Here is a 115,343-nt window from a genome sequence, read left to right on the forward strand (position 1 = left end):
GGCGTGATGACCGGGCGCATCACCCCCGAGCGCTTTGTGGCGCTCACCAGCGCCAATCCGGCGAAGCTGTTTGGTCTGTGGCCGCAGAAGGGTCTGCTGGCGCCCGGCGCCGATGGCGACGTGGTTATCATCGATCCACAGCGTACGACCACCATCCGCCATGCCATGCTGCACGACAACGCAGACTATTCACCCTATGAAGGCTTTATCTGCCAGGGCGCGATTCGCCAGACGCTCTCCCACGGCAGAGTGATCTTTGATAACGGCACCTTTACCGGCATCGCCGGACAGGGCCGTTTTTTACGCCGACAACCTTTTTCCACCGCTCACCAGGCCGTCAGCGGAACAGAAACGTAATGAGAGGAAGCTATGAGTAAAAAAATTGTTCTCGCTCTCGGCGGGAATGCGCTGGGCGACGATCTCGCCGGACAGATGCGGGCCGTACAGCACACCGCCCGGACGATCGTCGATCTTATCTCCCTTGGCCACCAGGTGGTGGTCACTCACGGCAACGGCCCGCAGGTGGGCATGATTAATCAGGCCTTCGAGGCCGCGGCAAAAACCGAAGCCCACACACCGATGCTACCGATGTCGGTCTGCGTGGCTCTCAGCCAGGGCTACATCGGCTACGACCTGCAGAACGCGATTCGTGAAGAACTGCTCACGCGCCAGCTGGACATTCCGGTGGCCACCCTGATAACCCAGGTGGAAGTGGACGCTAACGATGAGGCTTTTCTTAATCCGACCAAGCCCATCGGCTCATTCTTCAGCAAAGAAGAGGCTGAGAAGCTGAGCCAAAACGGCTACATCATGAAAGAGGATGCCGGGCGCGGCTACCGTCGCGTCGTCGCGTCGCCAAAGCCGGTCGATATTATCGAGAAACAAACGGTAAAAGCGCTGATGGATGACTGCCACGTGGTGATCACCGTCGGCGGCGGCGGCATTCCGGTCATACGCGAAGGTAATCATTTGCGCGGCGCCAGCGCGGTCATCGACAAGGACTGGGCCAGCGCGAAGCTGGCGGAGATGATCGACGCCGATCTGCTGATCATCCTCACCGCCGTGGAGAAGGTGGCGATCAACTTCGGTAAACCTGACGAGCAGTGGCTGGATAACCTCTCCCTGCGCGATGCCGAACGTTTTATCGAAGAGGGACACTTTGCCAAAGGCTCTATGCTGCCAAAAGTGGAAGCCGCCGCCGCCTTCGCCCGCTCAGGCCCGGGGCGCAAAGCGCTGATCACGATGCTAAGCAAAGCCAAAGAGGGGATAGAAGGAAAAACGGGCACCATCATAAGCCAATAAACTGTACGCTACGGGTTGCCGGGAACCTCCCGGCAACTCTCCCCTGCTCTTCAGATTGCCACCGCCTCAGCCAGACAATCCGGCTGACAAGATTGCCGCACCTGATCCATAAGCCCCCCAGGCGCGCCGTTTTTCACCTGCAGGATTTCCGCCAGTACGCTGATAGCAATCTCGTTTGGCGTCTCGGCGCCGATGTCATAACCAATCGGCGCCCGCAGGCGGCTGATATCCGCCTCCGGCACGCCGTTCTCCCGCATCTGGCGTAAAAAAGCCTGCACTTTCCGTCGGCTGGCCAGCAGCCCAAGCCAGGCTACCGGCTGGGTTATCAGCCTGTCCAGCGCCTCGCGATCCTGGTTGTTGGTGGCGATCAGTACGAAATCCTGCGGCCGCACCGTCATCGCTTCGACCACTTCCGTAAAGCTGGAGCCATGGACCAGCCTCGCCGAAAGCGGAAAAGCCTCCGGGCAAAGGCTGGCGGGATAGATATCGCCCACGCAGATGTCAAAATCCACCAGCGCCGCGGCGTGGGCAACCGCACGATTGACGTGCCCGGCGCCGACCAACAGCAGGCGCGGGCGCAGGCCGTGAACGCTGATATAAACCGACATCGCGCCGCCGCAGTCGGAGCCCACGGCGTCGCTACCGGTGCGCGCCATGCGGCCGTGGAACATTCGCGACTCCCGCTCGCTCAGCGCCTCCAGCGCCTCATCGATGACTTTACGCTCCACCATCCCGCCGCCAATGGTGCCCACAATCGAGCCGTCCTCCCGGATGAGCATCTGAGCGGAGTGTCGGGGGGTAGAGCCCCGGCTTTCGACAATCTGCGCCAGGGCAAAGGGACGGTTCTGCTCCTCAAGTCGTGCAGCTTCTGCAAAAATATTCATACCAACCTCAAAGGCGATGTTTACGGCTCTATTTGATTATCTGCGATATTTCCCCGGGTTCTCAGTTTGAGAGTCTACCCGGCGTAGAAATAGCGTCGCAGCGACCCGTAGCAACTATGCAATATTTATACTTAGCCGCTATTTTACATCGTAAATTGTGAGCCAGGTCATTTCGTTAGCCCTATTGACGCTGCAACGAGGGTATCTCATCGATTATTTCCTCTGTTGCCGCAGCAAAAATAAGCCGCCTGCTGAAATCACCGCCGAATAGCCGACATAAATTATCATTCTGATATTCCGGATCTGATTTTGAGAAATCTCGCCGAATGATAAAGCGTATTGATTTGAGTTCTCATTTACCCGCTATGGAATTATTCGCCCGGCATCGTCGAGTTTCGACCTGGTTCACAAATTAATTATTTCGCCGCCGCGGTTTGAATAACTGGTGTGATTGTTGCTCCTCTTTCGTTATCCGTCGGGATTATTACCACCGGCAATGTCGATCTTACAATGATATCTAAGGAGAGGGTTATGGGAGATATAATGCGTCCCGTGCCGTTTGAGGAGCTTTTAACGCGCATTTTCGACGAGTATCAGAGTCAGCGGACTATTTTTGGCATTCCCGAGCAACAGTTTTACACGCCGCAGGCGCAGAGGTCGATCGGCGTATTCGGCGAAAGCTGTGCGACGCCGCTCGGCCCGGCAGCCGGGCCGCATACCCAGCTGGCGCAAAACATCATTACCGCATGGCTCACCGGCGGGCGGTTTATCGAGCTGAAAACCGTACAGATCCTTGACCGGCTGGAGCTGGAAAAGCCTTGTATCGATGCCGAAGATGAGTGCTTTAACACCGAATGGTCCACCGAATTTACCCTCAAGAAAGCCTGGGATGAATACCTGAAAGCCTGGTTCACGCTGCATCTGCTCGAGCAGGTCTTTCCGCTGGGCACCCATAAAGAGAGCAAGTCGTTTATTTTCAATATGAGCGTTGGCTACAACCTTGACGGTATTAAGCAGCCGCCAATGCAGGAATTTATCGACAATATGATGGACGCCTCCGCCCATCCTAAATTCGCCCAGTACCGCGACACCCTGAACCGCTGGCTGCAAAATAGAACCTTTATCGATCGCCTGCCAACATGCGCGCGCAAAGACGGGCTCGATAACCTTGCCCAGCGCGTGCCCGCCAGGCTGGTGGAAGGGGTGACCCTCTCGACGATGCACGGCTGTCCGCCGGATGAGATCGAAGCCATCTGCCGCTATATGCTGACGGAGAAAAACCTCAACACCTTTGTGAAGCTCAATCCGACCCTGCTCGGCTATCCACGCGTACGCCAGATCCTCGACGCCTGCGGCTTCGGCTATATCGGCCTTAGCGAAGAGTCATTTGACCACGACCTTAAGATCGACCGGGCACTGGAGATGCTGACGCGCCTGATGGCGCTGGCGAAAGAGCGCAGCCTTGGCTTTGGCGTCAAGCTGACCAACACCCTCGGCACCGTCAATAACAAGGGGGCGCTGCCGGGAGATGAAATGTATATGTCCGGCCGCGCCCTGTTCCCGCTATCTATCAACGTGGCCGCCCTGCTCTCGCGGGCGTTTGACGGCAAGCTGCCGATCTCCTATTCCGGCGGCGCCAGCCAGCTGAATATTCGCGAAATTTTCGAAACCGGCATTCGCCCTATCACCATGGCCACCGACCTGCTGAAGCCGGGAGGATATCTGCGCCTGAGCGAGTGCATGCGCGAGCTGGAAAAAGCCGACGGCTGGAACATGACGCAGATCGACGTCGAGCGCCTCAACGCGCTGGCGGAAAAAGCGGTGAGCATGGACTACACCCAGAAACAGTGGAAGCCGGAAGAGCGCATTGATACCGGCGAGCCCCTGCCGCTGCTTGACTGCTACGTCGCCCCCTGCGTAACGGCCTGCGCCATTAAGCAGGATATTCCGGAATATATTCGCCTGCTGGGCGAGCATCGCTACGCCGACGCGCTGGAGCTAATCTATCAGCGTAACGCGTTGCCGGCCATTACCGGCCATATCTGCGACCACCAGTGCCAGTACAACTGTACGCGCCTGGATTACGACAGCGCGCTCAACATTCGTGAGCTGAAAAAAGTGGCGCTGGAGAAAGGCTGGGACGAGTACCGCAGCCGCTGGCACAAACCCGCGGGCTCCGGCTCCCTGCACCCGGTAGCGGTGATCGGCGCAGGCCCTGCGGGTCTCGCCGCCGGATACTTTCTCGCCCGCGCCGGGCATCCGGTCACGGTTTTTGAACGCGAAGCCAACGCCGGGGGCGTGGTGCAGAATATCATTCCGCAGTTCCGCATTCCCGGCGAGCTTATCCAGCACGATATCGATTTTGTCGTCGCCCACGGCGTCAAAATTGAGTACGGCTGCGACCCGCATCTGAGCGTAGAAAAGCTGCAGGCGGAAGGTTTTCGTTATGTGCTGGTCGGCACCGGTACCGATAAAAACAGCGGCGTGAAGCTGCGCGGCGATAACCAGAACGTGCATAAGTCGCTGCAGTTCCTGCGCCAGTTCAACCGCGGCGACCGACTGGATCTGGGCAAACGCGTGGCCGTGGTCGGCGCCGGCAATACCGCGATGGACTGCGCCCGCGCGGCGCTACGCGTTCCGGGCGTGCAGAGCGCAACCATCGTCTATCGCCGTTCTCAGCAAGAGATGCCCGCCTGGCGCGAAGAGTACGATGAGGCGCTGCTCGACGGCGTCGACTTCGAGTGGCTATGCAACCCGGAACAGTTTAACGCCGACGGAACGCTCGTCGTACGCGTGATGAAGCTGGGCGAGCCGGATGAGAAAGGCCGCCGCCGTCCGGTAGAAACCGATGAACTTCGCACGCTGAAAGTCGACTCCCTGATTACCGCCATCGGCGAGCAGCAGGACGGCGAAGCGCTGTCGGCAATGGGGATCCCGCTCGACCCGCAGGGCTGGCCGGTGGTCAACGCCGATGGCGAGACCAGCAAGCCGAACGTCTTTCTGATTGGCGACGTTCAGCGCGGCCCCTCTTCTATCGTCTCCGCTATCGGCAACGCGCGGCGGGCCACGGACGTGATCCTGGCGCGGGAGAATATCGCCAGCAGCTACGGGAATAAAGTCTGGAACAATGTCGATCCGGCGAAGGTGTATCAGCGTAAAGGCGCTATCGCCGTCACGCTGGTGGATAAAAACCAGCGCGAGGCTTTTGTCGAGCAGGAAGCCAGCCGCTGCCTGGAGTGCAACTACGTGTGCAGCAAGTGCGTCGACGTCTGTCCAAACCGCGCCAATATTTCCGTGGCCGTCCCGGGGTTCCAGAATCGTTTCCAGACCCTGCACCTGGACGCTTATTGCAACGAATGCGGCAACTGCGCTCAGTTCTGCCCGTGGCAGGGGAAACCGTATAAAGACAAAATCACCGTATTCAGCCTCGAGCAGGATTTTGTCAACAGCACCAATCCGGGCTTCTTCGTCGAGGGTGCCAGCGTCAAAGTGCGTCAGAACGACCAGACGTGGCAGCTGGAAATTAACGACCGCGGCCAGTTTAACGAGGTACCGGCCCAGCTCGACGCCATGTGCCGCATCATAAGCCATATTCATCAGCATCAAAGCTATCTCCTGGGAGGCGTTGAAGTATGAGTATCCTGATCCTGAAAAATGCCACCGCCGCGCAGATCTATCCGGCGAAAGTGTGGGAGAACGTCGATATTGCCATTGAGGATGATAAAATTCTCGCCGTCGGCCCCGGCCTGTGCCAGCGCTATCCGCAGGCGCAGGTGAAAGAGATGCGCGGGCAACTGGTAATGCCCGGCATGGTCTGCTCGCACAATCACTTTTATTCCGGCCTGTCCCGGGGGATTCAGGCTAATATCGCCCCCAGCCCGGACTTTATCTCCACGCTGAAAAACCTGTGGTGGCGCCTTGACCGGGCGCTGGACGAAGAGTCGCTTTTCTACAGCGGTCTGATCTGCGCCATGGAGGCCGTGCGTAGCGGCTGCACGGCGGTTATCGATCATCATGCGTCGCCCCACTATATCGCTGGCTCCCTGAGCCAGCTGCGCAACGCTTTTCTCAAAATCGGGCTGCGCGGGATGACCTGCTTCGAAACGACCGACCGCAACTTTGGCAGCCGCGAGCTGCGCGACAGCGTTGAGGAGAACATTCGCTTTGCCAGAGAGATCGACGCCGCCCGCGAAAAAGGAGAGCAACCTTATCTGGTGGAGGCCCATATCGGCGCCCATGCGCCGTTCACCGTGCCTGATGAAGGCCTGGCGATGCTGCGCGAAGCGCTAAAAGCCACCGGCCGCGGCCTGCATATCCACGCGGCGGAAGACCGCTACGATGTTTCTCACAGCCATCACCTTTACGGCAAGGACCTGCTGGTGCGGCTGGCGGAGTTCGACCTTATCAACAGTAAGACGCTGATTGCTCACGGTCTGTATATCTCCGATGCCGACGTGGAGCTGCTCAATGCGCAGGACGGTTTCCTGGTGCATAACGCGCGCTCCAATATGAACAATCACGTCGGCTACAACTACCACCTGCCGCAGATCCGTAATCTGGCGCTCGGCACCGACGGCATTGGTTCCGATATGTTCGAGGAGCTGAAGTTTGCCTTCTTTAAACACCGCGACGCCGGCGGGCCGCTGTGGCCGGACAGCTTCGCGAAGGCGCTGAGTAACGGTAATGAACTGTTGAATCGCAACTTCAACGCCCACTTTGGCCGCCTTGAGGCGGGCTATAAAGCGGACCTCACCATTTGCGACTATATGGCGCCGACGCCGCTGATCGCGGAAAATATCGCCGGACATATCGCCTTCGGCCTGGGAGCAAACAGCGTGCGCAGCGTGATGGTGAACGGCGTGATGATCTACGAGGATCGCCAGTTCAGCTTCGACTGCGAGCCGATATTCCGCGAAGCGCAGAAAGTGGCGAAAAAAATGTGGGCGCGAATGGATGCGCTCCCCGCATAGCCCGTGCAAAAATGCTAAACCGGCCTGACAAGCCGGTTTTTTTTGCAGACAGCGCGCGTGAAATGACCCGGCAGCTTACGCGCCGCCGGGCGCAACGTTTATAGCGACAGCAGCGCGGCAGTAGCGATATTGCGCTGCTTTTGCAGCGCTCTGAGCTGCTCTTCGGTCATGATACTCAGCGCCGCCGTCGGGCAGACATCAACGCAGGCGGGGCCGCGCTCGCGGGTACCGCAAAGGTCGCACTTGACGATAACCGGCGTCAGACCGGCCTCCACCTCGATGGTAATCGCCCCAAACGGGCAGGCGACAACGCAGCTCTGACAACCAATGCAGCGTCCGCCGTCGGCTTCAACTTTCTCCGCCCCCATACTCAGCGCCCCGGTCGGGCAGGCGCCCACGCAGGGCGCATTCTCGCACTGATGACACATCACCGGCACGCTAAGATCGTCGAGGCGCATCACCTTCAGGCGGGGATGGAACTCCGCCCCCGGCGCCACATGTTCCAGCGCACAGGCAACCTCACAGGTCCTGCAGCCGATGCAGGCCTGCGAACTGGCAACGATAAAACTGGTCATATCTCCTCCCGGGCCCTGAATTGCGTCAACATCTCGCTGGCCGCCTGCCGCCCGGCGACCATGGCGGTAACCACCAGGTCCGCCCCGGTCACGGCGTCACCGCCGGCAAAGATTTTGTCATGGCTGGTTTGCGTCGTTCCGCGCCCTTTTCCACCGGTGACTATCTGCCCCCAGCGGTCCAGCTTAATGCCGTGGCCGCGTAGCCACGGCATCTCGTGAGCCTGAAAGCCAAACGCCATAATGAGCACATCGGCTTGAAGTTCAAACCCGGAATCCGGGATCGGCTGCGGCCGGCGGCGGCCGTCCGGCCCCGGCTCGCCCATCTTCGTGCGGATCATCTCCACCGCGCAGACCTGCCCCTTACGGTTGAGCTGAATGCGCTGCGGCTGCACGTTAAACTCAAATTTCACGCCCTCTTCCCGCGCGTTCACCACCTCTTTTTTCGATCCGGGCATACTCAGTTCATCGCGACGGTAAGCGCAGGTCACGCTCGCTGCGCCGCGGCGAACGGCGGTGCGCAGACAGTCCATCGCCGTATCTCCCCCGCCAAGCACCACCACGCGTTTCCCCTTGATGTCGGTCAGCGGATACTCGGCGCTCTCTTCAAGCCCCATCACCTCGCGGGTGCTGGCAATCAGGAACGGCAGGGCCTGAATCACGCCGGGGGCGTTCTCTCCCTCCAGACCGGCGGCCATCAGACCGTAGGTGCCCACGCCGAGGAAGACGGCGTCATAGTTTTTCAGCAGATCGGCAAAAGCCACGTCGCGACCCACCTCCTGATTGAGATGAAAATTGACGCCCATGGCGCTAAAAATGTCGCGGCGCATCTCAAGCACCTTTTTATCCAGCTTGAACGGCGGGATACCGAAGGTCAGCAGACCGCCGATCTCCGGATGACGGTCAAAAACGTCAACGTGCACGCCCGCGCGCACGAGAATATCGGCGCAGCCCAGACCGGCAGGCCCGGCGCCGATCACCGCCACCCGCTCCGGTCGCGGGGCCACTTTGCCGATTGTCGGCCGCCAGCCCATCGCCAGCGCGGTATCGGTGATATAGCGCTCAAGGTTGCCAATGGCGACCGAGCCGCCTTCGTTCTTGAGCGTGCAGGCCCCTTCGCACAGCCTGTCCTGTGGACAGACCCGGCCGCAAATCTCCGGCAGGGAGCTGCTCTGATGGCATAACTCCGCCGCCTCGATAATCTTGCCCTCGTTCACCAGGCGAATGAAATCGGGAATATGATTATGTAAAGGACAGGTCCAGTTGCACCATGCCTTCTGCGCGCAGTAAAGACAGCGTTCGCTCTCGTACTCCGCATCGCACTCGCTCAGCGGCTGATAGATTTCCCGGAAGTGCTGCATGCGGTCATCGGCGGGCACTTTTTTTGCGCCAACGCGCGGAGGTTTATTGAGTATCGCCCGACGTCTTACGCCGCGAACGGCTTCCAGCGGGGTTTCCAGCGCGGAGCGGATCTGCCGCGCGGTACGCAGCTGGTTAATCGCGGCTTCATCCATCAGACGCAGCGCCTGGGTTGGACAGCTGGCCACGCATGCCTGCTGACCGGAAGGATGCTGACGGCAAAGATCGCATTTCTGCGCCAGCTGCGGCGCGTCGTCATCGTTGGCCACCATCTCAATCGCCCCAAAGGGACAGGCGATGACGCAGTTTTTACAGCCGATGCACAGCGCCTCTGTAAACTGAACGCTGTCGTTGGCTACGATCAGCGCCTGGGTCGGGCAAGCGCCGACGCACGGAGCGTCGTTGCAGTGGCGGCAGGTTGTCGCACTGCTGGCGTTGCGGTGGAAGAACACCCGAATACGTGGCAGAAAGTCGCTGCGCTGCTGGGGCCAGCTGTCCTGGCGATGAGAGGTGACGCAGGCCACTTCACAGGCGTGGCAGCCAATACAGTTTGCAGAATCGGCAACAATAAATTTATTCATTTGCTTCCCTTTATTATTCCAGGACTCACCGGGAAGCGATGCAATAATCAGGCGATTTTTTTCAGGGTATTCATATGCTGCTCATTTTTGCGAGCCGCCTCAAAAAAAAGTGCCCCTCAGCGTAACGGCGAGATAATTATCCACGCGCGCTGAGGGAAAATTATTCGCTGCGTTCTGGATTTAATCATGTTGATAATTCAACGTATCGTGCGTAATACCAAAATGAGATTGTCCCTATCTCAATGTGATAGCGCACATTTTTTGCCAACGCGTCTTATTTAAAGATATGGCCCTCAGAGAGATATTCCGCCCTTTTTCCCGTGAGTTATTTCACACAATTCCTCTTCGATTCTCCGGATATTTATTTTTGGCACATCTTACGCATATCACTCAACGTGCGCGCAACACGCTGGTGAACGCATCAGCTCAGGGAGGCAGCGGCCTTCGAATCGTAACTTCGGCTCCGTTCACGTTTATACGGAGTGAAGTCGTACAGGAGATAACAACTTCATGAAAGATATCGCCAATTCCGCCTCACGCAACGGTCATTCAACCGCACCGGTTGATGAGGTTTTACCCGTTACGCAAATGATTCTTTATGGACTACAGCACGTGCTGGTGATGTATGCGGGCGCCGTGGCGGTTCCGCTCGTTGTGGGTAATGCGGTAGGGCTCCCGCCGGAGCACATTATTTTACTGATTAGCGCCGACCTGTTTATCTGCGGCGCGGCCACCATCGTACAGTCGCTGGGGGTCGGTAAGTGGCTCGGCTGTCGGCTGCCGCTAATCCAGGGTTGTACCTTCGCCGCGCTGATCCCGATGGTGTTGATCGGCAAGGAGTATGGGATCGGCGGTATTTCCGGGGCGGTGATCGTCTCCGGTATTTTCATCCTCTGCTGCGCCCCGTGGATTAGCAAGCTCATCCGCTTCTTTCCCAAGGTGGTCATGGGCAGCATCGTCACGCTTATCGGCATGTCTATTATGCCGGTCGCTGGCGGGTGGATCGGCGGCGGCAGCAGCGAGATGAGCGGCTTTGGCGCCCCCTTCTCGCTGCTGATGGCGGCGATTACTCTGGTGATTATTCTTAATATTTACACCTTTGCCTCCGGCGTGGTGAAAAATACGTCGGTACTGATCGGCCTGATTATCGGCACCGTACTCTGGAGCTGCTTTAAGCCTCTCGACTTTAGTCTGGTCCACGCCACACCCTGGCTCCATCTACCGACCCTGATGCCGTTTGCCAAACCTGAATTTCATATTATCCCCGTCGCCCTGCTATCAATGGTCATGGTGGTGGTCATGGTGGAAACCATGTCCTCAATGATGGCGACCGGGGATATCGTCGGGAAAAAAGTTGACGCGAAAATGCTGCGCAACGGCCTTAACACCTGCGGCATCGCGACCACTATCTGCGGCTTTTTTAATCTGTTTCCCTACGCCGCGTTCGCGCAGAACGTCGGCCTGATCGGTTTAACCGGGGTACGCAGCCGCTTTGTGGTGTCGGTCTCCGGTATCATTCTGATTCTGATGGGCGTGTTCTCAAGGATGGCGGCGCTGGTGGTGCTGATACCAAAGCCGATCCTCGGCGGCGCAGGCATCGTCATGTTCGGTATGGTGGCCGTCTCCGGTATTCGTACCCTGGGGCAGGTGAACTATCGCAACAATAATAACGGCATGGTCGTGGCGTTGACCCTCGGCCTCGGCATGATGCCGGTGCTGGTGCCCAATCTGTTTACCCAGTTTCCGCCGATGGTTCAGCTGTTTCTGCACAGCGGGATCACCATCGGTACCCTGACGGCTATCGTCGCCAACCTCACCCTCAACGGCAGCGTACCTTTCCGCGTTAACCACGAAACGCCGGTCCCCGATCCGGCCCCGCCGAGCTCAGCGGCGCGCAATATGGCCGTCAGAACCGTCAGAATGTGGCTCCTGCTGCGCAAAGTTCAGAAGGAGAGACAGCCTGAAGAAGCCCAGGAGGGACAGTAATGCCCACCCGAATCCTGTTTGCCTTGATCACCCTGCTGCTGCTGGCGATACCCGTCGTGCAGCAGGGAATAGCGCAGGGCCTTAGTTGCCGCTTTAGTTATGCCCTGCTGTTCTAAGTTTAAGGACCACTGCTATGAAGAGAGTAACGACCGTCTGCCCCTACTGCGCCTCCGGCTGCAAAATGCAGCTCACGGTAGAGGAGGGAAAAATTACCCGCGCCGACGCCGCGATGGGGAAAAACAATCAGGGCACTCTGTGCCTTAAGGGCTACTACGGCTGGGATTTTATTGACGACCCGCAGATCCTCACGCCGCGCCTGAAAACCCCTATGATCCGCCGCCAGCGCGGCGGCAAACTGGAATCCGTCTCCTGGGACGAAGCGCTCGATTATGTGGCAAATCGCCTCAGCGACATCAAGGCGAAATACGGACCGGACGCGATTCAGACCACCGGCTCTTCGCGCGCCACCGGCAACGAAACCAACTACATCATGCAAAAATTTGCGCGCGCCGTTATTGGTACCAATAACGTCGACTGCTGCGCACGCGTCTGACACGGCCCTTCGGTTGCAGGTCTGCACCAGTCGGTCGGCAACGGCGCAATGAGTAATGCCATCACCGAGATCGATAATACCGATCTGGTGTTTATTTTCGGCTATAACCCGGCGGATTCGCACCCGATCGTGGCGAATCACATCCTCAATGCTAAACGCAACGGGGCCAAAATCATCGTCTGCGATCCGCGCAAAATCGAAACCGCGCGCATTGCCGACCTGCATCTGGCCCTGAAAAACGGTTCCAATATTGCGCTGCTCAACGCCATCGGGCAGGTGATTATTGCAGAGGATCTCTACGATAAATCCTTTGTCGCCGGGCGTTCCGAAGGTTTCGAAGCGTATCGCAAAATCGTCGAAGGCTATACGCCGGAGTCGGTGGAAGCCATCACCGGCGTCAGCGCCAGGCAGATTCGCGAATGCGCGCGGCTGTATGCCACCGCCGGAAACGCCATGATTCTGTGGGGAATGGGCGTGACCCAGTTCTGGCAGGGCGTTGAAACGGTGCGTTCCCTGACCAGCCTGGCGATCCTCACTGGCAATCTGGGGAAACCGCACGTCGGCGTTAATCCGGTGCGCGGCCAGAATAACGTCCAGGGCGCCTGCGACATGGGGGCGCTGCCGGACACCTATCCCGGCTATCAGTACGTGAAATTTCCGGAGAATCGGCAAAAGTTCGCCAAAGCCTGGGGCGTCGGGAGCCTGCCGGAGAACCCTGGCTACCGCATCAGCGAGCTGCCGCACCGCGTAGCGCACGGCGAAGTGCGGGCGGCGTATATCATGGGAGAGGATCCGCTCCAGACCGATGCCGAGCTTTCCGCCGTGCGTCAGGCCTTCGAAGAGATGGAGCTGGTCATCGTCCAGGATATCTTTATGACCAAAACCGCCGCGGCGGCCGATGTGATTCTGCCCTCGACCTCATGGGGTGAGCATGAAGGCGTCTATACCGCAGCGGACCGCGGCTTCCAGCGGTTTTTCAAGGCGGTAGAGCCGAAGTGGGATCTGAAAACCGACTGGCAGATCATCTGTGAGATCGCCACCCGTATGGGTTATCCGATGAAGTACGACAACACCCAGCAGATCTGGGATGAACTCCGCCACCTGTGCCCCAACTTCTTCGGCGCGACCTACGAGAAAATGGGGGAACTGGGCTACGTGCAGTGGCCGTGTCGCGACGAGTCGGAGGCGGACCAGGGCACTTCGTATCTGTTTGCGGAACGTTTCTCCACCCCGAACGGGCTGGCGCAGTTCTTCACCTGCGAATGGCAAGCGCCGATCGATAAGCTGAGCGACGAGTATCCACTGGTGCTCTCCACGGTGCGCGAAGTGGGCCACTACTCTTGCCGTTCGATGACCGGCAACTGCGCGGCGCTGGCCAAACTGGCGGACGAACCGGGCTACATCCAGATCAACACCGCCGACGCAAAACGTCTCGGCATTGAGGACGAAGAGCTGGTGTGGGTTAACTCGCGCAAAGGCAAGGTGATTTCCCGGGCGAAGATCAGCGACAGGCCGAATAAAGGGGCCGTCTATATGACCTATCAATGGTGGATCGGCGCCTGCAACGAGCTGGTCACCGAGAATCTCAGCCCGATAACCAAAACCCCGGAGTACAAGTACTGCGCCGTTAACGTTGAGCGCATTGCCGATCGGCAAGCCGCCGAAAGGTACGTCATTGAGGAATACAGCAAGCTGAAAGCCCGCCTGCGCGAAAGCGCCGCGGGGTAAAAAATATCGCCCCGGCGGTCAATCCCCGGGGCGATATTGTCTCTGCTTATTTTTTCTGGTGACGTCCATCAACGCTATCCGACAGCCGTCAGATCCTTGCGGCAGCGGCGCGCGACCGCAAGATACTGCTGCGGAGTGTCTACATCCCAGTGAATTCCCTGATTCTCCACCGGGATAACGCGTACTGCCATCTGACCGATGACCTCCCTCAGGGTGGCCTCTTCCGCCGCGTGGTTAATCAAAGATATCGCCCGCTGCGGCAGAAGTACCGGGTGGCCTTTTCCGCGATCGTAAGCCGGAATGAGGCAGCTTTCCGCGTCGGCGTTGGCCCATAGCCTGCGGTATACGCCCGGCGTGACCTCCGGCATATCGCCCAGCGCCAGAAAGAAACGCGAAGCGCGGATATGGCTCACCCCGCACTGAATCGAAGAGAACATGCCCTCCTGATATCGCGGGTTAAAGACCACCTCAACGCCCGGATGGTCCTGATAGCACGCGGCCAACTCATCGCCGCGAAACCCCGTGACCAGCACCACCCGATCGCAGAACGCCAGGGCGCTGGCAAGGGCGCTATCCAGAATCGTTCCTTCACCCCACGGCATCATCATTTTCCACTTGCCCATGCGGCTTGAGAGCCCGGCAGCCAGCATAATGCACTGCTTATCGACTTTTTTTCTCATTGTCATCCTCCTCCTGCAGCCGAAAAAGCGCCGCCGTCAACTGGCGACGGCGGCGCTTACGATGGTCAGGATTTCAGCACGGCTTTAATCGAGGTGATGATCGGCTGATATCCCGTACAGCGGCAGATATTCCCTTCCAGCGCCTCTTTCAGCTCATCGTCGCTGGGGGCCGGGTTGGCATCCAGCAGCGCTTTAGCGCTCATCAATACGCCGGGGGTGCAGAAGCCGCACTGAACGCCGCCGTGACGAATAAAGGCATTCTGCAATTTTTTGCCGACCGGATCGTGATGCAGCGCTTCGACGGTGGTGACCTCCGCCCCGTTGCACTGGGCGGCCAGCAGCAGGCAGGAGCAGACCGATTTTCCGTCCAGAATGACGGTGCAGGCGCCGCACTCACCCACCGAACAGCCCTCTTTGGTGCCGGTTAACTTGAGATCTTCACGTAGAAAATCGATCAGGCGGACATTGTCTTTAACATCGCGGGCAATGCGGATGCCATTCACTTTTAGCTCAATATGGTTCATGTTCATGGCTCCTTATTTCTTCTGCTCTGTCATGACTTCCTGCAGCATCTGCCGGAACATATCGATAAATACGGGGACTTTATAGGGGGCTGACCAGCGTCCGCCGATGGCTTTTTCTACCTTGTCGTGAAGCACGCCTGCCGCATAGTCGATGGTGGCGGCGTCTAGCGTCTTACCGGTGAGCGCCTGCTCAACCTCAGTCAGCCGCTGCGGTTTAGCCATCAGCGCGCCATCCACCAGACGGCACAGGCGAACCACGCCCTTATCGACCATGAACTGCCCGGTTAAGCTCTGGCGCGTAATGTTCAACGCATTGCGCCGGCCAAGCTGCAGATAGCGATTGATCAGCGGTTGCTGCGTCGGCGCCGGCAGGATAAAGCGGACCACCAGCTCATCGGGTTCAAGAAGGGTGCGATAGCCGCCCACGACGAATTCGCTGACCGGCATCCGGCGCGTTCCGCGCGCGCTGCGCAGCTCGACTTCCGCATCATAGATGATGAGCGGCGGCATGGAGTCCGCGCACGGGGCGGCGTTGACGATATTGCCGCCGATCGTTGCCCGATTGCGCAGCTGCAGGGAACCGACGGTTTTACAGGCAGTAACCAGTAGCGGATAGCGTTGCTGAATCAACGGATGCTTAACCAGATCGGTAAAGCAGACGCCGGAACCAATTGAGACGCCACCCTCAACGTCAAAAATCTCCTTCAGCTCCGCCAGCCCGGCAATATTAACAAGCGGCACTTCGCCGGACAGCATCCGGGCCTGAACCAGCACATCGGTACCGCCGGCAATAGGCATTGCCCCCTTATCGGCCATCAGCGTCAGAGCCTCTTTCAGGGTTTGCGGGACGCGCAGCGACAGGGTATTGAGGCGGTGAACCTGTTTCTTATCGCCCGATTCCAGCATCTGCTCGCTCTGGCGTTCCGGCTTCTTAAGGTTATAGCCGAGGCGAACCTGTTCAAGCGTCAGCGGCAGGGTCCGGTTGGGTCGGTCGATGGCGAAGCTCACCGCGTTGTTGAGGGCCGCAGCGCCCAGTTCGAGCACCGGTTCGCCGATAACCTTCGCCCCCATCGGGCCCGCTTTATCATAGTTTTCCACCGCGATGATATCGATGTGCGGCATATCCTTGATGGTCGGCAGCAGATAGGTATCGAAGTTTTCCGATTTCACCACGCCGTGCTCGGTGTTGAAATCCTCCAGCATGCCGTAGCCGATCATCCCCTGCAGCACGCCGCCGTAAACCTGGCCGCTAAAGCCAACCGGGTTAATGACTTTTCCCACATCGTGAGTGGCGACGACGTTATTGACGGTAATTTTACCGGTGCGCATATCCACCGCCACGTCGGCCAGCTGGCAGCCGTACACCCAGGTGAAATAGGGGCTGCCGCAGCCTTTCTCTTCATCCCAGTGAATATTCGGCGCCACGTGCCAGCCGTAGGCAGAGAGGTTTGCCCCGGTAGCCCGGGTCATATCGCACACCTGCTGGAAACTGAGACTCAGCTCCGGGTTGTGGCGGTTGAACACGTTGCCATTTTGCCAGGCAATATCGTCAATGCTCTGCGCTTTTAGCGTTTCCCTGACGGCGTCCGCCATGCGTTGTTTAATTTTGTTCGCCGCGCTCAGAATCGCCTGCCCGCCCATCAGGGTACCGCGCGAAGCGACCGTTGAGCCGCCGTCGGCGATCATCGCGGTGGCCGGTTCGCTAAACATCACCCGGTCGAGCGCAATACCAAAGGCTTCCGCCGCCAGCAGCGACATGGTGGTCTGCAGCCCCTGCCCGTTCTCGGATACCGAAGTGGAAATGTTCACGCTGGCGTCGGCATTCACCTGAATCAGGGCCGAGGACGCATCCAGCCCCTCCGCCCCCAGAGAGCAGCCGCGATGGCTCAGCGCGAAGCCAATCCCGTAGCGGATCGGGCCGCCTTCCGCGTTAAGTTTTTTATAGTGCTCGCGTTTGGCCTCATATTCGGCCTTGAGCAGCGTCTTCTCCAGCACCTCCTGCGCGGAGACGGTGTGTTCGCTGAAGACCTGCCCGGCCATGCTGGTATCGCCCTGCTTGAGAATATTGCGCAAACGGAATTCGACGGGCGACAGGCCCAGTTCGCCCGCCACGTCATCCATCAGCGATTCGTTGGCGAAAATGACCTGCGGCGCGCCGTAGCCGCGGTAGGCCGAGGTGTAGTTGTTGTTGGTATACACCCCCACCAGATCGACGCGCACGTTAGGAATATTATAGGGACCCGCCGCCTGGACGGAACTGCGCCAGGTGACAAACACCGTCTGGCCGCAGTAGCTGCCGCCATCGGCGATGATGTCAATTTTAATCGCCTGAATACGCGCGTCGTCGTCCACGCCAATGCGGTATTTCATCTTATAAGGATGGCGCTTGTAGCTCTCGCGCATCGACTGTTCACGGTTATAGGAGATCTTAACCGGCCGTCCGGTCAGGTGCACCAGCAGCGCCGCGCGGCAGGAGACATTATCGATAATGTCATCCTTACCGCCGAAGGAGCCGCCGAGGACCGAACGCCTAATATTGACTTTCGCCTGGGGCAGGTCGAGATATTTGGCAATCACCGCCCGGGTGCGGTGAGCGTTCTGAATCGACCCTTCAATGGTCATGATCTGTTCATTATTGTCCAGATAGGCAGTAATGGACTCCGGCTCAATATAGCCATGCTCCTGAAAACCCACTTCATATTCACGTTCAAAGATATGGGTGGAGGCGGCAAAGCCGGCTTCTATATCGCCCTTCGCCGTGTGGTGGCGATTGATGATATTGCTATCGAGTTCGCTGTGGATAAGGCGCGCCCCGGGCTTCATGGCCTCTTCCGGCGAAGTAATCGGTTCCCACGGGGTATAGGTGATTTTGATTTTATCGACGGCAATGCAGGCCGCCTCATAGGATTCCGCCGCCACGACGGCTACCACGTCGCCGCGGTAGGCGATCTCCTTGTCAATAATCGGCGGATGATCGGGAACAATCGCCCCCAGTTTGCGCTGGCCGGGTATATCGTCCCAGGTGGCGATGCACACGACCCCCGGGACTTTTTCCGCCTCCGACAGGTCTAGAGAATCAATACACCCGGCAGGGATATCGACGTAGCGGCATACGCCATACAGCATATTATTCATGGTGATGTCATCGCCGTAGACAGCTTTACCCGTCACCTTGGCGAGCCCGTCTACGCGGGGCACCTCACTGCCAACAAGCACTGTATCCATATTATTCAGTCTCCACTCACAAAGAAAGATGACTGAATAAAGCAATGGCTATGCCACCTATAAATAAAGGGTTATTTGAGGGTAAGTTATGTGAAGCATCTCTAAAAAAACCTGCCGCTGAAATAATATGACATGGATAAGCCTGCCGGGTAATTATCAAAAAGAGAACAGGCGTATCACTATGATAATCGGTTGTTCTCAATTCTCTTTCCCGGAGCCGCCCCGCCGCTAATCATTGACGACATACATAGATCTCAGCCTTCGCTTGCGGTCAAAAAGCGGACTCAGGAGGTTAAGCCGTGAATGTTAACGCTCGCCACGGCAGCAGCTTTTTGCCATCAAATTTCGAATAAAAATTAAAATAATTTCAATAATGGAATTTAAATTCCATAAAATATGCGGTAAACAAATGTGATATATATCATAATTTTAACAATACATCGGCATACTGATAGCTACACCCCCCATTTGCAAGCTAAAAAATTACTCTATATATCAGATGATTATAAACAAAGCCCTTGTATAAACAAGGCTGCTACACTTGCCTCACAAAACACACTCGAAACAAAACTTTCAAAATGTGATCTGTTTGCATTTTTATTTCACTTATTGCGTCAATAATAACGTCTCACTAAACGCACTCTGCCCGCCTTAATGGCGCAGCAGAAATCCTAACCCCCCGGAGGATGCAATGAAGGAAGTGAGATCAGGATTTATCAGAACCGTTTATATTGGCCCACCCCTTTTCCACCCTCACGCTGCCGGGGACTTTCTGAACGTCGACCATCCCGGAGGACCCAGCCCCGCATCTACCGATGATTCATCATTAATCAAAAAGAAACCTCTTTGATCGGTTTTATTTAGCGCATAGCAATCGCGCTAAATAGTTGCACTAAGAACAAAAAATTATTTCATCCCGACCGTGCTTCGCCTGGCGCAAAGGCAGGCCATGACGGGGATGGGATGACACGTTTTTATCTCGTGCCGTTAATCAAAACAAAAGGTATAAAAATGTCTCTTATTATGAATCTGAACCTACAGCAGAGAAAACGACTACACCAGATAACCCTGGTTGCGACATTTGGCGGCCTGTTATTCGGTTATGACACCGGCGTTATTAATGGCGCATTTTCCTCTCTGAAACAATATATGGCGTTGACGCCGACCACTGAAGGTCTGGTCATGAGCGTATTGCTGATCGGCGCTGCGCTAGGCAGCGTGTTCGGGGGAAAATTCGCCGATTTCTTTGGCAGAAGAAAATACCTGCTTTTTTTATCCTTTATTTTTTTCATCGGCGCACTGATGTCCGCTCTGGCGCCAGATATCACCGTACTGCTTATTTCACGTTTCATCCTCGGCTATGCCGTCGGCGGCGCTTCGGTCACCGCCCCCACCTTTATATCTGAAGTCGCGCCAACGGAAATGCGCGGAAAACTCACTGGCTTAAATGAAGTCGCGATTGTCATCGGCCAGTTAGCCGCATTTGCCATCAACGCCATTATTGGCATCCTCTGGGGCCATCTGCCCGACGTCTGGCGCTATATGCTGATGGTACAGACCATTCCCGCTATCTGCCTGTTTATCGGCATGCTGCGTTCGCCGGAAAGCCCTCGCTGGCTCGTTAGCAAAAACCGCCATGAAGAAGCGCTGGAAATTTTAAAGCAAATCCGCCCGCTTGAACGCGCAACCAAAGAATTCAACGATATCACCACCTTAATTAAGGCCGAAGCCGATAAAAAGCTCCATTCGCAAAACGCCTTTATCACCATCCTTCAGACGCCATGGATTTTCAAACTCCTGCTGGTAGGGGTGATTTGGGCGGCGCTGCAGCAGACCACCGGGGTCAACGTCATTATGTACTATGGCACTGAGATCCTGAGCAGCGCCGGATTCTCCGAAAGAACCTCCCTCATCTGCAACGTACTCAATGGCGTGTTCTCCGTCGGCGGCATGTTATTTGGCGTTCTGTTCCTGGTCGATCGTTTTAAGCGTAAAACCATCATTATTTATGGTTTCGCGATCATGGCTACCCTGCACCTTATCATTGCCGGCGTAGACTACACCCTGGTCGGCGACATCAAAGCCACGGCCATCTGGCTGCTCGGCGCGATGTTCGTTGGCGTAATGCAGGGGACGATGGGCTTTATCACCTGGGTGGTGCTGGCGGAACTCTTTCCGCTCAAGTTCCGCGGACTGTCGATGGGCATATCGGTATTTTTCATGTGGGTGATGAACGCCATCGTCAGCTATCTGTTCCCATTATTGCAGGCCAAGCTCGGGTTAGGCCCGGTGTTCCTGATTTTTGCCGCGATTAACTACCTGGCGATTATTTTTGTCGTCACGGCGCTACCTGAAACATCAAATAAATCGCTGGAGCAGCTGGAAGAAGAGCTGTCGGCCAATAAATCTTCAGCACGACTCAATGCAGCAACAAAGGAAAGCGGATTATGATCGATAACATTACGCAAGATAATCTTCATCTGTCATGCCGGGCGAAAAATAAAGCGGAAGTGCTGGCGATGATTGGCGCTGACTTTAAGGCCAGGGGTTATGTCAGTGAAGATTGCGTGGCCTTTCTTGCTGAAAGAGAGCGCCAGGTCTCCACCTTTTTAGGTAACGGCATTACGCTGCCGCATCTGCCTAAATCAGCCACAAACATCATAGTTAAAACCGGCGTTGAGATTTATCAGTTCCCTGACGGCGTAATCTGGGACAGAAATAACGTCATGTTCATTGCCATTGGCGTGATTGCTAAAGAGAGTGAGCACATTGATGTGCTAAGAGAAGTCGCGTCAATCTTTAGCGATGAAGTTATCGCCAGAGCGCTGTCATTGATTGCCAATAAAGCGGACTTTTTAAGGATCCTCCAGCAAAACCAATAAGCACGGCGCGCTACCGAAAGTCGTCAGATAAAAGCCTGCTTGTAAGCAGGCTTTTGTTTTTTATGGCGTGAGGTAAAGCGTGTTTATTGCGAGCGATCAGCTGCCTTTATAGGTGGAATAGCCATACTGGCTGAGCAGCAAAGGAATATGTAGCTTTTCATTGGTGCGCGTCACGGTAAAGAGAACCGGGATCTCCGGGAAAAATGAGGCCAGTTTCTGCTTATTGAAGTCATCGCCGGTTTTGAAGGTCACTTTGTAAATCCCCGGCTGCATATCCCCTTCTGCCGGATACAGCGATTTAATTCGGCCATCGTTGTCGGTTACGCCGCTTGCAAGCTCGGTCCATTTATTCGCCTGCTGTTTTTCCAGGGTCACCGTCACGCCCGAGGAAGGCAGCCCGGTTTGCTGATTGAGAATATGTACGCTGAGCGTCCCGGTGGGAGCACTAAACGCTGCGGGGATGAAAGACATAGCAGATAACAGAACCAGACCGGATAATTTTTTCACAATGTTTTCCTGTTGCGGATAATAACAATTAAACGTTAGCAGCTGGGCTGTGAAAATATATTCAATTTTTCGTGATAAACGCGGTTATGGAAACAAGCGCAGAATGCTATTCGTCCCGGGGACGATAGATTTTTCTGAATATAACCTCAACGATCGGGAAAAGAATAAGCCTGCGCTATACTTCCTGTTCCTGCGTTCACAAAAGGACTTCACATGAAGATATGGCCTGTTCTGACTGGCGTTGCTATCGCATTAACCCTTGTCGCCTGTAAATCCCCCACGCCACCCAAAGGTGTCCAGCCCATAAGCGACTTTGACGCGAGTCGGTATCTGGGCAAATGGTATGAAGTTGCCCGCCTTGAAAATCGTTTCGAACGCGGCCTGGAGCAGGTCACCGCGACCTACGGTCAACGCAGCGATGGCGGCATTAGCGTAGTTAACCGTGGTTACGATCCGCAGAAACAAAAATGGAACGAGAGCGAGGGTAAAGCTTATTTCACCGGCGCTCCTGATACTGCGGCGCTGAAAGTCTCCTTTTTTGGCCCGTTTTACGGTGGCTATAACGTGATCGCGCTGGATAGCCAGTATCAATATGCACTGGTCAGCGGCCCCGATCGCGGCTATCTGTGGATCCTGTCGCGCACGCCGACCATCCCTGACTCCGTGAAGCAGGAGTATGTGAGCATTGCGCGGAAGTTGGGCTTCCCGGTCGATAAACTCGTCTGGGTGACCCACAAGTAAAAGGCAGAATCCACATTATCTTCAGCGAACCAACGCGCTGAAGATAATGTTGGCATAAGGCTGGAGGGCGAAAAATAATCAGTGTGATGTCTGCTGGTTAGCATTGGCCGCATCTTCTGCGGTTTTAGCGGGAGCGATACTCTCTTTAATTTCTTTTGTTTTATTCGCCGCATCGTTGGCCAGGTTATTGGCATCAACAATCGCGCTGTCTTTAATTTTGCCAGCTTCCTGCACGATTTGGTCGCTTTTCTGCCGGGCATCCTGCTTGACGGCATCAGCCTGGGCCTGGGCCTGCTGAGCAATTGCTTCCGCTTTTTTATCCGCCTCCGCCTTGATGCTGGAGGCCTGGCTGCTGAGATTGTTGGCCTCGTCCGCCGCCTGTTTTTTTATTGCATCAATGTGTTTATCAGCTTCATCCTTAATTGCGTCGGCTTTATCGGACGCCGCCTCTTTAATTTGTTGGGCGTTATCTTTTGCTTTATCCAGATTAGCATCAACCTTTGAGGAATCATCACAGCCGGCAAGAAATAAGCATACGGCAGAAGCGATTAGCGTTTTACTCCAGAGTTTCATAGTCATTCCTTTATTTATCGATATCAGCGTATCGAGGGATCATCGCAGCTGGGTTACCAGGATAATTCTCATAACAACAATGCCATGAGGTTATTTTGACCCAATCCTGAGCCCTGCATCCCTTTATTTATAATCGCTAAACAGGCAGAGTCAAGTTCCTGCGCCATTCACCCGGCGATGGCTAACGTAAAAAACCCGGGCGGCTGCCCGGGTTGGTCGCTGAAAAAATGCCTTAGGCCGTGACGGCTGATTTTGTCAGCGTCGGACCGGCTAACGCCAGGCGGGCGCCGGCTTCGGTATCGCTATATTGCCTGAAGTTATCCATAAACAACTGCGCCAGGCTTTCGGCCTTCTCCTGCCATTTGTCGGCGGAAGACCAGCCGCTACGCGGGTCAAGCAGCGCGCTATCCACGCCTGGCACGGTTTGCGGAATAGACAGACCGAACACCGGGACCGTCTCCTCGCGCAGCTCGCCGGTAGTGCCGTTTAAGATCGCGCTGATGATATTGCGCGTATCGCGTAGCGAAAGGCGCTTGCCCTCTCCGTTCCAGCCGGTATTCACCAGCCAGGCCTCGGCGCCCGATGCCGCCATTTTCGCAGCCAGAACGCTGGCATACTGCGTCGGGTGCAGCAGCAGGAAGGCCGCGCCATAGCAGGCGGAGAAGGTTGGCGTGGGCTGAGTAATGCCGCGCTCGGTTCCGGCCAGCTTCGAGGTAAAACCCGACAGGAAATGATACTGCATCTGCTCGGTTGTCAGACGGGATACCGGCGGCAGCACGCCAAAAGCATCGGCGGCAAGAAAAATGACCTTCGACGGATGGCCCGCGCGCGATACCGGTTTCACGATGTTGTCAATATGCGACAGCGGATAAGAAACGCGGGTATTTTCAGTCTTACTGCCGTCGGCGTAATCCACGCTGCCATCGGCTCTGACCACCACGTTTTCCAGCAGCGCGTTACGACGAATCGCGCCGTAAATTTCCGGTTCGGCATGCGGGTCAAGATTAATGGTCTTGGCATAGCAGCCGCCTTCGAAGTTAAACACGCCTTCATCGTCCCAGCCGTGCTCGTCATCGCCGATCAGCTGACGCAGCGGGTCGGTGGAAAGCGTGGTTTTGCCGGTGCCTGACAGACCAAAGAAGAGCGCCACGTCTCCCGCTTCGCCGCGGTTAGCTGAACAGTGCATCGAGGCGATCCCCTGCTGCGGGAGCAGATAGTTCATCACCGAGAAGAGACCCTTCTTCATTTCGCCGCCGTACCAGGTGCCGCCGATCAGCTGAATTTTTTCGCTCAGGTTAAAGGCGACAAAGTTCTCGGAATTCAGCCCTTGTTCCTGCCATTTGTCGTTGGTGCAGCCCGCGCCGTTGAGGACGACGAAGTCCGGCGTAAATTCAGCCAGCTCTTCCGCGCTCGGCGCAATAAACATGTTTTTGACGAAGTGCGCCTGCCAGGCCACTTCGGTGACGAAGCGGACGCCCAGGCGCGTTGCCGGACTGGCGCCGCACCAGGCATCGACAACATACAATTTTTTGCCGCTCAGCTGTCCGGCAACCAGCGTCTTCAGGTCAGCCCAAATCTCCGTGGATAACGGCTTATTATCGTTGCGGCCAAGGCCGGAATCGGACCACCAGACGGTGTCACGCGTCAGCTCGTCTCTGACGATATATTTGTCGCGCGGAGAGCGTCCGGTAAAGATCCCGGTATCCACGGCAACGGCCCCGGACTCGGTCATGACGCCGCGCGCCGCGCCGGTGAGCTCTGCACTGGTTTCATGCGCAATCAGCAAGTCGTAATCGGGGTTATAAAACAGCTCGCTGCTTTCCTGAATTCCGAGCGCAAGAAGAGCGTCTTTTACTGATTCAATACGTGACATGGAACTCCTGACAAACTATTGGCTGGATAAGATGCTATTCGGTTATTTCAACCCGTCAGTTAAGCAGATGGATTTATTTTAATAAAAAAACCATCGTGCAATTAAATAACCAGGATGAACAGACCAGAGCCGGCGATTTAAAATCGTGCTCGTGTAGGGTTTCGCCTGTACTTTAGAAATATCGTTGGCACGTATACCTCATAAGCTAACTCTGCTAAAAATGTTAACACCTGTAGGTAAGTATGTTAATTGCATAGTTTCTATGCGTTATGCTAAAATTGCATAGCATTTATTGCAGGAATGAGGAATGGATCGGTGCTGGCGAATCTTGAAGTAAAATGGCTTTACGATGTGATTGCCCTTGAGGAAGCCAGAAGCTTTACGCTCGCGGCCAAAAGCCGCAATATTTCGCAGTCCTCCTTCAGCCGCCGCATTCAGGCGCTCGAGTCTTCGCTGGGCTTCAGCATCTTCGACCGTTCGGCAAACCCGCTGCAGCTGACCAACCGCGGGAAGATTTTCGTTGGCTACGCACGAAATATGCTCGACGATATGGACTTCCAGATCAGCCGAATTAAAGGGCTGAACAACACCACGCAGAAAATAAGAATCGACGCCGCGCCGTCGCTTTCCGTTTTATTACTGCCAGAAATTATCGCCGGTTATACCGACCGGAAGAATAAAACTTTTCATGTTGAATCGATTAATGTCAACGATGCCGTATTTAATCTTAAAGAAGGCAAAAGTGATTTTATCCTGTCGTTTTATAATGAAGAGCTGATGAACTATCCGTTTATCAATCATAAAATTTTCGACTCAGCGCTGCACCTCGTTTCTCCCTGCGATAAGCACGGCAGACCGCTTTTTAATTTGCATCGCGGGGTGCTGCCGCTGATGAAATACGCCAACGACAGCTATATGGGACGACAGGTGAATCAGGTGATCGACCGCAAGCCGGAAATTACCTTCTCGCTGACCTTTGTCTCCTCAATGAGCGAGCTGTTAAAACGTATGATCCTCAACGGCGACGGCGTGGGCTGGCTGCCGCAATACTCTATCAAGCGCGAGCTCGAGGAAGGCCGCCTGACGATAATGGATGAGAGCCTGTCCTTGCCGATCGGCGCCTATATTTATCGCTCCGGTGCGCGGCTCAACCAGTCCGCCGAACGTTTCTGGCAGCATATTAAGGCCATGAGTACCGTCACCGCATAGCTCGCGTGAAGGCGAATAATACGCTATTATCCGCCTCCACTCTCTCTCCGTGCAGCCTGATGTCTACCGTTATCGATACCTTTATCGCCCCGCCGTGCCACGCTGAAATCGATATCCTCTACCAGGATGACCATCTGCTGCTGATCGATAAACCCTCAGGCCTGCTGAGCCTGTCGGGGAAAAATCCCCTGAATCTCGACTCGGTACATTATCGACTGGTACAACAGTTTCCCGGCTGCACGCTGGCGCATCGTCTTGATTTCGGCACCTCCGGGCTGATGGTGATTGCGCGCAACAAGGCCATCAACGCCGCGCTCTGCCAGCAGTTCAGCCAGCGTGCGGTGAGCAAAGTCTACAGCGCGCTGCTGTGCGGGCATCTGGCGGATGATGAAGGAACCGTTGACGCTCCGATAGCCAAAGATCCGGCGCTGTTTCCGCTGATGACGATTTGCCCGCGCCACGGCAAACCTGCCCGCTCCGGCTATCGGGTCGTGGAGCGCCTGCGCTATCAAGGTCAAGTGCCGGTAACGCGAGTCCAGCTGACGCCGGAAACCGGCCGCACCCATCAGTTGCGTATTCACTGCCAGCACCTTGGCCACCCTATTCTGGGCTGCGATCTGTACGGCGGCATGGCGCTTCCGGGGACAGAACAGGCACCGCGCCTGATGCTGCACGCCAGCGAACTGCATTTCGTGCATCCGGTTAGCGGAGAGAGGATCGACGCCGTCAGCCCCAGCGCGTTTTAACTCGCTTCGCTCGCCAGCCCGACGCTCCCCTACGCCAATTGACGTCAACGCCTGAATTCGACTCTCTGACCGCGCTGCGACTTGCTTCCCGGTGGCGCTGCTGTATGACCGGGCTACGGGTTCACAACCGCCTGCGATCGGGTAGCCCGGGCAAGGCGCTTGCGCCGCGGCCCGGGGAAATTGCCAACTATAGCCGCACAACGCCTCTGGCCGCGGCCTCTTCACGCCACGCCAGCAGCGGCTGATAGTCCGCGCGCCGCATATCGCTGTAGCCGCAGATAAACAGCGCTTCGCAAAGCGGCTGATAGCGTTCATCGCTCACCAGCTGCTGCAATGCCTCTCTGAGCAACTCCAGCGTCGCCGCGGGCGTCGTCGCCGACGTAATCAGCGGTAGCCCCGGGGCCAGCGGGCTATGGGCAATCACCGTCAGCCCCGCCAGCGCCTCCGGCTGATGACGCTGCAGCAGCGCCCAGGTCACGCAATCAATGGCGGCAATATCCGCCGTCCCCTGCTGAAGTTCACGCAGCGACTGGCGATGGCTGCCGCTAAACGCGACCGTTGAGAAGAAACGCCCATCGCGCGACAGCGGCGCGATCATTTTTAACAGCACGTTATAGCCGGACTGGGAATCCGGCGAATTGCACGCGACCCGACGCCCGTGAAAATCTGCCAGCGACTTCCCTCCGTCCGCTTCACGCGCCACCAGCAGGCTGCGGTAGTTCCGCCCTTCGCATCCGGGCGCCGAATAGTGAAAACAGCCGACCGTTTGCACGTTCGCCAACAGCGTCACCAGCGGATAACCGCAGGTCTGGCTCAACAGCAGCGCCGGATGGCGCCAGTGCGCCAGCAGATCCTCAGGTACCGTATATGACAGCCCATCCTCATCCACCACGCCGCGAGCCGCCAGCAGCTGCCGCACCGCCCGCGAGAGCGCCTGAGTATCCTCGTCATTCACCGCGTACATCGGAAACGCCAGCCTTTCACTCATGCTCTTCATCCGCCTTACCCTGCTGGTTGAACCCGGGATGCGCATTCACCGCCACCGGTCTGGCAAAAAAATGCCGCAGCCATTCACCGTAGCCGCGCACCACAAACCCGGCGTTGCGCCGCTGATACTCCGCCTGATTATGCAGATAGATTTTTCGCAGCCCGTACCACGGTACGCCCGGCAAATCGTGATGCACTGAATGGTAGTTGAGATTGAGGAACAGCACCCGCCAGACCAGCCCCGCCTCGTTAATCACCGAACGGGCCAGCGGATCGTCCGCGGCGCGGTGCTCAAGAAAAGAGCGCACTTTGGTTAACGCCAGCGCAGGATAGCTGACAGCCAGCACGAAATAGAGCGGCGAAAAGTCAAGGTGATGCATCCACGCGAACAGCGCCGCCAGCAGCAGGCCGTGAACCAGCCACATCGCTAGCGTCTTCACCCGCCGAAGACGCAGCGCCGTCAGCGCGCAGCTGAGCGTCTGGGCAATATCCAGCAGCGGCGCTACCAGCAGCCTGCCGATAAACGTATTGCGCAGATGAATAAGACTGCGCTGCCAGGGGGCAAAATGCTGCCAGCTCTGCGGCGTAAAATAGTAGGATTCCGGATCGTCAACCGGCTGCGTCAGCAGATGATGATTATGGTGCGCCAGGTGCGAGTCGCGATACAGACCATAGGGGTACCAGACCGCCAGCGGCAGGGTCCCCAGCAGTTGATTAAACCACGGCCGCGAGGTGGGATGGCCGTGAATGAACTCGTGCTGCAGTGACATATACCAGGCGGTGAACCAGACCAGCAGCAGCGTGGCCGGGAACAGCCCCAGCGCGCGCCACCAGGCCAGCGAGGCAAACCAGCCGCCGTAGATCGCAAAAATCAGTAACCAGGTCGGCAGTTCGCTGCGCCACAGCCAGCTGCGGGACAACTGCTGAATCCGCTCGCGCTGCTGCGGATGCAAATAGGCCGATCTGCTTTTTGCCATTCCTGAAGCTACCTTTTCGCGTTATCGTTTTGCTCCCCCGAAGATGTGAGATAACGCGTTAAATAACAAAGAAATTAAATCACTAAGCTTTGCCAGAAATCGGCCTTATGCGTCGTTGAGCGAGTGCATATAGCGCCACCCGGCGATGAGGCTTACCCCAGCGCACAGCAGCAGCGATGCGCCCAGCGATTGCCCCCATCCGGCCGCCAGCAGACCGGCGCCAATCAGAAGATAATAAAACAAGCCGAAAATGGCGCCGGCGGTGCCCCGACAGTCGCCATAGGCGCTCAGCGCCGATCCCAGAACCAGCGGGATCGCCATCGCATACGCGAGGGTGACCAGCGCGACCGGCGCCACAAACCACAGTGATTCCCGCAGTACGTACACGGCGGCAGCGCCCGCCAGGTGGAGGATGCAGGCGATCGCGAGCATTTGCCCCAGCGGGACATTCTGACGCAGCAGACGGCGGTTAAGCAGCGCGCCGAACAGCGAACCCGCGGCAAGCGCCACGCCGCTGTAGCCAAAGGCCAGGGCATCGAGATCGAATCTGGCGAACAGAAAGGGAGCCAGACTGTAGTAGCTGAACAGGCTGATGTTAAATGCCGCCACCAGAATTGCCGCCAGAGCGATACGCCTGTCGCCCGCCATCCGCCTCAGCACGTCAAGAAAAGACCCTCCCCTGAGGTTATGCGGGCGCGTTTCCGGCATCAACCACAGGCAGCCCAGCAGGAGCGCGGCGGCAAAAATCGCCAGCGCGCTGAATACACCGCGCATACCCCAGATGGCGGTCAACCCACCGCCGATATAGACCCCGATGGCCGGGCTCACCGCCAGCGCCAGGCCGATAAACGAAAAAATCCCCGCCAGCTGCCGCCCGCTATAGCAGTCCCGCAGAACCGTCTGCGTCACTACTGAGCCGGTTGCCGCGCCAGCGGCCGTGACGATCCGCGCCACCAGCAGCAGCGAAAAATCGCTGGCCCACAGCGCCAGCAGGCACCCCGCCGCGTAGACACCTAACCCCGCCAGCAGGGCCGGGCGCCGACCGTAGCGATCGCTGAATCCGCCCCACAACAGAACGCCGACGGCAAAACCGATAAAGTATACGGAGAGCGTTTGCGCCGCCTGCGCTGCGCTCACGGAAAACCGGGCGCTGATATCGGTCAGCGCCGGGCTATAAATCGTTTCCGCTATTTGCGGAAACATCAATAGCGCAGTAACCAGTACCAGCGCGGCACGTCCCAACATATCTACCTCCTGATAAACAAGAGGCGCTATTGTAGGTAAGCCGTTTATCGAACATTATAAACATAATGACTTTAAATATCGGAAATCAGACATTATGGCCTGGCTTGACGCTGATGCGGCATTCGATCCGGATGCGTTAATAAAAAGCCTGATTGGCGTGCAGTCGGCGCTGGGTAACCATGACTCCGGCAGCCACCAGCATAAGATGGCGCAGATCCTGTTTACCCGTCAGGGATGCGTACGTTTGACGCTCGACGATGGCGCGCTGCTGTGCCTGCTTCCGCCGGGACGCGCCGCCTGGATCCCGGCCGGTATCAGCCATCGCGCGGAGATGAAAAATATTGTCGATTATCGTTCAGTCTGGTTTCAGCCGCAGCGTTACCCTCAATTGCCAACGCAGGCGGCGATACTCAACGTGGTGCCACTGCTGCGCGAACTCTTAGAGCGTATCAGCGCCAGCCCCTGGGATACCGACTGGGAAACCGAGCCGGCGCGGCATCTCGCGGCCCTGTGCCAGGCGGAAATTCGCGCCGCCGCCCAGGAGCCGATGATGCTGGCGCTGCCGCAGGATAAACGGCTGGCGCAGCTTTCCGGCGATGCGCTACCGCCGGCGCTTGGGACGCTCGCAGCCCGCTGCGGTGCCAGCGAAAAAACCATCAGCCGCCTGTTCCGCCGCGATACCGGTATGTCCTACCAGCAGTGGCGTCAGCAGTGGCGATTAATGAAGGCAGTTGAGATGCTGGCTACCGGGCAGCGGATTACCGATACCGCGATGGCGCTTGATTTCGCCAGCGATAGCGCCTTTATCTACTTTTTCCGCACCATGACCGGCATGACGCCGGGACGCTATTTCGCCCCCTGATCCTGGCCGCCCGGCGTGAACGGCGGCAGCTGCAGGAAGGTGCTTTGTAACCCCTCGGACCAGGCTTTGCGAATGGTATTGAAATAGGGATCGTTCTCGGTGATCCGATGCTGCCCGGCGCTGCTCAGGCTACCGCTGCGGTAGAGCAGCGTGTCCAGCGGCAGTCCCACCGAAAGATTGCTGCGCAAGGTAGAGTCGATCGAGATCAGCGCGCAGCACATCGCCTGCTCAAGGGGGGTATCGATGGTCAGGACCCGGTCGATGATCGGTTTGCCGTATTTACTCTCGCCAATCTGGAAATAGGGCGTGTCGCGCGTGGCTTCAATAAAGTTGCCTTCCGGATAGATATGGAACAGCCGGTGCGTTTCCCCGGCGATCTGCCCGCCGAGCAGCAGGTTACAGTTGAAGTTGGTATTGCCGCAGTTTTGCTGATTGCTGGCGTCGCGTTGAATCACCTCCTGCAACGTTTTGCCGATCAGCATCGCCGCGTCGTATAACGAAGTCACCTGCATCAGATTCGGTTCCTGCTGGGTACGAATGCGGGCGCTGAGCAGGCTAATCACGCTCTGAGTCGTGGCCAGGTTACCCGCAGACTGCAGGACCATGACGCGTTCGCCATCCTGATGGAAAACGTGCAGTTTTTTAAACGTTGCAATATGGTCCACTCCCGCGTTGGTGCGGGAGTCTGAGGCAAACACCAGTCCATCTGACAAACACATGGCCACGCAATAGGTCATCGTTTCATTCCTGCGGTTATTGCTGCTGCGCCTGCTGTGAATGCTCGCGCACCTCAGCGTTAGTTAACAAAATTTCTCCGCCGCCGCCGAGGCGGGTACCGCGCACCGGACACGCATCAAGATAGTCCAGCCCGGTCGCCAGCCGCAAATGCTGATTCAGACGGCGGGTATTGTTCGTGATATCAAACGGCTGCCAGCGATCGTTCAGCCATACTTCAGCCCAGGCGTGCATAGCGACATGCTCGGCGTTATCGCTGTAGACATAGCCGCTGACGTAGCGCGCCGGGATCGCCAGCGCCCGGCAACAGGCGAGAAACACATGGGTGTGATCCTGGCAAACCCCTTTCGATCGCGCGAACGCGTCGGCGGCCGAGTCCTGTACCTGCGTGGCGCCCGGCGAATAGGGCATTCTCAGCAGCAGCTCGGCCATTAACCGGTTCAGGCTCGCTTCCTGAGCCTCCGGCTGATACCAGCGCTGGGCAAATTCGCGGATCGGGCCGTCAGCGCGGGTAAGCGGGGTACAGCGCAAGAAAACCAGCGGCGACAGCAGCTCCTGCGGCTCCGCGCCAATCTCTTCCCCCTCTTCCACGATATCGACGATCCCGCTGGCGCGGATGGTAATCTCTTTATGCGGATTATCCAGCGTCAGCACGTGCAGCACGTTGCCCCACGCGTCGGTGGTGGCGACGGCGGAACCGTCCGGCAGGGTTAATGTCCAGGCGGTGATCTTCTGCCGACCGCTGCTGCGCGGCGTCAGGCGCAGGTACTGGGTTGAAAACTTCACTTCTTCATCGTAGCCGTAGCGGGTCAGGTGATCGATTACCAGTTTCATAACGCCTCCAGATAGGTTTGTCTGATGCTGTCGGAAAGCGCGTTAATCCGCGCCAGCAGTGCATTAAGGGTGACCTGCAAATCAGCCTGCGCCAGATCGTCGCGGGTGCTAAAACGCAGGTCGACGTTAAGCTGGTGCGCCAGGCGCAGCGGCAGGTGCGAACGATCGTTGGCAATCTGCTCCAGCTGCCCGACGAGGTCGGAAATGCTCGCTCGCAGCGATCTCGGCACATCGTTGCGCAGGATCAGCAGCTCCATCACCGTTTCGCGGCTGACCGGCTGGCGGTAGATGCTGTTATAGGCCTCGCGTGCGCTGACCGCGTTAAGCAGCGTATCCAGCCGGTAATACTCGCGGACCGGATCGGGATCGCTGTTTAACTGCTGATCCTTAATCAGCAGCAGCTGGGCGGTGGCGGATGCCCGTTCGATCAGCGTCCCGATACCGATAAAGCTCAGAGCGTCGTTACGCAGCAGCGTGCCGAGAATCGCCCCGCGAAACAGATGAACCCGCTCTTTTACCCACTCAAAGAAGGCGTCGTTGCCCAGCTCGCCGATCCCCTGCTGGCGCAGTTTTCGCAGCTCAATACGCGTGGCGTTGATGCTTTCCCACACTTCCGCCGACAGGCTGCCGCGCACCGCGTGGGCGTTGTTCCACGCCATCTCGACGCAGCTAAAAATGCTGTACGGGTTGTTGCCGTCGAGGGCGAAAAAATTAAGCAGGTTGCTCATGGTGAAACGCGCGTGCCGGGCCTGAAACAGCTCGTGGGTCAACGATAGATTTAGCGGCAAGGCTAAATCCCGCGACTGCTGGCTGTGGCGGGGGATCATCGACAGCTTCCAGGTCACGTCCAGCACCCGGGCATAGCTTTCCGCGCGCTCAAGATAGCGCGCCATCCAGAAGAGTTCACTCGCTGTGCGGCTTAACATGATTCGTCCTCCTCCATCACCCAGGTATCCTTGGTGCCGCCGCCCTGCGACGAGTTCACCACCAGCGAGCCTTCGGTTAGCGCCACCCGCGTCAGGCCGCCGGGAACCAGGCGGATCTCCTGACCGGAAAGGACAAAGGGCCGGAGATCGATATGGCGCGGCGCCAGCCCCTCTTCTATAAAGGTCGGGCAGGTTGACAGCGCCAGGGTGTCCTGGGCGATATAGTTGGCCGGGTTTGCCAGCAGACGCTGACGAAACGCATCGCGCTCCTCTTTGGTCGAGCGCGGACCGACCAGCATGCCGTAGCCGCCCGCGCCGTGAACCTCCTTCACGACCATCTGCTCAAGATGGCTCAGCACGTAGCTGAGATCTTCCGCTTTACGGCATTGCCAGGTGGGAATATTGCTGAGGATCGGTTGCTCGCCCAGATAGAAACGGATCATCTCCGGCACGAAGGGGTAGATCGATTTATCGTCGGCGACGCCGGTGCCGATGGCATTCGCCAGCACCACGCCTCCGGCGCGGTACACCGACAGCAGCCCCGGCACGCCCAGCATAGAGTCGGCGCGAAAGGCCAGCGGGTCGAGATACGCATCGTCGATCCGCCGGTATATGACGTCCACGCGCCGCGGCCCCTCGGTGGTGCGCATATACACCGCCCCGGTTTTAATAAACAGATCCGCGCTCTCCACCAGCTCAACGCCCATCTGCTGGGCCAGAAAGCTGTGTTCAAAATAGGCGCTGTTAAACCGCCCTGGGGTCATCACCACCACGCACGGGTCGTCCACGGGCGAGCTTTCGCGCAGCGTTTGCAGCAGATAGCTGGGGTAGCGTTCTACCGGCGCAATACGGTGCTGTTCGAACATTTCGGGGTAGAGCCGCATCATCATTTTGCGGTTTTCCAGCATGTAGGAGACGCCGGAGGGGGTGCGGAGATTATCCTCCAGCACGTAATACTGGCCGTCGCTGTTGCGCACCATATCAACCCCGGTGATATGGGCATAGGTGTTATTGGGTAAGTTTATCCCCTGCATACAGGGCTGATACTGTTCATTCGCCAGCACCTGTTCGGCCGGGATCAGTCCCGCGCGCAGGATATTTTGATCGTGGTAAATATCGTAAAGAAAGGCGTTGAGCGCCTTCACCCGCTGGCGGATGCCGCGGTCGATTCGCTGCCACTCGCCGGCGGGGATAATGCGCGGCACGCTGTCGAAAGGGATCAGACGTTCGGTCCCCTCGTCTTCGCCGTAGACGTTAAAAGTGATGCCGATGCGGTGAAAGAGCAGCTCCGCCTGCTCTTTTTTCTGCCGGATAGAGAATTGATCGGTACTGCGAAACCATTGCCACCAGGCGTTATAGTGCTGACGCTGCTCTCCCTGTGCGGTAAGCATCTCATCATAATAATGCCCGTCAGGAAGCGTTATTTTTATCATGGCCGTCTCCTCCGGTTGTACTCACTTTGAGGTCATCCCCGGGAGAGATAAGCATTAATTATGCCAGGTAGCACAGCGCAGCGGCATAGCGTAACGCCGCGCTTATCTGAATAAAAAATAACCCGTTATTTTGCTTGTTCAGGCTCTGCCGTCAGCCAGAATCGCACCAAATTGGGGCGTTCGCTCCCGCGTTAACGGGCGGGTCGATAGCCCGCATCCGTCGCCAGATAACGGCTCGCGAAGAGGCCGCACGCGACCTGAACGTCTGCCACGGTTAGTCGTTAACGCGCCTCAGCTCCAGCCACTCCACCACCAGACCCGGCTTGATAACGTCAAACCCCACGCGGTATTTCCCCGGCTGTAGCGCAACCCGACACAGCTTCTGCACCATTTCCCGGCCGAGCGTGCCGTGGGTGTGTATCGTTGCCACGAACTGGTCATTGAGCAGCAGATTGCCGGCGGTTTGCGCCAGTGGCGCGCCGTCGGCGTACACGCTGACCAGCACATCGTAGACTGCCGCCTGTTCAACGCTCAGCACCAGGTCCTCGTCATAGCGCAGACGCGACTGCTCGGCGATTTTAATTGCCCCCTCGCAGCCGGCGGCGCAGGCCGGTTCTGCCGCCAGGTGAATCACATTCGCCCGGGGCGCCTCTCCACGCTTAAAGGCCTGAGTCTGCAGCATAAAATCGAGGATGTTTATCGCGCAGCGCTGAAGCTCCCCGAGCGTGAGTTCCCCTTTTGCCAGCGCCGCCAGGGTGTTATCACCGGCAGCGTTAACCTCCGCGCCGTTATTATTGACCACCATATAGAGATCGTTCTGCGCGCGGATCATCGCCGCGGTGTTGCGGGTGCTCGCCGCGCCGCCATCGATGGGATCGTTCATCGTTGCCCACCAGTCGGTCATGACGATCCCGCGAAAGCCCCACTCTTCGCGCAGTATGGTGGTGGTGAGATCGTAGCTGGAGGCCGCCTGGTAACCGTTGACCGGGTTGTAGGCGGTCATCACCGCGCTGGCGCCGGCGGATTTCACCGCGTACTCAAAGCCTTTCAGGTAGATTTCACGCAGCGCGCGCTCCGACACTACCGAGTCCGCTGTGGCTCTGGCAAACTCCTGATTATTACAGGCAAAGTGCTTAAGCGTCGCCACGCCGCCGCCGCTGCGAATGCCGCGCACCACCGCCGCCGCCATCATCCCGGTGATAAGCGGATCTTCGGAAAAATATTCAAAATTGCGCCCGTTGAGCGGATGGCGCTGGATGTTCATCCCCGGCCCCAGCAGCAGGTCGATACCGTTGCGCAGCAGCTCCTTGCCCTCCATCACGTATAAACGCTCCACGAGTATCGGGTCCCAGCTGGAGGCCAGCAGCGTACCGCTGGGCAGCAGAGTGGCCTTTGCGCCGTTATCCATGCGAATACCGGAAGGCCCGTCGGCGGCACACGCCAGCGGAATGCCTTTTTCCAGCAGGCTGTCCGCCACTCCGCCAAAGGCCGACGCGACGCCGGGGGTGACTTTGTAGCTGCACATGCCCTCCCCGCGCACCAGACAGGCCAGCTCCTCCACCGACAGCTGAGCAACAAAAGCGTTCATCGTCGCGCGCCCTTCCGCAACGTCGCTGAGGGTAAGCCCCTGGTTGCCGGTGAGAGTGATGCTCTCTGGCAGGCGCTCCTCAATACGCGAGCGCAGGTTAATCTTCCGTCGCGGCACTTCTTCCCATTCGATCTGGTAGCGCCCATCGCCGCCATCGCCAGCGGGCCTAATGCGCACGAAAGGTACCGTTGGCGCCAGCACCTGCTGATGGCGGGAGAGGATCCGCAGAGTCTTCTGCGTGTACCCCGCCTCTCCGTCTACCGGCAAAGGTTGCAGATCGCGCACGCTGTTACCGATCAATAAACGATACAGTCCGGGTTCCATCACGTAGCAATGGGGATGCCCGGTAGCCCCGCTATCGTCGAGGGAGGCAAAACGCTCCAGCGGAATCGATAACGTTAAGGTTTCACTTTCACCCGGCTGCAGCAGGCGGGTTTTGGCGAAGGCCACCAACGCCCTGGCCGGTTTCCCGAGCGCGCCCTGCGGCGCCTGAAGGTAAATCTGGACGACTTCTTTGCCCGCAAAACGCGCGCCGTCGTTGGTTACGGTGACGGTCGTCTGGATCTGGTCGTCAAAGGCTTCCGCCCGCGCCGATTGCAGGGTGAAGCGGGTATAGGAGAGACCAAATCCAAAAGGAAACTGCAGACGCTGGGGACAAAAGGTTTCAAAGTAGCGATAGCCGACGTAGATATCCTCCTGATAGAGGTTTTGCGCTTCCGCTCCCCAGCAGGGCGATGCCGGATGGTCATCCAGCGATTTGACGATGCTGCCCACCAGCTTGCCGGATGGCGTTACCTCACCATAGAGCAGCGAAGCAGCCGCCTGCGCCCCGTCGGCGCCGCCGTGCCACACGTACAGCAGCGCGCGAATGCGAGTACGCAGCAGCGGATCGTCGGCCCATGCGAGATCGATAAGCCCGGCGGTATTCAGCACGACCGCCACATCGTCAAACTCGCGGCAGACCTGATGTAGCAGCATCATTTCGTCGGCCGTGAGCCGGTATCCGCCTTCAACATCCGCGTTATCCTGATCTTCACCAGCGGTACGGCCAAGGACAATCACCGCCTGGGTCGAGACGGCGCGGGCCTGACGAATCTGCTCATCGCTCAGCGGCATCTCCTGCTGATACCAGGGCTCAGCCGCCCAGCCTCCGCCGCCGTTGTCAAAAGGATTCTGTTGCGTCCAGCTCTCGTAAAGCGCGGCCAGCTGCTCATTGAGCTTCCCCCCGCTGCGCGCGCGCATGGCCTGCAACAAGGTGGTTCGGCTCACCACGTTTACCGCCCCGCCCGAGCCGGTACCGCTACGATAGTAGTCAATTTGCGTACGGCCAAATAACGAAACCGGCTGCTGAGCGTCAAGCGGCAGCATGCCGCGATCGTTTCTCAGCAGCACCGCGCCCTCGGCAGCGGCGGCGGCGGCAAATTCGGCAAACCCTTCCAGCGGGGTCCCCGCTTTACTGTCATACATGGTGTTGTCCTGTTAACTCGAGCCTCCGCAGGAGGCGTAATGGCATCATGACCAGAGCCCGCGCAATGCGGGCTCGGCTTTGATCAGAAGAAATATTTGAAGCGAAGACGGCCGCCGTAGCGGGAGTCTTCATGTTTGTCGCCATCCGTTGGTTTCGCTTCAATCCACGAGGCGTAAGCGCCAAGGTAGATATTGAAGTTCTTCATATCCATGACATTGGGGAACAGGTACGACGCGTGAATGGTGTGGATATCATAGTCACCCACGTTGGAGATCCAGCAGCCATCGTCGCAGGTAGAGACATAATTAGCCGAGTTGAACTTGTCGATTTTATTGTGGGCGTAGATATAACCCAGTTCAAAACGATGCCAGAGGGAGTTAATAGCTGCGGTGAAATCCTTCTCATCGGAGGCATCCATATAGGCCACGTTCAGGTTAGTGGTGACCCCGTCTTCCGGATCGGTTTTTTGTCCATTCCATGACATCGTCAAGCCATAGCCGGTGCGGTCCGACTGGTCGATCCAACTGCCGCGATTGTCGTAATAACCGTAAGCATTCTTCACGACGTTCTTTTCCATCGCGACGGCGGTAGAGAAGCGACCGCTATTCCACGCAATCACCGGACGTAAATAGGCAACGTTTTTCTCATTTTCCAGGTTATTGCCGTGATAGCTGGAGTCCCGGAACAGCGTGCTGCCATTTTCCACCAGATTATTAAGTTCGAAATACCAGTTATCTATCGTTTTACTGAGCAGGAAGTTGCCACCGCTGCTGCTACGGCCGCGGCCCTCTTTCATCATGTAAATATAGCCGTAGCCATCGCTATAAAGGTCGTTAGCTGTGTTGCCGGAGTATTCGACAAACGTATCCTGATTCAGCGGGAACATATCGTAGGCTTCGAAACGACCAACTTTGACCTTCCAGTCATCTTCCCGGCCAAAGAAGAATACCGCATCATCAAGGTTCATCTTACCGGTCATATCGGCCAGCGGCTGGGCGGAGAAACCGGCGAAATTGCCGTTATCCATTTTGCGCATACCATCGAAGCCCAGCAGAATACGGCCGTTAATATCCCAACGTTCTTTAGTACCCGGCGCCCAGTTTTTATTCGAAGAGGTTTTTACCGACGTCAGGCTACCGCTACCGCTGGCACCGTCCATATTGAATTCCACATCGCCATAAAACTTCAGGTCGCCATAGCCAGAGAGCGTAAGCTTCGTGGGAGTCGCGCCGGGAGCGACCGGCTCAGCGGCATCGACTTTGACCGCCGACGCGGTTTTTGCTGCCGCTGTTTGCTGTTGTTTAAGCGTTTGTATCTGCGCTTCCGCATCCGCGGCGCGCTGTTCAGCGTTAATTAATCTTTGCTCCAGTTGCGCAAGGCGCTGGTCAATATCTGCAGAGGTATTATTTTTTGCTGCTATCACATTAGAGGACATAATGGCGCCAATAGCCAATGCCATATATTTTATTTTCATTTGAACATCCCTAAATTAATTATTTTTTATTTCATTCAGGATACACCCGTGGCTATGTGAAGATTAATTCACAACGCCACAAATGTTATTCTATTATTTTCAGGACTCGGCAAAAGTTCCTTTTTTTAAATCATCAACAATGCCATTCATTCTGTTTTCTGTTAAGCCATAGAATTTAATAGAGACTGCGGTAAGAACATAGAAAATTGAAGGTACCAGCGTGAACAATAGCACTACGCCATGTACCGCTGAGGCTGGTTGCACCGTGGTGTTAGCAGCGTAATGATAGTAAGCCAGCACCCATCCAAGAATCGCCCCACCAACGGCTACACCGAGCTTAATCACAAAGATATTGGCCGCAACGTTCATACCGGTAATACGCCGCTGGGTTTTCCATTCGCCGTAGTTGTTCACATCGGTAATCATCGACCACTGCAGCGCGCCGTTACCGCCCTGAATAATGGAGATCAGAATATGGACCCCAAGCACCAGAAGCCAATACTGCACCGGTACAATAAAGCACACGACCCCCAGCGCAGCGGTGACGAGATTAATCCAGAAAGAGAGTCGGACCTTACAGAAACGCGTACCAAACGGTTTTGCCAGCACCGAACCCAGCATGGAGGCAAACATCCCGCCGAGCATGAATACCGTAATCACGTCCGCACCTTTATTCAGCACGCTATTGACGTAATATACCACCGCCCCGCCGCGAATCACCACGGCAACCAGCATCATAAAGTTGTAAACGGAGAGAATACGCCACTGATCGTTGCGGAAAAGAATTTTCACATCGCGGGCAATATTCAGATTTTCTTCTTTAATCGGCTGAACGCGCTCTTTAGTGGCGGCGAAACAGGTGATAAACATCAGGCAGCCGATCACGCCAAATATTGCCATCGACACCTGAATACCGGTCGCACGGTCGCCCGGATAGAGAAAGTCAGCCAACGGTAGAATAAACGCGGTACCGAGCGCCCCGCCGATCGGCGTGATAGCGAAACGCCAGGATTGCAGCGAGAGACTCTCGCGCGGATCGGAGGTCAGCGCCGCGCCCAGCGAGCAGTAAGGGATATTTATCGCGGTATACATCAGTGTCATGAATATATATGCCGCCACGGCGTAAACAATTTTTCCCGAGTCAGAGAAAGATGGAATGGAATAAACCAGCACGCAGCTCACCGCAAAGGGGACGCATATCGCCAGCAGCCAAGGACGAAAGCGCCCCCAGCGGGTTGAGGTGGCATCCGCAATCGCTCCCATAATCGGATCGGTAATCGCATCCAGCAGACGAACCAGCAAAAACATCGTCCCCATCACGGCGGGCGGTAGACCATAAATATCGGTATAGAAGTAGGCTAAGATGGCAACGGAGGAGTCAAATACAATATGGCTCGCTGCGTCCCCCAGGCTGTAACCTACTTTTTCTCTGACAGAAATTTTGTCGCCAGCAGACATACATCACTCCTTTACGAAAAAATGAAACCGGTTTCTGTAAAGTCTGCATTTTTTACTTTTCCCTCCTACAGATGCCATTATGTTTTTTTATTAATTATTTATGTTTTTTTATTTATGTGATCCTGTCAGCCTTCAATGGTATTAGAACCCGGTTTTTTGTTTGGCAGATCACATGTTTTAATACTTCGCTAACTTTTTTCAGGCGACAGGGATGAGCCGATAAAAATGCCATATAGGAATACCATGCCGCTTGTCTATTTATTTTTCTTATTCACGGATTATGTTTTTTATCAATTACCAGATATTCAGCGCCCCCCGAAGTACCATACAAGACAGCACTGTTTTAATCGCCAATATTTTGTCGGCGCGGAACAGAGCGATGCCCGGTAAATACTCTGTTTTCACTTAAAATGTTACCTCGGACACGCGCAGCGGCGGATATTCGTCTAAGGTTTTCTGATGGCCGAATGCAGTGGCACATAGTCTGCAATGATAAGGAGAACAATTTATGACGAGTCCGGTTTCCCGTCGCCCCGCAACCCTTCGTCTGGCGCTCGGGGGCGCATTTGTCGCTCTGGCGACGCTGACGGCTCAGGCTGAAGAGACCCGCCCTATCCCGCAATCGCCCGATATCCTGCTCGGACCGCTGTTTAACGACGTGCAAAGCGCCAAACTTTTCTCTGACCAGAAAACGTTCGCTGACGCCATCCCTAACGGCGACCCGCTGATGATCCTTGCCGATTATCGTATGCAGAAAAATCAGACCAGCTTTGATTTGCGGCACTTTGTCGAGCTTAACTTTACCCTGCCTCAGGAAAACGACCAGTACGTTCCGCCAAAAGGGCAAACCCTGCGCCAGCATATCAATGGACTCTGGCCAGTGCTGACCCGCAGTACCGTTGAAGTAGAAAAATGGGATTCGCTGCTGCCGCTGCCAAAACCTTACGTGGTGCCCGGCGGACGCTTTCGCGAAGTCTATTACTGGGATAGCTACTTCACCATGCTTGGCCTGGCTGAGAGCGGCCACTGGGATAAAATCGAAGATATGGTGACCAACTTTGCCGCCGAGATCGACGCCTGGGGTCATATTCCCAACGGCAACCGCACCTACTATCTGAGCCGTTCGCAGCCGCCATTCTTCCCGTTTATGGTTGAACTGCTGGCCACCCATGATGGCGACGAGGCACTCAAGAAATGGCTGCCGCAGATGGAGAAAGAGTACCAGTACTGGATGGATGGCGCTGAGGCGCTTCAGCCCGGCAGCGCCAGCAAGCGCGTGGTGCGCATGGCCGACGGCGCGCTGCTCAACCGCTACTGGGATGATAACGACACGCCGCGCCCGGAATCCTGGCTGGACGATGTGACCACCGCCAAAAATAACCCCAATCGTCCGGCGACTGAAATCTACCGCGATCTGCGCTCTGCCGCGGCATCCGGCTGGGACTTTAGCTCACGCTGGATGGATAACCCGCAGCAGCTCGGCACTATACGTACCACCTCTATTGTTCCGGTTGATTTGAACTCGCTGATGTTCCATATGGAAAAAGCCATCGCTCGCGCCAGCAAAGCGGCGGGAGACTCGACCAAAGCCGCGAAGTATGACGCGTTAGCCAATGCCCGCCAGAAAGCGCTGGAAAACTACCTGTGGAATGATAAAGAGGGCTGGTACGCCGATTACGATCTTAAAAGTCATAAGGTGCGCAATCAGCTGACCGCCGCGGCGCTGTTCCCGCTGTACGTTAACGCCGCCTCCAGCGAACGCGCGGCGAAAGTCGCCGCCGCCACCGAAACGCGGCTACTTAAGCCCGGCGGCCTGACCACCACCACGGTGAATAGCGGCCAGCAGTGGGACGCCCCCAACGGCTGGGCGCCGCTGCAGTGGGTCGCGGCGGAGGGTTTGCAAAAATATGGCCAGCAAAAAATTGCGATGGAGGTAAGCTGGCGTTTCCTGAGCAACGTCCAGCACACTTACGACAGCAAACAGAAGCTGGTGGAAAAATATGATGTCAGTTCGACGGGAACCGGCGGCGGCGGCGGCGAGTATCCGCTACAGGACGGCTTTGGCTGGACCAACGGCGTCACGCTGAAGATGCTGGACCTGGTGTGCCCGAAAGAGAAGCCGTGCGATTCCGTGCCTACCGCGCGCCCGGCGGCGAATGACGATATCGGCTCGGCGCAGCCTGCTGCGGTTGAGGAGAAAAAAGCCGCGCAGTGAACCTTCGCGCGGCGGGACTCCGCCGCGCGTCTTTCTCACTTTACTGTCCCTGAATCGGCTGGGCTGATGACCCCCGGCAAGCTAAGCCAGTGGGAGCGCCCGTTACATGGCGTCCAGCGCTTTCTGCAGCTTCCAGATATAGCGCGGGGCCTGCGGTGCCGGATGTTTCTTCACCACGTGCTCAAAGAAATCATCGGCGTCCATATCGTTAATCTCCTCAATCGCATCCTGGCGATTAGACGAGAAGGTGCGCAGCAGCGCGCCCGCGCCGTTGGCGTAGGAAACCACCACCGCATAGCGCATTACCTGCGGATCTTTAATCCCCGCCAGCGGACCGTTCTCGAGAATGCTAAGGTAGGCCGCCCCCATAGAAATATTACGCTCGGGATTTTTCAGTTCGCTCACCGAAGGATCGCCGCTCCAGCCCATCCGCCGGTAAACATCGCGCCCGGACGTTGAGGGTTTCAGCTGCATCAGGCCAACCGCGCCGGATTTGCTGACCACCGTCGGGTTGCCGCCGGATTCAATGGCGATAATGGCGGTAATCAGCTGGGGATCAACGCCCCACGCCGCGCCGGCTTTTTCGCTGATTGGCATCCACTGCATCGCCCGCTTAACCGGGACTTCCGGATTCCACGGCGGGTTACGATAATCGTGTTTTGAACTACAACCGGCCAACAATACAAATAAAAAAACACACCATCTCAATTTCACACATCTATCCTTATTGGCTGAAGTTTGCCGCACGGAGATGACAATAAACGCTCCAGGCGGCATGATAACCCTTTCATTCTTAGCAAGGAATTGTCATGTCTCAGTTTTATCTCATCGCCCCCTCCGGCTATTGCATCAACCAGGAAGCGGCGAATCGCGGCGTGCAACGTCTGCAGGAGGCCGGGCATCAGGTGGCGCACCAGGAAGTCATTCCCCGCCGGGCACTGCGCTTTGCCGGGACTGAGAACCAACGCCTTGCCGATATTAACCAGCTCGCCGCCCTCGACGGCAAAAACCGTATCGTGCTGGCGGTACGCGGCGGCTACGGCGCGACTCGCCTGCTGCCGCAAATTGACTGGCAGGGGCTCATTGCCCGTCAGCAGCAGGATCCGCTGCTCATTTGCGGCCACAGCGATTTCACCGCCATCCAGATGGGCCTGCTGGCAAAGGGTAGCATAATCACTTTTAGCGGGCCGATGCTGGCGGGAAACTTTGGCGCCGAAGCGCTTAATGAATTTACCGAACACCATTTCTGGCAGGCCCTGCGCAACCCGGCGTTTACGCTTGAATGGCACGGCGAGGGGCCCGACTGTCGCGCCAGCGGCACGCTATGGGGCGGCAACCTGGCGATGCTGACCTCGCTTATCGGTACCCCGTGGATGCCGAAGATTAGCGACGGGGTTCTGGTTGTGGAGGATATTAACGAGCATCCCTTCCGCGTTGAGCGTATGCTCTTGCAGCTGCTTAATAGCGGTATTCTGGCGCGCCAGCGGGCGATTATCCTCGGCAGCTTTACCGGCGCTGTCGCCAACGACTACGATGCCGGATACGATCTGCCGATGGTATACGACTACCTTCGCCAGCAGCTTAACATTCCGGTCATCAGCGGCCTGGATTTTGGCCACGAGCAGCGCACGGTCACCCTACCGCTTGGCGCCAGAGCATTGCTGGTCAACAACGCCTCTGCCACGACGTTGAGCATCAGCGGCCACCCGGTACTGACAGAATAAAAATTCCTCTAACGCATATCCTGATCGGCGTCGGATTGTTAAAATGGTGTAGTTTTTAATTTATCTTCACGCCGGTAAGGAGTACGTCAACATTGGACGCCGCTGCGGTCATCAGTCTGTTTATCCTGGGTTCTGTTTTAGTAACCTGTAGCATCTTATTAAGTTCCTTTTCCTCACGCCTCGGCATCCCGATTCTGGTTATCTTCTTAGCCATTGGGATGCTGGCGGGTATTGACGGTATCGGCGGCATTCCGTTTGACAACTACCCTTTCGCCTACATGGTAAGTAACCTGGCGCTGGCGGTCATTCTGCTTGACGGCGGGATGCGCACCCAGGCCAGCTCCTTTCGCGTAGCGCTTTGGCCCGCGCTGTCGCTTGCCACGGTCGGGGTGTTAATTACCTCGGCCCTGACCGGACTCATGGCGGCCTGGCTGTTTAAACTCGACCTGATTGAAGGCATGCTGATCGGCGCGATTGTCGGCTCGACGGATGCCGCAGCGGTGTTCTCACTGCTCGGCGGAAAAGGGCTAAACGAACGCGTCGGCTCAACGCTGGAAATTGAATCCGGCAGCAACGACCCGATGGCCGTGTTCCTGACCATTACGCTTATCGAGATGATTCAGCAGCATGAAACCGGCCTGAGCTGGATGTTCCTGGTGCATATCGTGCAGCAGTTTGGCTTAGGTATCGCCATCGGTCTCGGCGGCGGCTATCTGCTGCTACAGATGATTAATCGCATTGTGCTGCCCGCCGGGCTTTACCCGCTGCTGGCGCTGAGCGGCGGGATCATGATTTTCGCCGCCACCACCTCGCTGGACGGCAGCGGCATCCTCGCGGTCTACCTGTGCGGCTTCCTGCTGGGCAACCGGCCGATTCGCAACCGCCACGGCATTCTGCAAAACTTTGACGGGCTGGCGTGGCTGGCGCAGATCGCCATGTTCCTGGTGCTCGGCCTGCTGGTCACGCCGTCAGACCTGTGGCCCATCGCCATCCCGGCGCTCATTCTGTCGATGTGGATGATTTTCATCGCCCGTCCGCTGTCGGTATTCGCCGGCCTGCTGCCGTTCCGCGGCTTTAACCTGCGCGAGCGCATATTTATCAGCTGGGTGGGTCTGCGCGGCGCGGTGCCGATTATTCTCGCCGTCTTTCCGATGATGGCGGGCCTGGAGAATGCGCGCCTGTTCTTTAACGTGGCTTTCTTCGTGGTGCTGGTCTCGCTGCTTTTACAGGGTACGTCGCTCTCCTGGGCGGCCAAAAAAGCCAAAGTAGTGGTGCCACCGGTCGGATCGCCCATCTCACGCGTCGGGCTGGATATCCATCCGGAAAATCCGTGGGAGCAGTTTGTCTATCAGTTGAGCGCGGAGAAATGGTGCGTCGGCGCGGCGCTGCGCGACCTGCATATGCCGCCGGAAACGCGGATTGCCGCGCTATTCCGCGATAACGCTCTGCTGCACCCCACCGGCAGCACCCGCCTGCTGGAAGGCGATATTCTCTGCGTGATTGGCCGCGAACGCGATTTACCCGCGCTGGGTAAACTGTTCAGCCAGTCGCCGCCGGTGGCGCTCGATCAGCGCTTCTTCGGTGATTTTATTCTCGATGCCAGCGCCAGGTTCGCCGACGTGGCGCAGATTTACGGCATTGACGGGGGAGAAGAGTTTCGCGATCGTCAGCAGTCGCTGGGTGACGTCATACAGCACCTGTTAGGCGCCGCCCCGGTTGTCGGCGACCAGGTGGAATTTGCCGGCATGGTGTGGACGGTGGCGGAAAAAGAAGAGGATCACGTTCTGCGGGTTGGCGTACGGATGGCGGAAGATGAGGCGGAGTGATCCGCCTCGGTTCAGGTTACACTGTCACAACCGGCACGCGCGGCGCAAGGGCGCACATTAATTCATATCCGACGGTGCCGCAGGAGGCTGCGACATCGTCAATTTTGATCTCTTTACCCCATAGCTCGACCGGCGCGCCAATGCCTGCCTGCGGGCAGGTTGTCAGGTCCACCGCCAGCATATCCATTGAGATACGCCCGACCGTTACGGTGCGGACGCCATCAACCAGCACCGGCGTTCCGCTGGGCGCTAAGCGCGGGTAGCCGTCGGCATAGCCGCAGGCAACGATGCCGATTCGCCGCTCCTCAGCCGTGCGCCAGGTTGCGCCGTATCCAACCGCTTCACCGGCTTTCAGATTCTGCACGGCGATAATTTCGCTGCTTAGCGTCATGACCGGTTTCAGCCCGGTATTGGCCACATCCTGCCACTGGCCGGAAGGCGAAGCGCCATAAAGCACGATCCCCGGCCTCACCCAGTTAAAATGCGACTCCGGATGCCACAAGGTGGCCGCCGAGTTCGCCAGCGAGCGCGGGCAATCCAGCCCTTCCGCCGCCTGCTCAATGCGCCGCATCGGCTCCGCGATGCCATCCGGATTTTCCGCTTCGGCAAAATGCGACATCAACGTCATTTCACTGACGTTGCTGAGCGCTCGCAGCTGCTGCCAGACGATTTGCAGACGATCCGGCATAAACCCCAGCCGGTTCATCCCGCTATTCACCTTGACGTAAATATCAAGCGGCGCATGCAGCTTCGCCTGCTGAAGGGCCTTAATTTGCCAGTTACTGTGCACGCTGGTGGTCAAGCGGTATTTATCAAATAACGCCAGCTCATCGGCATGAAAAAAGCCTTCCAGCATCAGTATCGGCCCTTTCCAGCCCAGCTCACGCAGCAGTATCGCCTCTTCAAGATTCAGCATCGCGAAACCGTCTGCGGCGCTAAGCGCATTCCAGACCCTTGCCAGACCGTGGCCATACGCATTGGCTTTGACCACCGCCCACAGGCGCGAGCCGGGCGCCGCGCGGCGAACAATTTGTTGATTCTGGCGTAAGGCTGACATATCAATGCTGGCCTTTACAGGACGAGACATGAAAGCTCCTTGTTAATTGTGAACGCCATGCAGATGCTGAGCGCGGGCCGGCGTAAAGCCGCGTCCGTAGCGGGCGACGGCAAGATCGTCATACGGGATCGCCGGCGTGCGTCCGGAGATCAGGTCGCTAATCAGCTGCCCTGAACCACAGGCCATGGTCCATCCCAGCGTGCCGTGGCCGGTGTTGAGCCACAGATTTTTATACCCCGTACGCCCCACCACCGGCGTACCGTCCGGAGTCATCGGACGCAGTCCGGTCCAGAAGGTTGCCTGTTCAACGTGGCCGCCGCGCGGGAACAGATCGCGCACTACCATCTCCAGGGTTTCACGCCGCGGCTGCAGCAGTTCTTTATTAAATCCAACAATTTCCGCCATTCCGCCAACGCGAATACGCCTGTCGAAACGGGTGATGGCGATTTTGTAGGTTTCATCAAGGATAGTCGAAACCGGCGCGCCGTCCTCTTCCGCGATGGGGATCGTCAGCGAATAGCCTTTCAGGGGATAGACCGGAATATCCACCCGCCCTTTCAGCATGGCCGTCGAATAGGATCCGAATGCCATAACGTACGCATCGGCTTTAATAATTTCAGCGCCGCACTTCACACCCGAGATGAGATCCCCTTCATAGAGCAGTTCATCCACCGGAGTATTAAAACGGAAAGTCACGCCCGCCTGCTCCGCCATTCGGGCCAGACGAGTGGTGAAGAGCTGGCAGTCGCCGGTTTCATCATTAGGTAAGCGCAAACCGCCCGTGAGCTTATGGCTCACTTCTGCCAGCGCCGGCTCAACTTCCAGCAGGCGATTCGCTTCCAGCAGCTGGTAAGGCACGCCCGCATCCTGCAGCACCGCAATATCGCGGGTCGCGTTCTCGAACTGCTTGTCGGTGCGGAATAGCTGGAGCGTACCACCCTGGCGCCCTTCATACTGAATACCGGTGCTCTCGCGCAGCGCTTTCAGGCAGTCGCGGCTGTACTCGGCCAGGCGCACCATTCGTCCTTTATTTTCCATATAGTGGCGAGTGTCGCAGTTGCGCAGCATCTGCCACATCCATTTCAGCTGGAACTGGGTGCCATCCAGACCGATAGCCAGCGGAGCGTGGCGCTGGAACATCCATTTAATCGCCTTCAAGGGGACGCCCGGCGCCGCCCAGGGCGCGGCGTAGCCGGGGGAGATCTGCCCGGCGTTAGCGGCGCTGGTCTCTTCGGCCGGTCCCGGCTGACGGTCGATAACCGTCACTTCATGTCCTGCCTGGCTTAAATACCAGGCGCTTGCGACTCCTACAACCCCACTTCCCAGTATGACGACGCGCATAGCGGCTCCGTAATCGTTAAAGAACAATCATCTGATTACAAATTGATAACTCAGATGAAAATATTATTCAACATACGCTTTATTTATGGTGACTTATCTCACAGGATTCTGCGCCAGCGCTGACCCCGTCACTTTACCATCTCCTGCTGCGCCTCATTTTTCTACAGAATAAAATTCTGATTAAAGCGCAAAACAGCGCCTTTAAGATTGTGAAATCGCGAAGAAAGGAAATGCGGATAGACGCAGTTTGCGACGCCGTGTTCTATGCTTGTTTAGAGGTTTTCCGTACAGAGAGAACCATCAACAACGAGGGCGCGCTAATGGCTACGATTGATTCCATGAACAAGGACACAACCCGTTTAAGCGATGGACCCGACTGGACTTTTGAGCTGCTGGAGACCTATCTGGCAGAAGTCGACCGGGTGGCGAAGCTGTACCGTCTTGACACCTATCCGCACCAAATCGAAGTCATTACTTCCGAACAGATGATGGATGCCTACTCCAGCGTCGGGATGCCGATTAACTATCCGCACTGGTCGTTCGGTAAAAAATTCATCGAGACCGAACAGGCCTATAAGCACGGCCAACAGGGGCTGGCTTACGAAATCGTCATTAACTCCAACCCCTGTATTGCCTATTTGATGGAAGAGAACACCATTACCATGCAGGCGCTGGTGATGGCGCACGCCTGCTACGGGCATAACTCGTTTTTCAAAAATAACTATCTCTTTCGCAGCTGGACCGATGCCAGCTCAATCATTGACTATCTCATCTTCGCGCGGAAATACATCACCGAATGTGAAGAGCGCTACGGCGTTGATGAAGTTGAAAAACTGCTCGACTCCTGTCATGCCCTGATGAATTACGGCGTTGACCGCTATAAACGCCCGCAAAAAATCTCGCTGCAGGAGGAGAAGGCGCGGCAAAAAAGCCGGGAAGAGTATCTGCAAAGCCAGGTGAATATGCTGTGGCGCACGCTGCCGAAGCGAGAAGAGGAAAAAACCATCGAAGCCGCGCGTCGCTACCCTTCTGAACCGCAGGAAAATCTGCTCTATTTCATGGAGAAAAACGCGCCGCTGCTGGAGCCGTGGCAGCGTGAGATCCTGCGCATCGTGCGCAAGGTCAGCCAGTATTTTTATCCGCAGAAGCAGACTCAGGTGATGAACGAAGGCTGGGCGACTTTCTGGCACTACACCATCCTGAATCACCTTTATGATGAAGGTAAAGTGACGGAGCGCTTTATGCTGGAGTTCCTGCACAGCCACACCAATGTGGTGTTCCAGCCGCCATACAACAGCCAGTGGTATAGCGGTATTAACCCCTACGCGCTGGGGTTCGCCATGTTCCAGGATATCAAACGTATTTGTCAGTCGCCGACGGAAGAGGACAAATACTGGTTCCCGGATATTGCCGGCTCTGACTGGCTTGAAACTCTGCACTTCGCGATGCGCGACTTTAAGGATGAAAGCTTTATCAGCCAGTTCCTGTCGCCGAAAATCATGCGCGACTTCCGCTTCTTCACCGTGCTGGATGACGATCACAACAACTATCTCGAAATATCCGCAATTCATAATGAAGAGGGATATCGTGAGATTCGTTCCAAACTTTCAGCGCAGTACAACCTGAGCAACCTCGAGCCAAACATTCAGGTATGGAATGTGGACCTGCGCGGCGACCGCTCGCTCACCCTGCGCTACGTGCCGCACAACCGCGTGCCGCTGGATAAAGGCCGCCGTGAGGTGCTTAAGCACGTTCACCGCCTGTGGGGATTTGACGTTCTTCTGGAGCAGCAAAACGCCGATGGCAGCGTCGAGCTGCTGGAACGCACCCCGCCGCGGCAGAACCCGCTGTAGCCGTTGAAAAGCAAAACGCCCGGTGAAAGCACCGGGCGTTTTTTATTCATTACGTGGGCTTAACGCATATTAATCGCTAAGTCGCCCGGTAGATTCTTCTGCATACGATGCCAGATCTCACCGCTGTCGCGGCCATAGCGGCGTACGATGTCATAAACCTGCTCATGCAGGCCCTCTTCACAAACTTTAGCCAGCTGATGATAGAAGCCGAGCGCCAGGCTGCGCGCTTCCGGATTGGCAAAATAGTGGCGACCGATACGGGTATATAGGCCTTTCATACCGTTGAGGATCAGACCATAGATAGGATTGCCTGAGGCAAACGCCAGACCGCGGAAGATATTGTAATCCAGCTCGGCAAACGCATCGGCGTGGTCTTCAATTTCACGCGCGCTCGCCAGTACCTCCAGCGCCTTATCCGGATGCTGACGGAAAGCGGTACGGATGAAAATGGTCGAAATATTGGTACGCACGGACAGCAGATTATCAATCAGCTGCGGTACGCTGTCATGGTCGAGACGCGCCAGGGTTTCAAGAATATTCAAACCTGAAGTTTCCCAGAAATTGTTCACCTTTGTCGGTTTACCATGCTGAATGGTTAACCAGCCATCGCGGGCCAGACGCTGCAACACTTCACGTAAGGTTGTACGGGTAACACCAATCAGTTCAGAAAGTTCACGTTCAGCGGGAAGAATTGAACCAGGGGGAAAACGGTTATTCCAGATACTTTCAATGATGTACTCTTCAGCGAAACCCGCAGGGCTTTGCGCCTTAATGACCATAATAAGATTTCCATTACACAGCGTTGCTATTCGACTCATCATACCAGAGCGGCCATAAGGCAGATAGCGCCAGAAAGTAATTAAAAAGGGATCGCCGTTTCATTTTCCACTTTTCATTTCACATTTTCTGTTGCTAAAGAATGTGATGCGAAGAAAGTTGCGTCTCGTTTTGCGCAACTGGTAATCTTGCGTATAGTTACGCATAAAATCATGTTTCAGAATTTGACGGAGAAAGGATGTCTGTCGTGGAAATGTCTTATGGCCGCGCCCTGTGGCGCAATTTTCTTGGCCAGTCCCCGGACTGGTACAAACTCGCTCTCATCATTTTCTTAATTGTTAATCCGCTGGTCTTTTATCTGCATCCGTTTATTGCCGGATGGCTGCTGGTTATCGAATTTATCTTCACCCTGGCGATGGCGCTCAAGTGCTATCCCCTGCTGCCGGGCGGCCTGCTGGCCATTGAAGCGGTTTTTATCGGCATGACCACCCCGGGGCATATCCGCGAAGAGGTGGCCAGTAATCTTGAAGTCCTGCTGCTGCTGATGTTTATGGTCGCGGGGATCTACTTCATGAAGCAGCTGCTGCTGTTCATCTTCACCCGCTTGTTGCTTGGCATTCGTAGCAAGATGCTGCTGTCGCTGGCGTTTTGCGTCGCATCCGCTTTCCTCTCCGCCTTCCTCGACGCGTTGACCGTTGTCGCAGTGGTGATAAGCGTTGCCGTCGGCTTCTACGGTATTTACCACAAAGTCGCTTCGGCGCGGCCGGATGATGACAATATGCTCGACGACAGCCATATTGAGCAGCACTATCGCGATGTCCTGGAGCAGTTCCGCGGCTTCTTGCGCAGCCTGATGATGCATGCCGGGGTCGGCACCGCGCTTGGCGGCGTGATGACCATGGTCGGCGAGCCGCAGAACCTGATCATCGCCAAGGCGGCAGGCTGGCACTTCGGCGAATTCTTCATGCGTATGCTGCCGGTTAGCCTGCCGGTGCTGGTATGCGGACTGATCACCTGTCTGCTGCTGGAGAAATTCCGCCTGTTTGGCTACGGCGAACCGCTGCCGCCAACCGTGCGCAAAGTGCTACAGGATTTTGACGATCGCAGCCGCCAGAGCCGCAGTCGTCAGGATCGCCTGCGTCTTATCGCTCAGGGTCTTATCGGCGTCTGGCTGATTATCGCCCTTGCGATGCATCTTGCGGAAGTCGGCCTGATCGGCCTGTCGGTGATTGTGCTGGCGACAACGTTCTCCGGCATCACCGATGAACACGCTATCGGCAAAGCCTTCACCGAAGCCCTGCCGTTTACCGCCCTACTGACGGTCTTCTTTGCCGTGGTGGCGGTTATTATTGACCAGCACCTTTTTGCCCCGGTGATCGAGTTCGTTCTTCAGGCATCGCCGCACGCCCAGCTATCGTTGTTTTATCTGTTTAACGGTCTGCTGTCGTCGATTTCTGATAACGTCTTCGTCGGAACCGTCTATATCAACGAGGTCAAGTCCGCGCTGGAGCAGGGTACCATCAGTTTGCCGCAATTCGAGCTGCTGGCGGTGGCGATCAATACCGGCACCAACCTGCCATCGGTCGCTACGCCGAACGGCCAGGCTGCTTTTTTGTTCCTGCTGACTTCCGCGCTGGCCCCGCTGATTCGCCTCTCCTATGGCCGGATGGTGTGGATGGCGCTGCCCTATACTCTCGTCCTGACCCTCGTCGGCCTGGCCTGCGTCGAGTTTACCCTGATGCCGGCCACCCAGTGGATGCTGGAGCACGGTTGGCTGGTGACGCCGCAACTGCTGAAATAAAATCATCCATGCCCGGCTCAAAACGCCGGGCATTCCATATTCGTTTACGTAATATTTTCAGACTAGCTGCTGGCGTCGCTACGGTTTTCGTTTACACTGCCATGATTTAGCATGTTCCAGGGAAATGATTATGTTGCGATATTTAAACCAGTGCTCAAGGGGACGCGGTGCCTGGCTCCTGATGGCGCTAACCGCGTTTATTCTTGAATTGGTGGCGTTATGGTTCCAGCACGTGATGCTGCTGCAGCCGTGCGTACTGTGTATTTACGAGCGCTGCGCGCTATTTGGCGTGATGGGCGCCGGTATCGTCGGCGCCATTGCGCCAAAAACCCCTCTGCGCTACGTCGCGATTGTGATTTGGCTCTACAGCGCCCTGCGCGGGCTGCAGCTGTCATGGGAACACACCATGATTCAGCTTCACCCTTCCCCCTTCCAGACCTGCGATTTCGCCGCTCGTTTCCCAACGTGGCTGCCGCTGGATAAATGGCTGCCTCAGGTGTTTGTCGCTACCGGCGACTGCTCCGTACGCCAGTGGGAATTCCTGACGCTGGAAATGCCGCAGTGGCTGGTCGGCATCTTCGCAGCCTATCTGGTGGTCGGTGTACTGGTGCTTATCGCTCAGCCGTTTAAACCTAAAAAGCGCGATCTGTTTGGTCGCTAAGACCGATTGCTCATAAAGCGCTCCTCCGGGAGCGTTTTTTTTGCCTGCGCGTTGACGTTGCCGCCATAAAGTTTCATATTAAATACATCTTATAAATGTTAACTAAGGAGCACATGATGTCTCATTTGCGTATTCCCGCTAGCTGGAAGGTAAAACGCTCCACCCCATTCTTTACTAAACAGAACGTACCCGCCGCTTTGCTGACGCACCACAACACCGCAGCGGGTGTTTTCGGCCAGCTTTGCGTGATGGAAGGGACGGTAACCTACTATGGTTTCGCCGATGAACAGGCGACAGAGCCTGAGGCAAAAGTCGTTATCAATGCTGGCCAGTTCGCAACCAGCCCGCCGCAGTACTGGCACCGCATTGAGCTAAGCGACGACGCGCAGTTCAATATTAACTTTTGGGTTGCAGATGACGCCGACGGTGAAAGCGGACTATTCCACGCGAAGAAAGGCTAACTGCGCGCCTTACTGCGCCCAGTCCGGTTTATTCAGAATATGATCCTGCCAGTCAACCACGGTGGATTCTTTCACCGCAATATGGCGAACGGAGATGCGTTCGCCATGCATCGCCGCCTTCGAACCGGTTAACAGCGGATGCCAGTGCGGCAGCGGCTGGCCTTCCGCCAGCAGACGATAGGCGCAGGTCGGCGGCAGCCATTCAAACGTAGGCAGATTGTCGCGAGTTAGCTTGATGCAATCCGGCTCATACTCGAAGCGGCGCTCATAGTTACGACACTGGCAGGTTTTGATATTGAGCTGACGGCAGGCGACGTTGGTAAAGTAGATTTCGTCGGTATCTTCATCCATCAGCTTATGCAGGCAGCACTGACCGCAGCCATCGCAAAGTGATTCCCACTCCGCATCGCTCATTTCATCCAGTGTTTTTTGTTGCCAGAAAGGTTGTTCGCTCATTGGGATGTCCGTCATTGCAGTTCAGGGTGCACCTTATAACCACTCTGGCACGCCGATGCAAGTTTTGCCGCCCGGAGAAGGCGGCAAGCGGACGTTACAGCACGCGGGTAGTCAGCGAAAAGCCGTTAAAACCGACTTCCAGCTCGTCTCCGCTGCTCAGCGGCCCTACGCCTTCCGGCGTACCGGTCAGCACCACATCCCCGGCTTTCAGGGTAAAAAAGCGCGACATATAGGCGATGAGCGGCACAATCTTATGGATCATGTCGGCGGTCGAACCCTGCTGGCGCACTTCGCCGTTCACCTTCAGACTCAGCGGAGTACTCTGCGCGTCGCCGTGAAACTCGGCGGCGGGAATAAAGCCTGAAACAGGACAGGAGTTATCAAAGCCTTTGGCCTTCTCCCACGGCTGACCGGCCTTTTTCAGTTTTCCCTGCAGATCGCGCAGGGTAAGGTCCAGCGCCACGCCATAGCCAGCAATGGCTTTCAGCACATGATCTTCCGTCGCCTGGCGCAGCGTACCGCCAATCAGTACCGCCAGCTCAACTTCATGGTGCACTGACCCCAGCCCCTCAGGCAGCACCAACGGCTGGCGGATGTCGCATAGCGCCGTCTCAGGTTTAATAAACAGCACCGGCTCTTCCGGCGTCGTACTGCCCATCTCTTTGATGTGTTTTGCATAGTTGCTGCCAACGCAAACTACTTTGCTTACCGGATAATCCAGTAGCGCACCCTGCCAGTTATGATGTTGGTACATTATATTCCCTCTGTGGGTTAATCAGATTTATTCCCCTGTTCCGCCAGGTGTTTCTTGAGTAAATTTTCAGACGGAGGAGGCAGTTGAAGGTAATAGCCCTGATCGGTGAGCGCCTGTTTCACTTTCTCCAAATCGGCGTGAATGAGTTTTTTTCGTCCATCGAGAGGTAGAATCATTGCCAGTTTGGGCGTACCGAAGCTATACATTAATTCGTCAGGAACGCGGGAGAAATCGTCCTTTTTTTCGACATATAAATAGGTTTGCTCGCGTTTAGTACTTCGATAGATCACACAAAACATAGTTTTACTCGGAATTAGACCTGTGGTCACTTGCCTCAATATATGAGTGACTATAACATGCCTTTTAGTCTTCGGAATATCACCGCACTTCAGCGAGTGATAAACAGCAAATTGAGTAAGGCCAGGATGTCAAATACGCCAATCGAACTTAAGGGCAGTAGCTTCACCTTATCTGTGGTTCATTTGCACGATGCAAATCCCGAGGTTATTCGTCAGGCGTTAGAAGACAAAATCGCCCAGGCTCCCGCCTTTTTACGGCACGCTCCCGTGGTGGTGAATATCAGCAGCATTGAAGATGACGTCGACTGGCGCCCTCTGCATGAGGCGATCGCGGCTACCGGCCTGCGTATTATGGGCGTAAGCGGATGTAAACTTCCCCGGCTGAAAACGGAAATTGACCGCGCCGGGATCCCTTTATTAACCGAAGGGAAAGAAAAAGTGACTCGCCAGGCCGCGCCTGAACCCGTTGCCCCACCTCCAGCTGTTAATCAGATCACAAAAACGCGTTTGATTGATCAGCCGGTACGTTCCGGTCAGCGTATTTATGCGCCACACTGTGATCTAATTGTTACAAACCATGTGAGTGCCGGGGCTGAACTTATCGCCGATGGTAACATCCATGTATATGGCATGATGCGGGGACGCGCGCTCGCTGGCGCAGGCGGCGACAGAGACGCCCAAATATTTTGTACCAACCTCTCGGCGGAACTGGTTTCCATCGCGGGGGAATACTGGCTGAGTGATAACATTCCGGCCGAATTTTATGGCAAAGCGGCCCGTCTACGTTTAGACGACAGCGCTTTGACGATTCAATCGTTGAATTAATCCCTTTTTAACAAGGAATTTCTATGGCACGCATTATTGTTGTGACTTCGGGTAAAGGAGGCGTTGGCAAGACCACCTCCAGCGCGGCCATCGCTACTGGTTTGGCCCAGAAGGGAAAGAAAACGGTCGTTATCGACTTCGACATCGGCCTGCGTAACCTTGACCTGATCATGGGCTGTGAACGCCGGGTCGTTTATGATTTCGTCAACGTCATCCAGGGCGATGCCACGTTGAACCAGGCGCTTATTAAAGATAAGCGTACGGAGAATCTCTATATTCTCCCGGCCTCCCAGACGCGTGACAAAGACGCCCTGACCCGCGAAGGCGTAGACAAAGTTCTCGAAGAACTGAAAAAAATGGATTTTGATTTTATCGTCTGTGACTCCCCTGCAGGCATCGAAACCGGTGCGCTGATGGCGCTGTATTTTGCTGATGAAGCCATCATCACCACCAACCCGGAAGTCTCCTCCGTTCGCGACTCCGACCGTATCCTTGGTATCCTGGCCTCCAAATCCCGTCGCGCGGAAAGGGGCGAAGATCCAATTAAAGAGCACCTGCTGCTGACGCGCTATAACCCAGGCCGCGTAAACAAGGGTGACATGCTGAGCATGGAAGACGTGCTGGAAATTCTGCGCATCAATCTGGTGGGCGTGATTCCGGAAGATCAGTCCGTGCTGCGCGCGTCAAACCAGGGCGAGCCGGTGATTCTGGATGACGCCTCGGACGCGGGTAAAGCCTATGCCGATACGGTTGAACGTCTGCTCGGAGAAGAACGCCCTTTCCGCTTCGTAGAAGAAGAGAAGAAAGGTTTCCTCAAACGCCTGTTCGGAGGATAAATTATGGCATTACTCGACTTTTTTCTCTCGCGGAAAAAGAACACGGCCAATATTGCGAAAGAGCGCCTGCAAATTATCGTCGCGGAGCGCCGTCGCGGCGACGCTGAACCGCACTATCTTCCGCAGTTGCGTAAAGACATTCTTGAGGTGATTTGCAAATACGTGCAAATCGACCCGGAGATGGTCAGCGTACAGCTGGAGCAGAGAGACGGTGATATTTCGATTCTGGAGCTGAACGTGACCCTGCCGGAAACTGAAGAGTCGAAGCCCTGAGCCTGAGGTGTAAAAAAACCGGCAACGCTGTGCGCAGCCGGTTTTTTCACTATGCCGATCGGCGCTAGCGCGGGTAGTCGCTTAATAGCGCATTCAGGCGATCGGCCATCAATTCACCGCGCCAGCCGGAAACCAGTTCAGGCTGCCCGTTGCCGTTTTTTAGCCCCCAGTGCCAGTTCAGCAGCTGATTAATCTGTCTTCTTGAAGCCAGCAGCTCCGCGCTCACGCCCTTCTCGGCGCTTACGGTCTGAACTAACGCTTTGATATCCTTAAACAGCTTGCGGTAACCGGGCATGTCGATCAGATTTTGCAGCGGCTCTGGCAGCGCCTCTTCCGGCAGCGCCTGCGCCTTCTCGACGAGGGCGATCAGCGTCTTACCGTGGAAACGAATCTCGCTGCCCGAGAGTCCGAGGCTGTCAAGTTCCCCCAGGCTGGTGGGCATATAGCGCGCCACGTTCCACAAATGCTCTTCACGGATAACAAAGTTGACCGCCAGGTCGCGTTCGCGCGCTTTACGCAGCCGCCACTCCGCCAGCAGCTGCAGGCAGCCCAGCTGACGAGTGCGCAGCTGCCAGGCATTACCAATGTCGCGCCACGCCTCGGCAGGATCCTGAATCTCCTGACGACGCTGCTGCATCAGCTGGCATTCATCCAGGGCAGCGGAAAGCCAGCCCGCGCTGTCGGTTTCAGCCATCAGCTTTCCGGCAATCGGCAGCAGGTACCAGACGTCGGCGGCGGCATAAACGCACTGGCGTTCGGTCAGCGGGCGCGCCAGCCAGTCGGTACGAGATTCGCTCTTGTCCAGCGCCACGCCGGTATACTCTTCTACCATCGACGCAAAGCCCCAGGACATCGGACGACCGCAAAAAGCGGCAAGAATTTGCGTGTCGATCAGCGGCTGAGGCATCAAATGAAAGGCATTAAGAAATACTTCCAGATCTTCACTGCCAGCGTGCAAAAATTTGGTCACATCTTTATTCAGCAGCAGTTCACGCATCGGTTCCCAGTCGGTGATAACCAGAGGGTCAATCAGCGAGACCTGGTTGCCGTCGAACAGCTGGAGCAGACCGAGCTGCGGGTAGTAGGTACGAGTACGGACAAATTCCGTATCCAGCGCGATGGCAGAAACCGCGCTTGCCGCTTCACAGACGGCGCGAAGGCCATCGTTGGTGGTGATCATCTGATAGTTCAAATCATACTCTCTTAACTTGCGCCCATAAAAAACGCCGGCTTAGCCGGCGTCTGGCGATTCACTCTTAGCTCAGGCTTTATTGTCTACTTTAGCACGGGCTTCGTCACGCAGTTCTCGACGTAAAATTTTCCCGACGTTGGATTTCGGCAGCTCATCGCGAAACTCAACCAGCTTCGGAACCTTGTAGCCGGTCAGCTGGCGACGGCAGAAAGCGATCAGCATCTCTTCCGTCAGCGTCGGCTCTTTCTTCACCACGAAAATTTTCACCGCCTCACCGCTGCTTCCGGACGGTACGCCAACCGCAGCAACCTCCTGAACCCCGGAATGCTGCATTACCACATCCTCGATTTCATTCGGATAGACGTTGAAGCCCGAGACAAGGATCATATCTTTTTTGCGATCGACGATACGCAGGAAGCCCTCGTCATCCATCACCGCGATATCGCCGGTATGCAGCCAGCCGTCCTTAATGATTTCAGCGGTAGCATCAGGGCGCTGCCAGTAGCCCAGCATCACCTGTGGCCCTTTCACGCACAGCTCCCCCGGCTCTCCCGGCGCAACTTCATTATCGTCATCATCCACCAGCTTCGCTTCGGTGGACGGCACTGGCAGGCCAATACTGCCGCTGTGATAGTCGATATCGTGCGGATTGACGCTCACCAACGGCGCGCACTCCGTCAGGCCATAGCCTTCCAGAAGATACTGCCCGGTCAGCTTAACCCAGCGCTCCGCAACGACCTGCTGTACCGGCATTCCGCCGCCGGCGGAGAGATGCAGTGAAGAGAAGTCGAGCTGCTGAAACTCTTTGTTGTTAAGCAGCGCGTTAAACAGGGTATTGACTCCGGTCATGGCGGTGAAGGGATATTTCGCTAGCTCTTTGACCAGGCCTGGGATGTCGCGCGGGTTGGTGATCAGCAGGTTTTGCCCGCCCAGTTCAATGAATAACAGGCAGTTCATGGTCAGCGCAAAGATGTGATACAGCGGTAGCGCGGTAACAACCAGCTCTTTGCCGCGATGCAACAGCGGCCCGTAGGTACCGTTTACCTGCTCAAGGTTCGCCAGCATATTGCGATGGGTCAGCATTGCCCCTTTCGCCACGCCGGTTGTGCCGCCGGTATATTGAAGAAAAGCGAGATCCTGAGAGACGATTTCCGGCTTAATGTACTGCATGCGGTAGCCGTGCTGCAGCGCGCTGCGAAACGAGATGGCGTCCGGCAGATGGTATTTTGGCACCAGCCGTTTAATGTACTTCACCACAAAGTTAACCAGCGTTCCTTTCGCCGTGGAAAGCTGATCGCCCATGCGGGTTAAAATCACGTGCTTGACCTGGGTTTTATCAACCACCTTTTCCAGGGTATGCGCAAAGTTGGAAACGATCACAATGGCGGCGGCGCCGCTGTCGTTAAGCTGATGCTCCAGTTCGCGCGGGGTATAAAGCGGATTGACGTTCACGACAATCATGCCAGCGCGCAGGATACCAAACAGCGCCACCGGATACTGCAGCAGATTAGGCATCATCAGCGCGACACGGTCGCCTTTTTGCAGGCCTAACCCTTCCTGAAGATAAGCGGCGAACGCGCGGCTACGCTCCTCCAGCTTGCGGTAGGTCATCACCTCGCCCATGTTAATAAAGGCCGGCTGGTCGGCATAGCGGCGGACGGCGTGTTCAAACAGTTCAACCAGGGATTGATAGCGGTCAGGGTTTATCTCCGCAGGAACGTCTGCGGGATAACGGTTTAGCCAAACCTTTTTCACTGCATCACCTCTGAAATAGTTATTCGTCGTCATCACAACCCCTGATCAACAAACATTTTGTTAACATTATATTAACTCAGCGTACCAGTTTATTAATCAGGCGTTTTACAGGTTGCGAAGCGCGTCACTATTTATTTTTCTTATTTGACTGAAAACGAAGAAACAGCGGACCAGCCGCTGTTTCTTTGAACTTACAAAAACTACAAAATCATTCAGTTACAACGTTTCTGACTTCGGCAGGACCGGGATTATACCAGCCCCAGCCGCCGTATCCGTAGCCCCACGGGCGCGGGCCGAACATCCACGGGTCCATCATCGGCTGCGGCGGCATGACCACCTGCTGGACAACGTTCCAGCGCTTGTAGCCCGTAGCGTTCATCAGCATGAATTTATACGGCGTATTGCCGACTTTACCGTCGACGACGCCGACGATCGGGCCAACCACGGTGACCAGCTGCCCGCGAAAATCCACCGGGTCGATAAAACCGTTTACGTCGGCAAAGATACGACCTCGCGACGGCTCGCCCAGCTCCGGACGCGCGGCGCCGTCAAGCTGAACGGTGGCAATTTCCAGGCGGGTTTTACCCTGCTGATTCTGCACGCTGACGACCTTCCCGCCAAAGCGCGCTTCCTGACCGACATACAGCTGCGGCGCGTTCATCACGCGAACTAAATCCTGCTGCGGCGTCGGGGTGGTGCCCTTAATGGCATCCGGTACCGAAGCGCACCCGCTCAGCGCAGCAACCACTGCTGCCGCGACTAACCAACGCACTACCGTTTTTTGACCCGCCATGACGCGACTCCTTCCTTCTTCTCAGACATATAGTTACTGAGATTCACTCGCGGCCAGGAAGTTTCTTCCACGCCACTTCATTGCGTAAATAAACTGGTTCAGCGTGTTCAACGGCCACGGTTTTTCCCACCGTAAACAGATGGCAAGCCAGCGGCAGCATATCCTGCGCGTCAGGAAGCTCAATTTCGCCGTCGGCAAGCGTTAAGCCGCAGCCGGTAGCCATATCCGGCCACGCCTGCCAGCCGGTGCCGACGGTAGCCCACTCGCCCTCCAGCTGCTGCAGACGCTCGCGAACCGCTTCCGGCTTCAGCACCGCTTCACTCTCTTCGCCGTGCCAGACGCCCTGTTCATCGCGCTGATATTCCGCCCAGTAAACTTCGCCCATTCTGGCGTCGATGGCGGCCAGCACGCGGGTGGCGCCGGTTTTTCGCCATGCGCCCTGCGCCATGGTTGCCAGCGTGGACACGCCGATCATCGGCAGCTCGGCCCCCAGCGCCAGCCCCTGCGCAATCCCGATACCAATGCGCACGCCGGTGAAGCTGCCCGGCCCACGGCCAAAGGCCAGCGCGTCAAGCTCGGTTAATAGCGTGCCGCTTTCATTGAGGACATCCTGCACCAGAGGCAGGATACGTTGGGTATGTTCGCGGGGGCAGATTTCAAAATGAGCACTGAGGGTGCCATCATTCCACAGCGCCGCGGAGCAGGCCTCCGTGGCGGTATCGATAGCTAAAATTCGCATGGGTTGTCGCGCTCTCGCTCTAGCAGATTGACAAAATGGCGCGCAGCTTACCACATTTTGCGCCGGATTACCTCGCCGACGGCACCGCAAGAAAACGCACCGCCCGACGGATATCGCGCGTGCGCGGCGCAGGCGGAAGGCTCGCGAGGAAGACGGCGCCATAGGGGCGCATAACCAAACGGTTGTCGCAGATAACCAGGACCCCGCGATCGTCGATGTCGCGAATCAGACGCCCCACGCCCTGTTTGAGGGTGATGACGGCGTCCGGTAGCTGGACCTCATCAAAAGGATCGCCGCCGCGCAGGCGACAATCCTCCATCCGCGCTTTCAGCAGCGGATCGTCCGGCGAGGTGAACGGCAGCTTGTCGATAATCACCAGAGAAAGCGCATCGCCGCGCACGTCCACCCCTTCCCAGAAGCTACTGGTCGCCACCAGCAGCGCATTTCCGGCGCTGACGAATTGCTGTAAAAGCTGGCCTTTGCTGGTTTCTCCCTGCAGGAGAACCGGCAGCGTCATGGTGGCGCGAAACTGTTCCGCCAGGTCGCGCATCATGGCGTGCGAAGTGCAGAGCATAAAGCAGCGCCCGTCGTTGGCTTCAATCAGCGGTTTGAGCATCGCCGCCAGATGTCGCGCGGCGCCGGGCTGGTTCGGTAACGGCAAATTGCGCGGCACGCACAGCAGCGCCTGGTGGGCATAATCGAAGGGGCTGGGGAGCAGCAGCGTTTGCGCGTCGCCTATGCCCAGACGATCGGTAAAGTGGTGCAAATCGTCATTGACCGATAGCGTCGCCGAGGTGAAGATCCAGCTCCCGGACTTTTGCGCCATCACCTCTTTAAACTTATCCGCCACCGTCAGCGGGGTCAGCGCCAGGGTGAAGTTGCGGGAAGTACACTCATACCAGTAGCTAAAGCCGGGCTGATTGGTCTCTTTTAACCGCTTCAGGCGGCCTCGGTATACGGTGGCCCGCTCAAAAGCGGCATCGAGCAGCGCCGAGCGGCCCAGCGACAGCTTTGCCACGTCGTAACAGAGTTCGAGCGCATCATCAAGCAGCAGCAGCGCGCGCTGAATATTGTTATCCGCCAGCAGCTCGCGCAGGTTGCCGCGATAGCCGGGCTCCCCCAGCTGCAGACGAAAATCCTGCGTGCTCTGGGCCAGGCGGTCGGCGCACTTCTGCAGCTGCTGGGTGTCTTTAAGTTCGGTGCGATAAGCAATAGTAATATCTTTCGCCAGGTCCATCAGCTGGCGGCTGGAGAGCGACTGGCCGAAGTACTGGCTGGCAATATCCGGCAGCTGATGCGCTTCATCGAAGATCATCACTTCCGCTTCCGGAATCAGTTCGGCAAAGCCGCTCTCTTTGACCACCATATCGGCGAGGAACAGATGATGATTGACGACGACCACGTCAGCATCCATCGCCTTTTTCCGCGCTTTCACCACAAAACAGTCTTTATATAAGGGGCAGTCGCTGCCGAGGCAGTTATCGTTGGTACTGGTGACCAGCGGCCAGGCCTGGGAATCTTCGGCCACGCTAACGCAGGTGCTGATATCGCCATCGACGGTCTGGTTAGACCACGAGCGCAGCAGAATGACATCGCTGAGGGTTTGCACCGGCAGGTCGCCACCGGCGAGCGCCTGCTGTTCCAGACGCTCCAGGCACAGGTAGTTCGAACGCCCTTTCAGCAGGGCCAGTTTACCGGTGAAGTTCAGCGCTTTAGCGACAGTGGGTAAATCCCGACTGTAGAGCTGATCCTGTAACGCTTTCGAGCCGGTGGAAATAATGACTTTCTTGTTGGCGCGTAGCGCAGGCGCCAGGTAGGCGTAGGTTTTCCCGGTCCCGGTGCCCGCCTCCACCACCAGCGGACGAGTTTCTTCAATTGCACTGGCGACGGCGAAAGCCATCTGGCGCTGCGGCTCGCGCGGCTTAAATCCGGCAATCGCGCTGGCCAGCTGGCCATCTGCTGCAAAATCGTCGATCACATTACCCCCTGGTTATTTGGACAGTGATTATGTCAGGGTGGAGGGGTTTTCGCCAGTGCAGGTAGTGACGCAGGTGAAACATTATGGCAGTCTTGCCGCAGCTTAATGAACCGGAACAGAGAGGAAATAAACATGACCATTACGCGTATTGATGCCGAAGCCCGCTGGTCTGATGTGGTGATTCATAACCAGACGCTGTACTACACCGGCGTACCGTCCAACCTCGATGCCGATGCCTGCGCGCAAACCGCTGATACGCTGGCGCAGATCGATGCGGTGCTGGAGAAACAGGGCAGCAGCAAATCACGTATTCTTGATGCGACTATTTTCCTCGCCGACGGTGCAGACTTTGCGGCGATGAATCAGGCCTGGGATGCATGGGTCGTCGCCGGTCATGCGCCGGTACGCTGTACCGTACAGGCGAAACTGATGAATCCGAAGTATAAAGTCGAGATTAAAATCATCGCCGCAGTGTAAGACAGCCGAGGCCCCGTAGCCCGGGCAAGCGTAGCGCCGCCCGGGAAGAAGCCGCGCCAAAGCCGCTCTCCGGCGCATTCCCCGGATAGCGGCGTAAACGCCTTATCGGGCTACATATCAGCCAGGCCGACCAGGCACAGCGCCGTCGGGAGGCAAGAAGCATTGTTCTATCCGCCCGGACACCACATCAGTTGCTCCTTTAACTGTAAGGTCTCCTGGGGCACACACTTCAGCGCATCACGATAGCTGGCAGACTGCTTTGCATAACCCCGCACTGACTGCAGCAGTACGCGCAGCGCGCTATCCCACACGATCCCCTGCAGATCGCTGTACGGCCAGAGCTCCGGCTCGCGAATAAACGGCACCAGATAGTCGATGCCCTGCTTCACCCCTCGCCCGTCGCGGATGGTGTTCCAGCGATCGAACTCAACATGTTCGGCGTAGCGGTTGAGCAGCAGATGCGCCTCCAGGTTAAATAGCGAATAGTGGAACGGGATGGTGCGTTCCAGCTCCATCGTTTGTCGGCCATCCTGGTCAATCTGCGCCGCCATACGCTGGGTAATTCCCTGCTCAATGATCCGCGCCGCCAGCCCTTTATCGCCATAGAATAACGCGTTAACCGTCCGCTGGGCGTCGTACCAGGTGCCGTGGTTATTGTGCCAGACGTACTCTGAGTGGCCGATTTCGCTGTAGTACATCCAGTGGTTAAAGTCGCGGAACCACTGGTGCAGGCCGATAATATCATCGGTATCAAGCACGCTCGCCGTGTTGATCAGGCCGATGGTATCCACCACCATCCACATTAAGCGAGTATCGATAAGCCCGGTGCCGCGACCGGATACAATCCCCGGGATCGCCTGGCCGTAGTTCAGATGCGGATTCATCCGCGTGTCGGCATCCAGGAACCAGCAGCGTATTTGCGTAGCCGCGGCCTGCGCATACTGGCGCTGGCCGGTAAAGTACCATGCCAGCCCCAGGGTCAGGCACCGTTCGCACATGCGGATAATGCGCGAGGTGTCCGTATCGTTGTTTTCACATTGCGGATTGATATGCCCGTCGCGACGAATATAGGGCAGCCCGTTGGGCCGCCGCGGATTCGGCCACCAGTAGGTGCCCAGACTGTAATAATCGTGCGCGTCGCCGCTGGCCGGGCGCAGCTTTTTATGCACCACGCTTTCCGGCGCCTCTCGACGCAGGATGTCGGCCTCCGACACCAGCTTGCTTAACGCCAGCTGCAGCGGCGAGAACGGCTGCTTTAAGCCCGCCCGGGCGTTTTCCAGGCAGGTTTCGTCAAGGGTGTACAGCTTCATCGCCACCTTAGTTTTCCTCCCGGCACGCTATGCGCTGGCCGCTTTGTCCATCGAACAGGTGCACGCCGGAGAGCTTCGGCTGCAGCCAGATCTTATCGCCCTCTTTTACAGCCAGACGCTGTTTGAACACCGAGGTAAACGCTCCGCCGCCGGTATCGCAGAAGAGCTGCATATCCGAGCCGGTGTTCTCCACCGCCGTCACCTTCGCCGCCAGCGCATCGTCGCGCGCTTCGTGGACGACGTTGACCTGCTCAGGGCGAATGGCGTACACCACCTGCTGACCGTCGGCTACCTGAAGGCCAGCGGGCAAAGCCAGCAGCGAGCCATCTTTCAGACGCAGGCTGGTGGCGCTGCCGTTCAAAACCACGACGCCCGACAGCTGGTTAATCTCCGGCGAACCGATAAAACCAGCGACGAACAGATTCGCCGGCCGGTCGTACAACTCCAGCGGCGTCCCCGCCTGCTCAATGCGCCCATCGCGCAGCACCACGATCATCTGCCCCATGGTCATGGCTTCAATCTGATCGTGGGTGACGTACACCGAGGTGGTTTTCAGCCGGCGATGCAGCTCGCGAATTTCGCCGCGCACCTGGGTTCGCAGCTTGGCGTCGAGGTTGGAGAGCGGTTCGTCAAACAAAAACACCTGCGGCTTACGCACGATCGCCCGCCCCATCGCCACCCGCTGGCGCTGGCCGCCCGAGAGATCCTTCGGCAAGCGCTCCAGTAGCGGTTCGAGCCCCAGCAGCGCAGCGGCTTCATTAACCTTCTGATTAATCTCCGCTTTCGGCAGGCGCGCCATCTTCAGGGCAAAACCCATATTTTCACGCACCGTCATCTGCGGGTAGAGCGCATAGCTCTGAAACACCATCGCAATATCGCGCAGCTTCGGTTCTACCTCGGTAACGTTGCGCTCGTTAATATGCACCTCGCCGCCAGAGATCTCCTCCAGGCCGGCGATCATGCGCAGCAGGGTTGATTTCCCACAGCCGCTGGGGCCAACGAGAACGCAGAATTCACCGTCCGGGATAGTCAGCGACACGTCTTTAATGACGTGTACATCACCATACGATTTACGCACGCTATTCAGTACAACAGATCCCATTGGTCACTCCTTATCCTTTGACTGCGCCGGACATAATCCCGCGGTTGAAATGTTTTTGCAGACCCAGATAGACGATGATGCTGGGCAGCATCGCCAGCAGCGTAATCGCGATAAAAATGTTCGGCGTGATGCTCTCATCGGTACGCAGCGTGCCGAGGATCACCGGAATAGTATTCAGGCTGTCCTGGTTAACCACAATCAGCGGCAGCAGGTACTGGTCCCAAATCATAATGAAGCCGAACGTCACTACCGTACCGAGCGCCGGTTTCACCAGCGGCAGAATCACATGGAAGAAAATCTGCCATTCGTTGGCGCCGTCTATCCGCGCCGCCTCTTCCAGCTCTTTCGGTATCGCCGACATAAATTCGGTCAGGACAAAGATGGAGAAAGCCCAGCCAACCACCGGCAAAATCATCCCGAGGTAGCTGTTGTAGAGCGAGGCATCGATCAGCGGCAGTCGCCAGTTAATAATCATGTACAGCGGAATGGCGATGACCTCTTCCGGCAGCATCATGGTGGACAAAATCACCAGGCTCACCAGCGCCACGCCGCGAAACTTTTTCCGCGCCAGGGCATACGCCGCCAGCGCGCTGACCGACACCTGTAGAACGGTGCCGAAGAACACCACCAGGATAGAGTTCAGCAGGTACTGCCAGACGCCGATATCCATCCACGCAAAGATGAAGTTTTCCAGCGAGAACTGATTCGGCCAGGCCAGCAGCTCGCCCGGCTTCACCGGCGCACCGCTGAAGGCCGTGGCCACGATGCCCCAGAACGGCCCGACGAAGACAATCAGCAGCAGCGCGTAAATGCACCAGCGCCCTGCTGTATCCCAACGTTTACTTAACATCGCGGCTCCTTAGTAACGTGCGATACGTTTTTTCAGCGTCAGATGACAGAGGGTTAATACAACCGTGAAGGTGAACAGCAGAAACGACACCGCCGAGGCGTAGCCATAGTCAAACTGCTCAAAACCCAGTTTGTAGATATGGGTCATCACCATTTCCGTGGCGTTAGACGGCCCTCCGCCGGTGGTGGCGTACACCTCGGCGAACACGCGGAAACCGCGGATAAAGGAGAGCATCAGCACCACCGAGAGCGCCGGGATCATGCCGGGCAGCGTGACGTAGCGCAGACGATTCCACCAGCTGGCGCCGTCGACGTTCGCCGCATCGTATAAATCGCGGCTGATCCCCGCCAGACCGGCAATAAAAATCACCATGTTGTAGGGCACCGCTTTCCAGATATGCAGCAGCATGATGACCCCCAGCGCCTGATCGGAGCTGGCAAGGAAGCCCTGATCGGCGACGCCAAACCAGCTGAGGATGTGGTTAACCACTCCATTGGGCGTCGGGTTGAACAAAATGCGCCACATTTCAGCGACGATTGCCGCGCTGGTGACCGCAGGTAAAAAGATGGCGGTTCGAATAAAGCGCAGATGGCGCGCCGGGCCTTCCAGCAGCATGGCGAGGAAGAAGGCCAGGATAGCCGCGGCGAACATCGTTACCACCACGTACAGCAAAGTGTTCACCACCGCCGCGTGCAACTCTGCGTCGGCAAAAGCGCGGGTGAAGTTATCGAGTCCTACCCACTCGTTCGGCTGATTAAAGTTGACCTTGTAAAAGCTCATCACCAGACCCTGAATCATCGGGATAAACTTAAACCAGCTGAAAATAATCAGCGCAGGCGCCAAAAACAGCCACGGGATCAGCGCCCGCTTACGCTTTGCGCTCAGCCATCCGGTTGAGTCAGGCGAAGCGGCCTGCTTTATCGGCGAGGACTTCGTCTCATGCAGCGTCATCACTTGTGTCCTCAGTTAGCCAGCACGTTTTGTTTTTTCAGCTCAGCGTTCACCTTGCCGTCGATAGTTTTCAGCTCAGCGGCGATATCGCTGCTGCAGTCGGCAAAAATTCGGTTAAAACCGTCGGCGGCCACCTGGCGCACCGGCGTCCAGTTAGGAATTTGCGGCACGTAGCGTCCCTGTTCATTGTAAAGTCTGGCGAAAGTTTCCCAGCGGGCGTCCTGATAAACGGCTTTGACGTCGACGTTCTTATTCACCGGCAGGCGCACCACCGGTATATGCTGGCTGCCTTTACCCATGCCGATCTCCTGGCCTTCCGGCGAGATCATGAATTCGATAAATTTACGCGCCGCCTCTTTCTGTTTACTGCTCTTCATCATAAAGACCGTGGTGCCCTCCGCGAGAGTCGCTTCGCCTTTTGGCCCCACCACCGGAACCACTTCAAAATTGTCTTTACCGGGATCTTTATCGAACAGCGCGATATGGTACGGGCCGCTAAAGAACATGCCGCTTTGCCCTGAGCGGAAGGATGGAATAACGTCGGCGGTGGTGGCGTTAATCGCCCCCGGCTGGGTGACTTTTTCGCACATCATGGTGCGCATAAAGGTTATCGCCTGAGCCACTTCCGGCGTATTGAGCGAGGCGCTGAACTTTCCGCTCTCTTCTTTAACGAAATCACCGCCCGCCTGCCAGATAAAGCTGCTCATAAACCAGCTGGCGTAGCCGCGTGTCGTGGAGGCGGGAACGATAAAGCCGTAGGTATCATTTTTGCCGTTGCCGTCGGGATCCTGGGTAGTGAAGGCTTTCGCCAGGGTCTGGATATCATCCCAGCTCTTAGGCTGCGGCAGCCCCAGTTTTTCACGCCAGTCTTTGCGTACGAACAGCGCGAAGGTTTGCGCTGAAGTCGGTACGCCGTAGTATTTGCCGTCGATATAGCGGGTACTTTTCCAGGCCGTCGGGAATAGCTGGTCGCCGCCGGCGATCGCTTGCGGGTCAATTTCTTCGGCAATACCCAGCTGGATAAACTGCCCCAGCGAAGCCGCATCGTTAAAAATCAGATCGGGTAAGGCGTTGCCCGCCGTGGCGCGCGCCAGCCGCTGTTCAAAGTCGGTAGTGGCGTTGAAATACGCGATTTTGATACCGGTTGATTCTTCAAATTTTTCCGCTTCCTGTTTGTAGATATTTTTCGAGTCGTTGCTGGCGCGGATCCAAACGTTGAGGGTGGTAGCCGCATAGCTTTGGCTAACGCCGAGCCCGAGTGCGGTGAGAAGTAATAGTGAACGTAATTTATTGGCAGACATGATGGCATATCCTTTATTGTAGGGCACAAAGGCAATTAAATTCTTAATTAATACACAGCAAGGTATTTGAATATCGCTAAGACGTTAATAAAGCAGACGTAAGAAATATTTCCCTTCATTAGATAGAAATGTATTTCCCAATACAACCACACTAAAAAGAAATCGCGTTTCAAAAATCAAAAAATAGAAGCAGATCACATCAAGAAGTGACAAAAAAGGTGACACAAATAAAATATCGAGTAATATCAATAAATTATAAATTTACTGATTTTGTTAAAACATTCAAAAAATCTGGAAAAAGGCGAAATTGTGTGACGGCGGCAGCATTAAAAACGCCATTATTTATCCATGACAATAAGTTTGATGGATATCACAAAAAAAATCACTTTGTCTTTTACACTGCACGCCATCGAATATTCAAATAGTTCGCCTTTAATTAAACCGCCTGTTTTATGCGTCATTAAAATACGCGACAGGTATAATTCTGTTGTTATCTTTTCTCATATTATGCAGAAGGGTTATCACTATGATCTCAATACCTCGCCGAGGTTTGTTAGGCATTGCGCTGTTTTGTTCCGGCCTTAGCGCCTCCTCATATGCCGCTGAGCCGTACACGATCGACGGAAAGGATTTAACCTTTAGCCGCCAGCAGATTGCCGCGAAAGATCCGCTATTCGTGCAGGCGCAAGCGGCTTTGCAAAAAAAAGCCGATCTGGCGCTCAAGCATCCGCTGTTCTCGGTGATGGATAAAACCCTGGTCGCCGCCAGCGGCGATAAGCACGACTACTATAGTTTCCCTCCCTACTGGTGGCCGAACCCTGATACGAAAGACGGACTGCCCTATATTCGTAAGGATGGGCAAACCAACCCGGATGCCAATAGCGATGCCACCGATAAAAACCGCCTGGTGAAGATGAGTAACGACGTATCAACCCTTGCGCTGGCGTGGTACTTCACCCAGGACAATCGCTACGCGCAGAAGGCGGCGGCCCAGTTGAAGAGCTGGTTTATCGATCCACAAACGCGCATGAATCCCAACCTGCAATATGCCCAGGCCATTCCTGGCATTAATACCGGACGCGGTATCGGCATTATTGATAGCCGCGCGCTGGTAGAGGTGGTGGATGCTATCGCCCTGCTGCAATCCTCAGAGGCGCTGAACGAAAACGACGTTAGCGCATTAAAGCAGTGGTTTGGCGAGTATTACCAGTGGATGACCACCAGCCAGAACGGTTTCGAAGAAGATAACTGGCACAACAACCACGGCAGCTATTTTGATATGCAGGCCGCGACCTTCGCCCTGTTTAGCGGTAAAACTGACGAGGCGAAACAGCGCCTGTACATCACCCAGCTGCGACGAATTGCCGGGCAATTCGACTTTGAAGGCCGCCAGATGGGCGAGCTGGAGCGCACGCGTCCGTGGCACTACAGCAATTTCAACCTTGAAGCCTATAACCGACTGGGTCGTCTGGGCGAGAAGGCGGGCGTCGATATCTGGAACTTCACCCTCGACGACCATAGCCTGCGCAAAGGCTATCAATACATCGCCGGGTTTATTAACAGCGATACGCCATGGCCTTGGAAAGACCTTGATAAGATGGACGACAAGAAAGCGCTGCGCAATATGGCCACCGCCGCGCATGCCTGGCCGGAAGATCCCCTGTTCCGCGCCAAAGCGCAATGGTTAAGAGCGAAATATCCCGACGATATCACCACGCTCATTGTTCCGCTTTCCCCATCGTCAGAGGTCAGGGATAACCGCTAATGAAACAATTTTCTGGACTCTGGCCCGACATTGCCATACGTGCAGCCGGCGATAGCGGTCTGCTTGAACGGCTGGTGCAGGAAGCGCAACCGCAGCTTGACGCGACGGCGCTCATTCCACAAACGGGGATCGCCAGCTGGAACCTCTACTATTTTTGCCCCCATCACGGCGTGCGGCTGACGTGGCGGGCGGATATGCCTCATCGCCACGCCTGCCCGGTTGATGGCGAAATTTTCAGCGGTGAGCCGTGGGACGGCGCATGGTGGCGAGAAATGAACGGTCGTAACGCCAGCGCCTGTCAGCAGCTTGGTCTGATATGGCGGCTGACCGGCGAAACGGCGTATCGCGATAAAGTTCGCACGCTGCTGATGGGTTACGCTGACGTCTATCCCGGCTATCAAATTCACGGTGATATTCCCAACAACGGACCGGGGAAGATGAACGCCCAGACGCTGTGCGAAGCCAACTGTATTCTGGAGATGGCGCTGGGTTATGACTTTATTCGCGACGGCTTAACCTCCGCCGAAGAGCGGCATATTCGCGACAACCTGCTGCGCTGCGCGGCAACGTTTCTACGCGAGCACCGCACTGCGCAGATTCATAATCACGAAGTCAAAATTAGCGCGGCGCTTGGCGTTCTCGGTTTCGTTCTCGAAGATGAGAGCCTGCTGGAATTCGCCGTTAACCAGCCTTACGGCCTGCGCTGGCAGCTGGAAAAGGGCCTGCTGGCGGAGGGGCTATGGTTTGAAGGTTCGATTCACTACCACTACTACGCGCTGCAGGGCTTTTTTGCCTTTGAAAAACTGGCGCGCGGCACTCGCTGGAGCCTGCTGGATGGCCCCTGGTATCAGCCGATGCTGAAGTTCCCGCTGTCGCTGCTGCTGCCGGACGGAACCTTCCCTCGCCTCAACGACTGCCTCGCCGGACAAGAAAAGCTGCGACACCGGGATCTGTACGAATTCGCCTGGTTTATCTGGCGTGACCCGCTCTACGCCGCCGTGCTGCAGTTTATTGAAACGGAACCTGATGTCCGCGAGACCTTGCTGTGGCGCAACCAGCCGCTGCCTGAAACGACGCAGGCGCTCATTCCTCAGCAATCGCTGTTTGCGCCAGGCGCGGGGCTCACTCTCTGGCGGCGCCCGCAGCAGGCGCTGCTGATAAAGCACAGTCCCTGGGGCGGCGAACACGATCATTACGACAGGCTGGGGCTGATGCTCTGGCATCACGACGGCTGGCTGCTCCCGGATATGGGCACAACCGGCTACGGCGCGAAAATGCACTACGACTACTACAAAAACAGCGCCACCCATAATACGCTTTCCGTCAATCAGACCAACCAGCCTCCGGCCAATCCGCAGGTATCAGGCTGGCATATGGATAGCGACGCACTGTGGCTGGACAGCGAGGTTGACTGGGGCAAGCCGCCGCCGGAGCTAGACAGTCATAGCCGCGTCGAGTGGGACGCGACGGCCTGGCGAGATGTGCGCTTTCGCCGTCGCCTGCTATGGCTTGAAGAGGTGCTGATCGATCTCTCTACCGTAGAGAACCCACATCGCCAGCAGCTCGACTGGACTTTGCACCTGGCGGCGCAGGCGTTGGATCAGAGCGGCACGCCGCAGCCCTTTTCGCTCAGCGGACCGCTGCGGCATATGGCCAATGCAACCATGGCGCCGCTGAACGGCTGCCAGCCGCGCCACTTTGCGCGCGACGGCGATACCGTTGCGCTCTGGCTTTCCGGTGATGGTGAACTCTGGCAGGGAGTGGCGCCCGATAACCCGGCGACTCACGATCTCAGCTATCTGGTCATACGCAGTCACCTGCCGCAGGCGCGTTTTGTCTGCCTGTGGGATTTTGCCAACAGCGCACCGCTGACGGAAGTGCAAGTGAATCATACGCCAGTCGGGACGCAAATTACCTTCTGGCGCGGCGAGCGCGTGACGCACGTGACGCTTTACGACGCCCCCGGGAAACGACCCGATGCGATCTTTCCGTTCGCGGAAAGCGGCACCTGATCTCAACTGGAGGGAGTTTACTCGTCTTCATCCTCAAAGCGCGCCACAATCCGATCGCCGGTATGGGAGGCGCGCAGTTCATCGGCCACTAAAGCAATAGCCTGGCCGCTGCTCATGCCCTGGGACATCAGCTCCTGAATTCTTTCCACTGCTTTTTGCTGTTGCTCGTGGCTCAGCGAAGGTAAACCTGCAAACATGACTGACTCCTGCTACATTGTGGGGCGTAATTATTTCACGCCGTCCTCTCGTATACCAGCGGGCGGTAACGATCAGGATTGAAGAAGACGATGTTGTCCCCCGCTATGATTTCCCTGCCCTGGCGTCCGGATGCCGCTGAATACTATTTTAGCTCCTTAAGTTCCCGGCCCTGGGCGATGCTGCTGCATTCCGGCTTTGCCGAACATCCGCATAATCGTTTTGATATTGTTGTCGCCCAGCCGCGCGCCACGCTGGTAACGCGTGGTCAAACGACCGTCATCAACGAGGGGGAAACCGTTATCACCTCTGACGCCGATCCGCTCACGCTCGTGCATCAGCAGCTGGCGCGCTTCAACCTGCATCCGCAGCCTCATCCGCATCTGCCGTTTCTCGGCGGCGCGCTGGGGCTGTTCGGCTACGATCTGGGCCGCCGCTTTGAATCTCTGCCGTCACGAGCGGATGCGGATATCGCGCTGCCGGATATGGCGGTGGGGATCTACGACTGGGCATTGATCGTCGATCACCAGCGTCGGGAGGTGTCGTTATTCAGCTATGACGATCCGCAGGCGCGCCTGGCATGGCTGGAAGCACAGGCTGAGCCTGTCGCCGAAACCTTTACCCTGACCTCAGCGTGGCGCTCAAATATGAGCCGCGAAGAGTATGGCGAGAAGTTTCGCCAGATCCAGGCCTGGCTGCACAGCGGCGACTGCTATCAGGTCAACCTGGCGCAGCGGTTTACGGCAAGCTATCGTGGGGATGAGTGGCAGGCCTTCCGTCAGCTTAACCGCGCCAATCGCGCGCCGTTCAGCGCCTTTATTCGCCTGGATGAAGGGGCAGTATTAAGCCTGTCGCCCGAGCGCTTTATTCAGCTTCGGCAAGGCGAAATTCAAACCAGGCCGATTAAGGGGACGCTCCCCCGGCTGACCGACCCTGAGCAGGACGCGCTGCAGGCGCAAAAGCTGGCGAACTCGCCAAAAGACCGCGCCGAAAACCTGATGATCGTCGATTTAATGCGCAACGATATTGGCCGGGTTGCCGCTCCCGGTAGCGTCCGGGTGCCCGAACTGTTTGTGGTGGAGCCCTTCCCTGCCGTGCATCACCTGGTGAGCACCGTGACCGCCAGATTGCCTTCCCATCTGCACGCCGCCGACCTGCTGCGCGCGGCCTTTCCCGGTGGCTCAATTACCGGCGCGCCGAAGGTCAGAGCGATGGAGATCATCGATGAGCTGGAGCCGCAGCGGCGCAATGCGTGGTGCGGCAGCATCGGATATCTCAGCTTCTGCGGCAATATGGATACCAGCATTACCATCCGTACGCTGACGGCCTGGCAGGGGCAGCTTTACTGCTCCGCCGGAGGCGGGATTGTCGCCGATAGCGATGAAGCAGCGGAATATCAGGAAACTTTTGATAAAGTTAATCGTATCCTGCAGCAACTGGAGAGCTAAAACATGGCGGACAGCGCCCTCGAACTTGACGATTTCCTTTCGCGTTTTCAGCTTCTGCGCCCGCAGCCCACACGCAGCGCGCTTAACCAGCGTCAGGCTGCGGTACTGGTCCCGATTGTACGTCGCCCGCAGCCTGGGCTGCTGCTAACCCAGCGTTCGCCGCTGATGCGCAAGCACGCGGGTCAGGTCGCTTTTCCCGGCGGCGCGGTAGATAACAGCGATGCGACGCTGATCGCCGCCGCGCTGCGCGAGGCGCAGGAAGAGGTCGCGATCCCGCCAGAGTCGGTTGAGGTCATCGGCGTTCTGCCGCCGGTGGATAGCGTCACCGGCTTTCAGGTCACCCCGGTGGTAGGGATTATTCCACCTGACCTGCACTATCATGCCAGCCAGGATGAAGTCGCTGCGGTCTTCGAAATGCCGCTGGCCGAAGCGCTGCGGCTGGGACGCTATCACCCGCTGGATATCCATCGCCGCGGCAATTCGCATCGCGTCTGGCTATCCTGGTACCAGCATTATTTTGTCTGGGGAATGACCGCCGGTATTATTCGCGAGCTGGCGCTGCAGATAGGCGCTCGTCCTTAGCGCTACCCGCCATACTTCAGGTTGCATGTACGCTAGCTTTCCTGCAACTCGAATTTTCCAGGGTATATACTTGATAGCGCGGGTTCACAGCATTAGTAAATCCGCGGTTATCCATTAGTTTAATTCATGTGAATACATAAGCTGATGACCCGGTTCCCTCTTACACTATGCGCAGTGATTACATCGTTGTCGCACCCGCGACAACCCTGTCAGGAGTGTTAGCGTGATTAGTATATTCGACATGTTCAAGGTGGGGATCGGCCCCTCATCTTCCCACACTGTAGGGCCGATGAAGGCCGGTAAACAGTTCGTCGATGACCTGGTCGAAAAGGGATTGCTTAATACAGTGACGCGCGTGGCGGTTGACGTCTACGGCTCACTGTCATTAACCGGCAAAGGCCACCATACGGATATCGCTATTATTATGGGACTGGCGGGCAATCAGCCCGATACGGTCGATATTGACGCGATACCGGCATTTATTCGCGACGTTGAAACGCGCGGACGCCTGCTGCTGGCGCAGGGGCAGCATGAGGTCGATTTCCCGCAGAATGACGGCATGCGTTTTCGTAGCGACAACCTGCCGCTGCATGAAAACGGGATGACCATTCATGCCTGGGCTGGCGAGAAAGAAATCTACAGCAAAACCTATTACTCCATCGGCGGCGGTTTTATCGTCGATGAAGAGCATTTCGGCAAAGAGAGCGCCAGCGAACTTTCCGTACCCTACCCGTTCAAATCCGCCCAGGAGATGCTGGGCTACTGCAAAGAGACCGGCATGTCGCTGTCCGGCATGGTGATGCAGAACGAGCTGGCTCTGCACAGCAAAAAAGAGATTGAAGACTATTTTGCTAATATCTGGCAGACCATGCGCGCCTGCATCGACCGCGGCATGAACACCGAAGGCGTACTGCCTGGCCCGCTGCGCGTGCCTCGTCGCGCCTCGGCGCTGCGGCGGATGCTGGTTGCCAGCGATAAGCTCTCCAGCGACCCGATGAACGTGGTGGACTGGGTCAATATGTTCGCGCTGGCGGTCAATGAAGAAAACGCCGCTGGTGGCCGCGTGGTCACGGCACCGACTAACGGCGCCTGCGGCATCGTGCCGGCGGTACTGGCTTACTATGACCACTTCATCGAGTCCGTCAGCCCGGATATCTATATTCGTTACTTCCTTGCATCTGGCGCTATCGGTACGTTGTATAAAATGAACGCTTCCATTTCCGGCGCTGAGGTCGGCTGCCAGGGCGAAGTCGGCGTGGCCTGCTCGATGGCCGCTGCAGGTCTGGCGGAAATCCTTGGCGCCAGCCCCGAGCAGGTCTGCGTGGCGGCGGAAATCGGCATGGAACACAACCTTGGTCTCACCTGCGATCCGGTGGCCGGCCAGGTGCAGGTACCGTGCATTGAACGTAACGCCATCGCTTCCGTCAAAGCCATCAACGCCAGTCGGATGGCCATGCGCCGCACCAGCGAACCGCGCGTGTCGCTGGATAAAGTCATTGAGACGATGTATGAGACCGGTAAGGACATGAACGCCAAATACCGGGAAACGTCGCGCGGCGGCCTGGCAATCAAAGTTCAGTGCGACTAATCATTGCTCAACAGAATGCGCCCACGGGCGCATTCTTCTTTTTCCTCTCGATATTATCTGCGCCCACTACACTTGCTCTATAACGGCTGTTACTCTCATTAACACTTTTAGCCGACAGGGCGTCGCGCATGCAGACTGCACAAAAAGTTATCACAACCTATCGCAGGAAACGCATTCTGGTTTGCTTGCTGGTCGCGCTACTTACGCTAACGACGACATTAGTAATACGATTTATTTCGCAGCGTAGCCTAAATCAGCAGCGCGTCCAGATCAGCACCAATAAAATGGTGACCGCCATGGATAATATCCTGCGGCCGCTGGCGGCACAGCACGCCCCCCTGCTGCACCTGGTAAACCAGCCCTGTCAGGAAATTCATCTCACGTTACGTAAGCTGGCGGCGTCGCTACAGACGGTGCGATCCATCGCCCTGGTGCAGTCGAAACAGCTGTACTGCTCCAGTATTTTTGGCCAACGAAATATTCCGGTGCACCAGTTACAGCCCGCCTTGCCGACCAGTCACCCGCTGCTTACTTTCAGCTACGACTCTTCGTTGCTCAAGGGAACGCCGGTTCTCATCCAGTGGTATCCCGCTTCGCTTAGCGGCGACGACGGCGTGCTGCTGGTGATTAATATCGAGCTGCTGGGCGAGTTAATTTTCAATGCAAAATCGGCGTTAATTACCGGAATTGGCCTCAGCGTCGGTGAAAAAAGCTTTATTAGCGGCACCGGGCTGGTCGATCACGAAGCGTTGCCAGGCGAGCAAATCATCTATCGCCAGCATTCGACGGAATTTCCTTTCACGATTAGCGTCAGCGGGCCGGGCGCCTCAGCGGTCGCCTTCAATGAGCTACCGGGCGAACTGCCCCTGGCGCTGATAATCAGCCTGTTGATGACCGGTATTGCGTGGCTGGCGACCGCGGGAAGAATGAGCTTTTCCCGGGAAATTAACCTTGGAATCGCCGCCCACGAGTTCACGCTTTGGTGCCAGCCCCTGCAGGACTTACGCACCCGGCAATGCTGCGGCGTGGAGATTTTGCTGCGCTGGAATAACCCGCGCAGAGGCGCTATTTCGCCGGATGTCTTTATCCCTATCGCCGAAGGTTATAACCTGATACTGCCCCTGACCCGCTACGTTATTTCGCAAACGGCCCATAAATTAGCCCTCTTTCCGCAGGATAAACAGTTTCACATCAGCATTAACGTCGCCGCCCGCCATTTCGCGAATGGCGAACTGCTGCGCGATCTGCACCACTACTGGTTTAGCGCCCATCCGGTACAGCAGCTGGTGGTTGAACTCACCGAACGCGACGTGCTCCAGGATGGCGATCACCATATGGCCGAACATCTCCATTTTAAGGGAGTAAAGCTGGCCATCGACGATTTCGGCACCGGCAACAGCTCTCTTTCCTGGCTGGAAAAACTGCGTCCTGATGTGTTGAAAATTGATAAATCTTTCATCGGCGCGATTGGTGTCGATAGCGTCAACGCAACGGTGACCGACATGATCATCGCTCTCGCCCATCGTCTGAAGATAGTGATGGTGGCGGAAGGCGTCGAGACCCAGGAGCAGGAAGCCTATCTGCGCGACAACGGCGTCGATTTATTGCAGGGATATTATTATGCCCGACCTATGCCGGTAGAGGACTTTCCGCAGTGGCTGGCGGCGGAAAAGCGTCGGGAAATGCGGTAATAAACAGCCCGTCGGCATGAAACCGACGGGCACAAAGGTTACTCTTCTTCGTCGTTATACTGGCGCTGCTTGACGACGCGTACCAGATCGACGCGATAGTCGTTGGCTTCCACGATGGTGAACTGCAAGGGCAGCAGTTCCAGCACGTCGCCAGGACGGGGAATATGGCCGTTGACGGCAATGACCAGCCCGGCAACCGTCGCAATATCTTCGTCCTCATCGACCAGATCGTCGACGCCTACCGCCTGCTGCAAGGCATGCACATCGGTTGAACCTTTCACCAGCCAGCCGTCGCCATCAATGATAATTTCCGGCGTTTCGTCGGCGTCCGGGAACTCACCGGCAATCGCTTCCAGTACGTCCAGCGGCGTCACCAGGCCCTGCACCACGCCAAACTCGTTGGTGACGATGACAAAGCTACCGCGAGCCCGGCGCAGGACGCCCAGCAGGTTAATCGGGTCGAGGGTTTCCGGGACCACGATCGCCGGCGAAGCCGACGCCAGTGCGGCAACGTTTTCACCGGCTTCCAGCGCCACCAGCATCTCTTTCGCGCGCACGATACCAATGATTTCATCCAGCTCGCCGCGACATACCGGGAACAGGCTGTGCGGCGAAGAGAGCAGCTGACGGCGAATTTCTTCTTCACTTTGCTCGGCGTTCACCCAGCTTATTTCCCCACGCGGGGTCATAATGCTGCGCAACGAACGCTGGGCCAGGGTCAGCACGCCGTTAATCATATAGCGTTCTTCTTCAGCAAACGCGCCTTCCGGCACCGGCACCACCGAGGTGTTATCGCTATCGTGTGCCGCAGCGCTCTGTTTGCGGCCGCCCATCAGACGCAGAATCGCATCGGCGGTACGCGCGCGCAGAGGCAGCGTCGACTGGTGGCGAATAAAGTTACGACGCGCAATCTGGTTAAAGAACTCGATGGTAATCGAGAAGCCAATCGCGGCGTACAGGTAGCCCTTCGGTATATGGAAACCAAAACCTTCCGCGACCAGGCTCAGACCGATCATCAGCAGGAAGCTCAGGCAGAGCACCACCACTGTCGGATGCTGGTTGACGAAATTAGTCAACGGCTTCGAGGCCAGCAGCATCACCGCCATCGCAATCACCACCGCCGCCATCATTACCGGCAGATGGTTAACCATCCCGACCGCGGTAATCACGGCATCCAGCGAGAACACGGCGTCCAGTACCACGATTTGCAGTACAACCACCCAGAAGCTGGCATAACCTTTACCATGACCGGAGTCATGCTGGCGGTTCTCCAGCCGTTCATGAAGTTCAGTGGTCGCCTTAAACAGCAGGAATATCCCGCCGAGCAGCATGATCAGGTCGCGTCCGGAAAACGAGAAATCGGCAACGCTGAAAAGCGGTTTAGTGAGCGTCACCATCCACGAAATGACCGACAGCAGACCCAGGCGCATAAACAGCGCCAGCGAAAGGCCGATCAGGCGCGCCTTATCCCGCTGCTTTGGCGGCAGCTTGTCGGCAAGGATGGCGATAAATACCAGGTTGTCGATACCCAATACGATTTCAAGGACGACAAGCGTCAGCAAACCGGCCCAAATAGAGGGATCCATTAAGAATTCCATGAGCAGCTCCAGTTAACGACAGGCGTAGTCATCGCTGTGTCATGCACAGACGAGACACTTGTTGCTGGTGAAAAAACGTAGCAGGTGATGGCGGCAGACGAGTGCCGGAAGGTGAAAAGGCGTCGGTGACGATCCATATAGCGGGCTATGCCCTATACTCCTGAGTGATTAAACGGAACGTAAACATAGCAAAATATAGAGCAATATTGGAAAAAATTTACCTGTCTTTGCAATAGCTAAGACTATTTTTTGCGCTGCAAAATAATTACCAACCGATGCAAAATTAGCGGAGCTTCATCACATTAATTATTTTTTCACTGTCTAAAATAATTCGCTGTAGTAATTACTTTATATCTTACACCCTTACTGAATCGATTTTGTTCGCAAGAGTGATTCAGGATGTATCACAACAGATGATGCATTCACGATTATAAAGGAGGTAGCAAGTGACGATTGCTATTGTAATAGGCACACATGGTTGGGCTGCAGAACAGCTGTTAAAAACGGCAGAAATGCTGCTGGGCGAACAGGAAAACGTTGGCTGGATCGATTTCGTTCCTGGCGAAAACGCAGAAACGTTGATCGAGAAGTACAACGCTCAGTTGGCAAAGCTGGATACAGCAAAAGGCGTGTTATTTCTCGTCGATACATGGGGAGGCAGCCCGTTTAACGCTGCCAGCCGCATTGTCGTCGATAAAGAACATTATGAAGTCATCGCGGGCGTTAATATTCCGATGCTGGTCGAAACGCTGATGGCGCGCGACGATAACCCGTCGTTCGATGAGCTGGTTGCCCTGGCGGTGGAAACCGGTCGCGAAGGCGTGAAGGCCCTGAAAGCGAAGCCGGTGGAAAAGGCCGCCCCTGCTCCGGTTCAGGCTGCTGCACCGAAAGCGGCTGCGCCGCTGAAACCAATGGGTCCAAACGACTACATGGTTATCGGGCTTGCGCGTATCGATGACCGTTTAATCCACGGTCAGGTCGCCACTCGCTGGACTAAAGAAACCAACGTTTCCCGCATTATCGTCGTTAGCGACGAAGTTGCGGCGGATACGGTACGTAAAACGCTGCTGACTCAGGTTGCTCCTCCGGGCGTTACCGCCCACGTTGTAGACGTCGCGAAAATGATCCGCGTCTATAACAACCCCAAATACGCAGGCGAGCGCATTATGCTGCTGTTCACTAACCCAACGGACGTTGAGCGCGTGGTTGAAGGCGGCGTGAAAATCACCAGCGTCAACATCGGCGGTATGGCTTTCCGTCAGGGCAAAACGCAGGTGAACAACGCCATTTCGGTCGATGAAAAAGATATCGAAGCGTTCAAAAAGCTGAACGCCCGCGGTATCGAACTGGAAGCCCGCAAAGTTTCCACCGACCAGAAACTGAAAATGATGGATCTGATCGCCAAGGTGAAATAAGTCACCCCGCAGATCGCAACGCAATTTTCAACTTAAGACTTAATCAACAGGAGAAGTGCAATGGAGATTACCTTTCTTCAGATTGTGCTGGTGTTCATCGTCGCGTGTATTGCGGGTATGGAGTCGGTACTTGATGAATTTCAGTTCCACCGTCCTCTGGTGGCCTGTACGCTGATTGGCGCCGTTCTCGGGGATATGAAAACCGGTATTATTATCGGCGGTACCCTGGAAATGATCGCCCTGGGCTGGATGAACATCGGTGCGGCCGTTGCGCCGGATGCCGCCCTTGCATCTATTATCTCTACCGTTCTGGTTATCGCCGGCCATCAAAGCATCGGTGCCGGTATCGCGCTGGCCATCCCGCTGGCTGCGGCAGGCCAGGTTCTGACCATTATCGTTCGTACCATCACCGTTGCCTTCCAGCACGCGGCGGATAAGGCCGCCGAGAACGGAAACCTGACGGCCATATCCTGGCTACACGTTTCCTCTCTGTTCCTGCAGGCCATGCGTATCGCTATTCCGGCGGTTATCGTGGCGATTTCCGTGGGCACCAGCGAAGTGCAGGGCATGCTGAACGCCATTCCAGAAGTGGTCACCGGCGGTCTGAACATCGCGGGCGGCATGATCGTGGTTGTCGGTTATGCGATGGTCATCAACATGATGCGCGCAGGCTACCTGATGCCGTTCTTCTATCTGGGCTTTGTTACCGCCGCGTTCACCGATTTCAACCTGGTCGCTCTGGGTGTCATTGGTACCGTGATGGCGGTGCTCTACATCCAGCTGAGCCCGAAATATAACCGCGTAGCGGGTGCGCCTGTGCAGGCTGCTGGTAATAACGATCTCGACAACGAACTGGACTAACAGGTGAGCGAAATGGTTGATATGACTAAAAATACCACCGAGAAAAAACTGACTCAGAGTGATATTCGTGGCGTGTTCATTCGTTCTAACCTGTTCCAGGGTTCATGGAACTTCGAACGTATGCAGGCGCTGGGCTTCTGCTTCTCCATGGTACCGGCTATTCGTCGCCTGTATCCGGAGAACAACGATGCGCGTAAACAGGCGATTAAACGTCACCTTGAGTTCTTTAACACCCATCCGTACGTTGCAGCGCCGGTTCTCGGCGTTACGCTGGCGATGGAAGAGCAGCGTGCTAACGGCGCAGAGATTGACGATGGTGCTATTAACGGTATCAAAGTTGGCCTGATGGGCCCGCTGGCTGGCGTAGGCGACCCAATCTTCTGGGGTACCGTTCGTCCGGTATTCGCCGCACTCGGCGCCGGTATCGCGATGAGCGGCAGCCTGCTCGGGCCTCTGCTGTTCTTTATCCTGTTTAACGCGGTGCGTCTGCTGACCCGTTATTACGGCGTAGCGTACGGTTACCGTAAAGGTATCGACATCGTTAAAGATATGGGCGGCGGCTTCCTGCAGAAACTGACCGAGGGGGCGTCTATTCTCGGCCTGTTTGTCATGGGGGCGCTGGTTAACAAATGGACGCACGTCAACATTCCGCTGGTGGTCTCCACCATCACCGGTCAGGATGGCCAGACGCGCGTGACCACCGTGCAAACTATCCTTGACCAGCTGATGCCGGGACTGGTGCCGCTGCTGCTGACCTTCGCCTGTATGTGGCTGCTGCGTAAGAAAGTTAACGCCCTGTGGATCATCGTTGGCTTCTTCGTCATCGGTATTGCAGGCTACGCAGTCGGCCTGCTGGGCCAGTAATCAATACGTTGTGCGCCGGGGGCTTGCCCCCGGCTTTTTTATTTGGAGGATGGATGACAATCACGGACCTGGTGTTAATCCTGTTTATTCTTGTACTGTTCGCGTTTGCGGTTTACGACCAGTTCATCATGCCGCGCCGCAATGGCCCCGTTTTGCTGGCAATCCCCCTGCTCCGCCGCAATCGCGTCGATGGCATTATCTTCGTCGGTCTTATTGCCATTCTGATTTATAACAACATCGCTAATCATGGCGAACTTATCACCACCTGGTTATTATCTGCCCTGGCCTTAATGGGGTTATATCTTTTCTGGATCCGTTCGCCCAAAATCATCTTCAAAAAGCAGGGCTTTTTTTTCGCCAATATCTGGATTGAATATAAGCGTATTAAAGAGATGAATTTATCAGAAGACGGGGTGCTGGTGATGCAATTAGAACAACGTCGCCTGCTGATCCGCGTACGAAATATCGACGACCTGGAAAAGATATACAAACTTCTCGTTTCCACTCAATGAGTTAACAATATAGCTTACGCTATATTTAATCATTTCCCGGCGGCTGAAACATAGCCATAGCTATATTTCAGCCGCTTAATTCAACGATATTTATTAACGAATCATTCACCTCTAAAGTCAAATGAAAATCGTTATCATTTGGTTATTAAAATAACGCGATTCTGTTATTGTTTTATATTCTAAAATTATGTTAAGGTTGCGCCCGTCGTTGGGGAGTAGCCAATTTTCTGCCTGTCGGAAAATGTACGTGTCAACATACTCGTTGCAAAACGTGGCACGTGCGGGTTGAAGAAGAACGTCTTCAACCAGGCGAGACCATAGACGCATCGCTGCTGTACGCGGCGCCTCATCTTCAGGATGGGCTGCGTATTTTTACTGGGGGCGGCGATGTGTCATATGGATTATCCCCGGTCAGGACGCTCTCATGAATGTATCCGCTACAATTCTTCTTGCCTTCGGCATGTCCATGGACGCCTTCGCGGCCTCTATTGGTAAAGGCGCGACTCTCCATAAACCTAAATTTTCCGAAGCCCTGCGCACCGGTCTCATCTTTGGCGCTATCGAAACGCTCACTCCGCTGTTCGGGTGGGGAATGGGGATGCTCGCCAGCCAGTTCGTGCTCGAGTGGAACCACTGGATAGCCTTTGTATTGCTGGTATTTCTCGGCGGCCGAATGGTTATCGAAGGAGTTCGCGGCGGCGATGGCGAGGAGTGTGAAGCTCCGCGCCGTCACGGTTTCTGGCTGCTGGTCACCACCGCTTTCGCCACCAGCCTTGACGCTATGGCCGTCGGCGTTGGCCTGGCGTTTTTGCAGGTCAACATTATCGCCACCGCGCTGGCTATCGGCTGCGCGACGCTGATAATGTCAACGCTGGGCATTATGGTAGGACGTTTTATCGGCCCGCTGCTCGGCAAACGGGCGGAAATCCTCGGCGGTATCGTGCTGATCGGCATCGGCGCCCAAATACTCTGGAGCCATTTTGCCGGCTAACCCTCAGCGTCGCGCTGCCAGCAGTGAATCATGAAATCGGTCTGGCAGCTGAATAGCGCCTGCTGGCGCAGCGTTTCCCGAACCGGCGGTTTTGCCCGCCACGCAAACGGCGTCATTTGCAGTAAAGCTTCCGCCTCGCTGCCTTTGAGGCGCATCGGATAGGCCAGCTGCTGCTGATGACGTAGCGTGAAACCCTCAAGCGCTTCCGTGTTTTGCTCGTGCAAACGCACTTCGTCGTAGATCAACCCTTTTAGTTCCATCAGGTGACGAGGTCCCGGCGTCGCGGTGATGACCCAGCCGCCGGTACGGACAACGCGCGCCAGTTCAAGCGCGTTACAGGGGGCATAAATACGCACTATCGCATCCAGGCTTGCATCCTCAAACGGTAATCGCTGGCTGGAGGCGACGCAAAAGCTGACCTGCGGATAGCGCTTTGCCGCCGCGCGAATCGCCGATTTCGACACGTCCAGTCCCCAACAGCGGCCGACGATAGCGGCGAAGGCATGAGTGTAGTAGCCTTCCCCACAGCCTATATCCAGTAAATCCGTTGGCGCGAAGGTGTGCAGATAAGCGCTGACCGCCTCACGAAGCGGCTGGTAATGACCCGCATCGAGAAACTCTCGCCGCGCCTGCATCATTTCGGCGCTGTCGCCCGGATCGCGGGAGCGCTTAAACTGTACCGGCAGCAAATTGACGTACCCTTCCTTCGCCAGATCGAACTGATGCCGCTGCGGGCAGATAAAGCTATTATCGCGGCGCGCAAGCGGCGCGTGGCAAAGAGGGCAACTGTAAGACATGGCAACTCCGGTGTGCTGAAAGGGCGAAAGTGTAGCGCTATTCGCCCTTCCAGGCCACCGTTACAGCGCAGGCGGCAGAACGCCGTCGTGATGCATGACGATCAGGTTTTCCGAGCCCTCCGGCATTCCATCGGGCATGACGTTTTCCAGGCGCAGCACATCGCCCATAATTTGACTGAATACCGGCGCCGACACCGCTCCGCCGTAATATGAACCGTTGCTGGGGTCGTTCATCACCACCACCAGGGCGAATTTCGGATTGCTGGCCGGCGCAACGCCTGCGGTATAGGCAACGTATTTGTCGATATATTTCCCGTCAGGGCCGATTTTCTTGGCGGTACCGGTTTTTACCGCCACCCGATAGTCGCGCACCGCCGCTTTGGTCCCCCCGCCGCCCGGCAAGGCAACGCTCTCCATCATATGCTCGACTTCATGCACTATCTGCTCCGGCATCACTCGGGTCCCCATGACCGGCGGATCGATACGCGTGATCGATAGCGGACGTTCAATACCGTAGCTGCCGATGGTAGCGTATACGTGCGCCAGCTGCAGCGGCGTGACCATCAGACCATAGCCGAAGGCGAAGGTCGCCCGGTCGAGCTGTCCCCAATAGCGGCGCTGCGGCATCAGCCCGGCGCTTTCACCGGTTAATCCCAGGCCGGTAGAATCGCCGAAACCGAACGCTTTATAGGTATCGATGAGATGCTGAATGGGCATCGCCAGCGACAGATGTGAAACGCCGGTATCGCTGGATTTTTGCAGGATGCCGGTGAGGGTTAATTCTGGATAGTAACCCACGTCGCGAATGCGATGGCCGTCGAGGATAAACGGATGGGTATCCACCACGCTATCCGGCTGAACAATGCCTTGCTGGAGGGCAGTCATCAGCACCAGCGGTTTAACCGTCGACCCCGGCTCGAAAGTATCGCTAATCGCGCGATTGCGGAAATCATCCAGCTTTGCATCATCGCGATTGTTAGGGTTGAAATCAGGGTAGCTGGCCATCGACAGAATTTCCCCGGTATCAATTTTAATTAATACCGCCGCCCCCGATTCTGCTTTGTTCCAGCGCACGGCGTTATCCAACGCGTCTTCGGTCACCGTTTGTAGACGCTCGTCGATACTGAGCTGCAAATTATGGGCCGGGACTGCCGGAACTTCCGTGATATTTTCGATGACGTTGCCGTGACGATCTTTGCGCACCAGCCGACGCCCGGGTTGACCGGTCAGCTGAGCATTAAAGCTTTTCTCGACTCCCTCGATCCCCTGATTATCGATGTTGGTAAAGCCCAGCAGGTTAGCGGCAACGTGTCCAGCGGGATAAAAGCGACGCGACTCATCGCGCAGATTGATACCCGGCAGGCGCAGCTTGTCGATCCACTCTGCCTGCTCAGGATTTATCTGGCGCGCGAGATAGAGAAAGCGCGCGTGAGGATGCGCCTGCACGCGATGAGCCAGCTCGCTAAGGTTGAGATGTAAAGCTTGCGCCATGGCCTGCCAGCGCGGGCCATATCCGACGCCGCCTTTTGCGAGCGTTGTTTGCGGATCGATCCAGATGGCGCTTACCGGAACGCTAACCGCCAGCGGGCGGCCCTCGCGATCGCTAATCATGCCGCGCTGTACGTCGATAGGCTCTTCGCGCAAGGAGCGCATATCTTCTTGTTTCACCAAATTGTCAGGAGAGACAATTTGCAGCCAGCCTACCCGGACCAGCAGCAGCCCCATACAGCAAAGAATGGCCACGCATAGCAACCCGAACCGCAAAGGGGTAAAGTTGGCGGCTGACTTAAGTTTGTTCTTTTGCACCTTAGCTCCATCATTATTTTGCAACCACCTGATTTAACAGATATATACAAAACAGATTGCTAAACAGTGCTAATAAGGATGTTGTTTTGCAACAAAGCGCAACGGTGGGAGGATAATTGACATGATTTGCAATAAAACCTAAAAAGCCCCGCGGTCGCGAGGCTTTCTTACAAGATTCAGTGGTCTTGAATCAGATAGCAGTTACGTTAACTGCAGCTGGACCTTTCTGGCCGTCCTGAATTTCGAACTCAACGTTCTGGCCTTCAGCCAGAGTTTTGAAGCCGTTACCCTGGATAGCGGAGAAGTGTACGAACACATCTTTGCTGCCATCAGCCGGAGTAATGAAGCCAAAACCTTTAGACTCGTTGAACCACTTAACTTGACCTTTAATCTTTGCCATTTGCAAAATTCCTTAGACTGTTTTCTTCGCCCGTGGGCACTTACATAGATAAAACTGACACATGACTGCATGAGGCACTAATATAAGGTTCGGCAGAGAAGCGGTATTCAACGACAACGTGTTTACTCAGGACTTCTTTACTGAAAATGCCACACATAAACAGAACTGTACCTCGTTTAACCCGAAACGTGTTATCACATACTACGTTAATAATGGCAAGCCATTTTTAGATGGGTCTCGATCGCTCGCACAAATTATAAGGGAATCATTTGATCACCTGCACATTTATGCGACTTTGCTCCCTCTGCCTTATCCTTTCCGCCCCGCGTCTGTGCCGTAGAGACTGGCTCCGGAAAGAGAGTTTATCCGCCATTCCTCAACAACTTCGGCGTACCCCGCCCCGCTCAAAACTAAACTGCCAATTTTAGGGGGCAACAAAAAGTATTGCATAAAGATGCATTTAAAAGCTCATATCGATAGCTGAAAAATTGCTTTGCAGGACCATTGCATAATATCGAAGCGCGTAAATGGAATAACTTAAAATATTGTCTATACTGCACGGCAATAATGAAGACCTGATGACAGTCAGGCCGTTTCTGTCCTTTTATTTGATTAATTAAACAAACTAATTAAAGAGGCGCGATTAACGCACAGCGTCCGCTTGCCGGCACGCCGGATAATCGTCAGCAGAAGATTTATTGATAAGGATAGGTTATAGACCGGGGTGAGATACAGGCGCACACCCTACGATGCACGCCTGACAATCAGATTAGCGCTCTGCGACCAGACGAATGAAGTCGTCGTCGCCTTTCCCCTTCTCGGCTATGGAAGGTTCTGCTGCACTCTCCTTCTCAGGCTCATTGGCCTCGCAGAGACGGCGCAGCAGCGCGTTTTGCCGCTTTTGCTGATCCAGAAGCGCCTGCAGTAGCGCGATCTGCTCATTTGCGCGCGAACTGGCGCGATTAACAAAAAACCATAATAACAGGCCGACAAGCAACAGCACGACAGACAGCGCCACGGATGCCAGGCTTACAATCCCGGGATTTAGTAACTCACTCATTTCACCACCTCAAAGAGAAGGCGTTCATTCTACCACCCGCGCGGCAGAAGAAAATCAGTCATATAAAAAATGTCTTACCAGGGAATAAACTTATTGATAGTGCAGATGCCGCTGAAGAACTGTACATCCTGATCGCACATTACGTTAAGCATCTGAGTCCATAGCAGTAAACATCCTGCAATAACGACTATCAGCAAAACCCACCGTAATTTTTTCACTCCACACTCCGCATCAGTATCAAATGTCGCCAGGATAACATGACCATCTTAAACCGCGGCTAACTGTAATACGAAAGGCAAGTTTAGGAATCATAGACTTGTTTCAACTCGTGTGCATGACAGAATAGACGTAGGGATAATACAAATATTGAGGCAACAATGCGATTGATCATTCGTACCATTGTGGTGCTGGCTATCTTATGGATTGGCGTATTATTAAGCGGCTACGGCGTGTTAATAGGCAGCAGTGAGAATGCCGGTGGGTTAGGATTGCAGTGCAAATATCTCACCGCTCGCGGCATCAGCACCGCACAATATGTTCACTCCAGCAGCGGTATTATCGGCATTACCGATTGCCCTGTTCTGCGAAAAAGCGTCACGGTAGTGGATAACGGCTAGTCATGTTTCGGGCTACAGCAACGGTAGCCCGAATAGGATAGTGAATCAAAACGGATAATCGTTGTAGCCCATCTGCTCAGAAATTTTACGCGCCGCCGTGTGCAGCATCGCAACATACTCGTTCAGGCGCTCTTCGGAGAAACGTAGCGTCGGGAAAGAGATACTCAGGCCGGCGATAACCACGCCGAAGCGGTCGAAAACCGGCACCCCGATGCAGCGCAGCCCTTCTTCCTGTTCTTCGTTATCTTCGCCGTAGCCCTGCTCGCGGACCTTATCCAGAACCGCCAGCAGCTCTTCGGTGCTGGTGATGGTCCGGTCGGTACTGCGTTTGTACTCAACGCCTTCCAGAATCTGCTCAACTTCCGCGCGATCGCGCCATGCCAGCAGCACCTTACCGATCGCGGTGCTGTACAGCGGGTTACGGCGTCCGATGCGCGAATACATGCGCAAATTGTACATTGAGTCGATTTTATGGATGTAAACAATGCTGTCTTCATCCAGGGCGCCCAGGTGGACGGTCTCTTTCGTCAGGCGTGATAGCTCGCGCATCTGAATGTCGGCGCTGCGCACCAGATCGACGTTCTGCAAAGCCCGCGCGCCGAGTTCGAAGAGTTTCAGGGTTAAAGAATACTTCTCAGATTCCCCTTCCTGCGCTACGTACCCCAGCGATTTCATGGTCTGCAAAAAGCGATAAACGGTGCTTTTTGACATCATGACGCGCTGGGACAGTTCGGTAATGCCAATTTCACGCTCTTCGCCAAGCGCCTGCAGGATGCCAAAAACCTTCAATACCGAAGAGACAGAATCTGGCTGTTTATCCAAATCTGCAACTGCCATTTATCACCTCATCGCAACTGTTTTATAAAAATTAGAACCGGTTTTTATTATAAATTCGCATCCCGTTACCCGCAATCGTTCTTCTGCCCATTCGTTACAAATCTGCGACATGCCGCTGAATATTCAATGCTAAAATCATTATCCAGTTAATAGTTCCCGATAAGACATACACTTTATATGGATAAAAACCTCCCCGATGGGCTGCCAGCACCGCAGCGTTACGGCGCCATCCTGACCATTGTATTAGGCCTGACGATGGCCGTGCTGGACGGCGCTATCGCCAACGTAGCGCTTCCGACGATCGCCAGCGATTTAAACGCGTCACCGGCATCCTCAATCTGGATAGTAAACGCCTATCAAATTGCCATTGTTATTGCGCTTCTGCCGCTCTCTTTCCTCGGCGATATGGTCGGCTATCGGCGCATTTATAAAATCGGCCTGGTCGTATTCACCTTCACCTCTCTAGCCTGCGCGCTCTCCCGCAGCCTGGAAATGTTGACGCTGGCGCGCGTTGCGCAGGGTCTTGGCGGCGCGGCGCTAATGAGCGTTAATACCGCGCTGATTCGCCTGATTTATCCCCGCCGCTTTCTCGGCCGCGGAATGGGGATCAACTCTTTTGTTGTCGCCGTCTCATCCGCTGCGGGCCCGACCATTGCCGCCGCTATCCTGTCGATGGCTTCATGGCAATGGCTGTTTCTCATTAACGTTCCGCTGGGCGTTATCTCACTGGTTCTCGCGATGCGCTACCTGCCCGCCAATGTCGGCGGGAGCAAGGTCACCCGCTTCGATCTGCCCAGCGCCATCATGAATGCTCTCACTTTCGGCTTATTAATTACCGCTCTCGGCGGGTTCGCTCAGGGCCAATCCGGCGAGCTGGTGCTGGCGGAGGTTATTGCGATGCTGGTCGTTGGATTCTTTTTTGTCCGCCGTCAGCTCAGAATGCCGGTTCCCCTGCTACCCGTCGATCTGCTGCGCATTCCGATTTTTTCCCTGTCCATCTGCACCTCGATATGCTCCTTCTGCGCCCAGATGCTGGCCATGGTTTCGCTACCATTCTTCCTGCAGTCGATGCTTGGACGCAGCGAGGTGGAAACCGGTCTGCTCCTGACGCCGTGGCCGCTGGCAACCATGGTAATGGCGCCGCTGGCAGGCTATTTGATAGAGAAATTTCACGCCGGTCTGCTGGGGGCGATTGGTCTGCTGGTAATGGCCTGTGGCCTGTTCGGTCTGGCGATGCTCCCCTCCACCCCCACGGATCTGGATATTATCTGGCGAATGGCGCTCTGCGGCGCGGGCTTTGGCCTGTTCCAGTCACCCAACAACCATACGATCGTCTCTTCAGCGCCGGCTCACCGCAGCGGCGGAGCAAGCGGCATGTTGGGTACCGCCCGTCTGCTTGGCCAGAGTACAGGCGCCGCGCTGGTGGCGCTGCTGTTTAACCTGCTGGGCAATAGCGGAACTCATACCGCACTTCTGCTGGCCGGGATCCTAGCCGTCGTCGCCGCTGCCGTCAGCGGGCTACGCGTCACGCAGCCGCGCGCCAGGCTGTAGGCAAAGAATCGACATAAAAAAATCCGCAGCCCGAAGGTTGCGGATTTTTGTTTTCAGGGCCGGGAGCGGCGATTACTTCAGGTATTCGCCGCTGCGCAGGGCTTCAATACGCTTATCCAGAGGCGGGTGAGTCATAAACAGCTCGCTCATGGATTTCGCTTTACCGTTAATGCAGAATGCCATCATGCTGCTGGCCTCCTGCGGCTCATAGCTGGTTTTCAGACGCTGCAGCGCAGCGATCATTTTCTCACGCCCCACCAGTTTCGCTGAGCCAGCGTCCGCATGGAATTCGCGGTAGCGGGAGAACCACATGGTGATGATGCTGGCCAGAATACCAAACACCAGCTCCAGTACCGTAGCAACCGCAAAGTAGATCAGCGGGTTGCCGTTGCTGCTTTCACCTTCATCGCGGTTGCCGCCGAGGAAGCCCGCCGCAATCTGCGCGATAACGCGCGAGATAAAGATAACGAAGGTGTTCACTACCCCCTGAATCAGCGTCATGGTGACCATATCGCCGTTAGCGATGTGGCTAATCTCATGGGCGATAACCGCTTCCGCTTCATCACGGCTCATGTTCTGCAACAGCCCGGTGCTGACCGCAACCAGCGACGCATCGCGGCGCGCGCCGGTCGCGAAGGCGTTAATATCCGGCGCATGGTAGACCGCGACCTGCGGCATTGCAATTCCCGCCTGGCGCGCCTGCTGCGCGACGGTATTCATCAACCAGCGCTCGGTTTCGTTACGCGGCTGCTCAATGACTTCCCCACCCACCGATTTCAACGCCATCCATTTCGACATCAGCAGCGAAACGATTGAACCGCCGAAGCCAAACAACAGCGCCATGATCAGCAGCCCGGTCATGCTGCTTGACTGAATTCCCGTCAGGCTTAGCACCAGCCCGAACACCACCATCACTGCCAGGTTGGTCAGCAGGAAAAGCGCGATTCGCATCATAATTTTCTTTTTACCTCGATTTAACAAAACGCACTATGCGATTACCCACATGGTATGGGTAGAACGCTAATTTTCAACCATCAGCCCCCGCTAAGTCACGAGAAAGACACAACTTTACATTTTGTAGCATATTGCTGACGCTGGGCAAAAGCGTTGACATTTTGTTGAAATCAGGCAATGAACGTTGGGAAAGAAGCGAAAGAAAACGGGCACAAATGATTGTGCCCGTTGGGGGGATTATTTACTGGCCGGGGGCTCTACCGCTGGCCGATCCTTTTCCTCATGGGCCAGGTCGAGCGCAATATGAACCGTTTCATCAAGATACGGATCGGGCTCCTGGTAATCCTTCGGCAGATCTTCCAGCTTTTTCAGTAACGGCTTACCTTCGCGTTTCAGGCGATCGTTAACGCGGGCCAGACGAATCGCATCATCTTCTTCGTTCTCCTTTTCACGCTGCGCGTAGTTCAGGGAAACGATGTTGCGTTTGTCTTTCATCGCGTTATAGCGAGCAATATCCTTCATGATGTACTGGAACTCAGGATCTTTGGCAATACGCGCATCGTGACGCTTCAGCAGTTCCGGTCCAAACGGCGTCAAATCGCCATATTTCACGAAGGTTGCCGCATTGACGCTATCCCACGGCAGCGCGTTGTCTTCATACTGCTCGCCGGTCTCACGCTCTTCGGTTCCGGTCGGCATCATGATATCCGGCGTTACACCCTTGCGCTGAGTACTACCGCCGTTGATGCGATAGAATTTCTGGATAGTGTACTGTACGGAACCCAGCGCCGGCCAGTCAGGACGCAGCATCTGATCGTAGATACGGTTCAGCGAACGATACTGCTGGACGGTCCCTTTACCGAAGGTCGGCTCTCCGACGATCAGCGCGCGGCCATAATCCTGCATCGCAGCGGCGAAAATTTCGGAAGCCGAGGCGCTGAAACGATCGACCAGGACGACCAGCGGACCTTTGTAGTACACCACGCCATCGGTATCGCTGTCTTCACGGACTTTACCGTTATTATCGCGAACCTGGACAACCGGGCCGGAGGGGATAAACAGGCCAGAAAGCGAAACCGCTTCGGTCAGCGCCCCGCCGCCGTTGCTGCGCAGATCGATGACGATACTGCTAACGTTTTGTTTCTCCAGCTTTTGCAGCTGAACCTTAACGTCATCCGTCAGGCCAACATAGAAGCCAGGAATATCCAGCACGCCAACTTTTTCTTTGCCAAAGGTTTTGACTGACATCTTAACCGCACGGTCTTCCAGACGAATGCGTTCACGCGTGAGGGTCACAATACGCGTTTTCGCGCCTTTACCCGCCGGGAGAATCTCCAGGCGAACCTTGCTGCCCTTGGGACCTTTAATCAGCGCGACGACATCATCAAGACGCCAGCCGATCACATCGACCATGCCTTTACCAGGCTGGCCGACGCCAACGATGCGATCGCCCACGCTGATGGCTTTACTCTTCGCCGCCGGACCGCCCGCGACCAGAGAATTGATCACCGTGTAGTCGTCGTCCATCTGCAGCACCGCGCCGATACCTTCCAGAGACAGGCTCATTTCAGTATTGAACTGCTCGGTGTTGCGCGGTGAGAGATAGTTTGTATGCGGGTCGATTTCACGCGCAAAGGCGGTCATCGCCAGTGAGAAAACGTCTTCGCTATTGGTTTGCGCCAGACGGCGGATAGCAAACTTGTAGCGGCGGGTTAAGGTTTCGCGAATCTCTTTATCATCTTTGCCAGCCAGCTTCAGGCTTAGCTGGTCAAACTTCACCTTGGCATCCCACAGCGCGTTCAGCTCGGCTTCATCTTTCGGCCAGGGCGACTTGCTACGGTCAAGGTTGAAATTATCGTGGCCGGTAAAATCCATCGGCCGTTCCAGCACTTTCAGCGCATATTGATAGCGCTCAAAGCGACGCTTCTGCGCCAGGTTATACAGGTCGTAAAATACGTCCAGCTTCCCACTGCGCAGTTCATCGCCGATTTGATTCTTTTTCGCGGCAAACTGGTTGACGTCGCTGGCTAACAGTACGTTATGGCTGTAATCCAGCAGGTTCAGGTAGCGATCGAAAATTTTCGCCGAAAAGGCATTGTCGAGATCGAACTGGCGGTAGTGAGAGCGGGTAAAGCGCGATGTTACGCGCTCGCTCACCGTCGCGTGCTGCGGCTCTTCTTTCAGCACGGGGATTTGATCGACCCGGGTTATATCGTCCACGGCGAACGACTGGCCTGCTATTACCAGCAGGCCCGCCAACGCGGTGAGCTTAAAGAATTTGTTCATGCCTGGCCCGGCCTCCGTTTCAGAACACCAGGTGTTCTGCGCGTACAATCATTGACATACCAGAAGTCAGCTGTACACGAACGCCATCTTTGGTGATTTCCAGGACGGTGGCGTCCATTGCATTATTGCCTGCTTTCACCTTCAGTGCCTGGCCAACGGTCAATACAGACACATCTGATACAGGGGTATGACGCTCTTCGCGCGGCGCTTTGGCTGCTGCTGCCGGGCGTGGTTTACGCTGCTCAGCGCCTTCTTTGCGACGAGCCTGAGGCTGAGGACGCGGTTTACGCTCGCGACGTGCTCCCTCTTCCGGCTGGCCTGCCGCGGCAGCGGCTTCACGTTTTTTGGCCTGCTGCGCTTCGCGCTGCGCCTGAACGCGGGCTTTTGCTTCTTCAAGCTGCTGGCGGGCATGAGCGACATGCTGCTCTTCCAGTTCGCCGCACGGGTTGCCGTCAAGGTCAACGCGGACAGCGCCTGGCTTAACGCCGTACAGATAGCGCCAGCTCGAAGTATAAAGACGCAAAGCAGCGCGAAGTTGGGTTTTGCTGAGATTCATCTCTCCGCCAACGCGCTCAACGAGATCCTGAAAAATACCGACTTTCAGGGGGCGAGCTTCGCCTTCAGCGCTAAAGCACTGAGGGAAACGTTCGGCCAGAAACGCAATGACTTCTTTACTGCTATTCAACTTAGGTTGATTTTCCATGAAATTTCCTGATTACAACGGACGTAGCCAACAAGCCGCAGGCATGAACAGGCGTCATTATAATGACGTCCTCGGTAAATGCTACGTTATCCGTTGATTATCCTGCGACGCGGGTGAATATTTTTTGATAATCCGTGGCAGAAATGAGTTTTTCCAGATGCGAGACCAGTTCTGCCAGACCCCGCTCGTCTTCAACGGTGAAGCGGGAATGCGCCGTGCTATCGATGTCCAGGACGCCGATGGTTTGATTGTTCACCCGTAGCGGGAAGACAATTTCCGAATTGCTGGCGGCATCGCAGGCGATGTGGCCATCAAAGGCGTGAACATCCTCGACCCGCTGCACGCGATTCTGCGCGACGGCAGTCCCGCATACGCCGCGTCCTACCGGAATACGCACGCAGGCCAGCTTGCCCTGGAACGGCCCGAGGATGAGAGTATCGCCTTCCAGCAGATAGAAACCGGCCCAGTTCACTTCCGCCAGTCGTTCAAATAACAGCGCGCTGGTATTTGAGATCATCGCCAGGAAGCTGGTTTCGCCTGCCATTAACGCCTGAAAATCGCGGTTTAAATCCGCGTAGAATTCTGATTTGTTCATTATATGATCGCTTAGTTGTCTTACTGCCTTACACTTACAGCCTAATAAAATAAGCTTTAAATGCATTCATGCTCAAGATGAATTCATTCCTGAGTTAAGATAGAGAGATACATTCATTTCTGTAAGTTATAAATGCCACTAAAAACACCCAGGATTACGCCAGCAAAAAAGATGATCGTCTACTCGGTCAGCGCCCCTGTTGCGCACGCTCACTATCAGCGCTGCCCGCAGTGCGACCTGCTGTTTAGTTTACCGGTCCTCAAAAAGAATCAAAGCGCCTGGTGCCCTCGCTGCAACGCCAAAGTGCGCGATGGCCGCGACTGGTCGCTTACCCGGCTGGGCAGCATGGCGATCGCTATGCTGCTGCTGATGCCTTTTGCGTGGAGCGAACCGCTGCTACGTTTGCATCTGCTGGGCGTGCGTATCGACGCTAACGTCCTTCAGGGCATCTGGCAAATGACCGGCCAGGGCGATCCGCTCACGGCGGCGATGGTGCTCTTTTGCGCGGTCGTCGCGCCGGTGCTGCTGGTGGTGTCAATCGCCTACCTGTGGTTGGGCAACGTGCTGGGCATGAATCTGCGACCGATACTGCTGATGCTGGAGCGGCTCAAGGAGTGGGTAATGCTGGATATTTACCTGGTTGGCATCGGCGTCGCCTCCATTAAAGTGCAGGATTACGCCTTCCTGCAGCCGGGTATCGGGCTTGTCGCCTATATTTCCCTCACGCTGCTCAGTATCCTGACGCTTATCCATATGAACGTTGAAGAGCTCTGGGAGCGTTTTTATCCCCAGCGCCCGGCGCTGCGCCCGGATGAAAATCTTCAGGTCTGTCTGGGCTGCCATTATACCGGACATCGCGATGCGCGCGGGCGCTGCCGCCGCTGCCACACGCCTCTGCGCCATCGACGCCGGCAAAGCCTGCAAAAGAGCTGGGCTGCGCTGATCGCATCACTGGTTTTCCTGCTTCCTGCCAACCTGCTGCCGATCTCGATCATCTACGTCAACGGCGCGCGTCAGGAAGACACCATCCTTTCCGGCATTATGTCGCTGGCCAGCAGCAACGTCGCCATCGCCGGGGTGGTGTTCATCGCCAGTATTCTGGTCCCATTCACCAAAGTTATTGTATTGTTTACCCTGCTGGTCAGCATACAATTCAAGTGTGAACAGGGGCTACGTACCCGCATCCTGCTGCTGCGGCTGATTACCTGGATCGGCCGCTGGTCTATGTTGGATCTTTTTGTCATCGCATTAACCATGTCGCTGATCAACCGCGATCAGCTCCTCGCGTTTACGATGGGGCCCGCCGCGGTCTATTTTGGCGCCGCGGTAATTTTAACTATCCTTGCTGTTGAATGGCTGGACAGCCGCTTACTTTGGGACGCACATGAGTCAGGAAACGCCCGCTTCGCCGACTGAAGCCAAGATTAAAACTAAACGCCGCATTTCACCGTTCTGGCTGCTGCCGGTCATCGCGCTGCTGATTGCCGGTTGGCTGATTTGGACCAGCTATCAGGATCGCGGTACGACGATCGTCATCGACTTCCAGTCGGCCAACGGCATCGTTCCGGGACGGACGCCTATCCGCTATCAGGGGGTAGAAGTCGGTACGGTCGAGAATATCTCGCTAAGCAAAGATCTGAGTAAAATCGAGGTTTCTGCCAGCGTCAAAGGCGATATGAAAGATGCGCTGCGCAAGGAGACCCAGTTCTGGCTGGTGACGCCGAAAGCCTCGCTTGCCGGCGTGTCCGGCCTGGATGCGCTGGTTGGCGGCAACTATATCGGCATGATGCCAGGTCAGGGCGAGCCCGAGGATCATTTTGTCGCCCTCGATACCCAGCCGAAGTACCACATTAATAACGGCGAGCTGATGATCCATCTCAAGTCAGCGGATTTAGGCTCGTTAACCAGCGGTTCGCTGGTCTACTTCCGTAAGATTCCGGTCGGCCGGGTGTATGACTACGCCATTAATCCGAACAATCAGGGCGTCACGATTGATGTACTGATCGAGCGGCGTTTCACCAATCTGGTGAAAAAAGAGAGCCGCTTCTGGAACGTATCCGGCGTAAAGGCGGACGTCAGCCTGAGCGGAGCTAAAGTTCAGCTGGACAGCCTCTCCGCGCTGGTGAACGGCGCTATCGCCTTTGATTCCCCCGATGATTCTCCGCAGGCTCAGCAGAATACCGATTATCACTTATACGAAGACCTGGCGCACAGCCAGCGCGGAGTGGTGGTTAAACTGGACCTTCCGGACGGCGCAGGGTTAAAAGCGGGCTCTACACCGCTGATGTATCAGGGTCTGGAGGTCGGCCAGCTCAGTAAACTGAATCTCAATGCTGACGGGAAAGTCACCGGCGAAATGACCGTCGATCCCAGCGTCGTCAGCTTGCTGCGCGAGAAGACGCTGATTCAGATGAAGAAGCCGAAAATCTCGCTGGATAATCCCAGCGTCAGCGCCCTGCTGACCGGTACCACCTTTGAGCTGGTCCCCGGCGAGGGTGAACCGCGCAACCAGTTTGCGGTGCTGCCTGCCGATAAATCCATCCTGGAAGAACCGGATGTCGCAACCGTCACGCTCACCGCGCCAGAAAGCTACGGTATTGATGCCGGGCAGCCGCTGATCCTGCACGGCGTTCAGATTGGCCAGGTTCTGGAGCGCAAGCTAAACGCCGACGGCGTCACTTTCCAGGTCGCAGTCATGCCCGAGTACCGTTCACTGGTGCGCGGCGACAGCAAATTCGTGGTCAATAGCCGTATCGACGTCAAAGTCGGTATTGATGGCGTGGAGTTCCTCGGCGCCAGCGCCAGCGAATGGGTCAACGGCGGGATCCGCATTATTCCGGGCGACAAAGGGGCGATGCAAAGCCGCTATCCGCTGTACGCCAACCAGGAAAAAGCGCTGGAAAACAGCATGAGCGATCTGCCGACCACCACTCTCACGCTCTCAGCTGAGACGCTGCCGGACGTCCAGGCAGGATCGGTGGTGCTGTATCGTAAATTCGCAGTCGGGGAAATCATCACCGTTCAGCCGCGCAAGAACGCTTTTGAGATCAACATCCATATCAAACCGGAATATCGCCATCTGCTCACCAGTAACAGCGTGTTCTGGGCCGAAGGCGGCGCGAAAGTGCAGCTTAACGGCAGCGGCCTGACGGTTCAGGCCTCCCCGCTCTCCCGCGCGCTGAAAGGCGCGATAAGCTTTGATAATCTGAGCGGCGCCAGCGCCAGCGCGCGTATCGATAATAAACGCGTGCTGTATGCGTCGGAAACCGCCGCCCGCGCGGTGGGTGGCCAGATAACCCTGCACGCCTTTGACGCCGGTAAAATCGCCGAAGGTATGCCGATTCGCTACCTGGGGATTGATATTGGGCAGATCCAATCGCTGAATTTAATTACCGCGAAAAACGAAGTGCAGGCGAAAGCGGTTCTCTATCCGGAATACGTCAACACCTTCGCCCGCGCCGGCACGCGTTTCTCGGTGATTACTCCGCAGATTTCCGCAGCGGGCGTCGAGCATCTGGATACGCTCTTCCAGGCCTATATTAACGTGGAGCCGGGACGCGGTGCGCCGCGCCGTGATTTTGAAATTCAGGAAACCACGATTAGCGATTCACGTTATATCGACGGCCTGAGCATTATCGTCGAAGTACCCGAAGCCGGTTCGCTGGGTATCGGCACGCCGGTGCTGTTCCGCGGGCTTGAAGTCGGTACGGTTACCGGCCTGATGCTCGGTTCGATGTCGGATCGCGTCATGGTACAGCTGCGTATCAGTAAACGTTATCAGTATCTGGTGCGCAACAACTCGGTGTTCTGGCTGGCTTCTGGTTATAGCCTCGACTTTGGCCTGATCGGCGGCGTGGTGAAAACCGGTACCTTCAATCAGTTCATTCGCGGCGGCATCGCTTTTGCGACGCCTCCGGGTACGCCGCTGGCGCCGAAAGCGCAGGATGGTAAACACTTCCTGCTGCTGGAGAGTGAACCGAAAGAGTGGCGCGAATGGGGTACCGCCCTGCCGCGCTAAGCATAACAGGCTCCGGTGTCCGTCGCCGGAGCCTTTATGGTAAACTACGCCCCCTTTTTTCGTTGTGGTGCGCTCCCCGTGGCTCAAAACGCTGTCTATCTTCCTGAAGAATTCCTCGCTCAAATGCGTACGGCAATGCCGACGCATCTCTCTTTCGCTGACTTTATCGCCGCCTGCCAGCGCCCCCTGCGCCGAAGCCTTCGCGTAAATACGCTAAAAATCAGCGTGGCTGACTTTTTGCAGCTGGTCGCCCCCTACGGCTGGCAGCTAACGCCGGTACCCTGGTGTGAGGAGGGTTTTTGGATCGATCGCGAGGAAGACGACGCCCTGCCGCTGGGCAGCACCGCTGAACATCTCAGCGGGCTGTTTTACATCCAGGAAGCGAGCTCCATGCTGCCAGTCGCCGCGCTGTTTGCCGACGGAAATATGCCGAACCGGGTGATGGACGTCGCCGCCGCGCCGGGGTCAAAAACCACCCAGATCGCCGCGCGCATGGGCAATAAAGGCGGGATCCTGGCCAACGAATATTCCGCCAGCCGGGTTAAAGTGCTGCACGCCAATATCAGCCGCTGCGGGATCGGCAACGTGGCGCTGACCCATTTTGATGGGCGCGTATTCGGCGCCGCGCTGCCGGAGTGTTTTGACGCGATTCTCCTCGACGCCCCCTGCTCCGGCGAAGGCGTGGTACGGAAAGACCCCGATGCGTTAAAAAACTGGTCGCCGGAAAGCAACGCCAGTATCGCCGAGACCCAGCGCGAGCTTATCGACAGCGCGTTTCATGCGCTTCGCCCCGGCGGCACGCTGGTCTACTCCACCTGTACCCTGAACCGGCAAGAAAACGAAGACGTGGTCAACGGACTACTGGCGCGCTATCCGCAGGCGGCAGAGGTACTGCCGCTCGGTTCGCTGTTCCCGCAGGCCAGCGAGGCGCTAACCGAAGAGGGTTTCCTGCACGTGTTCCCGCAGATTTTCGATTGCGAAGGCTTCTTCGTCGCCCGTCTGCGTAAAACCGCCGCCATCGCACCGCTGCCGGCGCCGGGTTATAAGGTCGGTAAATTCCCCTTTATCCCGCTTAAAAGCCGCGAATCGGCCGCCATTGCGACCGCAGCTGCCGCCGTTGGCCTGCATTGGGACGCTGACCATACGCTCTGGCAGCGGGATAAAGAAATCTGGCTATTCCCTCACGCGCTCGAGTCGCTATTCGGCAAAGTGCGCTTTTCCCGCATCGGTATCCGTCTTGCCGAAACCCACAACAAAGGCTATCGCTGGCAGCACGAAGCGGTCATTGCGCTTGCCGCGCCTGATGCCCCTTTTGAGCTGACCCAGGCCGAAGCGGAAGAGTGGTACCGCGGTCGTGACGTCTATCCTGCAGTACCGCCGCAGCAAGATGATGTTATTGTCACGTTTCAGGGCGCGCCGCTGGGACTGGCGAAAAAAATCGGCTCGCGTTTAAAAAACAGCTATCCCCGTGAACTGGTGCGCGACGGAAAGCTTTTTAGCACTAAAGCGTGATGACGAACGGAAAAACAGCATTTTTTCACTGGCGCTTTGCGCACCTTTGTCTACGCTGAAAAATGGCGGCCTTAACTGGTCGTACCACAAATCAGCAGATCAACGGGGTGAATTTATGAGTAAAACCAGCGTACGTATCGGCGCGTTTGAAATAGACGACGCCGAACTGCACGGCGAACAGCAGGGAGAGCGAACGTTAAGCATACCCTGCAAATCCGATCCGGATTTATGTATGCAGCTAGATGCATGGGACGCGGACACCAGCGTACCCGCCATACTTGATGGTGAACATTCCGTCCTCTACCGTAAGCACTACGATCGTCAGTCCGATGCCTGGATCATGCGTCTCGCCTGATTCAAAGGAACCCGTCGCCTGAGACGGGTTATTTATTCCCCCTGCTTTCCCGACATCTCCTACACTTATAACTATGTTTTTCAGGATATGAGACCGGGATGTTTGCCTTAGTGCTGTTTATTTGTTACCTCGACGGAGGCTGTGAAGATATCGTTGTGGATGTGTACGATAACGAACGGCAGTGCACCGCAGCGATGGACGATCAGCGAATACGTCACGGCGGCTGCTTTCCGGTAGAGGATTTTATCGATAGTTTCTGGCTGCCCGCCCAGGAGTACAGTGACTTTTAGCCCGTCCTCTGTAGCGCCGCCAGGGTTAACTCCCCGCCAAATACCGCCCCGGTATCAATATAGTGCTGATTATCGTAGTCGTAACGCCGTTTAAGCGGCGTATGGCCGAACCAGAAGTGGTCAGCACCGGCAATCGCGCCGTGACGCCCGGAGAGATGATCGGTAAGACGCTGTCGGCTCCACAGCACCTGATGCTCATCCACCGCCTGCTGCCAGCGATAAAGCGTCGCCGGATAATCCGCATGGGCGATAACATGTACCTGCTCAGCGCTGTGGAGCTCTATAATCAGCGGCAGATGACGGCAGCGGGCGATAAGCGGCGCGAGGCGCTCTTTCTGCTGTTCTGAGCGTTGCGTATACCAGCCGCCGCCGTTCATTTCCCAGAGCATCGGTTCGCCATCGGCAAGCGTATCCAGCGCCATCTGTTCATGGTTGCCGCGCACCGCGAAAAACCAGCGATAGCGCAGTAAATCCAGACACTCCGCGCTTTGCGGCCCACGATCGATCAGATCGCCCACGGAAAGAAGCAGGTCCTGGTAAGGATCGAACCTGCGCTCGCGAAGGGCTTCCATCAGCCGCGCAAAGCAGCCGTGCAGGTCGCCAACCAGCCAGATATTACGCCAGGCGGAACCGTTAATACGCTGATACATATTTCGTCCTCCTGACCTAATTATAGGAAAATTCTCCCGCTGCCGCGGGCGTAATATTGCCACCTCAATCGAGTTTAAACGAAAGCCAAATATAGTCCGCCAGGGCATTAAGCTCCTCACGATATATCCCTAGAATAGAGGCTAAATAACAACGAGGTATTCATCGTGACGGATAACAGCCTGCATTCAGCCGGGGTCGTTGAACGACGCCCCAATCTTATTGCCGACCTGGTGATGGGGCGACTCACCCCTGCACCCATCTGGCAAAAACGTAATTACCGGCTGAAGTTTTTACTGCGCACGGCATTATTTTATGCGCCAACGCGCAGCATGCTGGAGAGCCTGTCGGCGCGCGCGGACTTCAATCAGCTACTGACCGCTCAGGTGACTCTGCCGGGCAAGGTTCATCGTCAGTATTTAACCCGCGGGCTCAACGCCAGCCAGCGCGCGCACGCGATTATCAGCCACTACCAGTTTGTCGACTCGCTGGGCGGATCGCGCCTGGCTGATGCCATGACCGCAGCGAATGAGCTGCCGCTGCTTGAGCTGGCAGGCAAGGACGACAGCCGGTTTACGCTTTCCGCCTCTTCGGCGGGCAAAGCTGAACGCGAGGGTGAAACGACCCTATGGCTGCGCGATGGCGATGGGATCGTGCTCGCCAGCGCGACTTTTAGCGTTTCCCGTCAGCAGGATTGCTGGCAGTTGACTATTGGCGGCCTGCAGGGGCCGCGTAGCAATATTTCGCATGAAGTGATTAAACGAGCAACCCGCGCCTGCTACGGTCTGTTCCCGAAACGCCTGCTGATGGAGTTTATCTGGCTAATGGCGGCGCGTTGCGGCATTCAACATATTTACGGAGTCAGCGATAACGGTCACGTCTTCCGCGCGCTGCGCTATCGTCTGAGCAAAGGGCGCCATTTCCACGCCAGCTATGATGAATTCTGGCAATCTATCGAAGGGGTAGCCGACAGTGCATGGCGCTGGCGCTTACCACTGAAGCTGGAAAGAAAGACGCTTGAGAGCATTGCCAGTAAGAAGCGCGCTGAATATCGTCGCCGCTTCCAGCTGCTGGATGATATGGCTGCGCAGATGACAATTATCATGGATTAACGCTGCAAACGTTTCATCAACGCCGTATAGCACAGCGGCGTTTGCATCTTCTACGCCGCTTTAGTTACTATCATAACTTCGTTGTACTCCTTGCGGACGGCTAGTGAAGTTATGAGCAAAACAGAAATACTCCTGCTGGCTATCCTGTTGATTATTTTGTCCGCTGCTCTCTGGTTTATTTTTAGTGACGAAATATGGTTCATTGTTAGCTACCTTGAAACAACGCTGTACCCCTCTTTTGTGACGCCAGAATAATGCCCTGGGCGTTATTTCTTTGTCGCCTCTAAGCTGCCTATCCTTTCTTCGCAATACCTCGGACAAGCGCCGTTAAAATAATAGGCAAAAAATTTAAGGCGTTTTCTTATCTATTATTCTATTTGTCATACAAATGTGTATACTGGGTCACTTCCGATGTTGGCCCGTAAAATTCACCTGCACTATGGGCCTGATTTCGTGCAGGTGTTTTCTCCTCGTTGTCGCTCAACCGCACGGTAAGTGTCTACACACGCCTTTTTGTCCAGATTTTTTGTTTCAAACTTTGCGCCCGATTGTGATTTTAAAAAAATCGCGTTCTCTTCTCTCTCCTTCAAAAAACAAAGAAAACACATAAAACCAACAAAATATTAACATAAGGAATTTTATTTCAACAGAATAGCAATAAGTCAGACTAAAAAACTATTTCACAACCAAAATGCAGTCATTAACGCAAAGTTACCCATATCCCACAGAAGTAGCTATACGTTAACCAACAAAACCGTGGTTGTTAAACGGTAACTCACGACTATCGCTACATTGTTGTTTTTCTTCAGCGGCTTTCCACTAAGAGGTTTTCGATGAACGTGAAAACGATATCGCGCAGTATCCTGGGCGGCTTACTGAGCGCCATAGTTCTTACGCAACCGGCTTCCGCAGCGGGAACATTAAGCGGCCAGATTAGTGTTCAGGTCACACTTGGCAGCGGCTGCAGCGTATCGAACGTCCGAAATGGAGAAAACAACCGCTGGGGCACGATTAATTTCGGCGCCTACGGTGATTTAGCCAACTCCATTGATGCAAGCGTCACCGGAAGCGGCGGAGGTAACGCGCTTACCGTGACCTGTACCGAAGATCTTGACTCAACGCTGACGCTTGACGGCGGCCAGTATGGCGATGCTGCTCTGCGTTACATGAAAAACGCGGCAGGAAACCAGCAGATTGCTTATCGGCTCTATGCGGATGCCGGCCGCAGTCAGGAAATTTTACCCGGCGGAACAATCGCTATCGTAGGCACAGGCAACCCGCAGGCTATCCCCGTTTTTGCCCGTATTCGCCCCGAGGACCAGAGCGTCAACGCGCCGACAGCCGATGTGTATGACGACATCGTAACCGCAACGTTAACCTGGTAATCGCATAAGGAAAATGGGCGTCATGCTTCGACCAGAGTGGCTTACATTAATTCTGCTTTTTACCTCGGGCGCCCACGCCGCTACTGTCCAGAAGACCTTCAAAGTCTCCGCGCAGATAACCGCTGGCTGCGCGCTTGGCGCGGGGGATGGCTCCCAAACGACGGATTTCGGCACCTTGAGTTTTGGCACTCTGTCATCGCTTTATAACAATGTTGATGTCGCCAGTACTTCCGGCGCCGGCTCAATCATCGTGACCTGTACCCCCGGCACCGCTATCTCAATCGCTCTCGACTATGGCGTAAACGGCGGTTCGGCCACCCGGCGCTATATGTCGAACGGCGGCGGCAACACGCTGGCCTATCAGCTTTATCAGGATGCCAACCGCGCTAACGTTTGGGGCAACAGTACGCTGGCCCTGAGCGTTGCATCATTTCCGAGCTCCACGCAAACCTATACGGTTTATGGCCGCCTTTTTGCCACGAATGGCTTCCCGGCGGTGGGCTCCTATACCGACACGGTCACCGTCACGCTGACCTATTAAATCATCACAGGTTAACTATGATTCGCTGTAGATTTGCGCTGTTTACATTCGCTTTATCTCTCCCCTGCTCCGTTATGGCCGCAAGCTCCGTCCTCGTTTGGCCCATCTTCCAGACTATCGAAAGCCACGAAAAGGGGTCAGAGCTGTGGCTGGAAAACCGCGGCGCTACCCCGGTTAATTTACAGCTGCGCGTTTTTTCCTGGGACCAAAAAGGGTCGTCCGATGCCTATGCCGATCAGCGTGACGTCGTCGCCAGCCCACCTTTTACCACCGTCGCGCCCGGCCAGCGTCAGCTGGTACGGTTGATGCGCATCGCCCCCGTCACGGCTGGCAAAGAACAATCCTACCGTATTGTTATCGATGAGATCCCTGCCGCTGAACCGACGGCGCAGAAGGAACAGAATTCCGCCGGACTGAAAATGCGCATGCGCTATGTCCTGCCGTTGTTTACCTACGGACAGGGCATCAACCCGCTGAAGAACAATGGATCCGTGGAAGCGGTAAGAACCACGCTGCGCTGGTCGCTCTCGCGGCAAAATAGCCGCCAGACGCTGTGCATCGACAATACCGGCAATCAGCATGCCCGGCTCAGCGCGGTTTACTGGGCCAATGCCGGTGGCAAGGGCCAGATAGCTCAGGCCAATGGCCTGCTCGGCTACGTGCTGGCGCAGAAAAAGAGCTGTTTCCCGCTGGTGGGAAACGCTTCAGTCCCCTCAGGCATGCACCTGTTCGCGAAATTAACAGATAACGGCCAGGCGGTGGAAATTCCGGCGGATCGTTGATAATGCGCGATCTGAAAAGGGCAGCGACCGGAGGGCTGTTGGCACTAGCGTCGGTAACGGCCTGCGCTGCGACCTATGATTCGTTGCCTGCGCCAGCAGCTTCATACAGCGATAAGCAGGAGTATGAGCTGTATCTCAGCGTATCGGTCAACGGGAATCTCCTGGCGAGCGCCGCTCCTGTAAAGGTTATTGCGGGTCGCTATTGGATCGCCGCCGAGGTTTTGCGCCAGGCGCATATTCCCTTACAGACCCAAGATGCGCTGGTTGACGTGACGACGATCCCCTCGGTTAAAGTGGAATACGATCGGCCGGGGCAAATGCTCAATCTCCGGGTGCCGGACAATTGGCTTCCCGAGCAGCGCATCGGGGAGACGACGGGACAAAACTACCAGGCCGCGATAAGCAGTCCCGGCATGTTATTTAACTATGACGCTTACAGCCTCTTCTCGTCCGGCGGAACGCAAACCACCAGCACCTATACCGAGACGCGCCTCTTCGGGCCGCCAGGCGTTCTTTCTAACAATGCCGTCATCCGGCAAAACTGGTCTTCGACGGGCTACGAGCAGCAGGGCTTTATGCGTTACGACACCCTGTGGAAATACAGCGACAGCGAACAGATGATTAGCTACCAGGCCGGGGATGTGGTCAGTAACGCCCTGACCTGGAGCAGTTCAGTACGAATGGGAGGACTCCGGCTGAGCCGTAACTTCAGCGTTCGCCCGGATCTGGTGACGTATCCGCTGCTCAATTTATCCGGCAGCGCGGCGGTTCCTTCAAGCGTCGATCTGTTTATTAACGGCTATAAAACCAGCTCCGCGCAAATCAATGGTGGCCCCTATACGCTGACCAACGTTCCCTGGATCAGCGGCGCCGGCGAAGCTACCGTGGTGACCACCGATGCCCTGGGTCGTCAGGTGTCCACCAGCATTCCTTTTTATGTCTCCAACACCCTGCTGCGCGAAGGCCTGAGTGATTTTGATTTCACCCTTGGGGCCCTGCGCAACAACTACGGTATCAAGAGTGCCGATTATGGCGCCGGCGCGCTGAGCGCAATTTATCGCTATGGAGTCAACAACTGGCTCACGCTGTCGACGCATACGGAAGACCGCAAAGGATTAACCAATGCCGGAATAGGCAGCGATATCGGCGTGGGGAACCTGGGCACCCTCAGCCTGTCGACCAGCGCCAGCCGGGGCGACGGCAGCGGCAATCAACTCACCGCCGGATACTCTTATTACGCCAGCAGCTGGGGAGTGAACTATCAGCATATTCGCCGCAGCGCCGACTACAACAACCTCAGCACCTACGGTTCTGTCGCCGCATTAAGCCATCAGTCAGATCAGGCGACGCTGAGCCTGAGCCCATGGGACAGAGCGCTCGGATCTTTCAGCATTGGCTATTTTGATATCAAAGCCGAGGATAATTCACATACCCGGCTCATGAACCTCTCCTGGAGCCGCAGCCTGTGGCAAAGCAGCAGCCTCAACCTGAGCGTAAACCGCGATCTGCAGGACAATAGCTACGCCAGCATGTTGCAAATCATTATCCCTTTCGATTCGCAAAGCTCCGTGCAGCTAAGCGGTCAACGATCCAGCTCAGGCCAATGGGGGGAAAATATCAACGTTAGTCGCTCTGCCCCGGCGGAAGGCGGGCTGGGCTGGAACCTCGCCCATTCGATCGGCGGCAATAACTATAGTCAGGCGGATCTGACCTGGATTAATCGCGTGTCCACGCTGAGCGGTGGCTATTACGGGTCGCGTGACGATCATCACAGCTGGTTTGAGGCCGCAGGCTCGGTCGTGCTGATGGATAACAGTCTGTTTTTCGCCCGGCAAATTAACGACGCCTTTATCGTCGTTTCTACCGGCAACTATCCAAACATTGCGGTGAATTATGAAAACCGCAAAGTCGGCGTGACCGATAAAAATGGTCATCTGCTGATCCCCTGGGCTTCGGCCTGGTATCCGGGAAAGGTCACCCTCGATACGCTGCCGTTGCCCACGGATACCGAAGCCGTCACGGTGGAAAAACGCATCGCCGTACGCGAAGGCAGCGGCGCGCTGGTTGATTTCCCGGTTAACCGCGTGCGCTCGGCAACGCTCATCTTCGTCGATGCTCAGGGACAACCGCTACCGGTCGGTACGCCGGTGGAGGAAGTTAATAGTCAACAGCGCGCCCTGGTGGGCTACGACGGCGTGGTCTGGTTCTCGCACCTCGGGCGCATTAACGAAGTCAAAATAAATGCCGGAGAGCTTCGATGCAGCATCCCGTTCGAGCTTCCGGAGACCACGCCGGTTCCGCAGCGGATAGGCCCGGTCAGCTGTCCCTCTTCATAGCGGAGATAAGATTGAAAAATATCATCCGGGTATTCGTGATGCTTTTAGCGCTTGGGCAAGCCAGCAACGCGCTGGCCGCCTGCAGCATCAAAACCAGTGCGCCAGCGATCGGCCCTGTCGATTCCTTTACGCTCTACAGCGCGCCTCAGGGCGTGATGGCGGGCGCGGGGTTTTACTGCACCCCGGAACTGGTGGCGCTGAACTCGACCAACACGCTAAGCGCTACCCTGGCGTCGGCTAACCAGAGCAACAGAGTGCCCCGGCTGCTTAACGGCGCCGGCGATGCCATCCCTTACAGCATCTGTTCTGACGCATCCTGCTCGCCGGCCTATCAGGATGGCGGCGTAATAAGCTGGTCCAGGACAACGCTGCTTGAGCTGCTGGGGCTATTTAACTCGAGCGATGGCACCATGCCGCTCTACTTCAGAACCACCCCGGGAGCCAACGTGCCCGCCGGAACCTATAGCGATGTCTTAACCATTACCTGGGTGTATCGTTTTTGCTACGTCGGGCTCGATCTACTGGGCATTAAGATATGTATTCCGAATAACGGCACCCTGGTCTCTACGGTCAACGTATCGGTGAGGGTGACCAATTTTTGCTATATCGACAGCGCGCCGGACGTCGAGTTTGCCCCTGCCGCCCTCCCGTCCGGTTTTAGTTCCTACAGCGGCCAGCTTGCCATTCGCTGCACAAAAAACGCGGCCTACACCGTCAATCTCGCCAGTACTAACGCCAGCGTCGGCGACTGGCGGCAGATGAGCCAGCCCATCGCTAACCAACCGACTGCCTTTTTGCAGTATCAATTTTACCAGCCCAACGGCAGCGCCTGGACGGAAAATAACAATCTCAGCGTGACCGGCTCCGGCGCCGCGCAATCTGCAAGCTACACCCTGAAGATTAACCCGAACCAGAGCAACCAGCCTGCGGGAACCTACAGCGATACCGTCCTGGTGACGGTGAGCTATTAAAAGGTTAGCAGGCGATTTTTTTGTAAAAGAAATGTTTAGGAAATTATTGTTGTGGTATAAGAAAAAAGCCCCGAAAAAAGCTGCTGGGGTTTTTAGAAGGGAATCTGCGATTGCTGAAAAAAAGATAAAAAAAGACCGAACACGATTCCTGTATTCGGTCCAGGGAAATGGCTCTTGGGAGAGAGCCGTGCGCTAAAAGTTGGCATTAATGCAGGCTAAGTCGCCTTGCCTTATAAGAATAGTTTACCGTGTCAGGTTTTCCAGTCCGTGACAAAAGGGAACCAATAATTCCTCTCAGGATTGCGTATGCCTACAAAAAACCGCCGCTCCCGGAATGGGGAGATGGCGGTTATTTTTATGTAAAAACAGTAGGATGAAAATATCGATCAGCAGAGTTTCTGCGCGCGCTCAATAAATGGCGCAAGGCTCATTTTTTGTCCCGGCTGCTGCGGATCGTCAATCTGGATCACAGAAATCGGCTGCGCGTTGGTCTTACCGTCTTTCATCTGCTGCTCGGCGATGTCGTTTAACGGGTACTGCACCAGCGTGCTCGGATTGATGGCAAACAGCGCGTTGCCCGGACGGCAGGTCAGCATCACCTCTTCCCGATTAAACGCCCAGCTCTCCTTACCGACTTCAAAGCGGCTCACGGTAATCACCTGCGGCGCCGCCAGCGCAGCGCCAGAACTTGCCAATAACAACATTGTCAGAACGATTTTTTTCATGATTTAACCAGTTTATTCAGAATGGTTCCCAGGTGGCAAACAGGCTGACGGCAAATAGCGCCAGCGCCCCCAGCGCAATTTCTATCTGCGTGGTCCGCACGATAAGCTGCTCCGCTCGCGTTCCGCCTGCCGACATGCGTGGCACCAGAACATACCGGTTCACCAGCGCAATTACCACCATTGCCGCCACCAGCGCACATTTGAGCAACAGCATACGCCCCCAGGGCGAGGCGCTGATGAGCCCGCCCTGGATCAACAGCGCATTCACTGCGCCGCTGGCGATAGCGCCAGCAACCGCCAGATGCCCGTAGCGTGAAAAACGCATCATGGTGGCAATCGCCGCCTGCCGCCAGCGACCGTGCGCCAGGCGAAGACAGTAGATAAACGGCAGCAGACCGCCAACCCAGCTGGCAACACAAAACAGATGAATAGCATGGTTGGTCCGCTGCACTATCCCCAGCCAGCCGTCGTTCATCGCGGCATGACCGACGCCGGCCAACAGCAGCAGCTGTGCGCAAAACAGGACCAGCAGCAAACGTCCCGATCGTCGGGGCTTCAGCCAGACCACCGCCAGCGCCACAAGGGCGAGTAAAATCTGCCATATCCACACGCTACCGAACTGCGTTCCGGCAACCGCCTGCCAGATAGCCGGCTGCCAGACGTCCGGCCAGCCGCTGCCCATCAGCCCACCCTGCGCCATCAGCATCAGCAGCGCCGACAGCGCGCTCGCCAGCAATAAATGGCGCATTAGCGGGTAGAAACGCTGCATCATTAAGCGGCGCAAGGTTACCGGCGCCCACCATGTCCCATAGAGGACACAGCCGAAAGCGACGATCAGCGAGATAAAATGGATAAAGCGTAAGCTGACATAGACTCCACTCAGCATCGGCTTACTTCACGGTAAAGGTGTATTGTCCTTTCGTCTTATGGCCATCAACGGAGACCACGTGCCAGTCAACGGTATATTCGCCCGGCGTCAGCGCCTGCTCAACCGGTACCGTCAGCTCGGCCTTATTACTGTCGCTGCGGACAGGTTTACCAAGGGTGATGGTATTCTGCTGCGGCCCGGTGAGGGTCACGCCGCTAAACTGCGTTTCGATGCCTTCAGAGAAGTTGAGGGTCAGCGCCTGGGGTGAAGCCGCCACCACCGCGCCGGCGGCCGGAAGCTGCTGTTGCAAATGGGCGTGGGCGAATGCGCCTGCTGCGCTGAGGCAACCGGCGAGAAACAGAGACAGACGCAGCGCGCGTCCGGCGATGATTGGCATAGTTGTCATTCCTTTTTGTTATGTATGTAGCACAGAGAATAACCCTGTATAATGGCGCAGTCGAGCTAAGCGTCTGAGACTTGCCTTTTTGCCGCGTGCTTAGTACTTTTTGCGGCGTTATCAGAGGAGAAACCGATGGAAAAGAACCTGGCTAAACTATCCCAGGAGGAGATGGACAAAGTGAATGTCGATCTCGCCGCGGCGGGCGTTGCGTTTAAAGAACGCTACAATATGCCGGTGGTTGCCGATTTAGTCGAAAGAGAACAGCCCGAACATCTGCGCGGCTGGTTTCGCGAACGTCTGATTGCCCATCGACTGGCCTCCGTTTCGCTCTCTCGCCTGCCCTATGAACCGAAACAGAAATAATTCCCGTCCCCTGCGGACATCCGAGTTGGCAAGACCCGCGTGTTGCATTACGCTGGTTTCTTTGGCCTGGAGCGAGCCATGCTGCGCGTAATCGATACAGAAACCTGCGGATTGCAGGGAGGCATTGTTGAAATCGCCTCGGTTGATATTGTCGACGGACAAATTACCAATCCCATGAGCCATCTGGTTCGCCCCGACCGCCCCATCAGTCCGCAGGCGATGGCGATTCACCGTATCACCGAAGAGATGGTCGCCGATAAGCCGTGGATCGAGGAGATTGTGCCGCTGTATATGGGCAGTCCGTGGTATGTCGCCCATAACGCCAGCTTTGACCGTCGGGTGTTGCCAGAGATGCAGGGCGAATGGATCTGCACGATGAAGCTGGCGCGCCGCCTGTGGCCAGGCATCAAGTACAGCAATATGGGGCTATATAAGTCGCGCAAGCTTAGCGTCACGACGCCACCGGGACTGCATCATCACCGGGCGCTTTATGATTGCTATATCACCGCCGCCCTGCTGCTCGATATTATCAACACCTCCGGCTGGACGCCTGAGGAAATGGCGACCATTACCGGCCGCCCGGCGCTACTATCCACCTTTACCTTCGGCAAATATCGCGGCAAGCCGGTTTCCGAGGTTGCGGAAAACGATCCCGGCTATTTACGCTGGCTGTTTAATAACCTGGAGCGCATGAGCCCCGAGCTGCGCCTGACGCTGAAGCACTATCTCGGGGAGTAACCGGCGCTATACCTCCGCCTGGCCCGGCAGCGTCCCCTGCGCCAGGCCAATCAGAAACGCAAACTCCAACGCCACGCCTTCATAGCTTTTGAAGCGTCCGGATTTACCGCCGTGGCCGGAATCCATATCGGTACAGAGCAGCAGCAGGTTATCGTCCGTTTTTAGCTCGCGCAGTTTTGCCACCCATTTTGCCGGCTCCCAGTATTGAACCTGCGAATCATGCAGGCCCGTGGTAACCAGCAGATGCGGATACGCCTGAGCCTGCACGCCGTCGTACGGGCTGTAGCTTTTCATATAGCGGTAATACTCTTCATCCTGCGGATTCCCCCACTCCTCAAACTCACCGGTGGTTAGCGGAATCGACTCATCGAGCATGGTGGTGAGGACATCGACAAAGGGAACCTGGGCTACCACGCCGTGGAAAAGCTCCGGCCGCTGGTTCACCGCCACGCCCATCAGCATGCCGCCGGCGCTGCCGCCCATGCCGTAGCAAAAGCGCGGATCGCCATAGCCCTGCGCCAGCAGCGCATCGCAGACGTCGAGATAATCGTTGAAGGTGTTCTTCTTGCACAAAAACTTTCCGTCTTCATACCACTGCTGGCCCAGTTCGCCGCCGCCGCGAATATGGGCGATAGCGAACACAAAACCGCGGTCGAGCAGGCTCAGGCGGCTGGCGCTGAAA

At 56.1% G+C, this 115,343-nt stretch carries 101 protein-coding genes and 3 pseudogenes (2 of these 104 running past the window's edge); 50 read left to right on the forward strand and 54 right to left on the reverse strand.

Annotated elements, in window-relative coordinates:
- Window positions 1–357 carry the final stretch of a dihydropyrimidinase gene (hydA, locus tag ACSIPU_RS04330; RefSeq protein WP_004103167.1) on the forward strand. 1,050 nt of this gene lie to the left of the window's left edge, so only the last 357 of its 1,407 coding nucleotides appear in the window; its start codon lies beyond the left edge, outside the window; it ends in the stop codon at window positions 355–357.
- Between the two features lie 12 nt (window positions 358–369).
- Complete coding sequence (arcC, locus tag ACSIPU_RS04335) at window positions 370–1,302, forward strand: carbamate kinase (RefSeq protein WP_004103169.1); 933 nt, start codon at window positions 370–372, stop codon at window positions 1,300–1,302.
- A 107-nt stretch (window positions 1,303–1,409) separates the two neighbouring features.
- Here the strand turns inward: arcC and ACSIPU_RS04340 are convergent.
- Window positions 1,410–2,186: pseudogene (locus ACSIPU_RS04340) on the reverse strand (XdhC family protein); the annotation flags it as partial.
- Window positions 2,187–2,717: 531 nt separating this feature from the next.
- On the opposite strand from ACSIPU_RS04340, the gene ygfK reads away from it, so the two are divergent.
- Together ygfK and ssnA are read left to right on the forward strand one after the other, a co-directional pair.
- Entirely contained in the window at window positions 2,718–5,822 is a 3,105-nt protein-coding gene (gene ygfK, locus ACSIPU_RS04345; RefSeq protein WP_004113677.1) for a putative selenate reductase subunit YgfK, read from the forward strand.
- Window positions 5,823–5,824: 2 nt separating this feature from the next.
- Entirely contained in the window at window positions 5,825–7,156 is a 1,332-nt protein-coding gene (gene ssnA / locus ACSIPU_RS04350; protein ID WP_164852917.1) for a putative aminohydrolase SsnA, read from the forward strand.
- Between the two features lie 98 nt (window positions 7,157–7,254).
- Here the strand turns inward: ssnA and ACSIPU_RS04355 are convergent, their stop codons facing one another.
- Window positions 7,255–7,731 (reverse strand): 4Fe-4S dicluster domain-containing protein, encoded by a 477-nt coding sequence (locus ACSIPU_RS04355; protein WP_004103174.1) that lies wholly within the window; start codon window positions 7,729–7,731, stop codon window positions 7,255–7,257.
- On the reverse strand, window positions 7,728–9,668 hold the full coding sequence (gene ygfT / locus ACSIPU_RS04360) for a formate-dependent uric acid utilization protein YgfT (RefSeq protein ID WP_196089954.1): 1,941 nt from the start codon (window positions 9,666–9,668) through the stop codon (window positions 7,728–7,730). The genes ACSIPU_RS04355 and ygfT overlap by 4 nt, the downstream gene beginning before the upstream one ends.
- Window positions 9,669–10,178: 510 nt before the next feature.
- Here ygfT and ACSIPU_RS04365 point away from each other — a divergent pair.
- Both ACSIPU_RS04365 and fdhF read left to right on the forward strand, forming a co-directional pair.
- Window positions 10,179–11,654 (forward strand): nucleobase:cation symporter-2 family protein, encoded by a 1,476-nt coding sequence (locus tag ACSIPU_RS04365; protein WP_004103176.1) that lies wholly within the window; start codon window positions 10,179–10,181, stop codon window positions 11,652–11,654.
- 133 nt (window positions 11,655–11,787) lie between these two features.
- Window positions 11,788–13,935 (forward strand): formate dehydrogenase subunit alpha, encoded by a 2,148-nt coding sequence (gene fdhF / locus ACSIPU_RS04370; protein ID WP_077254309.1) that lies wholly within the window; start codon window positions 11,788–11,790, stop codon window positions 13,933–13,935.
- 74 nt (window positions 13,936–14,009) lie between these two features.
- Here fdhF and ACSIPU_RS04375 read toward each other — a convergent pair whose 3' ends face one another.
- From ACSIPU_RS04375 to ACSIPU_RS04385, 3 genes are all read right to left on the reverse strand, one after another.
- Window positions 14,010–14,615, reverse strand: a complete 606-nt coding sequence (locus ACSIPU_RS04375; protein ID WP_049593016.1) for a CTP--molybdopterin cytidylyltransferase — start codon at window positions 14,613–14,615, stop codon at window positions 14,010–14,012.
- 65 nt (window positions 14,616–14,680) lie between these two features.
- Window positions 14,681–15,139 carry a (2Fe-2S)-binding protein gene (locus ACSIPU_RS04380; RefSeq protein WP_004103181.1) on the reverse strand — a complete coding sequence of 153 codons (459 nt, stop codon included), beginning with the start codon at window positions 15,137–15,139 and terminating at the stop codon, window positions 14,681–14,683.
- 12 nt (window positions 15,140–15,151) lie between these two features.
- A complete protein-coding gene (locus ACSIPU_RS04385; RefSeq protein WP_435321637.1) occupies window positions 15,152–18,364 on the reverse strand; it encodes a molybdopterin cofactor-binding domain-containing protein in 3,213 nt (1,070 codons plus the stop codon).
- Between the two features lie 1,011 nt (window positions 18,365–19,375).
- On the opposite strand from ACSIPU_RS04385, the gene ACSIPU_RS04390 reads away from it, so the two are divergent.
- The gene (locus ACSIPU_RS04390) at window positions 19,376–20,815 is read left to right on the forward strand and encodes a sugar porter family MFS transporter (RefSeq protein WP_004113687.1); all 1,440 of its coding nucleotides are present in this window, start codon (window positions 19,376–19,378) and stop codon (window positions 20,813–20,815) included.
- A complete protein-coding gene (locus tag ACSIPU_RS04395) occupies window positions 20,812–21,246 on the forward strand; it encodes a PTS sugar transporter subunit IIA (RefSeq protein WP_004103186.1) in 435 nt (144 codons plus the stop codon). Before ACSIPU_RS04390 ends, ACSIPU_RS04395 begins: the two co-directional genes overlap by 4 nt.
- A 96-nt stretch (window positions 21,247–21,342) precedes the next feature.
- Here the strand turns inward: ACSIPU_RS04395 and uraH are convergent, their stop codons facing one another.
- Window positions 21,343–21,717 (reverse strand): hydroxyisourate hydrolase, encoded by a 375-nt coding sequence (gene uraH, locus ACSIPU_RS04400; protein ID WP_029779342.1) that lies wholly within the window; start codon window positions 21,715–21,717, stop codon window positions 21,343–21,345.
- Between the two features lie 249 nt (window positions 21,718–21,966).
- On the opposite strand from uraH, the gene ACSIPU_RS04405 reads away from it, so the two are divergent.
- On the forward strand, window positions 21,967–22,494 hold the full coding sequence (locus tag ACSIPU_RS04405) for a lipocalin family protein (protein ID WP_004103190.1): 528 nt from the start codon (window positions 21,967–21,969) through the stop codon (window positions 22,492–22,494).
- Between the two features lie 78 nt (window positions 22,495–22,572).
- On the opposite strand, the gene ACSIPU_RS04410 is transcribed toward ACSIPU_RS04405, so the two are convergent.
- Both ACSIPU_RS04410 and pckA read right to left on the reverse strand, forming a co-directional pair.
- Window positions 22,573–23,067 carry a hypothetical protein gene (locus ACSIPU_RS04410; protein ID WP_004103192.1) on the reverse strand — a complete coding sequence of 165 codons (495 nt, stop codon included), beginning with the start codon at window positions 23,065–23,067 and terminating at the stop codon, window positions 22,573–22,575.
- A gap of 232 nt (window positions 23,068–23,299) precedes the next feature.
- Window positions 23,300–24,940, reverse strand: coding sequence for a phosphoenolpyruvate carboxykinase (ATP) (pckA, locus tag ACSIPU_RS04415; RefSeq protein ID WP_004103194.1), 1,641 nt, complete (start codon window positions 24,938–24,940; stop codon window positions 23,300–23,302).
- A 315-nt stretch (window positions 24,941–25,255) separates the two neighbouring features.
- Between pckA and ACSIPU_RS04420 the strand changes: the two genes are divergently transcribed.
- Window positions 25,256–26,149: a LysR substrate-binding domain-containing protein gene (locus tag ACSIPU_RS04420; RefSeq protein WP_004103196.1), complete on the forward strand. Its 894-nt coding sequence runs from the start codon at window positions 25,256–25,258 to the stop codon at window positions 26,147–26,149.
- A 59-nt stretch (window positions 26,150–26,208) separates the two neighbouring features.
- Complete coding sequence (locus tag ACSIPU_RS04425) at window positions 26,209–26,895, forward strand: RluA family pseudouridine synthase (protein WP_004103197.1); 687 nt, start codon at window positions 26,209–26,211, stop codon at window positions 26,893–26,895.
- Between the two features lie 187 nt (window positions 26,896–27,082).
- Here the strand turns inward: ACSIPU_RS04425 and ACSIPU_RS04430 are convergent, their stop codons facing one another.
- From ACSIPU_RS04430 to ACSIPU_RS04440, 3 genes are all read right to left on the reverse strand, one after another.
- The gene (locus tag ACSIPU_RS04430) at window positions 27,083–27,883 is read right to left on the reverse strand and encodes a phosphate/phosphite/phosphonate ABC transporter substrate-binding protein (RefSeq protein ID WP_032728394.1); all 801 of its coding nucleotides are present in this window, start codon (window positions 27,881–27,883) and stop codon (window positions 27,083–27,085) included.
- Window positions 27,876–28,859, reverse strand: a complete 984-nt coding sequence (locus ACSIPU_RS04435; RefSeq protein ID WP_017145661.1) for a fatty acid desaturase — start codon at window positions 28,857–28,859, stop codon at window positions 27,876–27,878. Before ACSIPU_RS04435 ends, ACSIPU_RS04430 begins: the two co-directional genes overlap by 8 nt.
- A gap of 105 nt (window positions 28,860–28,964) precedes the next feature.
- Window positions 28,965–30,104: a multidrug effflux MFS transporter gene (locus tag ACSIPU_RS04440; RefSeq protein ID WP_024274384.1), complete on the reverse strand. Its 1,140-nt coding sequence runs from the start codon at window positions 30,102–30,104 to the stop codon at window positions 28,965–28,967.
- Window positions 30,105–30,198: 94 nt separating this feature from the next.
- Here ACSIPU_RS04440 and ACSIPU_RS04445 point away from each other — a divergent pair, with 94 nt between their 5' ends.
- Complete coding sequence (locus ACSIPU_RS04445; protein ID WP_004103208.1) at window positions 30,199–30,966, forward strand: AraC family transcriptional regulator; 768 nt, start codon at window positions 30,199–30,201, stop codon at window positions 30,964–30,966.
- Here the strand turns inward: ACSIPU_RS04445 and ACSIPU_RS04450 are convergent.
- From ACSIPU_RS04450 to ACSIPU_RS04480, 7 genes are all read right to left on the reverse strand, one after another.
- Window positions 30,951–31,703, reverse strand: coding sequence for a proteasome-type protease (locus tag ACSIPU_RS04450; protein ID WP_004103211.1), 753 nt, complete (start codon window positions 31,701–31,703; stop codon window positions 30,951–30,953). The genes ACSIPU_RS04445 and ACSIPU_RS04450 overlap by 16 nt on opposite strands.
- A gap of 16 nt (window positions 31,704–31,719) precedes the next feature.
- Entirely contained in the window at window positions 31,720–32,535 is an 816-nt protein-coding gene (locus ACSIPU_RS04455) for a transglutaminase family protein (RefSeq protein WP_004103213.1), read from the reverse strand.
- Window positions 32,532–33,461 (reverse strand): alpha-E domain-containing protein, encoded by a 930-nt coding sequence (locus tag ACSIPU_RS04460; RefSeq protein WP_004103215.1) that lies wholly within the window; start codon window positions 33,459–33,461, stop codon window positions 32,532–32,534. Before ACSIPU_RS04460 ends, ACSIPU_RS04455 begins: the two co-directional genes overlap by 4 nt.
- Window positions 33,455–34,894 (reverse strand): circularly permuted type 2 ATP-grasp protein, encoded by a 1,440-nt coding sequence (locus ACSIPU_RS04465; protein WP_024274387.1) that lies wholly within the window; start codon window positions 34,892–34,894, stop codon window positions 33,455–33,457. Before ACSIPU_RS04465 ends, ACSIPU_RS04460 begins: the two co-directional genes overlap by 7 nt.
- 274 nt (window positions 34,895–35,168) lie before the next feature.
- A complete protein-coding gene (locus tag ACSIPU_RS04470; protein ID WP_032728396.1) occupies window positions 35,169–37,949 on the reverse strand; it encodes a beta-glucosidase in 2,781 nt (926 codons plus the stop codon).
- A gap of 83 nt (window positions 37,950–38,032) precedes the next feature.
- Window positions 38,033–39,424, reverse strand: coding sequence for a carbohydrate porin (locus ACSIPU_RS04475; RefSeq protein ID WP_004113698.1), 1,392 nt, complete (start codon window positions 39,422–39,424; stop codon window positions 38,033–38,035).
- Between the two features lie 99 nt (window positions 39,425–39,523).
- Window positions 39,524–40,882: a glycoside-pentoside-hexuronide (GPH):cation symporter gene (locus ACSIPU_RS04480; RefSeq protein ID WP_032728397.1), complete on the reverse strand. Its 1,359-nt coding sequence runs from the start codon at window positions 40,880–40,882 to the stop codon at window positions 39,524–39,526.
- Window positions 40,883–41,390: 508 nt separating this feature from the next.
- On the opposite strand from ACSIPU_RS04480, the gene ACSIPU_RS04485 reads away from it, so the two are divergent.
- On the forward strand, window positions 41,391–43,097 hold the full coding sequence (locus tag ACSIPU_RS04485; protein ID WP_023321208.1) for an alpha,alpha-trehalase: 1,707 nt from the start codon (window positions 41,391–41,393) through the stop codon (window positions 43,095–43,097).
- Between the two features lie 102 nt (window positions 43,098–43,199).
- Here the strand turns inward: ACSIPU_RS04485 and emtA are convergent, their stop codons facing one another.
- Entirely contained in the window at window positions 43,200–43,811 is a 612-nt protein-coding gene (gene emtA, locus ACSIPU_RS04490) for a membrane-bound lytic murein transglycosylase EmtA (RefSeq protein ID WP_016808276.1), read from the reverse strand.
- 95 nt (window positions 43,812–43,906) lie between these two features.
- Here emtA and ldcA point away from each other — a divergent pair, with 95 nt between their 5' ends.
- Complete coding sequence (ldcA, locus tag ACSIPU_RS04495) at window positions 43,907–44,821, forward strand: muramoyltetrapeptide carboxypeptidase (RefSeq protein ID WP_004103238.1); 915 nt, start codon at window positions 43,907–43,909, stop codon at window positions 44,819–44,821.
- A 92-nt stretch (window positions 44,822–44,913) separates the two neighbouring features.
- Window positions 44,914–46,647, forward strand: a complete 1,734-nt coding sequence (locus tag ACSIPU_RS04500; RefSeq protein WP_004103240.1) for a potassium/proton antiporter — start codon at window positions 44,914–44,916, stop codon at window positions 46,645–46,647.
- A gap of 16 nt (window positions 46,648–46,663) precedes the next feature.
- Here the strand turns inward: ACSIPU_RS04500 and dadX are convergent, their stop codons facing one another.
- Together dadX and ACSIPU_RS04510 are read right to left on the reverse strand one after the other, a co-directional pair.
- On the reverse strand, window positions 46,664–47,734 hold the full coding sequence (gene dadX / locus ACSIPU_RS04505) for a catabolic alanine racemase DadX (protein ID WP_004103243.1): 1,071 nt from the start codon (window positions 47,732–47,734) through the stop codon (window positions 46,664–46,666).
- Window positions 47,735–47,746: 12 nt separating this feature from the next.
- Window positions 47,747–49,045, reverse strand: coding sequence for a D-amino acid dehydrogenase (locus tag ACSIPU_RS04510; RefSeq protein ID WP_004103245.1), 1,299 nt, complete (start codon window positions 49,043–49,045; stop codon window positions 47,747–47,749).
- A gap of 320 nt (window positions 49,046–49,365) precedes the next feature.
- Here ACSIPU_RS04510 and ACSIPU_RS04515 point away from each other — a divergent pair, with 320 nt between their 5' ends.
- Window positions 49,366–50,898 (forward strand): SpoVR family protein, encoded by a 1,533-nt coding sequence (locus tag ACSIPU_RS04515; RefSeq protein WP_004103247.1) that lies wholly within the window; start codon window positions 49,366–49,368, stop codon window positions 50,896–50,898.
- 59 nt (window positions 50,899–50,957) lie between these two features.
- Here ACSIPU_RS04515 and fadR read toward each other — a convergent pair whose 3' ends face one another.
- The gene (fadR, locus tag ACSIPU_RS04520) at window positions 50,958–51,677 is read right to left on the reverse strand and encodes a fatty acid metabolism transcriptional regulator FadR (protein WP_004103249.1); all 720 of its coding nucleotides are present in this window, start codon (window positions 51,675–51,677) and stop codon (window positions 50,958–50,960) included.
- Between the two features lie 245 nt (window positions 51,678–51,922).
- Here fadR and nhaB point away from each other — a divergent pair, with 245 nt between their 5' ends.
- The 3 genes from nhaB to ACSIPU_RS04535 all read left to right on the forward strand — a co-directional run bounded on the left by nhaB (window position 51,923) and on the right by ACSIPU_RS04535 (window position 54,598).
- On the forward strand, window positions 51,923–53,476 hold the full coding sequence (gene nhaB, locus ACSIPU_RS04525) for a sodium/proton antiporter NhaB (RefSeq protein WP_024274390.1): 1,554 nt from the start codon (window positions 51,923–51,925) through the stop codon (window positions 53,474–53,476).
- 130 nt (window positions 53,477–53,606) lie between these two features.
- Window positions 53,607–54,137 carry a disulfide bond formation protein DsbB gene (dsbB, locus tag ACSIPU_RS04530; RefSeq protein WP_004103253.1) on the forward strand — a complete coding sequence of 177 codons (531 nt, stop codon included), beginning with the start codon at window positions 53,607–53,609 and terminating at the stop codon, window positions 54,135–54,137.
- A 116-nt stretch (window positions 54,138–54,253) separates the two neighbouring features.
- On the forward strand, window positions 54,254–54,598 hold the full coding sequence (locus tag ACSIPU_RS04535; protein ID WP_004103255.1) for a DUF1971 domain-containing protein: 345 nt from the start codon (window positions 54,254–54,256) through the stop codon (window positions 54,596–54,598).
- 9 nt (window positions 54,599–54,607) lie between these two features.
- Here the strand turns inward: ACSIPU_RS04535 and ACSIPU_RS04540 are convergent, their stop codons facing one another.
- The 3 genes from ACSIPU_RS04540 to ACSIPU_RS04550 all read right to left on the reverse strand — a co-directional run bounded on the left by ACSIPU_RS04540 (window position 54,608) and on the right by ACSIPU_RS04550 (window position 56,107).
- On the reverse strand, window positions 54,608–55,054 hold the full coding sequence (locus ACSIPU_RS04540) for a YcgN family cysteine cluster protein (RefSeq protein WP_004103257.1): 447 nt from the start codon (window positions 55,052–55,054) through the stop codon (window positions 54,608–54,610).
- Between the two features lie 94 nt (window positions 55,055–55,148).
- Window positions 55,149–55,808, reverse strand: a complete 660-nt coding sequence (locus ACSIPU_RS04545) for a fumarylacetoacetate hydrolase family protein (RefSeq protein WP_064355963.1) — start codon at window positions 55,806–55,808, stop codon at window positions 55,149–55,151.
- Window positions 55,809–55,825: 17 nt separating this feature from the next.
- Window positions 55,826–56,107: a YcgL domain-containing protein gene (locus tag ACSIPU_RS04550; protein WP_004103262.1), complete on the reverse strand. Its 282-nt coding sequence runs from the start codon at window positions 56,105–56,107 to the stop codon at window positions 55,826–55,828.
- Window positions 56,108–56,233: 126 nt separating this feature from the next.
- Between ACSIPU_RS04550 and minC the strand changes: the two genes are divergently transcribed.
- From minC to minE, 3 genes are read left to right on the forward strand one after another with little or no spacing between them, the layout of a single operon-like run.
- Window positions 56,234–56,932 (forward strand): septum site-determining protein MinC, encoded by a 699-nt coding sequence (minC, locus tag ACSIPU_RS04555; protein WP_004103264.1) that lies wholly within the window; start codon window positions 56,234–56,236, stop codon window positions 56,930–56,932.
- 23 nt (window positions 56,933–56,955) lie between these two features.
- Window positions 56,956–57,768 carry a septum site-determining protein MinD gene (minD, locus tag ACSIPU_RS04560; protein ID WP_004103267.1) on the forward strand — a complete coding sequence of 271 codons (813 nt, stop codon included), beginning with the start codon at window positions 56,956–56,958 and terminating at the stop codon, window positions 57,766–57,768.
- Between the two features lie 3 nt (window positions 57,769–57,771).
- Window positions 57,772–58,041, forward strand: a complete 270-nt coding sequence (gene minE, locus ACSIPU_RS04565; protein ID WP_004103270.1) for a cell division topological specificity factor MinE — start codon at window positions 57,772–57,774, stop codon at window positions 58,039–58,041.
- A gap of 64 nt (window positions 58,042–58,105) precedes the next feature.
- Here the strand turns inward: minE and rnd are convergent, their stop codons facing one another.
- The 5 genes from rnd to ACSIPU_RS04590 all read right to left on the reverse strand — a co-directional run bounded on the left by rnd (window position 58,106) and on the right by ACSIPU_RS04590 (window position 64,498).
- Window positions 58,106–59,221, reverse strand: coding sequence for a ribonuclease D (gene rnd, locus ACSIPU_RS04570; protein WP_162098340.1), 1,116 nt, complete (start codon window positions 59,219–59,221; stop codon window positions 58,106–58,108).
- A gap of 81 nt (window positions 59,222–59,302) precedes the next feature.
- On the reverse strand, window positions 59,303–60,988 hold the full coding sequence (gene fadD, locus ACSIPU_RS04575) for a long-chain-fatty-acid--CoA ligase FadD (protein ID WP_085955773.1): 1,686 nt from the start codon (window positions 60,986–60,988) through the stop codon (window positions 59,303–59,305).
- 208 nt (window positions 60,989–61,196) lie between these two features.
- Entirely contained in the window at window positions 61,197–61,781 is a 585-nt protein-coding gene (locus ACSIPU_RS04580) for a Slp family lipoprotein (protein WP_004103275.1), read from the reverse strand.
- Window positions 61,782–61,824: 43 nt separating this feature from the next.
- Window positions 61,825–62,520 carry a tRNA (adenosine(37)-N6)-threonylcarbamoyltransferase complex dimerization subunit type 1 TsaB gene (tsaB, locus tag ACSIPU_RS04585; protein WP_004103277.1) on the reverse strand — a complete coding sequence of 232 codons (696 nt, stop codon included), beginning with the start codon at window positions 62,518–62,520 and terminating at the stop codon, window positions 61,825–61,827.
- A gap of 67 nt (window positions 62,521–62,587) precedes the next feature.
- Window positions 62,588–64,498, reverse strand: coding sequence for an ATP-dependent DNA helicase (locus tag ACSIPU_RS04590; protein WP_016808280.1), 1,911 nt, complete (start codon window positions 64,496–64,498; stop codon window positions 62,588–62,590).
- A 132-nt stretch (window positions 64,499–64,630) separates the two neighbouring features.
- On the opposite strand from ACSIPU_RS04590, the gene ACSIPU_RS04595 reads away from it, so the two are divergent.
- Window positions 64,631–64,975, forward strand: coding sequence for a RidA family protein (locus ACSIPU_RS04595; protein ID WP_004113724.1), 345 nt, complete (start codon window positions 64,631–64,633; stop codon window positions 64,973–64,975).
- Between the two features lie 167 nt (window positions 64,976–65,142).
- On the opposite strand, the gene ACSIPU_RS04600 is transcribed toward ACSIPU_RS04595, so the two are convergent.
- The 5 genes from ACSIPU_RS04600 to ACSIPU_RS04620 are packed head-to-tail and all read right to left on the reverse strand — an operon-like array spanning window position 65,143 to window position 70,489.
- Window positions 65,143–66,285 (reverse strand): alginate lyase family protein, encoded by a 1,143-nt coding sequence (locus ACSIPU_RS04600; RefSeq protein WP_004103283.1) that lies wholly within the window; start codon window positions 66,283–66,285, stop codon window positions 65,143–65,145.
- A 7-nt stretch (window positions 66,286–66,292) separates the two neighbouring features.
- Complete coding sequence (locus ACSIPU_RS04605) at window positions 66,293–67,387, reverse strand: ABC transporter ATP-binding protein (RefSeq protein ID WP_196557477.1); 1,095 nt, start codon at window positions 67,385–67,387, stop codon at window positions 66,293–66,295.
- A gap of 10 nt (window positions 67,388–67,397) precedes the next feature.
- Entirely contained in the window at window positions 67,398–68,237 is an 840-nt protein-coding gene (locus ACSIPU_RS04610) for a carbohydrate ABC transporter permease (protein WP_004103286.1), read from the reverse strand.
- Between the two features lie 9 nt (window positions 68,238–68,246).
- Entirely contained in the window at window positions 68,247–69,188 is a 942-nt protein-coding gene (locus ACSIPU_RS04615; protein WP_004103287.1) for a carbohydrate ABC transporter permease, read from the reverse strand.
- An 11-nt stretch (window positions 69,189–69,199) separates the two neighbouring features.
- On the reverse strand, window positions 69,200–70,489 hold the full coding sequence (locus ACSIPU_RS04620; protein ID WP_049129244.1) for an ABC transporter substrate-binding protein: 1,290 nt from the start codon (window positions 70,487–70,489) through the stop codon (window positions 69,200–69,202).
- Between the two features lie 526 nt (window positions 70,490–71,015).
- On the opposite strand from ACSIPU_RS04620, the gene ACSIPU_RS04625 reads away from it, so the two are divergent.
- Both ACSIPU_RS04625 and ACSIPU_RS04630 read left to right on the forward strand, forming a co-directional pair.
- The gene (locus ACSIPU_RS04625) at window positions 71,016–72,254 is read left to right on the forward strand and encodes an alginate lyase family protein (protein ID WP_123829742.1); all 1,239 of its coding nucleotides are present in this window, start codon (window positions 71,016–71,018) and stop codon (window positions 72,252–72,254) included.
- Window positions 72,254–74,266, forward strand: a complete 2,013-nt coding sequence (locus ACSIPU_RS04630; protein WP_123829743.1) for a heparinase II/III domain-containing protein — start codon at window positions 72,254–72,256, stop codon at window positions 74,264–74,266. The genes ACSIPU_RS04625 and ACSIPU_RS04630 overlap by 1 nt, the downstream gene beginning before the upstream one ends.
- A gap of 17 nt (window positions 74,267–74,283) precedes the next feature.
- On the opposite strand, the gene ACSIPU_RS04635 is transcribed toward ACSIPU_RS04630, so the two are convergent.
- Window positions 74,284–74,463: a YoaH family protein gene (locus tag ACSIPU_RS04635; RefSeq protein WP_004103292.1), complete on the reverse strand. Its 180-nt coding sequence runs from the start codon at window positions 74,461–74,463 to the stop codon at window positions 74,284–74,286.
- Between the two features lie 90 nt (window positions 74,464–74,553).
- On the opposite strand from ACSIPU_RS04635, the gene pabB reads away from it, so the two are divergent.
- From pabB to ACSIPU_RS04655, 4 genes are all read left to right on the forward strand, one after another.
- On the forward strand, window positions 74,554–75,909 hold the full coding sequence (pabB, locus tag ACSIPU_RS04640; RefSeq protein ID WP_004113732.1) for an aminodeoxychorismate synthase component 1: 1,356 nt from the start codon (window positions 74,554–74,556) through the stop codon (window positions 75,907–75,909).
- A 3-nt stretch (window positions 75,910–75,912) separates the two neighbouring features.
- Complete coding sequence (locus tag ACSIPU_RS04645; protein WP_004103295.1) at window positions 75,913–76,491, forward strand: CoA pyrophosphatase; 579 nt, start codon at window positions 75,913–75,915, stop codon at window positions 76,489–76,491.
- A 223-nt stretch (window positions 76,492–76,714) separates the two neighbouring features.
- Complete coding sequence (gene sdaA / locus ACSIPU_RS04650) at window positions 76,715–78,079, forward strand: L-serine ammonia-lyase (protein ID WP_004103297.1); 1,365 nt, start codon at window positions 76,715–76,717, stop codon at window positions 78,077–78,079.
- Between the two features lie 128 nt (window positions 78,080–78,207).
- Entirely contained in the window at window positions 78,208–79,770 is a 1,563-nt protein-coding gene (locus tag ACSIPU_RS04655) for an EAL domain-containing protein (protein ID WP_004113734.1), read from the forward strand.
- Between the two features lie 38 nt (window positions 79,771–79,808).
- On the opposite strand, the gene yoaE is transcribed toward ACSIPU_RS04655, so the two are convergent.
- A complete protein-coding gene (gene yoaE / locus ACSIPU_RS04660) occupies window positions 79,809–81,368 on the reverse strand; it encodes a CNNM family cation transport protein YoaE (protein WP_004103301.1) in 1,560 nt (519 codons plus the stop codon).
- 446 nt (window positions 81,369–81,814) lie between these two features.
- On the opposite strand from yoaE, the gene manX reads away from it, so the two are divergent.
- The 5 genes from manX to mntP all read left to right on the forward strand — a co-directional run bounded on the left by manX (window position 81,815) and on the right by mntP (window position 86,011).
- Complete coding sequence (gene manX / locus ACSIPU_RS04665; protein ID WP_004103303.1) at window positions 81,815–82,783, forward strand: PTS mannose transporter subunit IIAB; 969 nt, start codon at window positions 81,815–81,817, stop codon at window positions 82,781–82,783.
- Window positions 82,784–82,843: 60 nt separating this feature from the next.
- Window positions 82,844–83,644: a PTS mannose transporter subunit IIC gene (gene manY / locus ACSIPU_RS04670; protein ID WP_004103305.1), complete on the forward strand. Its 801-nt coding sequence runs from the start codon at window positions 82,844–82,846 to the stop codon at window positions 83,642–83,644.
- A gap of 12 nt (window positions 83,645–83,656) precedes the next feature.
- Window positions 83,657–84,508 carry a PTS mannose transporter subunit IID gene (locus tag ACSIPU_RS04675; RefSeq protein ID WP_004103307.1) on the forward strand — a complete coding sequence of 284 codons (852 nt, stop codon included), beginning with the start codon at window positions 83,657–83,659 and terminating at the stop codon, window positions 84,506–84,508.
- Window positions 84,509–84,561: 53 nt separating this feature from the next.
- Entirely contained in the window at window positions 84,562–85,020 is a 459-nt protein-coding gene (locus ACSIPU_RS04680) for a DUF986 family protein (protein ID WP_004113738.1), read from the forward strand.
- A gap of 424 nt (window positions 85,021–85,444) precedes the next feature.
- Window positions 85,445–86,011 carry a manganese efflux pump MntP gene (gene mntP, locus ACSIPU_RS04685; RefSeq protein WP_004103309.1) on the forward strand — a complete coding sequence of 189 codons (567 nt, stop codon included), beginning with the start codon at window positions 85,445–85,447 and terminating at the stop codon, window positions 86,009–86,011.
- Here mntP and rlmA read toward each other — a convergent pair.
- The 6 genes and pseudogenes from rlmA to mgrB all read right to left on the reverse strand — a co-directional run bounded on the left by rlmA (window position 86,008) and on the right by mgrB (window position 90,292).
- Window positions 86,008–86,808: a 23S rRNA (guanine(745)-N(1))-methyltransferase gene (gene rlmA, locus ACSIPU_RS04690; protein WP_004103310.1), complete on the reverse strand. Its 801-nt coding sequence runs from the start codon at window positions 86,806–86,808 to the stop codon at window positions 86,008–86,010. The genes mntP and rlmA overlap by 4 nt on opposite strands.
- 60 nt (window positions 86,809–86,868) lie before the next feature.
- Window positions 86,869–88,614 carry a peptidoglycan glycosyltransferase FtsI gene (gene ftsI, locus ACSIPU_RS04695; RefSeq protein ID WP_004103311.1) on the reverse strand — a complete coding sequence of 582 codons (1,746 nt, stop codon included), beginning with the start codon at window positions 88,612–88,614 and terminating at the stop codon, window positions 86,869–86,871.
- A gap of 190 nt (window positions 88,615–88,804) precedes the next feature.
- A complete protein-coding gene (cspE, locus tag ACSIPU_RS04700; RefSeq protein ID WP_001062678.1) occupies window positions 88,805–89,014 on the reverse strand; it encodes a transcription antiterminator/RNA stability regulator CspE in 210 nt (69 codons plus the stop codon).
- A gap of 12 nt (window positions 89,015–89,026) precedes the next feature.
- Window positions 89,027–89,171 (reverse strand): annotated as a pseudogene (locus tag ACSIPU_RS04705) (DUF2627 domain-containing protein).
- 612 nt (window positions 89,172–89,783) lie between these two features.
- Window positions 89,784–90,074 (reverse strand): YebO family protein, encoded by a 291-nt coding sequence (locus ACSIPU_RS04710; protein ID WP_004103312.1) that lies wholly within the window; start codon window positions 90,072–90,074, stop codon window positions 89,784–89,786.
- Window positions 90,075–90,148: 74 nt separating this feature from the next.
- The gene (mgrB, locus tag ACSIPU_RS04715) at window positions 90,149–90,292 is read right to left on the reverse strand and encodes a PhoP/PhoQ regulator MgrB (RefSeq protein WP_041146201.1); all 144 of its coding nucleotides are present in this window, start codon (window positions 90,290–90,292) and stop codon (window positions 90,149–90,151) included.
- Window positions 90,293–90,451: 159 nt separating this feature from the next.
- Here mgrB and ACSIPU_RS04720 point away from each other — a divergent pair, with 159 nt between their 5' ends.
- Window positions 90,452–90,691, forward strand: a complete 240-nt coding sequence (locus ACSIPU_RS04720; RefSeq protein WP_004103313.1) for a YobH family protein — start codon at window positions 90,452–90,454, stop codon at window positions 90,689–90,691.
- 45 nt (window positions 90,692–90,736) lie between these two features.
- On the opposite strand, the gene kdgR is transcribed toward ACSIPU_RS04720, so the two are convergent.
- Window positions 90,737–91,528, reverse strand: coding sequence for a DNA-binding transcriptional regulator KdgR (kdgR, locus tag ACSIPU_RS04725; protein WP_004103314.1), 792 nt, complete (start codon window positions 91,526–91,528; stop codon window positions 90,737–90,739).
- A 177-nt stretch (window positions 91,529–91,705) separates the two neighbouring features.
- Here kdgR and ACSIPU_RS04730 point away from each other — a divergent pair, with 177 nt between their 5' ends.
- Window positions 91,706–93,079, forward strand: coding sequence for an MFS transporter (locus ACSIPU_RS04730; protein ID WP_004103315.1), 1,374 nt, complete (start codon window positions 91,706–91,708; stop codon window positions 93,077–93,079).
- A gap of 72 nt (window positions 93,080–93,151) precedes the next feature.
- On the opposite strand, the gene htpX is transcribed toward ACSIPU_RS04730, so the two are convergent.
- From htpX to ACSIPU_RS04750, 4 genes and pseudogenes are all read right to left on the reverse strand, one after another.
- The gene (htpX, locus tag ACSIPU_RS04735; RefSeq protein WP_004113743.1) at window positions 93,152–94,033 is read right to left on the reverse strand and encodes a protease HtpX; all 882 of its coding nucleotides are present in this window, start codon (window positions 94,031–94,033) and stop codon (window positions 93,152–93,154) included.
- 237 nt (window positions 94,034–94,270) lie between these two features.
- On the reverse strand, window positions 94,271–96,319 hold the full coding sequence (gene prc / locus ACSIPU_RS04740; RefSeq protein WP_196557476.1) for a carboxy terminal-processing peptidase: 2,049 nt from the start codon (window positions 96,317–96,319) through the stop codon (window positions 94,271–94,273).
- Window positions 96,320–96,338: 19 nt separating this feature from the next.
- On the reverse strand, window positions 96,339–97,022 hold the full coding sequence (proQ, locus tag ACSIPU_RS04745) for an RNA chaperone ProQ (protein ID WP_004103320.1): 684 nt from the start codon (window positions 97,020–97,022) through the stop codon (window positions 96,339–96,341).
- A gap of 81 nt (window positions 97,023–97,103) precedes the next feature.
- Window positions 97,104–97,617: pseudogene (locus tag ACSIPU_RS04750) on the reverse strand (GAF domain-containing protein).
- A 132-nt stretch (window positions 97,618–97,749) separates the two neighbouring features.
- Here ACSIPU_RS04750 and yebS point away from each other — a divergent pair.
- From yebS to ACSIPU_RS04775, 5 genes are all read left to right on the forward strand, one after another.
- Window positions 97,750–99,033: a membrane integrity lipid transport subunit YebS gene (gene yebS, locus ACSIPU_RS04755; protein ID WP_017145645.1), complete on the forward strand. Its 1,284-nt coding sequence runs from the start codon at window positions 97,750–97,752 to the stop codon at window positions 99,031–99,033.
- Window positions 99,002–101,635, forward strand: a complete 2,634-nt coding sequence (locus tag ACSIPU_RS04760) for a PqiB family protein (RefSeq protein WP_016808295.1) — start codon at window positions 99,002–99,004, stop codon at window positions 101,633–101,635. The genes yebS and ACSIPU_RS04760 overlap by 32 nt, the downstream gene beginning before the upstream one ends.
- A 78-nt stretch (window positions 101,636–101,713) precedes the next feature.
- On the forward strand, window positions 101,714–103,147 hold the full coding sequence (gene rsmF / locus ACSIPU_RS04765) for a 16S rRNA (cytosine(1407)-C(5))-methyltransferase RsmF (RefSeq protein ID WP_026055908.1): 1,434 nt from the start codon (window positions 101,714–101,716) through the stop codon (window positions 103,145–103,147).
- Window positions 103,148–103,262: 115 nt separating this feature from the next.
- Window positions 103,263–103,502, forward strand: a complete 240-nt coding sequence (locus ACSIPU_RS04770; RefSeq protein ID WP_004103329.1) for a YebV family protein — start codon at window positions 103,263–103,265, stop codon at window positions 103,500–103,502.
- Window positions 103,503–103,600: 98 nt separating this feature from the next.
- On the forward strand, window positions 103,601–103,792 hold the full coding sequence (locus ACSIPU_RS04775; RefSeq protein ID WP_004103330.1) for a YebW family protein: 192 nt from the start codon (window positions 103,601–103,603) through the stop codon (window positions 103,790–103,792).
- Here the strand turns inward: ACSIPU_RS04775 and pphA are convergent.
- Window positions 103,789–104,442 (reverse strand): protein-serine/threonine phosphatase, encoded by a 654-nt coding sequence (pphA, locus tag ACSIPU_RS04780; RefSeq protein WP_004113754.1) that lies wholly within the window; start codon window positions 104,440–104,442, stop codon window positions 103,789–103,791. The genes ACSIPU_RS04775 and pphA overlap by 4 nt on opposite strands.
- A 165-nt stretch (window positions 104,443–104,607) precedes the next feature.
- Between pphA and ACSIPU_RS04785 the strand changes: the two genes are divergently transcribed.
- The 7 genes from ACSIPU_RS04785 to ACSIPU_RS04815 all read left to right on the forward strand — a co-directional run bounded on the left by ACSIPU_RS04785 (window position 104,608) and on the right by ACSIPU_RS04815 (window position 111,567).
- The gene (locus ACSIPU_RS04785; RefSeq protein WP_004103333.1) at window positions 104,608–105,552 is read left to right on the forward strand and encodes a VirK/YbjX family protein; all 945 of its coding nucleotides are present in this window, start codon (window positions 104,608–104,610) and stop codon (window positions 105,550–105,552) included.
- A 111-nt stretch (window positions 105,553–105,663) separates the two neighbouring features.
- Window positions 105,664–105,807 (forward strand): Ecr family regulatory small membrane protein, encoded by a 144-nt coding sequence (locus ACSIPU_RS04790; protein WP_142447463.1) that lies wholly within the window; start codon window positions 105,664–105,666, stop codon window positions 105,805–105,807.
- A gap of 578 nt (window positions 105,808–106,385) precedes the next feature.
- Window positions 106,386–106,937: a Csu type fimbrial protein gene (locus ACSIPU_RS04795; protein ID WP_017145644.1), complete on the forward strand. Its 552-nt coding sequence runs from the start codon at window positions 106,386–106,388 to the stop codon at window positions 106,935–106,937.
- Between the two features lie 22 nt (window positions 106,938–106,959).
- Complete coding sequence (locus ACSIPU_RS04800) at window positions 106,960–107,478, forward strand: Csu type fimbrial protein (RefSeq protein ID WP_032692328.1); 519 nt, start codon at window positions 106,960–106,962, stop codon at window positions 107,476–107,478.
- A 17-nt stretch (window positions 107,479–107,495) separates the two neighbouring features.
- On the forward strand, window positions 107,496–108,260 hold the full coding sequence (locus ACSIPU_RS04805) for a fimbrial biogenesis chaperone (protein ID WP_004113760.1): 765 nt from the start codon (window positions 107,496–107,498) through the stop codon (window positions 108,258–108,260).
- A 2-nt stretch (window positions 108,261–108,262) separates the two neighbouring features.
- Window positions 108,263–110,596 (forward strand): fimbria/pilus outer membrane usher protein, encoded by a 2,334-nt coding sequence (locus tag ACSIPU_RS04810; RefSeq protein ID WP_004103340.1) that lies wholly within the window; start codon window positions 108,263–108,265, stop codon window positions 110,594–110,596.
- Between the two features lie 11 nt (window positions 110,597–110,607).
- Window positions 110,608–111,567 (forward strand): Csu type fimbrial protein, encoded by a 960-nt coding sequence (locus ACSIPU_RS04815; protein ID WP_004113762.1) that lies wholly within the window; start codon window positions 110,608–110,610, stop codon window positions 111,565–111,567.
- Window positions 111,568–111,953: 386 nt separating this feature from the next.
- On the opposite strand, the gene ACSIPU_RS04820 is transcribed toward ACSIPU_RS04815, so the two are convergent.
- The 3 genes from ACSIPU_RS04820 to yobA are packed head-to-tail and all read right to left on the reverse strand — an operon-like array spanning window position 111,954 to window position 113,557.
- Window positions 111,954–112,292, reverse strand: coding sequence for a YebY family protein (locus ACSIPU_RS04820; protein WP_004103344.1), 339 nt, complete (start codon window positions 112,290–112,292; stop codon window positions 111,954–111,956).
- A 16-nt stretch (window positions 112,293–112,308) separates the two neighbouring features.
- Window positions 112,309–113,178 carry a copper homeostasis membrane protein CopD gene (gene copD / locus ACSIPU_RS04825; RefSeq protein ID WP_004103346.1) on the reverse strand — a complete coding sequence of 290 codons (870 nt, stop codon included), beginning with the start codon at window positions 113,176–113,178 and terminating at the stop codon, window positions 112,309–112,311.
- A gap of 4 nt (window positions 113,179–113,182) precedes the next feature.
- Window positions 113,183–113,557 carry a CopC domain-containing protein YobA gene (gene yobA, locus ACSIPU_RS04830; protein ID WP_004103348.1) on the reverse strand — a complete coding sequence of 125 codons (375 nt, stop codon included), beginning with the start codon at window positions 113,555–113,557 and terminating at the stop codon, window positions 113,183–113,185.
- Window positions 113,558–113,692: 135 nt separating this feature from the next.
- On the opposite strand from yobA, the gene ACSIPU_RS04835 reads away from it, so the two are divergent.
- Both ACSIPU_RS04835 and exoX read left to right on the forward strand, forming a co-directional pair.
- Window positions 113,693–113,923 carry a DNA polymerase III subunit theta gene (locus ACSIPU_RS04835; protein WP_004103351.1) on the forward strand — a complete coding sequence of 77 codons (231 nt, stop codon included), beginning with the start codon at window positions 113,693–113,695 and terminating at the stop codon, window positions 113,921–113,923.
- A 78-nt stretch (window positions 113,924–114,001) separates the two neighbouring features.
- Complete coding sequence (exoX, locus tag ACSIPU_RS04840) at window positions 114,002–114,661, forward strand: exodeoxyribonuclease X (protein WP_004103360.1); 660 nt, start codon at window positions 114,002–114,004, stop codon at window positions 114,659–114,661.
- Between the two features lie 6 nt (window positions 114,662–114,667).
- Here exoX and ptrB read toward each other — a convergent pair whose 3' ends face one another.
- Window positions 114,668–115,343 carry the 3' portion of an oligopeptidase B gene (gene ptrB, locus ACSIPU_RS04845; protein ID WP_016808307.1) on the reverse strand. The gene runs 1,385 nt beyond the window's last position, so the window shows 676 of its 2,061 coding nt (coding positions 1,386–2,061); its start codon lies off the right edge, out of view — the gene reads right to left on this strand; the stop codon is at window positions 114,668–114,670.

Source organism: Klebsiella sp. HN106, from assembly GCF_051209435.1.
In the GTDB taxonomy this organism is placed as follows: Bacteria; Pseudomonadota; Gammaproteobacteria; order Enterobacterales; family Enterobacteriaceae; genus Klebsiella; species Klebsiella oxytoca.

Coding starts and splice junctions, on each gene's coding strand:
- arcC (WP_004103169.1), top strand. CDS start 370: ATGAGTAAAAAAATTGTTCTCGCTCTCGGCGGGAATGCGCTGGGCGAC.
- ygfK (WP_004113677.1), top strand. CDS start 2,718: ATGGGAGATATAATGCGTCCCGTGCCGTTTGAGGAGCTTTTAACGCGC.
- ACSIPU_RS04355 (WP_004103174.1), bottom strand. CDS start 7,731: ATGACCAGTTTTATCGTTGCCAGTTCGCAGGCCTGCATCGGCTGCAGG.
- ygfT (WP_196089954.1), bottom strand. CDS start 9,668: ATGAATAAATTTATTGTTGCCGATTCTGCAAACTGTATTGGCTGCCAC.
- ACSIPU_RS04365 (WP_004103176.1), top strand. CDS start 10,179: ATGAAAGATATCGCCAATTCCGCCTCACGCAACGGTCATTCAACCGCA.
- ACSIPU_RS04375 (WP_049593016.1), bottom strand. CDS start 14,615: ATGAGAAAAAAAGTCGATAAGCAGTGCATTATGCTGGCTGCCGGGCTC.
- ACSIPU_RS04380 (WP_004103181.1), bottom strand. CDS start 15,139: ATGAACCATATTGAGCTAAAAGTGAATGGCATCCGCATTGCCCGCGAT.
- ACSIPU_RS04385 (WP_435321637.1), bottom strand. CDS start 18,364: ATGGATACAGTGCTTGTTGGCAGTGAGGTGCCCCGCGTAGACGGGCTC.
- ACSIPU_RS04390 (WP_004113687.1), top strand. CDS start 19,376: ATGTCTCTTATTATGAATCTGAACCTACAGCAGAGAAAACGACTACAC.
- ACSIPU_RS04395 (WP_004103186.1), top strand. CDS start 20,812: ATGATCGATAACATTACGCAAGATAATCTTCATCTGTCATGCCGGGCG.
- uraH (WP_029779342.1), bottom strand. CDS start 21,717: ATGTCTTTCATCCCCGCAGCGTTTAGTGCTCCCACCGGGACGCTCAGC.
- ACSIPU_RS04405 (WP_004103190.1), top strand. CDS start 21,967: ATGAAGATATGGCCTGTTCTGACTGGCGTTGCTATCGCATTAACCCTT.
- ACSIPU_RS04410 (WP_004103192.1), bottom strand. CDS start 23,067: ATGAAACTCTGGAGTAAAACGCTAATCGCTTCTGCCGTATGCTTATTT.
- pckA (WP_004103194.1), bottom strand. CDS start 24,940: ATGTCACGTATTGAATCAGTAAAAGACGCTCTTCTTGCGCTCGGAATT.
- ACSIPU_RS04425 (WP_004103197.1), top strand. CDS start 26,209: ATGTCTACCGTTATCGATACCTTTATCGCCCCGCCGTGCCACGCTGAA.
- ACSIPU_RS04430 (WP_032728394.1), bottom strand. CDS start 27,883: ATGAGTGAAAGGCTGGCGTTTCCGATGTACGCGGTGAATGACGAGGAT.
- ACSIPU_RS04435 (WP_017145661.1), bottom strand. CDS start 28,859: ATGGCAAAAAGCAGATCGGCCTATTTGCATCCGCAGCAGCGCGAGCGG.
- ACSIPU_RS04440 (WP_024274384.1), bottom strand. CDS start 30,104: ATGTTGGGACGTGCCGCGCTGGTACTGGTTACTGCGCTATTGATGTTT.
- ACSIPU_RS04445 (WP_004103208.1), top strand. CDS start 30,199: ATGGCCTGGCTTGACGCTGATGCGGCATTCGATCCGGATGCGTTAATA.
- ACSIPU_RS04450 (WP_004103211.1), bottom strand. CDS start 31,703: ATGACCTATTGCGTGGCCATGTGTTTGTCAGATGGACTGGTGTTTGCC.
- ACSIPU_RS04455 (WP_004103213.1), bottom strand. CDS start 32,535: ATGAAACTGGTAATCGATCACCTGACCCGCTACGGCTACGATGAAGAA.
- ACSIPU_RS04460 (WP_004103215.1), bottom strand. CDS start 33,461: ATGTTAAGCCGCACAGCGAGTGAACTCTTCTGGATGGCGCGCTATCTT.
- ACSIPU_RS04465 (WP_024274387.1), bottom strand. CDS start 34,894: ATGATAAAAATAACGCTTCCTGACGGGCATTATTATGATGAGATGCTT.
- ACSIPU_RS04470 (WP_032728396.1), bottom strand. CDS start 37,949: ATGTATGACAGTAAAGCGGGGACCCCGCTGGAAGGGTTTGCCGAATTT.
- ACSIPU_RS04475 (WP_004113698.1), bottom strand. CDS start 39,424: ATGAAAATAAAATATATGGCATTGGCTATTGGCGCCATTATGTCCTCT.
- ACSIPU_RS04480 (WP_032728397.1), bottom strand. CDS start 40,882: ATGTCTGCTGGCGACAAAATTTCTGTCAGAGAAAAAGTAGGTTACAGC.
- ACSIPU_RS04485 (WP_023321208.1), top strand. CDS start 41,391: ATGACGAGTCCGGTTTCCCGTCGCCCCGCAACCCTTCGTCTGGCGCTC.
- ldcA (WP_004103238.1), top strand. CDS start 43,907: ATGTCTCAGTTTTATCTCATCGCCCCCTCCGGCTATTGCATCAACCAG.
- dadX (WP_004103243.1), bottom strand. CDS start 47,734: ATGTCTCGTCCTGTAAAGGCCAGCATTGATATGTCAGCCTTACGCCAG.
- ACSIPU_RS04510 (WP_004103245.1), bottom strand. CDS start 49,045: ATGCGCGTCGTCATACTGGGAAGTGGGGTTGTAGGAGTCGCAAGCGCC.
- ACSIPU_RS04515 (WP_004103247.1), top strand. CDS start 49,366: ATGGCTACGATTGATTCCATGAACAAGGACACAACCCGTTTAAGCGAT.
- fadR (WP_004103249.1), bottom strand. CDS start 51,677: ATGGTCATTAAGGCGCAAAGCCCTGCGGGTTTCGCTGAAGAGTACATC.
- dsbB (WP_004103253.1), top strand. CDS start 53,607: ATGTTGCGATATTTAAACCAGTGCTCAAGGGGACGCGGTGCCTGGCTC.
- ACSIPU_RS04535 (WP_004103255.1), top strand. CDS start 54,254: ATGTCTCATTTGCGTATTCCCGCTAGCTGGAAGGTAAAACGCTCCACC.
- ACSIPU_RS04540 (WP_004103257.1), bottom strand. CDS start 55,054: ATGAGCGAACAACCTTTCTGGCAACAAAAAACACTGGATGAAATGAGC.
- ACSIPU_RS04545 (WP_064355963.1), bottom strand. CDS start 55,808: ATGTACCAACATCATAACTGGCAGGGTGCGCTACTGGATTATCCGGTA.
- ACSIPU_RS04550 (WP_004103262.1), bottom strand. CDS start 56,107: ATGTTTTGTGTGATCTATCGAAGTACTAAACGCGAGCAAACCTATTTA.
- minC (WP_004103264.1), top strand. CDS start 56,234: ATGTCAAATACGCCAATCGAACTTAAGGGCAGTAGCTTCACCTTATCT.
- minD (WP_004103267.1), top strand. CDS start 56,956: ATGGCACGCATTATTGTTGTGACTTCGGGTAAAGGAGGCGTTGGCAAG.
- minE (WP_004103270.1), top strand. CDS start 57,772: ATGGCATTACTCGACTTTTTTCTCTCGCGGAAAAAGAACACGGCCAAT.
- rnd (WP_162098340.1), bottom strand. CDS start 59,221: ATGATCACCACCAACGATGGCCTTCGCGCCGTCTGTGAAGCGGCAAGC.
- ACSIPU_RS04580 (WP_004103275.1), bottom strand. CDS start 61,781: ATGGCGGGTCAAAAAACGGTAGTGCGTTGGTTAGTCGCGGCAGCAGTG.
- tsaB (WP_004103277.1), bottom strand. CDS start 62,520: ATGCGAATTTTAGCTATCGATACCGCCACGGAGGCCTGCTCCGCGGCG.
- ACSIPU_RS04595 (WP_004113724.1), top strand. CDS start 64,631: ATGACCATTACGCGTATTGATGCCGAAGCCCGCTGGTCTGATGTGGTG.
- ACSIPU_RS04600 (WP_004103283.1), bottom strand. CDS start 66,285: ATGAAGCTGTACACCCTTGACGAAACCTGCCTGGAAAACGCCCGGGCG.
- ACSIPU_RS04605 (WP_196557477.1), bottom strand. CDS start 67,387: ATGGGATCTGTTGTACTGAATAGCGTGCGTAAATCGTATGGTGATGTA.
- ACSIPU_RS04610 (WP_004103286.1), bottom strand. CDS start 68,237: ATGTTAAGTAAACGTTGGGATACAGCAGGGCGCTGGTGCATTTACGCG.
- ACSIPU_RS04615 (WP_004103287.1), bottom strand. CDS start 69,188: ATGACGCTGCATGAGACGAAGTCCTCGCCGATAAAGCAGGCCGCTTCG.
- ACSIPU_RS04620 (WP_049129244.1), bottom strand. CDS start 70,489: ATGTCTGCCAATAAATTACGTTCACTATTACTTCTCACCGCACTCGGG.
- ACSIPU_RS04625 (WP_123829742.1), top strand. CDS start 71,016: ATGATCTCAATACCTCGCCGAGGTTTGTTAGGCATTGCGCTGTTTTGT.
- ACSIPU_RS04630 (WP_123829743.1), top strand. CDS start 72,254: ATGAAACAATTTTCTGGACTCTGGCCCGACATTGCCATACGTGCAGCC.
- ACSIPU_RS04635 (WP_004103292.1), bottom strand. CDS start 74,463: ATGTTTGCAGGTTTACCTTCGCTGAGCCACGAGCAACAGCAAAAAGCA.
- pabB (WP_004113732.1), top strand. CDS start 74,554: ATGTTGTCCCCCGCTATGATTTCCCTGCCCTGGCGTCCGGATGCCGCT.
- ACSIPU_RS04645 (WP_004103295.1), top strand. CDS start 75,913: ATGGCGGACAGCGCCCTCGAACTTGACGATTTCCTTTCGCGTTTTCAG.
- ACSIPU_RS04655 (WP_004113734.1), top strand. CDS start 78,208: ATGCAGACTGCACAAAAAGTTATCACAACCTATCGCAGGAAACGCATT.
- yoaE (WP_004103301.1), bottom strand. CDS start 81,368: ATGGAATTCTTAATGGATCCCTCTATTTGGGCCGGTTTGCTGACGCTT.
- manY (WP_004103305.1), top strand. CDS start 82,844: ATGGAGATTACCTTTCTTCAGATTGTGCTGGTGTTCATCGTCGCGTGT.
- ACSIPU_RS04675 (WP_004103307.1), top strand. CDS start 83,657: ATGGTTGATATGACTAAAAATACCACCGAGAAAAAACTGACTCAGAGT.
- ACSIPU_RS04680 (WP_004113738.1), top strand. CDS start 84,562: ATGACAATCACGGACCTGGTGTTAATCCTGTTTATTCTTGTACTGTTC.
- mntP (WP_004103309.1), top strand. CDS start 85,445: ATGAATGTATCCGCTACAATTCTTCTTGCCTTCGGCATGTCCATGGAC.
- rlmA (WP_004103310.1), bottom strand. CDS start 86,808: ATGTCTTACAGTTGCCCTCTTTGCCACGCGCCGCTTGCGCGCCGCGAT.
- cspE (WP_001062678.1), bottom strand. CDS start 89,014: ATGGCAAAGATTAAAGGTCAAGTTAAGTGGTTCAACGAGTCTAAAGGT.
- ACSIPU_RS04710 (WP_004103312.1), bottom strand. CDS start 90,074: ATGAGTGAGTTACTAAATCCCGGGATTGTAAGCCTGGCATCCGTGGCG.
- ACSIPU_RS04720 (WP_004103313.1), top strand. CDS start 90,452: ATGCGATTGATCATTCGTACCATTGTGGTGCTGGCTATCTTATGGATT.
- kdgR (WP_004103314.1), bottom strand. CDS start 91,528: ATGGCAGTTGCAGATTTGGATAAACAGCCAGATTCTGTCTCTTCGGTA.
- ACSIPU_RS04730 (WP_004103315.1), top strand. CDS start 91,706: ATGGATAAAAACCTCCCCGATGGGCTGCCAGCACCGCAGCGTTACGGC.
- htpX (WP_004113743.1), bottom strand. CDS start 94,033: ATGATGCGAATCGCGCTTTTCCTGCTGACCAACCTGGCAGTGATGGTG.
- prc (WP_196557476.1), bottom strand. CDS start 96,319: ATGAACAAATTCTTTAAGCTCACCGCGTTGGCGGGCCTGCTGGTAATA.
- proQ (WP_004103320.1), bottom strand. CDS start 97,022: ATGGAAAATCAACCTAAGTTGAATAGCAGTAAAGAAGTCATTGCGTTT.
- yebS (WP_017145645.1), top strand. CDS start 97,750: ATGCCACTAAAAACACCCAGGATTACGCCAGCAAAAAAGATGATCGTC.
- ACSIPU_RS04760 (WP_016808295.1), top strand. CDS start 99,002: ATGAGTCAGGAAACGCCCGCTTCGCCGACTGAAGCCAAGATTAAAACT.
- ACSIPU_RS04770 (WP_004103329.1), top strand. CDS start 103,263: ATGAGTAAAACCAGCGTACGTATCGGCGCGTTTGAAATAGACGACGCC.
- ACSIPU_RS04775 (WP_004103330.1), top strand. CDS start 103,601: ATGTTTGCCTTAGTGCTGTTTATTTGTTACCTCGACGGAGGCTGTGAA.
- pphA (WP_004113754.1), bottom strand. CDS start 104,442: ATGTATCAGCGTATTAACGGTTCCGCCTGGCGTAATATCTGGCTGGTT.
- ACSIPU_RS04790 (WP_142447463.1), top strand. CDS start 105,664: ATGAGCAAAACAGAAATACTCCTGCTGGCTATCCTGTTGATTATTTTG.
- ACSIPU_RS04795 (WP_017145644.1), top strand. CDS start 106,386: ATGAACGTGAAAACGATATCGCGCAGTATCCTGGGCGGCTTACTGAGC.
- ACSIPU_RS04800 (WP_032692328.1), top strand. CDS start 106,960: ATGCTTCGACCAGAGTGGCTTACATTAATTCTGCTTTTTACCTCGGGC.
- ACSIPU_RS04805 (WP_004113760.1), top strand. CDS start 107,496: ATGATTCGCTGTAGATTTGCGCTGTTTACATTCGCTTTATCTCTCCCC.
- ACSIPU_RS04810 (WP_004103340.1), top strand. CDS start 108,263: ATGCGCGATCTGAAAAGGGCAGCGACCGGAGGGCTGTTGGCACTAGCG.
- ACSIPU_RS04820 (WP_004103344.1), bottom strand. CDS start 112,292: ATGAAAAAAATCGTTCTGACAATGTTGTTATTGGCAAGTTCTGGCGCT.
- copD (WP_004103346.1), bottom strand. CDS start 113,178: ATGCTGAGTGGAGTCTATGTCAGCTTACGCTTTATCCATTTTATCTCG.
- yobA (WP_004103348.1), bottom strand. CDS start 113,557: ATGCCAATCATCGCCGGACGCGCGCTGCGTCTGTCTCTGTTTCTCGCC.
- ACSIPU_RS04835 (WP_004103351.1), top strand. CDS start 113,693: ATGGAAAAGAACCTGGCTAAACTATCCCAGGAGGAGATGGACAAAGTG.
- exoX (WP_004103360.1), top strand. CDS start 114,002: ATGCTGCGCGTAATCGATACAGAAACCTGCGGATTGCAGGGAGGCATT.